The organism is Sutcliffiella horikoshii, assembly GCF_019931755.1.
Lineage (GTDB): Bacteria > Bacillota > Bacilli > Bacillales > Bacillaceae_I > Sutcliffiella_A > Sutcliffiella_A horikoshii_E.
Map to the genome: position 1 here is coordinate 917,694 of NZ_CP082918.1, position 115,343 is coordinate 1,033,036.

The 115,343-nt window shown below is 42.0% G+C and carries 96 protein-coding genes, 17 tRNA genes and 3 rRNA genes (2 of these 116 cut by a window edge); 84 read left to right on the forward strand and 32 right to left on the reverse strand.

The window, feature by feature from the left end; genetic code table 11:
• The 8 genes from glcT to K7887_RS04845 all read left to right on the forward strand — a co-directional run.
• Positions 1 to 65, forward strand: the end of a protein-coding gene (gene glcT, locus K7887_RS04810; RefSeq protein WP_317849235.1) for a glucose PTS transporter transcription antiterminator GlcT. It extends 766 nt beyond the left edge of the window; 65 of the gene's 831 nt are visible here — the last part of the coding sequence; its start codon lies off the left edge, out of view; the stop codon is at positions 63 to 65.
• Between the two features lie 341 nt (positions 66 to 406).
• A complete protein-coding gene (gene ptsG / locus K7887_RS04815) occupies positions 407 to 2,443 on the forward strand; it encodes a glucose-specific PTS transporter subunit IIBC (RefSeq protein ID WP_223492450.1) in 2,037 nt (678 codons plus the stop codon).
• A 369-nt stretch (positions 2,444 to 2,812) separates the two neighbouring features.
• Positions 2,813 to 4,552: an alpha-amylase family glycosyl hydrolase gene (locus K7887_RS04820; RefSeq protein WP_223492451.1), complete on the forward strand. Its 1,740-nt coding sequence runs from the start codon at positions 2,813 to 2,815 to the stop codon at positions 4,550 to 4,552.
• 13 nt (positions 4,553 to 4,565) lie between these two features.
• Positions 4,566 to 5,723, forward strand: a complete 1,158-nt coding sequence (locus tag K7887_RS04825; RefSeq protein WP_223492452.1) for a glycerate kinase — start codon at positions 4,566 to 4,568, stop codon at positions 5,721 to 5,723.
• Positions 5,720 to 7,345, forward strand: coding sequence for a sodium:solute symporter family protein (locus K7887_RS04830; protein ID WP_223492453.1), 1,626 nt, complete (start codon positions 5,720 to 5,722; stop codon positions 7,343 to 7,345). The genes K7887_RS04825 and K7887_RS04830 overlap by 4 nt, the downstream gene beginning before the upstream one ends.
• A gap of 13 nt (positions 7,346 to 7,358) precedes the next feature.
• Positions 7,359 to 7,934 (forward strand): hypothetical protein, encoded by a 576-nt coding sequence (locus K7887_RS04835; RefSeq protein ID WP_223492454.1) that lies wholly within the window; start codon positions 7,359 to 7,361, stop codon positions 7,932 to 7,934.
• Between the two features lie 104 nt (positions 7,935 to 8,038).
• On the forward strand, positions 8,039 to 9,178 hold the full coding sequence (locus K7887_RS04840) for a CdaR family transcriptional regulator (protein ID WP_223492455.1): 1,140 nt from the start codon (positions 8,039 to 8,041) through the stop codon (positions 9,176 to 9,178).
• A gap of 264 nt (positions 9,179 to 9,442) precedes the next feature.
• Entirely contained in the window at positions 9,443 to 11,359 is a 1,917-nt protein-coding gene (locus K7887_RS04845) for a bifunctional 2',3'-cyclic-nucleotide 2'-phosphodiesterase/3'-nucleotidase (protein WP_399209668.1), read from the forward strand.
• Between the two features lie 44 nt (positions 11,360 to 11,403).
• Here K7887_RS04845 and K7887_RS04850 read toward each other — a convergent pair whose 3' ends face one another.
• From K7887_RS04850 to K7887_RS04870, 5 genes are all read right to left on the reverse strand, one after another.
• The gene (locus K7887_RS04850) at positions 11,404 to 12,504 is read right to left on the reverse strand and encodes a GerAB/ArcD/ProY family transporter (protein ID WP_223492456.1); all 1,101 of its coding nucleotides are present in this window, start codon (positions 12,502 to 12,504) and stop codon (positions 11,404 to 11,406) included.
• Positions 12,505 to 12,527: 23 nt separating this feature from the next.
• On the reverse strand, positions 12,528 to 13,718 hold the full coding sequence (locus K7887_RS04855; RefSeq protein ID WP_223492457.1) for a Ger(x)C family spore germination protein: 1,191 nt from the start codon (positions 13,716 to 13,718) through the stop codon (positions 12,528 to 12,530).
• A gap of 15 nt (positions 13,719 to 13,733) precedes the next feature.
• Complete coding sequence (locus K7887_RS04860) at positions 13,734 to 15,212, reverse strand: spore germination protein (RefSeq protein WP_223492458.1); 1,479 nt, start codon at positions 15,210 to 15,212, stop codon at positions 13,734 to 13,736.
• Between the two features lie 156 nt (positions 15,213 to 15,368).
• Positions 15,369 to 15,773, reverse strand: a complete 405-nt coding sequence (locus K7887_RS04865) for a sporulation protein (RefSeq protein ID WP_223492459.1) — start codon at positions 15,771 to 15,773, stop codon at positions 15,369 to 15,371.
• 179 nt (positions 15,774 to 15,952) lie between these two features.
• Positions 15,953 to 17,383 carry a hypothetical protein gene (locus tag K7887_RS04870; protein ID WP_223492460.1) on the reverse strand — a complete coding sequence of 477 codons (1,431 nt, stop codon included), beginning with the start codon at positions 17,381 to 17,383 and terminating at the stop codon, positions 15,953 to 15,955.
• Between the two features lie 191 nt (positions 17,384 to 17,574).
• On the opposite strand from K7887_RS04870, the gene K7887_RS04875 reads away from it, so the two are divergent.
• Positions 17,575 to 19,077, forward strand: a complete 1,503-nt coding sequence (locus K7887_RS04875) for an amidase family protein (protein ID WP_223492461.1) — start codon at positions 17,575 to 17,577, stop codon at positions 19,075 to 19,077.
• Between the two features lie 69 nt (positions 19,078 to 19,146).
• Here the strand turns inward: K7887_RS04875 and K7887_RS04880 are convergent, their stop codons facing one another.
• Positions 19,147 to 19,758, reverse strand: a complete 612-nt coding sequence (locus tag K7887_RS04880) for a vWA domain-containing protein (RefSeq protein ID WP_223492462.1) — start codon at positions 19,756 to 19,758, stop codon at positions 19,147 to 19,149.
• Positions 19,759 to 19,843: 85 nt separating this feature from the next.
• On the opposite strand from K7887_RS04880, the gene K7887_RS04885 reads away from it, so the two are divergent.
• From K7887_RS04885 to K7887_RS04910, 6 genes are all read left to right on the forward strand, one after another.
• Complete coding sequence (locus tag K7887_RS04885; RefSeq protein WP_223492463.1) at positions 19,844 to 20,347, forward strand: hypothetical protein; 504 nt, start codon at positions 19,844 to 19,846, stop codon at positions 20,345 to 20,347.
• A 102-nt stretch (positions 20,348 to 20,449) separates the two neighbouring features.
• Positions 20,450 to 23,584, forward strand: a complete 3,135-nt coding sequence (locus K7887_RS04890; protein ID WP_223492464.1) for a DEAD/DEAH box helicase — start codon at positions 20,450 to 20,452, stop codon at positions 23,582 to 23,584.
• Positions 23,585 to 23,604: 20 nt separating this feature from the next.
• The gene (locus K7887_RS04895) at positions 23,605 to 24,330 is read left to right on the forward strand and encodes a DUF2161 domain-containing phosphodiesterase (RefSeq protein WP_223492465.1); all 726 of its coding nucleotides are present in this window, start codon (positions 23,605 to 23,607) and stop codon (positions 24,328 to 24,330) included.
• Between the two features lie 416 nt (positions 24,331 to 24,746).
• On the forward strand, positions 24,747 to 25,373 hold the full coding sequence (locus K7887_RS04900; protein WP_223492466.1) for a metal-dependent hydrolase: 627 nt from the start codon (positions 24,747 to 24,749) through the stop codon (positions 25,371 to 25,373).
• Between the two features lie 167 nt (positions 25,374 to 25,540).
• Complete coding sequence (locus K7887_RS04905; RefSeq protein WP_223492467.1) at positions 25,541 to 28,342, forward strand: ATP-binding protein; 2,802 nt, start codon at positions 25,541 to 25,543, stop codon at positions 28,340 to 28,342.
• Between the two features lie 89 nt (positions 28,343 to 28,431).
• Positions 28,432 to 29,250 carry a CheR family methyltransferase gene (locus K7887_RS04910; RefSeq protein ID WP_223492468.1) on the forward strand — a complete coding sequence of 273 codons (819 nt, stop codon included), beginning with the start codon at positions 28,432 to 28,434 and terminating at the stop codon, positions 29,248 to 29,250.
• A 34-nt stretch (positions 29,251 to 29,284) separates the two neighbouring features.
• Here the strand turns inward: K7887_RS04910 and K7887_RS04915 are convergent, their stop codons facing one another.
• On the reverse strand, positions 29,285 to 30,427 hold the full coding sequence (locus K7887_RS04915; RefSeq protein ID WP_223492469.1) for a SpoIIE family protein phosphatase: 1,143 nt from the start codon (positions 30,425 to 30,427) through the stop codon (positions 29,285 to 29,287).
• 187 nt (positions 30,428 to 30,614) lie between these two features.
• Between K7887_RS04915 and K7887_RS04920 the strand changes: the two genes are divergently transcribed.
• From K7887_RS04920 to nhaC, 3 genes are all read left to right on the forward strand, one after another.
• Positions 30,615 to 31,361, forward strand: coding sequence for a YqcI/YcgG family protein (locus tag K7887_RS04920; protein WP_223492470.1), 747 nt, complete (start codon positions 30,615 to 30,617; stop codon positions 31,359 to 31,361).
• Positions 31,362 to 31,472: 111 nt separating this feature from the next.
• A complete protein-coding gene (locus tag K7887_RS04925) occupies positions 31,473 to 32,600 on the forward strand; it encodes a histidine kinase N-terminal domain-containing protein (protein ID WP_223492471.1) in 1,128 nt (375 codons plus the stop codon).
• A 391-nt stretch (positions 32,601 to 32,991) separates the two neighbouring features.
• The gene (gene nhaC / locus K7887_RS04930) at positions 32,992 to 34,392 is read left to right on the forward strand and encodes a Na+/H+ antiporter NhaC (RefSeq protein ID WP_223492472.1); all 1,401 of its coding nucleotides are present in this window, start codon (positions 32,992 to 32,994) and stop codon (positions 34,390 to 34,392) included.
• Between the two features lie 454 nt (positions 34,393 to 34,846).
• Here the strand turns inward: nhaC and K7887_RS04935 are convergent, their stop codons facing one another.
• Complete coding sequence (locus K7887_RS04935) at positions 34,847 to 36,355, reverse strand: gluconokinase (RefSeq protein ID WP_223492473.1); 1,509 nt, start codon at positions 36,353 to 36,355, stop codon at positions 34,847 to 34,849.
• Between the two features lie 499 nt (positions 36,356 to 36,854).
• Between K7887_RS04935 and K7887_RS04940 the strand changes: the two genes are divergently transcribed.
• The 3 genes from K7887_RS04940 to ltrA all read left to right on the forward strand — a co-directional run bounded on the left by K7887_RS04940 (position 36,855) and on the right by ltrA (position 39,511).
• Complete coding sequence (locus tag K7887_RS04940; RefSeq protein ID WP_223492474.1) at positions 36,855 to 37,385, forward strand: DoxX family membrane protein; 531 nt, start codon at positions 36,855 to 36,857, stop codon at positions 37,383 to 37,385.
• Between the two features lie 125 nt (positions 37,386 to 37,510).
• A complete protein-coding gene (locus tag K7887_RS04945) occupies positions 37,511 to 37,696 on the forward strand; it encodes a hypothetical protein (protein WP_223492475.1) in 186 nt (61 codons plus the stop codon).
• 540 nt (positions 37,697 to 38,236) lie between these two features.
• A complete protein-coding gene (gene ltrA, locus K7887_RS04950) occupies positions 38,237 to 39,511 on the forward strand; it encodes a group II intron reverse transcriptase/maturase (protein ID WP_223489544.1) in 1,275 nt (424 codons plus the stop codon).
• 137 nt (positions 39,512 to 39,648) lie between these two features.
• On the opposite strand, the gene K7887_RS04955 is transcribed toward ltrA, so the two are convergent.
• From K7887_RS04955 to K7887_RS04975, 5 genes are all read right to left on the reverse strand, one after another.
• Complete coding sequence (locus K7887_RS04955) at positions 39,649 to 39,846, reverse strand: YfhD family protein (RefSeq protein ID WP_088017384.1); 198 nt, start codon at positions 39,844 to 39,846, stop codon at positions 39,649 to 39,651.
• A gap of 413 nt (positions 39,847 to 40,259) precedes the next feature.
• Positions 40,260 to 40,382: a YfhE family protein gene (locus tag K7887_RS04960; RefSeq protein WP_082852426.1), complete on the reverse strand. Its 123-nt coding sequence runs from the start codon at positions 40,380 to 40,382 to the stop codon at positions 40,260 to 40,262.
• Positions 40,383 to 40,486: 104 nt separating this feature from the next.
• On the reverse strand, positions 40,487 to 41,050 hold the full coding sequence (locus tag K7887_RS04965) for a GNAT family N-acetyltransferase (protein WP_223492476.1): 564 nt from the start codon (positions 41,048 to 41,050) through the stop codon (positions 40,487 to 40,489).
• Positions 41,051 to 41,285: 235 nt separating this feature from the next.
• On the reverse strand, positions 41,286 to 42,413 hold the full coding sequence (locus K7887_RS04970) for an amidohydrolase (protein WP_223492477.1): 1,128 nt from the start codon (positions 42,411 to 42,413) through the stop codon (positions 41,286 to 41,288).
• A gap of 23 nt (positions 42,414 to 42,436) precedes the next feature.
• A complete protein-coding gene (locus K7887_RS04975) occupies positions 42,437 to 43,348 on the reverse strand; it encodes a TIGR01777 family oxidoreductase (RefSeq protein WP_223492478.1) in 912 nt (303 codons plus the stop codon).
• A gap of 108 nt (positions 43,349 to 43,456) precedes the next feature.
• On the opposite strand from K7887_RS04975, the gene recX reads away from it, so the two are divergent.
• Positions 43,457 to 44,263: a recombination regulator RecX gene (gene recX / locus K7887_RS04980; RefSeq protein WP_223492479.1), complete on the forward strand. Its 807-nt coding sequence runs from the start codon at positions 43,457 to 43,459 to the stop codon at positions 44,261 to 44,263.
• A 193-nt stretch (positions 44,264 to 44,456) separates the two neighbouring features.
• On the opposite strand, the gene K7887_RS04985 is transcribed toward recX, so the two are convergent.
• On the reverse strand, positions 44,457 to 45,116 hold the full coding sequence (locus K7887_RS04985) for an SDR family NAD(P)-dependent oxidoreductase (protein WP_223492480.1): 660 nt from the start codon (positions 45,114 to 45,116) through the stop codon (positions 44,457 to 44,459).
• 84 nt (positions 45,117 to 45,200) lie between these two features.
• Here K7887_RS04985 and K7887_RS04990 point away from each other — a divergent pair, with 84 nt between their 5' ends.
• Positions 45,201 to 45,545, forward strand: a complete 345-nt coding sequence (locus K7887_RS04990) for a YfhH family protein (RefSeq protein WP_263290336.1) — start codon at positions 45,201 to 45,203, stop codon at positions 45,543 to 45,545.
• 23 nt (positions 45,546 to 45,568) lie between these two features.
• On the opposite strand, the gene K7887_RS04995 is transcribed toward K7887_RS04990, so the two are convergent.
• Positions 45,569 to 45,739: a YpzG family protein gene (locus K7887_RS04995; RefSeq protein ID WP_010198993.1), complete on the reverse strand. Its 171-nt coding sequence runs from the start codon at positions 45,737 to 45,739 to the stop codon at positions 45,569 to 45,571.
• Between the two features lie 81 nt (positions 45,740 to 45,820).
• Positions 45,821 to 45,985: a small, acid-soluble spore protein K gene (locus K7887_RS05000; RefSeq protein ID WP_010198995.1), complete on the reverse strand. Its 165-nt coding sequence runs from the start codon at positions 45,983 to 45,985 to the stop codon at positions 45,821 to 45,823.
• Positions 45,986 to 46,118: 133 nt separating this feature from the next.
• Between K7887_RS05000 and K7887_RS05005 the strand changes: the two genes are divergently transcribed.
• On the forward strand, positions 46,119 to 46,388 hold the full coding sequence (locus tag K7887_RS05005; RefSeq protein ID WP_223492481.1) for a YfhJ family protein: 270 nt from the start codon (positions 46,119 to 46,121) through the stop codon (positions 46,386 to 46,388).
• 33 nt (positions 46,389 to 46,421) lie between these two features.
• Here the strand turns inward: K7887_RS05005 and K7887_RS05010 are convergent, their stop codons facing one another.
• Positions 46,422 to 47,408: a metal-dependent hydrolase gene (locus K7887_RS05010; RefSeq protein ID WP_223492482.1), complete on the reverse strand. Its 987-nt coding sequence runs from the start codon at positions 47,406 to 47,408 to the stop codon at positions 46,422 to 46,424.
• Positions 47,409 to 47,493: 85 nt separating this feature from the next.
• Between K7887_RS05010 and K7887_RS05015 the strand changes: the two genes are divergently transcribed.
• Both K7887_RS05015 and mutY read left to right on the forward strand, forming a co-directional pair.
• The gene (locus K7887_RS05015) at positions 47,494 to 47,811 is read left to right on the forward strand and encodes a hypothetical protein (protein WP_223492483.1); all 318 of its coding nucleotides are present in this window, start codon (positions 47,494 to 47,496) and stop codon (positions 47,809 to 47,811) included.
• Between the two features lie 17 nt (positions 47,812 to 47,828).
• Positions 47,829 to 48,932, forward strand: coding sequence for an A/G-specific adenine glycosylase (gene mutY, locus K7887_RS05020; protein WP_223492484.1), 1,104 nt, complete (start codon positions 47,829 to 47,831; stop codon positions 48,930 to 48,932).
• A gap of 43 nt (positions 48,933 to 48,975) precedes the next feature.
• On the opposite strand, the gene K7887_RS05025 is transcribed toward mutY, so the two are convergent.
• Positions 48,976 to 49,200 (reverse strand): hypothetical protein, encoded by a 225-nt coding sequence (locus tag K7887_RS05025; protein WP_088017394.1) that lies wholly within the window; start codon positions 49,198 to 49,200, stop codon positions 48,976 to 48,978.
• A 111-nt stretch (positions 49,201 to 49,311) separates the two neighbouring features.
• Here K7887_RS05025 and fabL point away from each other — a divergent pair, with 111 nt between their 5' ends.
• The 5 genes from fabL (at position 49,312) to K7887_RS05050 (ending at position 53,650) form a co-directional block, all read left to right on the forward strand.
• Positions 49,312 to 50,061: an enoyl-[acyl-carrier-protein] reductase FabL gene (gene fabL / locus K7887_RS05030; RefSeq protein WP_223492485.1), complete on the forward strand. Its 750-nt coding sequence runs from the start codon at positions 49,312 to 49,314 to the stop codon at positions 50,059 to 50,061.
• A gap of 82 nt (positions 50,062 to 50,143) precedes the next feature.
• On the forward strand, positions 50,144 to 50,347 hold the full coding sequence (locus K7887_RS05035; protein WP_010199007.1) for a gamma-type small acid-soluble spore protein: 204 nt from the start codon (positions 50,144 to 50,146) through the stop codon (positions 50,345 to 50,347).
• Between the two features lie 251 nt (positions 50,348 to 50,598).
• Positions 50,599 to 50,898 (forward strand): YgaB family protein, encoded by a 300-nt coding sequence (locus K7887_RS05040; protein WP_223492486.1) that lies wholly within the window; start codon positions 50,599 to 50,601, stop codon positions 50,896 to 50,898.
• Between the two features lie 169 nt (positions 50,899 to 51,067).
• Positions 51,068 to 51,598 (forward strand): nucleoside tri-diphosphate phosphatase, encoded by a 531-nt coding sequence (gene ntdP / locus K7887_RS05045; RefSeq protein ID WP_010199009.1) that lies wholly within the window; start codon positions 51,068 to 51,070, stop codon positions 51,596 to 51,598.
• Between the two features lie 306 nt (positions 51,599 to 51,904).
• A complete protein-coding gene (locus tag K7887_RS05050) occupies positions 51,905 to 53,650 on the forward strand; it encodes an ABC transporter ATP-binding protein (RefSeq protein WP_317849236.1) in 1,746 nt (581 codons plus the stop codon).
• A 269-nt stretch (positions 53,651 to 53,919) separates the two neighbouring features.
• On the opposite strand, the gene K7887_RS05055 is transcribed toward K7887_RS05050, so the two are convergent.
• The 3 genes from K7887_RS05055 to K7887_RS05065 all read right to left on the reverse strand — a co-directional run bounded on the left by K7887_RS05055 (position 53,920) and on the right by K7887_RS05065 (position 61,560).
• The gene (locus tag K7887_RS05055; RefSeq protein ID WP_223492487.1) at positions 53,920 to 55,017 is read right to left on the reverse strand and encodes an aromatic acid exporter family protein; all 1,098 of its coding nucleotides are present in this window, start codon (positions 55,015 to 55,017) and stop codon (positions 53,920 to 53,922) included.
• A 421-nt stretch (positions 55,018 to 55,438) separates the two neighbouring features.
• Positions 55,439 to 59,908: a glutamate synthase-related protein gene (locus tag K7887_RS05060; protein ID WP_223492488.1), complete on the reverse strand. Its 4,470-nt coding sequence runs from the start codon at positions 59,906 to 59,908 to the stop codon at positions 55,439 to 55,441.
• A 356-nt stretch (positions 59,909 to 60,264) separates the two neighbouring features.
• Entirely contained in the window at positions 60,265 to 61,560 is a 1,296-nt protein-coding gene (locus K7887_RS05065) for a glutamate-1-semialdehyde 2,1-aminomutase (protein ID WP_223492489.1), read from the reverse strand.
• Positions 61,561 to 61,767: 207 nt separating this feature from the next.
• Here K7887_RS05065 and K7887_RS05070 point away from each other — a divergent pair, with 207 nt between their 5' ends.
• The 4 genes from K7887_RS05070 to K7887_RS05085 all read left to right on the forward strand — a co-directional run bounded on the left by K7887_RS05070 (position 61,768) and on the right by K7887_RS05085 (position 65,032).
• Positions 61,768 to 62,829 carry an ABC transporter ATP-binding protein gene (locus tag K7887_RS05070; protein WP_223492490.1) on the forward strand — a complete coding sequence of 354 codons (1,062 nt, stop codon included), beginning with the start codon at positions 61,768 to 61,770 and terminating at the stop codon, positions 62,827 to 62,829.
• Positions 62,822 to 63,613: an ABC transporter permease gene (locus K7887_RS05075; protein ID WP_223492491.1), complete on the forward strand. Its 792-nt coding sequence runs from the start codon at positions 62,822 to 62,824 to the stop codon at positions 63,611 to 63,613. Before K7887_RS05070 ends, K7887_RS05075 begins: the two co-directional genes overlap by 8 nt.
• A 3-nt stretch (positions 63,614 to 63,616) precedes the next feature.
• Positions 63,617 to 64,402, forward strand: coding sequence for an ABC transporter permease (locus tag K7887_RS05080; RefSeq protein WP_223492492.1), 786 nt, complete (start codon positions 63,617 to 63,619; stop codon positions 64,400 to 64,402).
• Positions 64,403 to 64,618: 216 nt separating this feature from the next.
• Complete coding sequence (locus K7887_RS05085) at positions 64,619 to 65,032, forward strand: potassium channel family protein (RefSeq protein ID WP_010198147.1); 414 nt, start codon at positions 64,619 to 64,621, stop codon at positions 65,030 to 65,032.
• 6 nt (positions 65,033 to 65,038) lie between these two features.
• On the opposite strand, the gene K7887_RS05090 is transcribed toward K7887_RS05085, so the two are convergent.
• The gene (locus K7887_RS05090; RefSeq protein ID WP_223492493.1) at positions 65,039 to 65,197 is read right to left on the reverse strand and encodes a hypothetical protein; all 159 of its coding nucleotides are present in this window, start codon (positions 65,195 to 65,197) and stop codon (positions 65,039 to 65,041) included.
• Positions 65,198 to 65,335: 138 nt separating this feature from the next.
• Here K7887_RS05090 and bcp point away from each other — a divergent pair, with 138 nt between their 5' ends.
• The 4 genes from bcp to perR all read left to right on the forward strand — a co-directional run bounded on the left by bcp (position 65,336) and on the right by perR (position 68,923).
• Positions 65,336 to 65,803 (forward strand): thioredoxin-dependent thiol peroxidase, encoded by a 468-nt coding sequence (bcp, locus tag K7887_RS05095; protein ID WP_223492494.1) that lies wholly within the window; start codon positions 65,336 to 65,338, stop codon positions 65,801 to 65,803.
• 364 nt (positions 65,804 to 66,167) lie between these two features.
• A complete protein-coding gene (locus K7887_RS05100) occupies positions 66,168 to 67,715 on the forward strand; it encodes an AbgT family transporter (protein ID WP_223492495.1) in 1,548 nt (515 codons plus the stop codon).
• A 100-nt stretch (positions 67,716 to 67,815) separates the two neighbouring features.
• Positions 67,816 to 68,370, forward strand: a complete 555-nt coding sequence (locus K7887_RS05105) for a cob(I)yrinic acid a,c-diamide adenosyltransferase (RefSeq protein ID WP_223492496.1) — start codon at positions 67,816 to 67,818, stop codon at positions 68,368 to 68,370.
• Positions 68,371 to 68,488: 118 nt separating this feature from the next.
• Positions 68,489 to 68,923, forward strand: a complete 435-nt coding sequence (gene perR, locus K7887_RS05110; protein ID WP_010198161.1) for a peroxide-responsive transcriptional repressor PerR — start codon at positions 68,489 to 68,491, stop codon at positions 68,921 to 68,923.
• A gap of 45 nt (positions 68,924 to 68,968) precedes the next feature.
• Here perR and K7887_RS05115 read toward each other — a convergent pair whose 3' ends face one another.
• Positions 68,969 to 69,331, reverse strand: coding sequence for a YgzB family protein (locus K7887_RS05115; protein WP_010198164.1), 363 nt, complete (start codon positions 69,329 to 69,331; stop codon positions 68,969 to 68,971).
• Positions 69,332 to 69,506: 175 nt separating this feature from the next.
• Here K7887_RS05115 and K7887_RS05120 point away from each other — a divergent pair, with 175 nt between their 5' ends.
• The 21 genes from K7887_RS05120 to K7887_RS05220 all read left to right on the forward strand — a co-directional run bounded on the left by K7887_RS05120 (position 69,507) and on the right by K7887_RS05220 (position 77,383).
• On the forward strand, positions 69,507 to 70,382 hold the full coding sequence (locus K7887_RS05120; protein ID WP_223492497.1) for a nucleotidyltransferase-like protein: 876 nt from the start codon (positions 69,507 to 69,509) through the stop codon (positions 70,380 to 70,382).
• A 380-nt stretch (positions 70,383 to 70,762) separates the two neighbouring features.
• Positions 70,763 to 72,314: ribosomal RNA gene (locus K7887_RS05125) — 16S ribosomal RNA — on the forward strand.
• A 224-nt stretch (positions 72,315 to 72,538) separates the two neighbouring features.
• Positions 72,539 to 75,470, forward strand: a 23S ribosomal RNA gene (locus K7887_RS05130).
• A gap of 126 nt (positions 75,471 to 75,596) precedes the next feature.
• Positions 75,597 to 75,713 (forward strand): 5S ribosomal RNA (gene rrf / locus K7887_RS05135).
• Together the 16S, 23S and 5S rRNA genes with 17 tRNA genes alongside form the textbook arrangement of a ribosomal RNA operon.
• A gap of 9 nt (positions 75,714 to 75,722) precedes the next feature.
• A tRNA-Asn gene (locus K7887_RS05140) sits at positions 75,723 to 75,797 on the forward strand.
• A gap of 7 nt (positions 75,798 to 75,804) precedes the next feature.
• Positions 75,805 to 75,896, forward strand: a tRNA-Ser gene (locus K7887_RS05145).
• Positions 75,897 to 75,904: 8 nt separating this feature from the next.
• Positions 75,905 to 75,979 (forward strand) — tRNA-Glu (locus K7887_RS05150).
• 39 nt (positions 75,980 to 76,018) lie between these two features.
• Positions 76,019 to 76,094, forward strand: a tRNA-Val gene (locus K7887_RS05155).
• Positions 76,095 to 76,121: 27 nt separating this feature from the next.
• Positions 76,122 to 76,198: transfer RNA gene (locus tag K7887_RS05160), tRNA-Met, on the forward strand.
• A 3-nt stretch (positions 76,199 to 76,201) separates the two neighbouring features.
• A tRNA-Asp gene (locus tag K7887_RS05165) sits at positions 76,202 to 76,277 on the forward strand.
• Between the two features lie 21 nt (positions 76,278 to 76,298).
• Positions 76,299 to 76,374, forward strand: a tRNA-Phe gene (locus K7887_RS05170).
• A 37-nt stretch (positions 76,375 to 76,411) separates the two neighbouring features.
• Positions 76,412 to 76,487 (forward strand) — tRNA-Thr (locus K7887_RS05175).
• A 7-nt stretch (positions 76,488 to 76,494) separates the two neighbouring features.
• Positions 76,495 to 76,578 (forward strand) — tRNA-Tyr (locus K7887_RS05180).
• A gap of 35 nt (positions 76,579 to 76,613) precedes the next feature.
• Positions 76,614 to 76,687, forward strand: a tRNA-Trp gene (locus tag K7887_RS05185).
• Between the two features lie 17 nt (positions 76,688 to 76,704).
• Positions 76,705 to 76,780 (forward strand) — tRNA-His (locus K7887_RS05190).
• Positions 76,781 to 76,836: 56 nt separating this feature from the next.
• Positions 76,837 to 76,911 (forward strand) — tRNA-Gln (locus K7887_RS05195).
• A gap of 5 nt (positions 76,912 to 76,916) precedes the next feature.
• Positions 76,917 to 76,991, forward strand: a tRNA-Gly gene (locus tag K7887_RS05200).
• Positions 76,992 to 77,000: 9 nt separating this feature from the next.
• Positions 77,001 to 77,074 (forward strand) — tRNA-Cys (locus K7887_RS05205).
• Between the two features lie 36 nt (positions 77,075 to 77,110).
• Positions 77,111 to 77,199, forward strand: a tRNA-Leu gene (locus tag K7887_RS05210).
• 23 nt (positions 77,200 to 77,222) lie between these two features.
• Positions 77,223 to 77,306, forward strand: a tRNA-Leu gene (locus tag K7887_RS05215).
• Between the two features lie 3 nt (positions 77,307 to 77,309).
• Positions 77,310 to 77,383: transfer RNA gene (locus K7887_RS05220), tRNA-Gly, on the forward strand.
• Positions 77,384 to 77,513: 130 nt separating this feature from the next.
• Here K7887_RS05220 and queG read toward each other — a convergent pair.
• Positions 77,514 to 78,647 carry a tRNA epoxyqueuosine(34) reductase QueG gene (queG, locus tag K7887_RS05225; RefSeq protein ID WP_223492498.1) on the reverse strand — a complete coding sequence of 378 codons (1,134 nt, stop codon included), beginning with the start codon at positions 78,645 to 78,647 and terminating at the stop codon, positions 77,514 to 77,516.
• Positions 78,648 to 78,823: 176 nt separating this feature from the next.
• Between queG and K7887_RS05230 the strand changes: the two genes are divergently transcribed.
• From K7887_RS05230 to yhbH, 8 genes are all read left to right on the forward strand, one after another.
• A complete protein-coding gene (locus K7887_RS05230; protein WP_223492499.1) occupies positions 78,824 to 79,477 on the forward strand; it encodes a B3/B4 domain-containing protein in 654 nt (217 codons plus the stop codon).
• Positions 79,478 to 79,533: 56 nt separating this feature from the next.
• Positions 79,534 to 80,454, forward strand: coding sequence for a nuclease-related domain-containing protein (locus K7887_RS05235; RefSeq protein WP_223492500.1), 921 nt, complete (start codon positions 79,534 to 79,536; stop codon positions 80,452 to 80,454).
• A gap of 93 nt (positions 80,455 to 80,547) precedes the next feature.
• The gene (locus tag K7887_RS05240; protein ID WP_223492501.1) at positions 80,548 to 80,850 is read left to right on the forward strand and encodes a hypothetical protein; all 303 of its coding nucleotides are present in this window, start codon (positions 80,548 to 80,550) and stop codon (positions 80,848 to 80,850) included.
• A gap of 402 nt (positions 80,851 to 81,252) precedes the next feature.
• Positions 81,253 to 82,143: an amidase domain-containing protein gene (locus tag K7887_RS05245; RefSeq protein WP_223492502.1), complete on the forward strand. Its 891-nt coding sequence runs from the start codon at positions 81,253 to 81,255 to the stop codon at positions 82,141 to 82,143.
• A gap of 66 nt (positions 82,144 to 82,209) precedes the next feature.
• A complete protein-coding gene (trmL, locus tag K7887_RS05250; RefSeq protein ID WP_168862866.1) occupies positions 82,210 to 82,710 on the forward strand; it encodes a tRNA (uridine(34)/cytosine(34)/5-carboxymethylaminomethyluridine(34)-2'-O)-methyltransferase TrmL in 501 nt (166 codons plus the stop codon).
• 763 nt (positions 82,711 to 83,473) lie between these two features.
• Positions 83,474 to 85,369, forward strand: coding sequence for a PrkA family serine protein kinase (locus tag K7887_RS05255; RefSeq protein ID WP_223492503.1), 1,896 nt, complete (start codon positions 83,474 to 83,476; stop codon positions 85,367 to 85,369).
• A 94-nt stretch (positions 85,370 to 85,463) separates the two neighbouring features.
• Positions 85,464 to 85,619: a hypothetical protein gene (locus K7887_RS05260; RefSeq protein ID WP_223492504.1), complete on the forward strand. Its 156-nt coding sequence runs from the start codon at positions 85,464 to 85,466 to the stop codon at positions 85,617 to 85,619.
• 307 nt (positions 85,620 to 85,926) lie between these two features.
• Positions 85,927 to 87,096: a sporulation protein YhbH gene (gene yhbH, locus K7887_RS05265; RefSeq protein ID WP_223492505.1), complete on the forward strand. Its 1,170-nt coding sequence runs from the start codon at positions 85,927 to 85,929 to the stop codon at positions 87,094 to 87,096.
• A gap of 73 nt (positions 87,097 to 87,169) precedes the next feature.
• Here the strand turns inward: yhbH and K7887_RS05270 are convergent, their stop codons facing one another.
• The 7 genes from K7887_RS05270 to K7887_RS05300 form a co-directional block, all read right to left on the reverse strand.
• The gene (locus K7887_RS05270) at positions 87,170 to 88,495 is read right to left on the reverse strand and encodes an SLC5/6 family protein (protein WP_223492506.1); all 1,326 of its coding nucleotides are present in this window, start codon (positions 88,493 to 88,495) and stop codon (positions 87,170 to 87,172) included.
• A complete protein-coding gene (locus tag K7887_RS05275; RefSeq protein WP_223492507.1) occupies positions 88,495 to 89,187 on the reverse strand; it encodes a response regulator transcription factor in 693 nt (230 codons plus the stop codon). The genes K7887_RS05270 and K7887_RS05275 overlap by 1 nt, the downstream gene beginning before the upstream one ends.
• Positions 89,165 to 89,956: a sensor histidine kinase gene (locus K7887_RS05280; RefSeq protein WP_223492508.1), complete on the reverse strand. Its 792-nt coding sequence runs from the start codon at positions 89,954 to 89,956 to the stop codon at positions 89,165 to 89,167. The genes K7887_RS05275 and K7887_RS05280 overlap by 23 nt, the downstream gene beginning before the upstream one ends.
• Before the next feature lie 101 nt (positions 89,957 to 90,057).
• Positions 90,058 to 91,050 carry an ABC transporter ATP-binding protein gene (locus K7887_RS05285; RefSeq protein ID WP_223493583.1) on the reverse strand — a complete coding sequence of 331 codons (993 nt, stop codon included), beginning with the start codon at positions 91,048 to 91,050 and terminating at the stop codon, positions 90,058 to 90,060.
• 16 nt (positions 91,051 to 91,066) lie between these two features.
• Positions 91,067 to 92,062 carry an ABC transporter ATP-binding protein gene (locus tag K7887_RS05290; protein ID WP_223492509.1) on the reverse strand — a complete coding sequence of 332 codons (996 nt, stop codon included), beginning with the start codon at positions 92,060 to 92,062 and terminating at the stop codon, positions 91,067 to 91,069.
• 15 nt (positions 92,063 to 92,077) lie between these two features.
• The gene (gene nikB / locus K7887_RS05295) at positions 92,078 to 92,998 is read right to left on the reverse strand and encodes a nickel ABC transporter permease (RefSeq protein ID WP_223492510.1); all 921 of its coding nucleotides are present in this window, start codon (positions 92,996 to 92,998) and stop codon (positions 92,078 to 92,080) included.
• A gap of 16 nt (positions 92,999 to 93,014) precedes the next feature.
• The gene (locus K7887_RS05300) at positions 93,015 to 93,911 is read right to left on the reverse strand and encodes an ABC transporter permease (protein WP_223492511.1); all 897 of its coding nucleotides are present in this window, start codon (positions 93,909 to 93,911) and stop codon (positions 93,015 to 93,017) included.
• Positions 93,912 to 94,098: 187 nt separating this feature from the next.
• On the opposite strand from K7887_RS05300, the gene K7887_RS05305 reads away from it, so the two are divergent.
• From K7887_RS05305 to K7887_RS05330, 6 genes are all read left to right on the forward strand, one after another.
• Positions 94,099 to 95,673 carry a glutathione ABC transporter substrate-binding protein gene (locus tag K7887_RS05305; protein WP_223492512.1) on the forward strand — a complete coding sequence of 525 codons (1,575 nt, stop codon included), beginning with the start codon at positions 94,099 to 94,101 and terminating at the stop codon, positions 95,671 to 95,673.
• 12 nt (positions 95,674 to 95,685) lie between these two features.
• Complete coding sequence (locus tag K7887_RS05310; RefSeq protein WP_223492513.1) at positions 95,686 to 97,209, forward strand: glutathione ABC transporter substrate-binding protein; 1,524 nt, start codon at positions 95,686 to 95,688, stop codon at positions 97,207 to 97,209.
• 50 nt (positions 97,210 to 97,259) lie between these two features.
• Complete coding sequence (locus K7887_RS05315) at positions 97,260 to 98,501, forward strand: amidohydrolase (RefSeq protein WP_223492514.1); 1,242 nt, start codon at positions 97,260 to 97,262, stop codon at positions 98,499 to 98,501.
• Positions 98,502 to 98,518: 17 nt separating this feature from the next.
• Positions 98,519 to 99,760 (forward strand): amidohydrolase, encoded by a 1,242-nt coding sequence (locus K7887_RS05320; protein ID WP_223492515.1) that lies wholly within the window; start codon positions 98,519 to 98,521, stop codon positions 99,758 to 99,760.
• 50 nt (positions 99,761 to 99,810) lie between these two features.
• A complete protein-coding gene (locus K7887_RS05325; RefSeq protein WP_223492516.1) occupies positions 99,811 to 100,701 on the forward strand; it encodes a DMT family transporter in 891 nt (296 codons plus the stop codon).
• Between the two features lie 139 nt (positions 100,702 to 100,840).
• Positions 100,841 to 102,100 carry an ATP-binding protein gene (locus tag K7887_RS05330; RefSeq protein ID WP_223492517.1) on the forward strand — a complete coding sequence of 420 codons (1,260 nt, stop codon included), beginning with the start codon at positions 100,841 to 100,843 and terminating at the stop codon, positions 102,098 to 102,100.
• A 95-nt stretch (positions 102,101 to 102,195) separates the two neighbouring features.
• On the opposite strand, the gene K7887_RS05335 is transcribed toward K7887_RS05330, so the two are convergent.
• Positions 102,196 to 103,791, reverse strand: coding sequence for a glutathione ABC transporter substrate-binding protein (locus K7887_RS05335; protein WP_223492518.1), 1,596 nt, complete (start codon positions 103,789 to 103,791; stop codon positions 102,196 to 102,198).
• A gap of 372 nt (positions 103,792 to 104,163) precedes the next feature.
• Here K7887_RS05335 and K7887_RS05340 point away from each other — a divergent pair, with 372 nt between their 5' ends.
• The 10 genes from K7887_RS05340 to K7887_RS05385 form a co-directional block, all read left to right on the forward strand.
• Positions 104,164 to 105,063, forward strand: a complete 900-nt coding sequence (locus K7887_RS05340; RefSeq protein ID WP_223492519.1) for an ABC transporter permease — start codon at positions 104,164 to 104,166, stop codon at positions 105,061 to 105,063.
• A gap of 21 nt (positions 105,064 to 105,084) precedes the next feature.
• The gene (locus K7887_RS05345) at positions 105,085 to 106,011 is read left to right on the forward strand and encodes an ABC transporter permease (protein WP_223492520.1); all 927 of its coding nucleotides are present in this window, start codon (positions 105,085 to 105,087) and stop codon (positions 106,009 to 106,011) included.
• 16 nt (positions 106,012 to 106,027) lie between these two features.
• Positions 106,028 to 107,050, forward strand: coding sequence for an ABC transporter ATP-binding protein (locus K7887_RS05350; protein WP_223492521.1), 1,023 nt, complete (start codon positions 106,028 to 106,030; stop codon positions 107,048 to 107,050).
• Complete coding sequence (locus K7887_RS05355; protein ID WP_223492522.1) at positions 107,043 to 108,056, forward strand: ABC transporter ATP-binding protein; 1,014 nt, start codon at positions 107,043 to 107,045, stop codon at positions 108,054 to 108,056. Before K7887_RS05350 ends, K7887_RS05355 begins: the two co-directional genes overlap by 8 nt.
• Before the next feature lie 547 nt (positions 108,057 to 108,603).
• Positions 108,604 to 110,238, forward strand: coding sequence for a glutathione ABC transporter substrate-binding protein (locus K7887_RS05360; RefSeq protein WP_223492523.1), 1,635 nt, complete (start codon positions 108,604 to 108,606; stop codon positions 110,236 to 110,238).
• A 66-nt stretch (positions 110,239 to 110,304) separates the two neighbouring features.
• On the forward strand, positions 110,305 to 111,228 hold the full coding sequence (gene nikB / locus K7887_RS05365; RefSeq protein ID WP_223492524.1) for a nickel ABC transporter permease: 924 nt from the start codon (positions 110,305 to 110,307) through the stop codon (positions 111,226 to 111,228).
• A 21-nt stretch (positions 111,229 to 111,249) separates the two neighbouring features.
• A complete protein-coding gene (locus K7887_RS05370; protein WP_223492525.1) occupies positions 111,250 to 112,809 on the forward strand; it encodes an ABC transporter permease subunit in 1,560 nt (519 codons plus the stop codon).
• Between the two features lie 15 nt (positions 112,810 to 112,824).
• Positions 112,825 to 113,808 (forward strand): ABC transporter ATP-binding protein, encoded by a 984-nt coding sequence (locus K7887_RS05375; RefSeq protein WP_223492526.1) that lies wholly within the window; start codon positions 112,825 to 112,827, stop codon positions 113,806 to 113,808.
• Positions 113,805 to 114,824 carry an ABC transporter ATP-binding protein gene (locus tag K7887_RS05380; RefSeq protein ID WP_223492527.1) on the forward strand — a complete coding sequence of 340 codons (1,020 nt, stop codon included), beginning with the start codon at positions 113,805 to 113,807 and terminating at the stop codon, positions 114,822 to 114,824. The genes K7887_RS05375 and K7887_RS05380 overlap by 4 nt, the downstream gene beginning before the upstream one ends.
• Positions 114,797 to 115,343, forward strand: the 5' end (the start) of a protein-coding gene (locus tag K7887_RS05385; RefSeq protein ID WP_223492528.1) for a cyanophycinase. Its footprint extends 1,835 nt past the window's final position; only the first 547 of its 2,382 coding nucleotides appear in the window; its start codon is at positions 114,797 to 114,799; its stop codon lies beyond the right edge, outside the window. The genes K7887_RS05380 and K7887_RS05385 overlap by 28 nt, the downstream gene beginning before the upstream one ends.

Below are 115,343 nucleotides of genomic sequence, written 5' to 3' on the forward strand. Positions count from 1 at the left end.
AGCCAGTCCCAGATGCTGAGGCAGTATACCTGACCCTACATTTGCAAAGGCTTGCAAAACAATAAATAATCAAGCACACTTTTTTCACGTGTTACTGGTCATGCAGGCATGAGCGGAAGAAAGCGTAAACGAAGAACTACGGTAGAAATCCATCTACCCTTCCTTCGTGTACCTTTTCTTTTGACTCATGCCTTTTTGTTGTGTAAGTGGATTTCCCCTGTTGATTGAAGTGCAGGATGTGAGACTCCTGAGGGAGATAGCGGTAGCTTGAGACCCCACAGGCGAAGCCGAGGAGGCTCAAGCACCGCCCCTAGGAAAGCGAACATCCGGAACGAAAATCAACAGGGAGTTAAAAGAAATCCGTATGTTCTACAAACGCATATAAAAATATCTAGGAGGAACACATATGTTTAAGAAATCATTCGGTTTACTGCAACGTATCGGGAAAGCCCTTATGCTTCCTGTCGCATTGCTTCCGGCAGCAGGGATACTGCTTGCATTCGGTAATGCCATGCAAAACCCGAACTTAACAAGTCGCCTCGGCTTTTTAGAGGCAGATTCAATCGTGCTACTGGCACAAATCATGGAACAGGCAGGAAACATCGTATTCGCAAATCTGCCATTGCTCTTTGCCGTCGGTGTAGCCATAGGACTTGCTGGAGGAGACGGGGTTGCCGGTCTTGCAGCAATGATCGGTTACTTAATTATGAACGTTACGATGAGTGTTATCAGTGGAGTTACCGCTGAACAGGTTGGATCTGATCCTGCACTTGCAAATGTGTTAGGAATTCCAACCCTTCAAACCGGGGTATTTGGCGGTATCATAGCCGGGGTGCTCGGTGCCTATATGTACAACAAGTTTTACAATATTGAAATGCCATCTTACTTAGGATTCTTTGCCGGTAAGCGTTTCGTTCCGATCGTAACGGCAGCTTCCGCACTTGTACTTGGGGTGGTCATGAACTTCATCTGGCCATTCGCACAAGAAGGACTAAATACTTTTTCTTATTATATGACAGAATCCAACCGTACTTTGGCAGCATTTATTTTCGGTGTCATTGAACGTGGACTGATTCCATTTGGTTTGCATCATATTTTCTATTCTCCATTCTGGTTTGAGTTTGGTTCTTACACGAACGCTGCAGGAGAATTGGTTCGTGGGGACCAACGTATATTCATGGAGCAGGTAAAAGACGGTGCCGAGCTAACGGCAGGAACATTCATGACAGGTAAATTCCCATTCATGATGTTCGGTCTTCCGGCAGCAGCGCTAGCAATCTATCACTGTGCACGTCCTGAAAATAAAAAATTTGTAGCAGGTATCATGGGTTCTGCTGCATTGACATCTTTCTTAACAGGTATCACAGAACCACTTGAGTTCAGTTTCTTATTCGTAGCACCAGTATTATTCGCCATTCACGCAGTGTTTGCAGGACTTTCTTTCATGGTCATGCATATTTTAGATGTCAAAATAGGGATGACATTCTCCGGTGGTGTCATTGACTATATCCTATTTGGTATTCTTCCAAATGCGACGGCATGGTGGTTAGTAATTCCTGTTGGTCTAGTATTCTCGGTTATCTATTACTTTGGATTCCGTTTTGCGATCAAGAAGTTTAACTTAATGACTCCAGGTCGTGAGGAAAAAACAGAGGAAGCTGAAGCTGGTTCCGGTTCTGTTGATGAACTGCCGTTCGGAGTACTAGAAGCACTTGGCGGAAGAGAAAACCTTACCAACCTTGATGCTTGTATCACTCGTCTTCGTGTAAGTGTGAAAGACGTTGAGCAAGTAGATAAAGAGCGCTTGAAAAAGTTAGGTGCAGCAGGCGTTATGCAAATCGACCGTAATATCCAAGCGATTTTCGGACCTCGTTCTGAAACAATCAAAGGTCAGATTCAAGATATCTTGAGTGGGAAAACGCCAGTGAAGCAAGAAGTAGCGGCAACTTCTGAAAAGGAATCCGCGGATGCTGGGGCAGTAGCTATTTCAGCAGAGTTTGACGTAGTCATGCCGATGACTGGTAAACTACTACCTATTTCAGAAGTTCCTGATAAAATTTTCTCTCAAAAAATGATGGGTGACGGTTTTGCCATCGAACCAACTGACGGCAAAGTGGTATCACCTGTTGCAGGGAAAATTGTGAACCTGTTCCCGACAAAACACGCGATCGGCATCGAAACAGCTGACGGCCGCGAAGTCCTTGTGCATGTGGGAATCGACACAGTTAACCTAAAAGGAAAAGGTTTTGAAAGTTTAATAGAACAAGGCGACACAGTGGAGCAAGGACAAGCGTTACTGAACGTAGACCTTCGCATTGTGTCAGAAGAAGCGACATCCATCATCACACCAATCATCTTTACAAACTTGGCTGCTGGAGAAGCGGTTGAGATTAAGGATGGTAGTGTAAGAGTTGGGGAGAAGGGTCGCGTAGAGATTCGATAGAATTTTGAGGAGAACCGCTTGGCGTGTGAGTGCGCTGAGCGGTTTTTCAATGTTTTGAAATAGTGTCGGGAGCGAAAAAACACAATCATCAATGGAAAAGTTACAATAACACCTGAAAAAGTCACAATCATCAATAAAAAACTCATAATAACCTCTGAAAAAGTCACAATAACCCTCAAAAAAGTAATAATCCCAAATTTGAGCGGATCCCTCTAGTAATTTTAATACTTACCACTTAATTAATTTGTTATAGGTAACATTTAATAGCGGAAAAATATATTTATATTTGTCTAATGTAACATTGTAAGCGTTTTTCTTAACGTGTAGCATAAACGTTAAGAAACAACTAGCAACCAGGAGGGATTCCTTTTGAACAACCAACAACAAGTTACAGAAGAGATGATGAGCAAGATCGAGTTTGTGTACGGAAAAGAGACAGCAGCTTACTTACAAGATAAATTAACCAACCTAATGAATGAATATAGCGCAAAACTATCAACACCAAACAAGCCAAAAGAGTTTGTTACAGAAAAAGATGCGGTTCTTATCACTTACGGTGATTCCATTAAGGAAGAAGGCAAAGCCCCACTTCAAAGCTTGCACGAATTCTTAAACGAAAACATCGGGGACAAGCTATCTGGTGTTCACATTTTGCCATTCTACCCTTATAGCTCGGATGATGGTTTTTCCGTCATTGATTATTACGAGGTCAACAAGGATTTAGGAAACTGGGAGGACATTAAGTCACTATCCGGTAGCTATGATTTGATGTTTGACGGGGTTATCAATCATATTTCCGCAAAGTCAGAATGGTTCCAGGAGTATTTGAAAGGTAACGAAAAGTACAAAGAATACTTCGTGGAAGCTGATCCATCCCTAGACTACAGCAAAGTGACCCGTCCAAGAGCACTGCCGTTATTAACGGAATTTGAAACGGCAAGTGGACCAAAGCATGTTTGGACAACATTCAGTGAGGACCAAATTGACTTGAATTACCGCAACCCGGATTTATTTTTACAGATTGCAGAACTTCTGCTTTTCTATATCAGCAAGGGTGCAAAAATGATTCGTCTTGATGCAATCGGGTTCATGTGGAAGGAGATGGGGACGACTTGTATCCATCTAGAAGAAACACATAAAATTATTCAGACATACAGAGATGTTGTAGATACGCTTGCGCCAGAAGTAATCCTTATCACCGAAACGAATGTACCGCATAAGGACAATGTGAGTTATTTTGGAAACGGCTACAATGAAGCGCGCATGGTGTATCAGTTCCCATTGCCGCCACTGACATTAAATACATTCCTGACAGGAGACGCGACTCATCTTCAAAATTGGGCAAGCAACTTGGAAGACACCACCGAAGAGACTACCTTCTTCAACTTCCTTGCTTCACATGATGGTGTTGGCGTGAGACCGGTGGAAGGCATTCTTTCAAAAGAAGAAGTAGACCTTATGATTGAGAAGGTCCATGCGCATGGAGGAAACGTTTCCTATAAAGATAACGGAGATGGAACAAAGAGCCCTTATGAATTAAACATCAACTACTTTGATGCATTATCTCATCCTGATGAGGATCAAACTATTCAGGTAAAGAGATTCCTTGCTGCACAGTCCATACTGTTAGCTATGGCGGGGGTGCCGGGAATTTATGTACACAGTCTGCTTGGTTCCCGTAATTACCAGGAAGGTGTAAAAGAAACTGGTCGTTTCCGTTCCATCAACCGGGAGAAATTGAACCGCCAGCAACTGGAGGCGGAACTGAAGGACGAATCTTCTTTAAGACACGAAGTCTTATCAAATATGAAAAAAATGTTGGATGTTCGTACGAACGAAAAAGCGTTCCATCCAAACAGTCCGCAGCAGGTAGTGCTCGAAAGCAACCAAGTGTATGCATTGGTGAGAACGGACAAGGATACTGGCGAGAAAGTTGTAACACTTGTGAACGTATCCAATGAAGAGCAAGCGATCAACTTGTCTGCGGACAAATACGAATTAAATGTACAAACTTATATAAATCTATTTTCCAAGAAAGAAGTGGAGATTACAGACGAAGCGTTGTCCGTTACGCTACAGCCTTATGAAGTCATGTGGTTGAAAGGATAGGGGGAGATGAAAAGTGAAAATTGTGGTTGCGCCAGATTCCTTTAAAGGTTCAATAGAGAGTAAGGAAGCGGCACACATCATCTCCCAAGCTATTCAGGATTTCGATGCCTCGATTGAGGTAGTCGAAATCCCGATGGCAGACGGGGGAGAAGGAACGGTACAAGCGATGCTGCACATCCTTGGCGGGGAAGAAATCGTTTGTGAAGTAGAAGACCCGTTAGGAAGAAAAATTAGTGCAGGCTATGGTTGGCTGCCAATAGAAAAGACGGCCATTATTGAAACCGCTTCCGCATCAGGCCTACCTTTGCTGACAAAATTAGAGCTTGACCCTGCAAGGGCTTCAAGTTTCGGAACCGGACAGCTTGTGAAGGCTGCTCTAGACAGAGGAGCGGAGAAAATCATTATGGGCCTGGGTGGAAGTGCAACAGTGGATGCTGGTGTGGGACTCTTCCAAGCGCTCGGTTTAAAAGCCTACGATGAAAATGGAAAGACCATCGAACGTGTTGGCGGAAGGTTGGATTTAATTCAAGGCTTAGATATGGAGAGTTTTGATGATAGACTCCCACAGGTAAAAATAATCGTCGCGTCAGATGTTACAAGTCCATTACTTGGCCCTGATGGCGCAGTATATGTATTCGGTCCGCAGAAAGGCGTGAAGACAAGCGAGCTTAAACCATTTGAAGCAGGCATGGCTTCTTTTGCAGAAGTGATGAAGAGAACTGTTGGAAAGGATTGCACCCTTAAGCCAGGAAGCGGAGCGGCAGGGGGTATCGGATTTACTCTCCAGTCATTTGTAGATGTAGAGTTCCAAAGCGGCCTTGACCTAGTTGTAGAAATGAGCGATTTCCGCAAACATTTAAAGGACACGGACCTTGTGATTACAGGGGAAGGAAAGATTGATGGGCAGTCCATTCTTGGTAAGGTGCCAGTGGGGCTTTCACGGATAGCGAAAGATAGAGGAATTCCGGTGGTGGCCATTGCTGGTGGTATTGGGGAAGATACGGACAGGTTGAAACAAGAAGGAATTGAAGCGGTCCTTTCGATTGTGGACGGACCGATGCCTATAGAAGAGGCCATGCAAAACGGGAAAAAGTTATTATATGAAGCAACGAAAAGAATGTTGCACCTTATTGAAATTGGCACAAAGCTGAAGGGGGTTAGAGGAGAATGAATGGATTTACAACGATAGATTTTATTGTTCTCGTAGTATATGTGGTTGGAATTGCGATTTTTGGAGCGTTTTTCGGTAAGAATCAAAAGACCACCAAGGATTATTTCTTAGGTGGACGTAACATCCCTTGGTGGGCAGTGGGACTTTCTGTCATGGCAACACAGGCAAGTGCCATCACGTTTATTGGTGCTCCTGGTTGGGGATATTCCGGTGGATTGGAAAGAATGAATACATTCATTAACATTCCACTTGTTATGGCATTTTTAATGGTTACGATTGTTCCATTCTTTTATCGTACAGAAGTGTACACAGCTTATGAGTATTTGGAAAAGCGTTTTGATACGAAAACTAGAACATTAACAGCAGGTTTGTTTTTAATTGCTCGCGGCTTGGCTACAGGGGTAGTGCTTTATGCGCCGGCATTGGTTTTATCGGTTGTAACAGGTTGGGATGTCAATATTACGATTATTCTGATGGCACTAATTGCAGTGGTTTATACTGTTCTTGGCGGAATTTCAGCAGTTATCTGGACAGATGTTGTGCAGATGTTTGTTCTTTGGTTAGGAGCAGGGCTTGCAATCTTCACTATTGTTGGGGAGGTTCCAGGCGGATTTGCTGGTGCACTATCCATGGGTTCTGATGCAGGATTATTACAATCGCTTGATTTCTCTTTTGATTTATCCGTAGAGTACAGCATCTGGGCCGGGGTTATCGGTGGATTCTTTATGCATGCAGCTTACTTTGGGACAGATCAAAGTCAGATCCAGCGTGTGTTAACAAGCAAATCGTTAAAAGAAAGTAAGATGTCTTTAATTATCAGCGGTCTTTTCATGTTCCCGCAAATGCTATTATTCTTATTCATTGGTATTCTGTTATTCGCTTTCTATGCGAATGTAGGAGATCCAAACGTGGAAAACTTGAACGAGTTATTCCCATTGTTTGTGGTAGAGTACCTACCGGTTGGAATTTCCGGATTAATTATCGCAGGGGTTTTTGCTGCAGCAATGTCTAGTCTTGATTCTGCATTGAACTCACTCTCTGCCGTAACAGTACGGGATTTTTACGCAAAATTCTTTAAGAAAAATGCGAGTGAAGCACATTATTTAAACGCTTCACGTTGGGCAACAGTATTCTGGGGAATTTACGCGACGATATTTGCTTTCTTTGCAGGGAACCTTGGACCTGTCATTGAAACCGTTAACAAGATTGGCTCCTATTTTTACGGAGCATTACTAGGAGTATTCATCTTGGCTATCTTCGTCCGCCGTGCAAACGGAACTGGTGCCTTTGCCGGTGTCGTTGCGGGGATGGCAGCTGTTTGGGCTGTAACAACTTTTGCAAGCATATCTTGGTTGTATAACAATGTCGTAGGTGCGGTTGTAGCGGTTGCTGTTGGTTATGCGGTAAGTCTACTAACGAAAGCGCCGGTCAAAGAAAAACTGGATGGATTAGTTTTTGAAACGAACGATGAAAAAGTACAAAAAATGTTGGCATCACGCCAGCAGTCCGCTGAAGAAATCGAAGAGGCGGAAGGGGAAAAACAGATGAAGAAATGGCCATATATCATGATTGCTTACTTCTTCGTAACACTTGTAATCCTATATGTAATTCAATCTATCTAAGGTGTGAGTGACAATGAATTCTTTCTTTTTACCAACAGTGATTTCTAAGAAACAGGCAGTACAGTCCATTCAATCCTATCAAAATAATTGGATCACTAAATGGCAATCTGTATTAGGGGCGAAAAAGAAACTAACTTCCATGGAAATGGTCTATCTGCCATATTGGTGCTACGATTATGAATATACTAGTCTGCAGATGAAAGAGCCTATTTGCGGGAAGGTTGCTGTGGAAACAGGGAAACAGTTGACGGCAATCCTACCATCTACTGCAGGATTACAGGAATTAGACCTTTCAGATGGGGAGATAACTATGCTCCATGTGTCAGGAAATCCGGAACAGAAAGTGGCGGAAGAGGCTATCTATTGGGAGGCTTTCACTAGAGAGAAAAAGAGAAAAGATATTCAAGTCACCATTACAGAAACTAACTTATTATATGTCCCGTACTGGCTAGGTTATGTGAAAAGTGGTAACCAGATGGAACTTGTAATAGTTGATGCCACCAGTGGGAAGGTTGATTTAGGAATCAAAGATGCCATGATACAAGCATTGATGGCAGGAAAAGAGAATGAAATACCATTAGCTAGATGAATGAAAGTAGCCAGCGTTGCTTCTCTATAGGAGGCAGCGCTGGTTTTTTGTGTGGTGGTTGGGTATATTGTAGAGAAGAAATCAACTAAGGGGCAACACTTATCATGGCATTTTTAGACAAACAAGCACAACTAATCGTCCTCGAGATGGAAAAGATCATAGAGAAAAATATAAATATCATGAACAATGATGGAATCATTATTGCCAGTAAAGACTCTGACAGAATTGGAACTTTTCATGAAGGAGCTCGAAATGTCATTGAACGTGGCGAGACCGTGATGATATATCCAGAGGATACGCTTCTCGGATCCAAGCCTGGCGTGAACATGCCCATTTATTTTCATGAAGAACTTATAGGTGTCATCGGGATAACGGGACATCCAAATGAGGTTCGGGACTTTGCAAAAATCATTCAGAAAATGACAGAGGTCATGGTAAAAGAGGCGTATGTAAGCAGAGAGCTGGACCTGGAAAAGCGGGCGAAGGAACTTTACATACAAGAATGGATGCGCAGAAAATGGGATAGCGTGGAGGCATTCGTAGTGCGCGGTCAAACTTTATCCATTCAAACTCATGTATCCAGGCAGGCTTTTTTGCTTCGGTTGGAAACGGGTCAGGAAAATGAAACAGAAGTGGCAAGACAGGAGAAGATGAGCGAACTGTTAAAAAAACTGCAGCAAGTACTTGCAGTCTCCGAAACAGATCTGATTACACTGTGGAAATCCAATCAAATTCTTTTATTGAGGGATACTCATAACATCTCCGCTTCAAGGTGGCATGTTGAGGTTGAAAATGCGATCAGAAAGTTGAGAGACTCGTTCGGTGTGATCATTTGTGGTGTAGGAAGAGAGTATGAAGGTCTAGAAGGTGCGGTGAAGTCATTTGATGAAGCACGGCTTGCACTGGATTTTGTCAATCGCAGGGAAAGTAATTTGTTGCTATTCAAGGATCTTGGGATAGAGTCAATCATGCATGAAATACCAGAGGATAAGATGGATGATTTTATTCAGCGCTTCTTCCCTTTCTTTCTCGATCCGGATCACAAGCAGCTAGTGGACACATTGAAAGTTTTTTTTGAACACAATCAGAGCATTGCTGCAGCAAGTGAAGCACTTTTTATCCACAAAAACACGCTGCAATATCGCTTAAAAAAGATGAAAGAGCTTACTGGATATGATCCAAGGATATTTCAGGATGCGGTGTTGTATTGGGTGGGGTTGGTAGGGATTGATAAAGAGAGATAATAACAAAAGAGGACTCTTTCTTTATACCTATATGGATTCGTTTACAAGAATTCAATTATTAGGGTCGTCTTACAATATAAGTATTTATACCCGAAAGCTTACAATATTCCTGTTGGAAATTGTCAAATTCAGTCCTTTTAGAGTATTTCTATACTAGCAATACTCTCTATAATTAGAATAGTATGACTACTAAATCTCAAAAAGGAGCTGTTTGGCTTGAAACAAGCTTTCCAACAACTAGGGAAAAAAGTGTTGGCTGCAACGATGGCTGTATCATTGCTTGCTACACCATCTATGTTCAACTCGGTGGAGGCTGCACCTAAAGGACCAAAAACCGGTCAACATGATGTGGAACTGAGAGTAATGGGAACAACAGATATCCATACACATCTATATAATTATGATTATTATAAGGACGCAGAAGTACAAGACTTTGGTCTTGCGAAAACAGCTACTTTAATTAAGCAGGCTCGCGCAGAAGCACCAAACTCTATGCTTTTTGATAACGGTGACCTTATTCAAGGGAACCCTTTAGGGGACTACAAAGCTAAAGTGGATGTTCTTCAACAAGGCGAGGTTCATCCAGTGTTCCAAGCTATGGGATTACTTGATTATGATGCTGCCACTCTTGGAAATCATGAATTCAACTATGGGTTGGATTTTCTTGATACGGTATTGGAAGGTGCTCCATTCCCTTATGTGAGCGCAAATGTATTTTATGATGATGGTGCGGACAACAGCGAGTATTATGTAAAGCCATATGAAATCATCAAGAAAAAATTCACGGATAAAAAAGGAAGAAATAAAGTTCTACGTGTTGGTGTGACGGGTGTTGTCACTCCGCAAATCACGCAATGGGACAAAGCGCATCTTGAAGGGAAAATTGTAACGAAAGACATCGTCCAGTCAGTAGAAGCAGTTATTCCTAAAATGGAAAAAGCCGGCGCTGATATCATTATCGTTTTGGCACACTCGGGGATTGGTGATGCTGAGTATGTGGAAATGGAAGAGAACGCTACATATGATTTGACGAAGGTTGATGGTATTGATGCCATTATCACAGGTCACAATCATCTTAAATTCCCTGGAGACTTCACAGAACTTCCTGGTGTAGACACGGAAAAAGGAACCATTAATGGTGTGCCTGTCGTGATGCCTGGTAACTGGGGGAACAACTTAGGAATCATGGACCTGACGCTTTCTAAAGTAAAAGGCGATTGGAAAGTGACAGATTCTGCAACAACATTAAGAAATGTAAAAGAAGTGCAAGCAGATCCAGCCATATTGGATGCGGTAAGAGAAGCACATGAAGGAACGGTAAATTATGTTCGTACAGCAGTTGGGACAACAACAGCCGATATTCACAGTTACTTTGCATTAGTGCAAGATGACCCTTCCATCCAAATCGTAACGAATGCACAGAAATGGTATATGGAGAAACAACTACAAGGTACGGTAGATGAGGGAACACCTATTCTTTCTGCAGGAGCACCATTCAAAGCCGGCGGCAGAAACGGAGCAGGGTACTATACGTTCATTCCTCAAGGAGAAATAGCGATCAAGAATGTATCAGATTTATATCTGTACCCAAATACAGTAGCAACCGTTAAAGTTACGGGTGCGGACGTTAAAGAGTGGTTAGAAATGTCTGCAGGGCAATTCAAGCAAATCGATTCAAACAACAACGGCGAACAAGAATTAATTAACGCAGATTTCCCGACTTACAATTATGATGTCATTGATGGCGTCACATATGAAATTGATGTAACAGAGCCTGCGAAATATAACAAGGACGGGGTTGTCGTGAACGAAGGGGCAAACCGGATCAAAAACTTGGAGTATAACGGGGAACCAATCGATTTAGGTCAGGAATTCATCGTTGTAACGAATAACTACCGTGCGAGCGGTAACTTCCCGGGAGTGCGTAACAATACGGGGGTTGAAATGTATCCAGATGAGAACCGTCAGGCAATCATCGACTACATCCTACAACAAGGGGAGATTGATCCATCTGCAGACGGAAACTGGACATTCGCTCCAATCAATAATCCCGTCCATGTAACATTCGACTCCTCACCTGACGCAGTCGATGCATTACCCGAAAACGGCACAATCCAATACGAAGGGGCCTCCCAAAACGGCTTCGCCAAATACAAACTAACACTATTAACAGCAGAATAATGTAAATAAGAGGGGGTGACTTTATCGCTTTAGAGCAGTGAGGGTCAGACCCCTTTTCTTTGCTTTTTCCTTCCTTTCATCCATGTGAGTAGAAGTATTAGTAATGGAAGGATAAATTGAAATGGCACATGAAGGTAAAGAGGTACCACCTCGAGGCCGATAAATAAGTGTTCTGGTAGGTCTTTTGCTATGATAAAGGAGCCAAAAAAAATCATTGCTCCAAGTAGAAAGATAATAAATTTTTCTTGGAGGATTGGAAAAACATACGATATTCCCTTCGCACCGGAAATAAAGAATATGGACACTTTTACGAAACCTACGATGATAAAGGCAAAGGCAGTCAACAATTCTAAGTGTTGGATGATACCCAAAAGCTCAATCATTTCAATTGCCTTTACTAACGGGTACGTATAAAGTGCTGCCACTTTAGCCCCAAGGATGGCAATGATGATTTCAGAGACAGTAATTAGAATTACTCCGCTCAACACTACTGCAATCCATCCATGCTTCATCAATCTCTTATGGTCATTAAGGAATGGAAATAAGACCAGAAATACCACCATTTCTCCATAAGGGAATGTTATATATTGAACCCAATTACTTAAATCCAATATCTCCAAGTCAATTATTGGCCTTATATTTTCGCCCATCATTATCCCTGACAAGAAAGAAAAAAATATTATCAGTGTTATTAGTAGTACGGTAAAAACAAACAAAATCTCAGATGTCCTGGCTACCGCCTCAAGTCCCAAAACTGCAGCGTAACAGATTAAGCAGACTGAGACAAAAGCAATAATCCAATGGTCAATATTGTAATAAAAGGTTTGGGTAATAAAGTAAATAAAATCTTTTAGTACCCTTACAGCAATGTAAAGAAAATAAAGGCTGTACAGTATTAAGACGACTTTCCCAAGTATTTTACCGAATGCTAGTTCCAAGAGTTTATGAAACTCAGGCCATCCATTTCTTTTTAATAGGTAAGCATAGAAAAAGAACAGGAGAACTCCGGTTATAGCTGCTCCGGTGTTGATGATCCAAGCATTCTCTTCAGCCTGCAGATTGAGCCCCAGAACAATGGAAGACCCTAGAAGAAACAAGGTCATTAGTGTAATGAGCTGATAGATGGAAATCTTGGTAACATTCATATGAAACTTCATCCTAACTTAGTCTAATCTAATGAAGTGGCATCTCCAGACCTAGTTACGGAAACATCCACGTTAATATCAAATGGGGTGTTTGGAAAAATATTATCCCAGTCTGCTTCAATTTTTCTCCAATTACTTGGACTTGAAAGATAAATTTCTTTACCAAATCCCACATAATCCAGGCTCTCTTCTTGGCTTTTTTGTATCAAGGAGGTTATGGACGCTTCTAATTGCTTTTTGATTTGTGCTCTGAAAATTTCCATATTGGGGTGTTCGAAATTCGTACTGCAGTTGGATTCAGTAATTCTTCCATTCGTCTTGATGTTGATAGAAACTTCAGGAGTTTTGCCCTTCCAATTCACCTTATATTTTGTTTTAGCTTTCTTTAAGTGGTAGGAAAAGTAACCAGGACCCTCTGGACAATTTGCCTCCACAGCCCCTTCCCTGACATTATCCATTAAAAATATGAGATTTTGGCTTTCCTCTGTGCTTAAGAAATCCATTAGTCTATCTTTTTTGAAGTAGGACATGCCGTTAATCTCCATTTTTGATTTAGGTTGATAGGATTCAATATTCTCTTTCTTAAGCCCTTCCTGCACATCTCCTGCAACACTGATGTATGGTATTACGTTGTTGACAACCGGATAATTCAACAGAAAATTTTTGACCCGGTTAGGATAGACCGGGATAGCAAAGGATGAGTAGTCCTTAATATTTTCTATCGTATCCACAATTCTTTTAGAAGATACTTTTTGGAATGGTGTGAACATGGCAAGAATATCATATGCACTTACCTCTTTACTGACAAAGAGCATGGTATTAGAAGAGATCGTTTGCTCTAAAAACAAATAATTTAATACATCTTCAATTCCACGCTTTTTGGCAAGTTCTTCGCTTATCAGTATAACTTCTAAATCATCCATAAATAGATATCGTGAAAACGATTTGTGGATATTTTGCAAGGCTTCTGTAATGGTCCTCCCACTTTCCTGGTACAGGATAAATCCCAATTTCTCAGAAGCACTGTCCTTTACTGATGGAGCATTAATGGCTTGAACTGTTACGAGAAAATTTTCATCCTTAATGTCTACAGCAATAGCCGAGATAATGATTAAATCTCTGATAAGAGAATCTTCCGCATTTTTCCCAATGATTAAACTTGCTCCTAGTAAAAATAAAGAAGTAATGATTGGTAATAGGTTTCTTTTCAACATGTTATCCATCAACCTTTACTTTTTTCTCATGGGATCCTCTTTGAACAATGATTTATCATTATTAATAATGTGTTGAATAGGCAAACGAAAGATAGCATCCTTTTGGTCCTGTGGTTGGAATGGAGCGACTGGCGATAAGTATGGCACTCCAAAAGAACGAAGCGAACAAAGATGCAACAAGAGAATGATGAGCCCTACCAACACTCCGTACAATCCCAGAATGGTCGCCAAAAAAATAAATCGAAATGTGAGCCGTTTGTAAGCGAGTGATAAACTGTAAATCGGTACCACGCTTGAAAAGACATAAGAAGCTGCCAATACCACAAGAGTTGCCGGTTGGACAAGCTGGGCCTCTACCGCTTGCTGCCCTAAGGTGATGGAAGCGAAAATAGTAACGGTTAGTACCACTCCTGAAGGAAGACGGATGGAGCCTTCTGTAATAATGATGATGAGCCAAAAAAATATAAATACTTCAACAATGGTCGGAAAAGGAACGATTTCCCTTTGAGCAATGAGCCCAACCAGTAAGCTTGTAGGTATTAGTCCTGGGTGATATAAAGTAAAGGAAATATACAGACCTGGAAAAAGTACGGAAAGCATAAAGAAAAAGAGCCTTCCCAATCTTCTTGTGTGAGTACTTCTATTTAATATGTAATAGTCGTCCGGTGATTGAAAAAATTGAATGAAAACAGAAGGCAAGGTCAATACGAACTGTGTTCCATCTACGACAATCGCAATTTTACCACTCAGAACTTCAGCACAAACGACATCCGGTCGATCAGATGAAAGTGTCAAAGGGAAACTGGAGCTAGTATTATCTGTAAGGGATTCTTCTAAATAGTTAACATCAAGGATTACTGGGATGTTTATCTTATCCATCTTTTTTCTAACTTCGTCTAAAATTTCTTTGTCCACTTTCCCTTCGATGAAGACCATGGAAATGGAGGTCTGTATATTAGGGTTCTTCACTTTTTCTACACGGAGTAACGGGTCCTTAATGGTTTTCCTAATAAGAGAAAGGTTATACGTTCCGTTTTCATTGAAGGCAATGTCAGGTCCTGTTGAAGTCCGTTGCACTTTTGGCTCTGGGGCACTTCTTTCGGGCCATTTTGCTGTATCTGCCAGTAGGCACGTCGCTTCTCCCTCTATAAAAATAGCTGTTTTCCCCTCTAGAATCATACGGACTATCTTATCTTTAACTGTTTCAGTCACAATATTTATGCTTTGTATTACTTGAAGCCGAAGGTAGTCGATCATGGAATTGAGAGACTGTTCTTCCTTGATAGAAATAGCTGCCAAAGGTGATAATATGTAATCCTCTATTTTTGAGGTATCATTAATTCCATCGAGATAAATTAAATGAACCTTTCTATGTAGATACGGTAAAACAAGCTCTCTTTCAAACAAGTCGGAACTGTGGCCTAACTGAGCTTTAATCATTTCAGTATTTTTCGAAATAGAATCCGTAAGTAAAACCTTTTGTGCCGTCTCCATTCAATAACCTCTTTACCTGATGTATTTCTACCTATACCTTTCCATAAATCATTAGGAAATATTCGGGAAAAGGTAGTGGAGGATGTGAATGGTGAGGGGAGCAGCTTTATTTTTTTGAAATGAAGGTTTAAGCAAAGGCCTGCCTCCATAAAGGAGTCAGGCCTTAATTGCTTCTCGTCCAAGTACCACTATTTCATCATGATCCATGCTCTTCACATCATCCTGAAAGATCAGTCGTGTATTCAAACGATAGCTTATATGTTCTGTAGAAGGTTCTAGAGGAGTAGGAAGCTGATAGCAAAATGGATATTCTGCCTTATCATTTGCGTCCATGCTTTTGGACATGAGTATGGTCGTTACCGCATCCACCGTTTCCACCGTATCTCCTTGAAATTCCTTTACAAGGTCACATTCCAATCTTTTAATGTGTTGTTTTGCCCAGCCGCCTTCCACGTGAAAGGCACCTGTCACTTTTTCACCGGGATTTAGTTTATTTTTATCAAGAACCAGGTCAACATGGGGAGAACCTATATTCAAGTAGCTCATTACCTTTTTTATCATACAGCTTGAACCTCCGAAAGTAATAATATCTTAAATTATTTTTGAGAATTTTCGTATATTAAAAGATACGAACAAATAGAACAAAAGTTTCACCTATATATTTCTTATGTAAAAAATTCATACCCCTATTTCCACAATCAAAAGCCCTCATCCATAAATAGATGAAGGCTTTACATACATTAAAACAGCCACAACCCTACTAACGTAGCTACAATCAAACCTATTATTACTGGTACAAAGCTCCGTCGTACAAGCTCCATTACAGGTACCTTTGCGAAACCGGCAACGGCCACAAGGGAAGACCAGGCGATCAACGTGCCTCCGCCAACCCAGACAGATCCCATCTGTCCGATCGCAGCAAGGGTGGCAGTTTCCACACCAACACTCTCACCAAGGGCACCAGAAAGCGCTCCAACAAGAGGAAGTCCTGAGAATCCAGAACCATCTAAGCCTGTTATCATTCCAATAAGCAAAATACCAAATCCTGCAACAAAAGAACTTTCCGGAATATAGGCCTGGCCGGCAAGTATGAGGTCAAACAGGAAGGAAGGGGTCTCTTCAGCAGGTGTGCCCAGGATTCTAGAAGCCAGTTCCCCGCTACCAATAAAGAAGAATCCTGCAATGGGAATAACCGGTCCCATCGCTTTAAAGGCAAACAAGAAACCTTTGACGATATTGTCACTGACTGTTTGAAGGGAGGTTCGGGCGTTCAGGAAGAAAGACGCTCCTATTAACAGAATCAGCGAAGCCCCACCGATAAGAGCGGCGCCGGCTCCGCCTTCTAGAGAAGGAAGGACATCGGAAAACTTCGCCAGTACCATATAAATAATGATGGCAAGAAACGTGCCTGGAACTAAAATAGCAAACAGCGAGCTGTATTTGCTTTTTGTCACAGGGCCGCTTTCTGACATTCCTTTTGTGTCACCGCTCTGGTTGTCTGTGGCATTCCATTTTACTAAATGCTCATTTGACGGTCGTGCAATAAGCTTGCGGATTGAAATATAAGCAAGAGTGATGGCCACTACTCCCGTAACAAGCGATAAGATGAATCCGCGGTCAGCAACCGTGCTAATATCAACTGCAGCAGCGGTGGCTGTCAGTGAAGGCGCAATTTGAATAATGTAGTCTGAAGATAGGGCCATCCCTTGACCGGCGAGTGAAATGGCGATAGCTGCCCCAATTGGAGGAAGCCTTGCTCTTATGGCAACTGGTATTAAAAGTGCACCGACAAGTGGTACAGCTGGGGTTGGCCAGAAGAATAGGGAAATCGCATAGGTGACAAACACAATCACCCAGAATGAGATATGCCCATTTTTCATCACCCGCTGAAAGGGGGTAATCATTTGTTCATCAGTACCCAAGGATTTTAGGGAATGTAAAAGTGCCGTCATGATGGCGATAATCAGGAAGATATTGAAAAGCTCCCCTGCTGCAATCAAACTGGCGTTAAATATGGTTTGAAGTCCAAAAATGAATGAACCGCTGAAGATCCATCCAACTAAAAACGTTACTAGGATGGCAGGAACCACCACATTCTGCCTAAACAACATTGTAAAAATAATAACGAGTGTACCAACCAAATACATCCAATGTGCTGCAGTCAACTCCATTTATACCAAGCTCCTCTCTAAGGCGAAAAAGCCCAAGATGTAAAAATATATCTGTGTCATATAGCCTATGTTGGAGGGTGGGCTTTGGTGTTGATAGTGAAGACTTCATCAGGCGATTGGAAAATGATTGATTTTGAGACAGAGGTTTATTCACCTTTATTGAGGAATAGAGTATAGAGAGGTGATAAACGTTGAAGAGGGAAGAATATAAAACATATGACGGACTTGGATTGGCCAAATTGGTCAAAAAGAAGGAAGTCAAATCCATAGAACTGTTAGAAATGGCGGTCAGTGAAATCGAGACGCAAAATTCTCAACTGAATGCGGTTATCCATAGGATGTACGAACAGGCAAGAGTTGCTGCAGAAATGATTCCAACAGGGCAGTTTGCAGGAGTTCCGATTCTATTAAAAGATATAGGTCAGGAAATAAAAGGGGAACCGAAAACGCTGGGATCTAGAGCTCTAAGCAAATATAGATCAAAGAGGGACTCTGAATATGTTAGTCGGCTAAGGAAAAGTGGCTTTCAGTTTTTAGGGCAAACAAATGTGCCTGAATTTGGTTTAATGGCAATAACAGAACCTGTTGCATACGGACCTGCAAAAAATCCATGGAAACTTACTCACACCCCTGGTGGTTCAAGTGGCGGATCGGCAGCCGCGGTAGCATCGGGTATGGTTCCAATTGCCGGAGCAAATGATGGAGGGGGTTCCATCCGTATTCCAGCAGCTTACTGCGGTTTGTTTGGATTAAAGCCAACAAGGGGAAGGACGCCTGTAGGGCCGCAACTTGGCCGTTTTTGGCAGGGAGCGGCAGTTGAACATGTGCTTACACGCACGGTAAGAGATAGCGCGGCTGTCTTAGATGAATTAAAGGGAGTTGAAAAAGGAGCAGCATTTTCCATCCCTGATTATGATGGATGCTACTTGGATATCCTTCAACATCCTGTAGAAAAAAAGCTGCGCATAGCGTACTCTACTAAGTCCCCAATTGGTACAGAAGTACATCCTGACTGTGTAGAGGCTGTACAGAAAACGTTGAAGTATCTAGAGTCAGAAGGTCATATTATAGAAGAAATAGATGCACCGATAGATGGAAAGAAAGTTGCCACAAGCTATCTCTCCCTCTACTTTGGAGAAGTCAGTGCCATGATTGCTTCTCTTGAGGAGATACTTGGGAGAAAAGCGACATTGAATGATGTGGAGCCTGCAACCTGGCTGCTTGGTCTAATTGGAAAGTCCATGTCTGCACAAGAATTCGTCCTCAATATGAGGGAGTGGGATGTTGCAGCATATGCTATGGAAGAATTCCATGAAACCTATGATTTTTATATAACGCCTGCGACTGCCTTCCCGCCTGCAAAGATTGGGGATCATAAACTGAAGCCGCTTGAAAGCATTGCACTGCAAGTGACAGGGAAATTGGGAACTGCCGCACTTCTTAAGAAAATGGGTATCGTGGAACAACTAGTGCAAGAAAGTCTAAAAAGAGTTCCTTTTACGCAGCTTGCAAATTTGACCGGGCAGCCTGCCATGTCGTTACCAGTGCATGTGACAAAGGAAGGTCTCCCTGTAGGTGTTCAGTTCATGGCAGGGCGCGGGAAAGAAGGTCTGCTATTGCAGATGGCAGGGATGATAGAAGAAACAGAACTATGGGTAGGGATGGAAGAGTTGTTATCCACTGCTACTAAATAGTAGAAAGAGAGTAGGAGAACCCGTTTTAGATGTCCATGGACGGGTTCCCTTTTTCATGTTCGCACATACTTATAAATTTTCTATTTTTTCATCTTTTATTTGAATCCTTTTCTCTGAAACTATATCACAGACGTTTTCATACATCATCTCCACACCTTTGTTGGTAGCTTCAAAGTTAAATGCTTGATCCTCTTGTATGCCCAAGCTTTCTGCTTCCTTTGCTACATCTATATTCGCACCCATGAAGATGAACTGCCAACTGTATTTTTCTTCTTGGTGACGGATTAACTCTTTTACTCTCGGATAGGTGAACTCTACGCTTGAATTTTCCATACCGTCAGTAGTAATGACGAAGATTACATTCCCTGGCCTTGAGGCTTTTTCAGTACGTGATAAACGGCTTCCTACATCCAGTATGGTTCTTCCTATTGCGTCCAAAAGGGAGGTAGTGCCTCTAACGTAATAGTCTTCTCTTGTTAATGTAACATTCCTCGCATCCACGCCGTTCCAAAGAGTTTCCACTTCGTCGTCGAAAAGGACGGCGGTAACAAGGGTTTCTCCCTCATGTCTATTTTGTCTTTCTAGAAATGAGTTAAAACCTCCAATTGTGTCCTTTTCTAAGCCTGCCATTGACCCGCTTCTGTCCATTAGAAAAATAATCTCTGTTAAGTTTTTATTCATTTTTATCATCCTCCTTCATGCTATAATGATAACTAATAATATCCATAAAATGGTCGCCTTCAAAGCGACATTTGGAGGTAGGGGAATGGTAGATAAAAAGTTTTTGGAGGAACTCGAAGAATTTATTTGGCAACATCAAATTCATGATGTACTTGAGGAAAAAGAGTATATCTGCTACAACGAATCACCAATTTTACATGAAAAAAGTGATGTGTTTGAGATTGAGGAGTTCATTAAAAACAATAAAAAGCCGACTCTGCAACAGGTCCTGTTTCAGTATATGGACCGTAATGGCGGAACAGATGCGGAGATATATAAAAAGGCCGGTTTGGACCGTAAACACTTTTCCAAAATTCGAACCAACCCAGATTATCATCCCAAAAAAACAACGATTGTGGCATTGGCTTTTGCCTTGGGACTTGATGAAGTAGAAACAGAAGATCTTCTTGGTGCTGCAGGATATTCTTTATCGGGAAATGATATTCCAGATCTTGTAGCCAAGTTCTTTCTGATGAAGGGAATATATGACCTTGCAAGAATGAACGAAGCAGTTGATGATATGAAATCAAAAAGGATAAGAAGTATATAGAAAAGCGGAGACACAGCTTCCCAGACCACGGGGCTGTGCTTCTTATTGTGTGTTACAATCTACTTTAGAAAGTCGAAATCCACCCTGAAAGGAGAACACCACATGAACATAAAAGTAGATAAAAAACTCATCCAAGAAAGATGTGGTTCTGTTTCCTTGAAAAGCGGGGAGGCATTTCGCAGAGCGGATAAAGTAAAAATAGAAGAGTGGACTAGTGATAGGTGTGTTGCTGTCGTTACAGCGTCCGAGGATTTCCGTGTTGTCGTGACGGGGGATGGCACGGGAGACTTTCATACAAGCTGTACCTGTCCAAAGCTTGCTTCTGTAAAAATAGAATGTCAGCATATTGCAGCTGTGCTTTTGACGATATATGAAAACCACATGTCACAACATGACCTTTCAGAGGAAGTGTTCCGTCTATTCCAGGCAGATAAGAAACCAACAAGCGGCAGTCAGCTTCATTTTGAAAAAAGAGAAGTGGTAGACGCAGCTTTTGGCATGAAACCGGTACTAAAAGATAAAGAGAATTTTCTTGGAATAGAGCTTTTGTTGAACCAGAGCGTTGTACAAGATCCACGTAAACTATTACATGCTATAAAGAATGGAAAGCAAAGTGACTTGTTTGACCCAGAGGTTCATTGCTTTAAAAAAGAAGCGGATGCTGTTATTCAGCATTTGATAGACATTCTTGATGATGAAAAAACATTTTTAGAGGAAATGGAGATTTTGCCACAAGAACTAGTTCTCCCACCTTCCTCTTTTAGAAAAATTGCACCGCTTTTACAGCAGGTAGATGTGAAAATGCACCTTAATAAACTAGTATACGATGGCTTTAAGTTAAAAAAAGAGCCACTTTCCCTTCATTTTTCTTTTACAGAAGAAAATGCAAATGGGGTAATGCTGAAGGTTGATGGGCTAAAGAGTTTATTAGTTTTCAGAGCCTATAATACAGTTTTCAAGGATGGTTCCTTTATTTCCTTGGATACAGATGACTGTCGTCGAATTGCTGAATTGAAAAGAATGTTAGATTCATCAAGGACGAATTCTATCCCTATTGCTCTAAATCAGGTGCAGATGTTTGTTGAAAAGGTAGTGCCAGGCTTACGGAAGCTTGGAAAAGTGGAACTCGATGAAACGGTTGCTAAACGTTTTGAAAAAACTCCGTTAGTAGCGAAGCTCTATCTGGACAGAGTGAAAAACCGGCTTTTAGCAAGTATAGAGTTTCAATATGAACAGGTGATGATTAATCCATTAGATCTAAGAGAGCATCGCATGAACACCATGATTATTCGCGATTATGATAAGGAGCAAATGATCCTTGATTTTATGGAGGAGAGTGAATTCGGAAGTACGGAAGAAGGTTACTTTCTGCACAACGAAGAGTTGGAGTACAAATTTCTTTATCATATGCTTCCTAAGTTGCAGCGTTTTGTACAAGTCTATGCGACTACTGCAATTAGAAATCGGATTTTTAGAGAGAATGCTAAACCACAAATACGGATTAGGGTAAAGAAAGAGCGGACCAATTGGCTTGAATTTAAATTTGAAATGGATGGTATTCCGGAATCGCAAATCAGGGAGCTTTTAAGTGCACTAGAGGAAAAAAGAAAATATTATCGTTTGAAAAATGGCTCATTGCTTTCCTTGGAAACAAGGGAATTTGAAGAGATACAACGCTTCTTGCAAGCCAATCCAGTGCAGGATGAGGATTTAGAACAGGGTTTGAATGTGCCTATTATCAAGGGATTCAAAATGATGGATTCTGTAACAGATGATGCCGTGTTTTCTTTAGAAGAAAGCTTCCGGCAATTCCTAGAGGAAATCCGAAACCCGAGTGGTGAAAATATTCCAGTCCCAAAGCAAGTGGACAAGATTTTAAGGGATTATCAAATACATGGATACAAATGGATGAAAACGTTGGCTCATTATGGTTTTGGTGGAATCTTGGCAGATGATATGGGGCTCGGGAAAACCTTGCAGAGTATCACATTCATACTCTCGGAGCTACCTGATATTCGCCATAAAAAATGTCCGGCATTAATTGTGTCGCCTTCTTCTTTAACTTATAACTGGATGAGTGAACTGAAGAAGTTTGCACCAGAGATCAAGGCAATCGTTATGGATGGAACTCGGAAAGATCGTGAACATGCCTTTTCTAGATTAAAGAAAGTAGATGTCGTCATCACCTCGTATCCTTTGCTGCGACGTGATATTAACCTATATGCGACTAACCTTTTCCATACAGTATTTTTTGACGAAGCACAAGCCTTCAAAAATCCAGTAACACAGACGTTTCGAGCAGTGAAAAGAGTGAAATCTGATTATAAATTTGCTTTAACTGGGACACCTGTAGAAAACTCTTTGGAAGAGCTGTGGTCTATTTTTCATGTTGTCTTCCCGGAGTTGTTTATGGGATTGAAAGAATACAGCAATCTGACTAGGAAAACCATAGCGCGGCGGATCCGGCCATTTATGCTTCGACGCGTGAAAGAGGATGTACTGGCGGAGTTGCCGGAGAAACTCGAAAGCTTGGAATCAGTAGAGCTTTTACCTGAGCAAAAGAAGCTCTATGCGGCCTATCTTGCAAAGCTTCGACACGATACATTGAAGCATTTGAACAAAGATACATTGAGGAAAAATAAAATTCGGATACTAGCGGGGCTAACAAGGCTTCGTCAGATATGCTGCCACCCCTCGCTTTTCGTTAACGGATATAAGGGAAGATCCGCCAAGTTTGAAATGCTCTTACAGTTGATTGAAGAGTCCCAGCGTTCAGGCAGAAGGGTGCTTATTTTCTCCCAATTCACAAAGATGCTGGAGCTGATAGGGAGAGAGCTTGCCAATCAAGGACTTCCCTACTTTTATCTTGACGGCCAAACTCCTTCAGAAGAAAGGGTGGAGCGTTGTGAAAGGTTCAACTCAGGGGGAAGAGACTTTTTCTTAATTTCGCTAAAGGCAGGGGGGACTGGTCTTAACCTGACTGGTGCCGATACGGTCATCCTATATGACCTTTGGTGGAATCCGGCAGTGGAAGAGCAGGCTGCTGACCGGGCACATCGAATGGGACAAACACAGACGGTCCAAGTGATAAAACTTGTGGCACGGGGGACAATTGAAGAAAAAATGAACGAACTGCAAGATAAAAAGAGACATTTAATTGAAGAAATCATAGACCCTGATGAGAAAGTGTCAAAAGCATTGACTGAGGAGGATATCCGAGAGATTCTGTCCATTTAGGGGAGGTTGGTGTGTGAGTTATGACAGAGAAGAAAAAATTGTATGAAGTGGATTTGTATAAGCCTATTCAGAAGCATTTTGTGAAAGAAGGCTATGAGGTTTACGGGGAAGTGAACGACTGCGATATTGCAATGGTTAAGGGGGACGCAGTAGTTGTTGTGGAGTTGAAACTGACTTTAAATGTACAGCTGCTCATCCAAGCGACAAAAAGGCAAAAGTTGACGGATCTTGTGTATATAGCAATCCCGAAGCCGTCATTCAGTAGACGTTCCAAGCGTTGGACGGATCTGTGCCATTTGATTAAACGGCTTGATTTGGGATTGATTGTCGTTTCATTCAGCGGGCGAGGTAAACGTGTGGAGGTCATGTTTGATCCGGTTCCGTTTGACCGGGCGAAAAGCATGCGCCAGAATAAACGGAAGCGTGATGCATTGGTAAAGGAAATGAACGGCCGTTCTTCTGATGTGAATCTTGGCGGAAGCAACCGGGTGAAGATAAGGACTGCCTATAAAGAGAATTGCGTTAGGATTGCATGCTATTTGGAAAAGTTCGGTCCCTTGTCCCCAAAAGCACTGCGGGATTTAGGTGCGGGTGAAAAAACCTCTTCTATATTGACAAAGAATTATTACCGTTGGTTTGACCGAGTGAAACGGGGAACCTATGTGATAAGCGAAAAAGGGAAAACGGACCTTCGCGAGCATGCAGAGCTTGTGGAGCATTTTTTGGAGGAAAAGGAAATGGAATGAGTTTGAGACTCTCCTGCCTCTTTAAGGGTGGGAGGGTCTTGTTGATTTTAGAGTTTAGGATGACATGAGGAGATGTGCAGATACCTATAGGGGGTATAAGGATAGGGAATCGGGCGAAAATTCAAGGTAATCGGGCGATAATAGCGAGGAATCGGGCGAAAATTTCAATTTACGGGCGATTTTTAAGATTATCGGGCGATTTTCAGGTGCAATCGGGCGATTCGTAATAAAAAGGATGAATATAAACTTGAATGTGCCGAACATACCCCCACCCTCGGTCGCCAAATCCTAACATTCAGGACTTTTGCCCCTGAACAGAACAAATGTTTTCATGTAAAATAGCTAAAATGTGGTGCTGCATAACCGAAGATTTCTAAAATCTCGATTCAGAACGTCAGACAGAGGTGAAACAAAACATGAATGGTACCGCACATGCAGCCATTGGGGCAGCAACAGGTTTTGCTGTAGCAAACACGTTACAGACGACACCAACAACAACCTTAATATTAGTTAGTCTGGGAACCATATCAGGTCTTGTGCCAGACCTTGATATTGACGGAAAACTTCGCGGGCGCATCACATTATCCCATACGGTGACGAGAACCATCGCACAAATGATAGGGACAATGATGATTCTATATAGTTTATATGAGGGAACACTGGAGGAGAAATTAAGAGGGATCGGAATCGGAGCTCTTATGATTGTCATTTCCTCATTCATAAAACAAAGACATATGCTGACCATCACTGGTGCCGGTGTTCTACTTGGAGGGGTGAGCTTGCAGGAAATGTGGATGATACTTTTTGGTGTCTATATCATAATAGCTTCCCTGGTATCCCACAGGAGTTATACCCACTCCATACTTGGTGCAGTATTCTTCGCCTACATAGCTTTAAAACTTGAACACTCTCTTTCTATCAACGGAGTATTCTTAACATGCACCATCTCCTATATCAGCCACCTAATCGCTGATATGAAAGTTTTGCCTTTCAACAAGAGAGGGATTAAACTATTTCTGCCAGTTTCATCAAAGGAAATATGAAGAAGAAAGGGCCAAGTCCAAGAATAAATGGACAGAGGCCTTTTTTCTAAAGAAATTCCGTCGGTCCGAGTATCCAAACTCGACCATCGTTTCCTCTTACTGGTATAATCAATCTAGATACTTATGCACGTTTTCAGCATCAAAAACCAATGAAAGTGGGAGTTGCGGTGAGCTTTAAGAAAAAACAATTTGTCGGCCTGGGAATTACGGTGATTTCGCTTGTTGTGCTATTATCTGTAATTTTATTTATGACCAATTCCATGAAGACAAATATGCTGGAAATAGTAGAGGACAGATATTACAAAGTTAACAAAGCAACTGATATCAGGCAGTTGTTCTATGAAACAGACAGACAGCTGTTGTTTGTTATCAATAGGGACGATGCGGAGGATATTACTGATAATCTAGCAAATATTGCAGAAAACAGGGAAGCTGCTCGGACCAATATCATAGAGTTGGAAGCTGTTTTAGATCGAAGCGAAACAAAAGCATTAATTAGTAGTATTCAAGAACGTTACAACTCCTATTGGAATATGGAGCAACAAATCGTTTCCGAAATTAATAATGGTGCTTCCAATGAAGACCTGCAGGAAATCTATGTCTCTCAACTAGATACAAGATCAGCACTTCTGCAAGACATATCAGATTTCAAAGACATACAGGAATCGTATATGCAGGATACCTTGGCAAGCGCAAATGAAACCTATCAAACTCTTATGGTTATCATGATAGCTGCTGTTATTCTATCATTAATGGTAATAATCGTTACCACACTCTGGGTGATTCGAAGCACCAATAGTCGCTTAGATGAAGTGAAGAATGGAATTAAGGACATTGATTATGATGACCTATCCACTTTGCCGAGACTAAGCACAGATATTAAAGATGAAATTGGAGAAATATCGGTAGCTTTTAATACGATGGCTTCTTCGATTGAAACTTATCATAAGAAAGAAAAACAGTTCACAGAAGAAATTGGCAGACAGAACTGGGTACAAACGAACTCTGCCGATATTATCAACCTTTACCATCGCAATGTTTCCACCGATTCGCTTGCAGAAAAGTTCATTGCAACCTTGACACCTCTTATGGATGCAAAACTTGGTGCTTTTTATCTGCTGGATGGAGAAGGAAAAGAAGCATCGTATAGAAAAATTGCGACATATGCCGACGGTGCAGAAGATGTTGGTGGAGAAGCATATAAGCTTCGGGAAGGGTTGGTAGGGCAGTGTGCTTGGGATAAGAAGATGATTATCCTTGAAGATGTACCTGAAGGATATTCCGTCGTAACGACAGGAATTGGCCATATTAAACCGAAGAGCATTATCATTGCTCCTGTCATCATAAAAGATGAAGTTATCGCCGTTATCGAAATGGCTACACTGACAGAGTTTACGAAAACTCATCGTCAGCTTTTGACTAAGGTGTTGGAGACGCTTGGAATAGCTATCACGAACATTCTAGGAAGAATGGAAGTCGAGCGTCTGCTACTTGAGTCCCAAGCGCAAACAGAAGAGCTGCAATCTCAATCTGAAGAATTGCAGGCTCAGTCAGAAGAGCTTCAAACACAATCTGAAGAGCTGCGTATGATCAATGAACAGCTTGAAGAACGCTCTCGTGATGCAGAGCAGAAATCTGCAGATCTTCAAAAAGCAAAAACGGAGCTTGAAGAAAAAGCGAAACAACTTCAACTAAGTTCCAAATATAAATCAGAGTTCCTGGCAAATATGTCCCATGAGCTGAGAACACCGCTTAATAGTATTCTACTTCTATCAGAAATGCTGGCAGAAGATCCAGAAGACCAACTGACAGATGAACAAAGAGAGTTCTCCCGTGTCATCAATTCTTCTGGTCAAGATCTGTTGAATCTAATCAATGATATTCTGGACCTTTCCAAAGTGGAAGTGAAGAAGCTTGAAGTGATGTTTGGGGAAGTGAATGTGGAAGAGTTCATCAATCGACTGGAGCTCCAGTTCACCCATATCGCAAAGCATAAAAAACTGGATTACGAGATTGTTCGAGGCAATCAGTTACCTGATGTATTTTTCACAGATGAACAGCGTCTTCAGCAGATTGTGAAAAATCTATTATCCAATGCCTTTAAGTTCACAGAACAAGGGAAAGTATCCGTGAAGATTGAAAAAGCTCCAAAAAGGGATATTCTAAGAGCGGATGTTAATGTAAAGGCAGATACTTGGTTGAAGATTTCCGTGGAAGATACCGGAATCGGTATTTCCAAGGACAAGCAATCCCTTATCTTTGAAGCATTCCACCAAGGCGATGGAGCGACTATGAGAAAGTACGGCGGAACCGGACTTGGCCTTTCCATCTCCAAGGAATTCTCCAACCTATTGGGAGGCAGTGTGTTTGTGGAAAGTGAAGAGGGTGAAGGAAGTGTCTTCACTCTATTAATTCCTAGTCTGCCAAAAGGAATGCCTCAGTTGAAAGAAGTAGAGGCAGCGTGGCAAGAAGTAGCTTCCACTTCCGAAACAGAATTGTTGGAAGAGGAAAACATGGTTCTAGATATGGCGAGGAAAGAGGAAGTCATCAAAGAGCCGCAAATAGTGGAAGAGGATGACATTTCCAATATCTTAAAAGGGAAGACGGTTGTGGTGGTAGATGATGACCATCGAAATGTCTATGCCCTTAACAATGCCCTGAATAAAGAAGATATGAACATTTTAACAGCTGAGAACGGGTTGCAATGCCTCGATATCTTACATGAAAATGAGCATGTAGATATCATTTTAATGGATATCATGATGCCGGTCATGGATGGATATAAAGCTATCAAAACAATCCGTAATCTAGAAAAACATAAAGACGTTCCAATCATTGCCTTGACAGCAAAAGCGATGAAAGGTGATCGGGAGAAATGTCTGGAAGTGGGAGCTTCTGATTATATCAGCAAACCACTTAAACTAGATCAGCTATTATCTGCGATGCGAGTTTGGGTCGCTAAAAATTAGGTTATAGACAAAGGGGACGGTTACGGTTCGTTGGACGCGAGTAGCCGTTCCTTTTTGTAAGATTTGAGATTTTGGAGGCAAGATTACAAGTGGAAAAGCAAGACTTGGAGTTAGATTTATTCTTAACCGCAGTTTATCGGCTTTCGGGGTTTGATTTTCGAAAATATATGAAGTCTTCCATTATGAGAAGAGTGGAAAATAGATTAAGGCTGGAAGGTTTGAAAAACATCACTCAGCTGACAGAACAAGTAATACATCACGATGTGTTTTTGAAAAAAGTATTAGATGACTTTTCTATCAATGTTACAGAGATGTTCCGAGATCCTTCCTTTTTCTTGTCATTCCGAGAAAAGGTAATTCCTCTTTTAAGAGAATTGCCGGAAATTCGGGTATGGCATGCAGGCTGCTCTTCTGGAGAGGAAGCCTATTCCATGGCTATCCTTTTGGAAGAAGAGGGCGTTGGGCATAAGTCAAAAATCTATGCAACCGACATGAACGAGAAGATTCTGGAGAAAGCGCAAAAAGGGATCATCCCCCTTTCCAAAATGAAAACCTACACGAAAAATTATATGCAAGCTGGCGGGAAAACGGCCTTTTCGGAATATTATCATTCTGATCATCAGTTTGCGTATATTAATGAAGACTTGTTGAATAGAATTGTCTTTGCACAGCATAATCTTGTGACAGACCGTTCGTTCAATGAGTTTCATATAATTGTTTGCCGTAATGTATTGATTTATTTTAACTTGGAGCTGCAGCATAATGTGATTCAATTGTTTCAGGAGAGTCTTGGAGAAGAGGGTTTCCTGGGGCTTGGAAGCAAAGAGGCGTTACGTCTTGATGCACATCCTGGTTTTGAAGAGTTTGATTTGTATGATAAGATATACCGCAAAAAAACGGAGAGCTAGGATTCTAATCCTGCTCTCCGTTTTTTATATGTAATTATCTTGCTTGTATCATTACGACACACATATCGTCTGAGGCTTCTTTTTGCATGTCATCAGGTAAGACTAGATTAATAGGTTCTGGGATGTTTGAAAGATCCCAGAGTTTTGAGGCTGATTTAATGAACTGAGGGTATTGATTCATGCCCACCTTTTCCATTGTTTCAACCACACCATCTGTATAAAGCATGATTTGTACGGAATCTTTGTAAGTGATCTTCGTCTTTTTGACATCCACGTTCTCGAAGAACCCAAGGGCACATGTTCGATTAGATAACTCCACTACTTCATCTTCATCAATGAGTGCAAAACCAGCGGGGTGACCAGCATTAACATATTCCATTGATTTTTCATTTGTATCTATGACAAGGTAAATAGCTGTAAAATAATATGGAATTTGCTGATTGCGTAAATTCAGCGCATGCATCCATCGATTCAATTCGCTGATAACGAATTCGGGGTCAGCGCATCCTCGGATGGAGTCTCGCAGTACCGAAGAGATGAACATGCATACTAAGGAAGCGGATATTCCGTGCCCCATCATGTCCAGCAGTATGACCGCATATCTTGAATCGTCGATCTTATACCAATAGTACATGTCGCCTGCCAGTTTATAAGCGGGGATATAGGAGGCTTTTACAACAAATCTGTCTTCAATGATTGGTTCACTCAACAGACTGTTCTGCACTTGTTGGGAAAGATCCAATTGACTTTTTATCTTTTCTGCCTGTTTTTTATTCTTGTCTTTCTCCTGTTTCAGCCTAAGGACCACTCGGATACGTGCCAATAGTTCTGTCTTATTGATCGGCTTCATTACATAATCCAAGCCACCTGCATCCAGTGCTTCTGCTACTTTATTAGAATCTTCTAGCGCCGTTACAAAAATGACAGGGATGTCTTTTAGGTGTGGAATAGTCTGGAGAGTTCTACACGCTTCAATACCATCAATTTCAGGCATCATGATATCCATCAAGATGATATCGACGGGCATTTTAGTTGAAGCGGAATTATCATTATGTAAATATGTAAACATCTCATTAGCGGATGTGAAGGATAAGTAATCTTTGTATCCTGCTCTTTTTAAGATATTTTCTATGACGAACAAATTTACTTGGTTATCATCTACAATTAGTATGCCCATATCCTTTTGTCTCCTCTATCTTTCTAAAATGGTAAACACCCCACATGTTTATACCCTTTTACTATACAGATAAAACCTTTTTCCGCAATATATTTAGCTGAAAGTTTGTTCACGTTTTGGCTATCAGGTTTAAGGGTAGTTTGCTTGTTAGGAAGGTTCTTTAACTACTAACTCTAGAGGTGATGTAATGGAAACCGCAGTTCGTTCCACAAAAGGTAAATTGCTGACAAAGGAAGAAATGACAAATGAGAAGATTGTACCCAAGTGGGTTGTGCAAGAATATAAAAATTTCCGGGAAGTTGTAACAAATAAAACATTTCCTTGTTATTTTGGAATGAGTGCAGAAAAGAAAGGGGAACTTCGGTATTCCTATATTAGTCATGATAATTGGAGCCATTTACCGGATACTTTAAGAGAATTTAACGCCCTGTTTGATCCAGAGAAACCACTCGTTCGACATGGTCTTTTTCTTTTTGTGGAGCCAGAGAAAGAAGAAAAAACTATCCCATACTATCGGGAATATTTCTGGGATATATTGCAGTTCTTACATATGAAAGATGATCAACCATGGCCTAAAGATTATCCTACAGATCCAGATCATCACCTGTGGGCCTTTTCCTTTGCAGAAGAGCCATATTTCGTCTTCGGTAATGCTCCTGCCTACAAGCAGCGAAAAACCAGAGATTTAGGGAACAGTCTCATCCTAGGTTTCCAGCCAAGAAGGATATTTGAAGGACTGGAAGGTACGTCAAAGGGTGGTATCATGTCCCGTGAGAAGGTAAGGGAGCGTGTGGAGAAATGGGATCAGCTTCCAACACATCCTAATATTAGTCATTACGGAGATCCAGACCATCGAGAATGGAAACAATATTTTATTGGAGACGATGTAAAACCTATGGAAGGTAAATGTCCTTTTTCCATGATGAAAAAATAGGAAGTGTCCAACTAACGATATGGATGTTCAGAATATTTTATCTTCTATTTATATTTTCTGGTATGATAGATATAGATTGTCCGAAAATAACGTAGAAGGTGGCTGGCAAGTATGGACGCTGCTCAGAAACTCATTTTGTTTTTAGAAGAAAATCACGATCAATTTATCCGGAATTGGAGAAATAAAAGTGTCATTTCGGAAGATGATATATACAAGGAAGAAGTAGTGCGCAACGGCTGGCAAATGTATCAGCTTATTAAAAAAGCCATTAAAGATCCTTTGACTGAGGACGAAATCATTCAGCTCGCAAACAAGACAGCGCATGAACGAGTACAAGCTAATGTCAATATCAGCGAGTTCGTTTTCAATGTGAATACGGGCAGGAGTGAAGTTGTAAGGTGGGTGTGGAATTCTGGAATTCCCTCGGAGGAACTGCAACCTTTCATCGACCAAATAAATGCCCTTTTTGACAAGTTTTCTTATCTTGCGGTTAGAAAGTACACGCAAATTAAAGAAAAACAGTTGGAAGAAAAAGAGCTATATATTAACCAGACCCATAAAGAGCGACTTACTATTCTTGGACAGATGAGCTCAAGTTTTGTCCATGAATTTAGAAACCCATTAACCTCTGTTATCGGGTTCACTAGGCTCTTGCAGAACGAACTTCCTGATCATCCGTATTTGGAGATAATGCGTCATGAATTGGATCAACTTAACTATCGTATATCTCAATTTTTACATGTTTCTAGAAAAGAATTGATTGAGAGTAAGCGAGAAGAAGTGAATCTGTCCTTCCTGTTGCAGGAACTGGTAGAATTCTTGTATCCTAGTTTATTAGACGGGGATGTAGTCATTCAGTTGGACATTGATCCTTCCATAACCATGATTGCCAATAAAGATGAATTAAGGCAAGTTTTTCTGAATCTGATTATTAATTCAATTGATGCCCTGCAACAGACGAAGGACGGGTCGCGCACCATTCAAGTGGTATGTGTGGAAAATGGGCCATTTACCGAGCTGTCCATTACCAATAATGGACCGAAAATTGAAGAGGAAGCGATCCACGCTATTTTTGAACCGTTCTTCACTACAAAGGACTTAGGAACAGGAATAGGTCTGTACATTTGCAAAAAATTAATTGAAAAGCACGATGGAGAAATATATTGTCGATCGGATGATGACAAGACCAGCTTTGTTATTCGTTTACCTAATACATTAAAAAATGAAAAATCCTCCTAAGATAAGAGCAGGAGGATTGTTTTTGTTGACAAGCATCAAAATATGTATTATCTTAATAACAATACTTTAACACCTAAAAGCGTTTAAGCGTTTAAGTGTGTTAGCGGAATTTAGCCGAGTAGAGCTTAGTAGATAAATAGACTGATGGCCATGTATAAAAGTAGTTTTCCTTATTGCAGCAGAAAGAGACTGGATGGTTGGTGAAAATCCAGGCGTAGTGGAAATGAAGTACAGTACATATTTTTTACAGCTATCATTGCAGATGAGTGGGCAATCATTATTTTGCCAATTAGGGTGGTACCGCGGAGCTTCTTCGTCCCTTAGTTTGGGGATGAAGAAGCTTTTTTGGTGCAAATTAACAGGTAGAGAATCTTTTTTTGGAGGGAACATCATGGAGCAGCAAATACAAAAAGGAAACACACACATTAGCGGACTTGCAGCTCTTAGCTTGATTTTCAGCATTATCGCTATCATTTCTATATCATTATTTATTTTCAAAGCAGAGCCTCATATACCCATTTTTGCGAGTATAGTGGTCTTAATTGTATTTTCCTTAGTGAAAGGACATTCATGGGACTATATTGAAAAGGGTTTAAAGAATGGTTTAAAGGAAGGTCTTACCCCTATTATATTATTTATTCTGATTGGAATTTTAATCGGGGTATGGATGCTGTCTGGTACCATACCGACGTTCATCTACTATGGAGGACAGCTGATTTCCGCTCCATTCTTTCTTCCCAGCGTGTTTATCATCACCGCTATTATCGGGATCAGCATAGGCAGTTCTTTCACTACTGCCGCTACGGTTGGGGTTGCCTTTATCGCACTTGGGACCGGCATGGGGTTTAATCCGGCTATTGTGGCAGGAGCAATCATTTCGGGGGCACTTTTAGGAGATAAGATGTCACCTTTATCAGATACCACAAATATCGCCTCTGCAGTATGCAAGGTTGATTTGTTTGAGCATATCCGCCACATGTTATGGACAACCATTCCTGCAACAATCATTTGTTTGGTGGTATTCGGTATTATCTCTACTGGTAATGGAAGTGGGCAGGTAGGCGATTTTGCAGAGTTGCCTATGGTATTAAAAGAGGAAGGCATGGTCAGCATTTGGGCATTGTTACCGGCTGTTGTGATGTTTGGAGTAGCACTAAAACGCGTGCCTGCAATTTTTGTCATGATGATCGGCATTATCGTTGGTTCTGTTATGGCATTCATCCTTCAACCAGAAGTTCAAGTGGCCCAACTTATGGATGTGATGCAAAATGGATATACCGGCTCAACAGGCGATGAAGCGATAGACAGCATTTTGACAAAGGGTGGCATCCAAAGCATGATGTGGTCAGTATCCCTAGTGTTGCTTACTTTAAGCATGGGTGGATTGATTCAGCAACTGCGGGTGATGGAACGCTTACTCGTCATGATCCAAGCATTTGTATCGTCCACTGGCAAGCTGATTTTCGCTACCGTAGCAACGGCAATAGGAGTAAACGTAACAGTAGGAGAACAATATATGTCCATCATCTTGACTGGACAAGCCTTTGAAAAGGAATATGAGAAGCAAGGAATTGCACCTAAAAACTTGGCACGAGTACTAGAGGATGCCGGAACAGTCATCAATCCATTAATTCCGTATGGAGTAAGTGGTGTGTTCATGGCAGGGGTGCTTGAAGTACCTGTGTTGGATTACTTGCCGTTTGCTCTTTTTTGCCTAATCAGTCCATTATTAAGTCTGTTTTATGGATTTACCGGGATTAGTATTAGGAAAAGAGAAGAAGTAAAAGGGTAAGGGAGCAAATTAAAAAGAGCAAGCAGTCAACAGGGATGCTTGCTCTTTTTCTTTAGGGATAAAATAAATACAGTTGATTTCCGTTCCAGGCGCTTCGCTTGCCTGCGGGCGGTCCGTGAGCCTCCTCGGCTTGCGCCTGTGGGGTCTCACCTGTCCCTTCCTCCCGCGGGCGTCTGCGCGCCTTCCACTCCAATCAACAAAGAAGTTCCATTCAATGTAGGGTAAATAAAAAGCTCTCTCACTGAGTTAACTGTAAAACATAAACATTAAGTATTTATACTTTCCAGCTGTGAATTGGAGCAAATAGCGGAGACTCCAGCGGGGGAGTAACGGTAGGTTGAGACCCCGCAACGAAGTGAGGAGGCTCGAGCACCGTCCCGCGGAAAGCGAAGCTATTTGCGGAAAGGAACAGCGGCGATTAACCAATCATCTAAAATTTTAGATTTAAAAGTGTTTAATATTGCAGACGATCGATTTCTGCAAATAATGGTTTATTTTTATTATACAGCTCTCGGTAGAGGTGGTAATATTCTTCGTACATTGCTACATTTCGGACTGTAGGCAATACCTCATGCTTGATTGGAATGGAGGATTTTATGGCTTCAAGGGACTCCACTTCTCCAAGTGCAAACATCCCAAGCCAGGCAGCACCCCACGCAGTAGCATGTGTACTTTCCGGTAAAATGACAGTTTTGCGAAAAATATCTGCTGTCATCTGCACCCATAGAGGCGAACGCGCATAGCTACCGCTGACCATCAGCTTTTTAGTAGGATATTCTTTTTCGTGAAGGGTTTCATGAATCTCATACATATTGAAGATAACACTTTCCATCACGCTGCGAATCATGTCAGCACTTGTATGTGAAAGAGTGAGTCCCATCCACCCGCCCTTTGCTTTAGCGTTCCACTTTGGAGCACGTTCTCCATTCATGTATGGAAGAAAAAATAGCCCGTTAGCTCCTGCGCTGGAGGTTGCAGCAAGTGCTTCAAGGTCTGCCACTTCCACCGTTTCTTTTTTGGTTAAGGAAGAGAATTGTCTTGCTAGCCATTGCATTAAAATTGTACCATTGTTGGTTGCACCTCCAACGATACGACTTTCTTTCGTAAACGCATATTGAAAGGTACGTTGTTCAGTGTCAGTTGTTTTTTCAGAGGTGAATCTCCGAATAGCTCCACTGCTACCAATCGTTAAGGCAGTTTCTCCTTCCTCTGTGGCGCCGACACCGATATTGGCAAGCACACCGCCACTAGCCCCGATGATAATGGGGGTAGAAGTATGTAGAAGCAATTCTTTGGCAATGTGAGCGGTAAGGGGTCCCACTTGTGTTGTACACGGCAAGACTTTTGAGAGCTGAGACTCATTTATACCTGCTATGGCGAGTGCTTCCTCATCCCATTGGAGTGTATGAATGTTGAAAAGCCCTGTTGCAGAGGCAATAGAATAATCCACTTGCCACGTCCCACACCATTTGTATAAGATATATTCTTTTATAGTAACAAAGCGTGTTGCTTCATAATATGGCGTATATTGATTTTCTTTCATCCATACAAGCTTCACAAAAGGTGACATGGGATGAATGGGGGTTCCTGTTTGCTCATATAAGTCCTGTCCGTAAGACTCCTTCATGATGGCAGCCTGGGGATAGCTTCTTCCGTCAGCCCAAGTGATCATGGGGGAAATCGGTTCGTTTTTATCATTTATACAAATTAAACTGTGCATAGGGGCAGAAATGCTTAGCCCAATAATATCGTTTGGTGTGATTCTTAATTTGCTGATAGAAGTGGAGATGGCAAGACGTGCAGCACTCTCAATCTCCAAAGGGTTTTGTTCAGAGTAATTAGGCTTCGGACGGTAAGTAGAATAGGCATGCTCTGATTCAGAGACCACTTCTCCGTTTCTATTAAAAATGACAGACCTGGTCGTGGAGGTGCCAATATCCAATCCAATGACATAGTTGCTCATTATGTGCCACACCTCGCTTTATCGTAGTATCTTTATTTTAATCGTTGTGAGTAGTTAATATCAATCTGTTTGGAAAAGATAAGAATTATTTCAGTATAGGTATTGGGTAATGTGATTCTTGATGTTCTGTGGTTCTAAAGTCACGTTTGTTTGTAGTTGTGCACAGTCAGTTACCTTGATAGACGGGATATACACACGTTTATCCACATTATCAACAACATTCTGAAAATTTATCCACAAAATACTATTCATAATTGAATGATTTATTTATATTGATATAAAAGGTCTCACTATTTTGTGTAAGTTATTAACAAAATAAATATTGCGAACAATTTGTGAACTCCATTGTAAATGATGGTAAATGGTTGTATAGTAAAGATAGAAAGTAAGTGAAATACTTCACAAACTTTCTGAAGCAAAAGTAAGAGCTAGCCGGCTAAATTTTTTTACAGGTCATTGTGAAACACTTCACAAACTGAAATTCTAGGAGGAGTAAATCATGAAATGGTTACGTGGACCGAAAATGGCAATCCTTTGGACAGTTTTAAGAGTTTGGTTGGGGGTACAATGGCTAAAGGCCGGTTTGCCGAAAATAGGAACATTTGATGCAGAAGGATTTCTACATGGCGCCATTGCAAAAGCGGAAGGAGCACACCCGGCGGTACAAGGGTGGTACGCAGGATTTCTTGAGAATGTAGCATTGCCTAACGTTGGTTTGATCAACATATTAATCCCTTGGGGCGAGGTACTGGTGGGGATTGCACTCATACTTGGCTTAGCAACTTTGCCGGCACTTATAGGGGCAGCATTTATGAACTTGAACTTTCTTTTGGCCGGAACCGTCAGCACGAACCCTGTCCTCTATACTGCAGCAATATTACTGATTGCAGCAGGTACGGCAGCTACCTTCTATGGGCTGGATCGCTTTGTAGTGAAATATATAAAAGAAAAAATGGATGAACGCAAGATGAAACGTACCGGTGGAAACGGACGTAAGACAATGGATGGTGGCCATGCAGTAGCACATTGAATGTATGGGGTTGAATGGAAAAAGCGACGTGAGATGGTTCACGTTGCTTTTTTTAGTTGGGAAAAAATAAAAAGGGAATTATTGGATACGTGTAGAATAGGGTAGTAATAAAGGGGGCGGGGTTGATGATTTTTTGGATAGTAGTCTCTATTGTTGTTGTATCTTTTTTAGCATTCGGATATTGGTTAGATAGAAAAACAGATCGTTATAAATCCATGTCTGATAAGAAAGTTAAAGAAGGCATTGAATCGATTAAGGATGAAGCACAAAGGCAGGGTCCGGCTGATATTACAAAACATTTGGGCCCATGATTTGGCAGATGGCAGTTACCTGAGGGTAAGTGCTTTTTTGGGTGTGCCAGGCATGGCATCTATCTAGGTGGTGAAAGTCCACTGTGGGGGTACACATCGACCAACCACTAAGGAAGCGCAAGGTACTTACCGTGAGGTAAGGGCGGGAGGAAGCGTGGAATAAAATCTTGGCTCGACGAACAGAAATCTGATACTAAGGCTCTTCAAAGGGATGAGGCTCCTCAACAAGTCAAAGTCCAAAAGATGTGCGTAACTTTGTAGGGTAAATCAGGCGAGTAAAAGAGGAAAGATAGTTGTCTTACCCTGGGAGGTCTTGCGGATGTACCAAGGTACAGTCGAAAAAGGTTTGCCGCAAGAAGTCAGCCGAAGCCATAGTAGTGGAATTATTCCATGAAGGGCTGAACAATTTATAGTGTTTCGACACCACGAATGCGTAAGTGAAGTGTTCCGAATGTGTTAATGGTGAACGTATGAGCGTATCTCAGAGGATAACCAAAATGGAATAATCACTTACTACGTGAACGGATAGGAGAAACGAGTGTGGAACTTTTAGAACAAATACTAAGTAATCAAAACATGAATGAAGCTTACCTTCGTGTCTATAAAAACAAAGGTGCGAGTGGGGTCGACGGAATAACGGTCGATGAATTAAAGCAATATCTGAAAGAGCACAAAGACGAGCTGCGTCAGCGCATCAGAACAAGAAAATACCAACCACAAGCTGCCTTAAGAGTGGAAATCCCAAAAGAAAATGGCAAGATGCGCAAATTGGGAATACCAACAGTAGTGGATAGGGTAGTTCAACAAGCCATCCATCAAATACTCAGCCCGATATTTGAAAAGCAGTTCAGCGAATTTAGTTATGGCTTCAGACCCAAAAGAAGCTGTGAGATGGCAATTATTAAAAGCCTTGAATTTCTAAATGATGGACATAACTGGGTTGTGGACATTGATCTTGAAAGGTTTTTCGATACAGTCCACCATGATAAACTCATGCGAATCATCTCTAACACAATAGATGATGGAGATGTCATCTCTCTAATAAGAAAATATCTCGTCAGTGGAGTGATGGTGAATGGAAGATATGAGACCACACCAGTTGGGACTCCGCAAGGAGGAAACCTAAGTCCACTTCTGAGTAATATTATGTTGAACGAATTGGATAAGGAACTAGAAAGTAGAGGACTCCAATTTGTAAGATATGCAGATGACGCCCTAATTTTTGTGAAGAGTGAGAAAGCGGCTAATAGAGTGATGGATTCAATTGTACGGTTCATAGAAAAGAAATTAGGACTGATAGTCAACATGGAAAAGAGTAAAATCTCTCGTCCCAATGACTTGAAATTCTTAGGTTTTGGTTACTACTACGATAGTAAAAGTAAGAAATATCAAGTACGACCTCATCCTGACTCCATTCAAAAATTCCAACGGAAGCTTCGGAAATTAACAAAGCGAAATTGGAGTATACGGTTGGACTATCGAATAATAAAACTAAAACAAGTCATAATCGGATGGGTTAATTACTTTAGAACTTCAAATATGAAAACAGCAATGACTGAGATAGACCAGAAGCTTCGCTCCAGAATCAGAGTTATCATTTGGAAGCAATGGAAGGTACCGAAAAAACAAATCAAATCGCTTGTCCAACTAGGAATTCCGAAGGAAGAAGCGAAAGGGTTAACTTTCTGTCGGAGAGGTTACCGGTTCATCGGACTATCAAAAGTTATTCATAGAGCTATCTCAAACAAAAGATTAAAGCAGAGGGGATTCCCCTCTGCTTTAGAACATTATCTAAAAGTACACACTGTAATATAAATTGAACCGCCGTATACGGAACCGTATGTACGGTGGTGTGAGAGGGGCGAAAATAATTTAAGTTATTTTCCCTCTACTCGATTTGATTAAAAAGCCGGGCATGATATGGTTCAATCAAGCCCGACCCAAATGTGGAACTATCTAAAGGTATCCTTCTTGCTGTTCCGTTTAATTCCAGCTGCTGATGCGCGAGCTTGTGCTTCAAGGATTTCATTATCTGCATGTTGCTCGTTCGCGAATTCTGCATCTTGTGCAGCTTTTTTCATGTTCTTAGGTACTTGTGGAAGTGATGATTTGTTCTTGCCACCAGATTGATGTCCGCGTGAACGTCCCATTCGAAACCCTCCTAAGAATATGCGATAGACATAAGGTACAAGCGCTTTTAGGTCCTTTATGTCTTCTTGAATAGGTTAACCTGAGGAGAGGAGGGTGATGTGAGGGAGATGTTGGAGAGAAAGCGTTGGACAGAATATTGGTAGCTGTCCAGAATGTGGGATTTTTTGCAAATCGCCCGTTCTCTATTATCGCCCGTAATTTTAAATTTTCGCCCGATTACTTCTAAAAATCGCCCGTAAAATCGAAATTTCGCCCGATAATGGTCGGAAATCGCCCGAAACGAAAATCGCCTCAGAATATAATAGAAAATCGCCCGAAACGAGAATCGAGCCAGCCTCTCCAAACGAAAATGAAAACCCTCCCCATTAATACAAGCTTTTAAAGGGAAGGGTCGACCAAGCCAAAAACTATTCTATCTGCGTCTTTCCGTATATCCGCCTACTCGGTCTGCCATTTTAAACTCACGAGAGTAGGTAACTTCCTGCGTTTTGCTCAATGTAGTCTTTGTTTTTTCACGACGTTTTTTATCACTCATCAAGAATCCCTCCTTAATATCTGCATACCTACAGTTTTGGCCAAAAGGTGGGAAAATATACTAAAAAGCGCCTGCCCCACAACATAGGGCAGACGCAATATTTTTTAAGCTTCTTTTAACTGATGTTCTTCATGCAGCACTTCGTGTCCTGTGCGAAGTTTGTATAGTGTATATTGGTCGCGTGAGATTTCGTAAAGATTGTAGATATCTTCTCCGCCGTTGATTTCATCTAATAGGCTTTTGCGTGTTTCATTTGCAAGAACGACATAAGGTATCTTTTCCGCCGCTTTTGTAGAGCGAACATTTACCTTGCGGATGCGCATGAAAATGGATTGTATATCGAGTTCGTAAAAAAGTTCCTCGAAGAATTGATCCTTGGCAGGCTGATTGTAGCCTTTGCCATGGTATGGTTTGCCTAGCCAAGTGCCTAGGAAGCCAGCTCCGTCTTGCACGTCGAAAAGATTGATTGTTCCAATTGGAGTGCCCCACTCATCTAGAATGGTACGTGAAATCAATTCTCCGCGTTCTTCCGCTTCGATGGTTTGTTTTGTTAGGAAAAGAAACTCATCGTAGGAATACGCTTTATGACGCACAAAAGGGAAGACTTCAGGGTGCACCATTAACTCATAAAGAGTTTGAGATTCTTGGAAATCACGTTTTTTGAGCATGTCTAACCCTCCAATTGAGGGCAGAACTGTCACGTTCACGTGAAGACTGGCCCACCCTCGAAATTTTTTAAATTACAAAAAATTTCGGGGTGGGAATCGAACCCACTAGAACCAGTTTAACTGGTGGCGCACCATTTGCCTTCCCTAACATTTTAAACACAAATTGTTAGTTGATTTAATTTTGTTTACCTACGTATCATACTCGATTTTATTTAAAAAGGAAACAACTTTTTTGTTAATTTTTTTGGTAAATTATTTCACCTTCAACCATTGTCATGACAGGCTTTGCGAGGAATTGAAACGGGTGATGTGACCATAGTACCAAGTCGGCATCTTTCCCGGTTTCGATACTCCCGACCCGGTCGGAAACATTCAGGTTTTTAGCCGCAGTAATGGTTATTCCCTCTAGTGCTTTTTGTTCATCCAATCCTTCTCTCACTGCCAATGCTGCACACACATTTAAATACTGGACCGGGGTATATGGATGGTCTGTTGTAATGGAAACTTCGACACCTGCTTCTGCCAATGCCTGATAGGTTCTCCAGTTTTTATTTTTCAGTTCAATTTTGGATCTCCTTGTCATTGTGGGACCAACACAGACTTTCATGTTTCGTCCTCGCAATTCGTTTGCGATCAGATGTCCTTCTGTACAATGCTCAATTGTAAAACGTAGATTGAATTCATCTGCAAAACGGACGGCAGACATGATATCATCCGCCCTGTGAGCATGGATGCGCACAGGAATCTTCTGTTCAAGTGCCATCACAATCGGCTTTATCCGGAGGTTTTCCGGATTGTCGTAATATTTTGCCTGATAAAAGGCTTCGCGAAGCATGCCCATTATCCCCATACGGGTAATGGAATCCTTATTTCCCTGACTGTGAATTCGCTTTGGATTTTCTCCAAAAGCGACCTTGAGGCCAGCCGTTTCCTGAATGATCATTTTAGAAATGTTAACGCCATGGGTTTTGATTACCGAGGTGGTTCCACCAATAACATTCGCACTTCCCGGCATAATGTGAACGGTTGTGATTCCATACTGGATGGCATCTTGAAAACCAGGATCAAAAGGGTGAACCCCGTCCAGGGCACGGATATGCGGAGTCAAGGGCTCGACTGTCTCATTGGCATCGTTTCCTGCCCAGCCGGTTCCTTCATCATATAAGCCAAGGTGGGTGTGTACATCAATAAATCCCGGGAATAAAAATTTTTCGTTACATTCTATCACTTTCCCGTTTTCAGGGACCGTTAATCCTTTGCCAATCATCTTTATTTTCCCATTTTCGGTAATCACATCACCGTTATAAAGCGGAGGTGATGTGATGGGATAAACCGTTGCGTTTCGAAACATCACTATACCCATAGAAGACTCCTAATTTTCTGTCATTACTTTGATTGTAATATGTCGGACAGAGCGTCATCAAGATGGGAAAATAAGAAATTATAGCCTTTTTGCTCTAATTTTGTTGGCAACACCTTTTGGCCCTCAAGTACGAGCACACTCATTTCTCCAAGAGCCGCCTTCAAAGCAAAACCAGGTGTTGGAAACCAGTGTGGTCGTCCCATCACCTTTCCTAGTGTTTTACCGAAGTCTTTCATTTGTTTGGGGTGCGGGGCCACTACATTCACAGGCCCTTCTAAATCTTTATTTTCCATGCTAAAAGCTATAGCTCCTACTACATCCTTGATATGCACCCATGACATCCATTGTTCACCAGAGCCGATTTTCCCGCCAACAAACATTTTGTAAGGAAGCATCATCCTTGGAAGTGCGCCTTCGTCTTTATCCAAAACAATGCCAAAACGGGTAAAAACAGTGCGGATACCTTCAGCCTTCGCATGCTCCGCTTCTTTTTCCCAGGCGTACACAGTCGAAGCAAGAAAATCAGATCCAGGAGTAGTGTCTTCTTCTGTAAAAGTTTGAGTGTCTGAAGTCCCGTAAAAGCCAATTGCACTGGCATTCACCAGCACTTCCGGTTTATTTTGTAAAACACCGATGATCCTATTGATTTCTTTTGTGGAAGAAATACGACTCTCAATTATTTTCTTCTTCTGTTCCTCCGTCCAGCGACCACTGTTGATGGATTCGCCGGCTAGGTTTACAAAAGCATACATTCCGTCCAAACTTGTTTCCGGGGAGGAAGATTCTTTTAGCCACTCTACATAGGTGACATTTGCTTTTTCCTTTTTATTCGAGGTGTTTCGCGTTAAAATAAAGATAGAGTGTCCTTTATCAATTAAATGGTCTGTCAGTGCTTGACCAACAAGCCCCGTACCGCCTGCAATGGCAATCTTCATCTATATCACCCTCCATAGAGAATATCTTACATACTATATTAGTTCTTTTCCCTAATTATCCTTTATTTAATACGGGCCAATGTGCTATGAAACGGAGTGAGAACCGAAATGGGTAAAATAACAAAAATATCGGTACAGCAAAAAAACAAGGAAAGATTCAATATTTTCTTGGATGAGGAGTATGCGTTTGCTGTGTACGAAGGGACGCTATTGAAATTCCAGCTAGTAAAAGGCAAGGAACTGGACGAGCTGGATGTAGAAGAAATCCTCTACAGCGATCAAAGCAATAAAGCCTATAATGCCGCTGTTCACTATCTCTCGTTTAGGATGAGAACAGAAAAAGAAATAGAAGACTATTTAAAAGAAAAAGAATATGAACCGTTCATTACTAAAGAAATTGTCGTAAGACTGAAGGAGCAGGGTTATTTGAATGACAGGGAATTCACAAACGCGTATGTAAGGACTCAAGTGAACACCACCTTGAAAGGGCGAGGCGTCATTCAGAAGGAATTGCTTGAAAAAGGTGTGAACAAAGATATTATTGGGGAAGTACTTGAATCGGAATACCGTCAGGAAACAGAGCTTGAGCATGCGGTAAAACTTGTTTTGAAGTATGCACCCAAATATAAAAAAGACTCCTTTAAAATCATGATTCAAAAAGTGGAGCAAGCATTAGTGAGGAAAGGGTACGCTTTTTCCGTTATCCAAATTGCAGTGGAAGAGGCGGAACTTGAGGAAGATACATCAGAAGAGTGGGAAGCAATTGCCAAACAGGCAGAAAAATACCACCGAAAGTACGCAAAGCTTGAGGGGTACGAATATAAGATGAAAATGAAGGGCGCCTTATATAGAAAAGGATTCGGGATAGATTTAATTGATCGGTGGTTGGAGGAGAATGAAGGGAACGAAATTTAATAAGGTAAAAGTAGCAAAATGGTAGAACATTCATGATTAAGTGTACAAGTTTGCTCGGGAAATGTAGAAGAGAATCCGGGAAATGTAGAAGGTCCGCTCAAAATGGAAGAACAATTAATATTGGATGTAGAAGTCTAAAACAGCAGCAGTTGTTGGAACAGACCTCGTTCCAAACTGCTGCTAAGCTATTAAATCATATCTGTATCTCCAACTTGTCTTCCTGAGCAACAATCATCTCCGCCACTTCTCTGGGGGATTTCAACCTAGACTTGTCCTTAATATGATTTGTCTCATCCCAAAATGGCGTGTCCATTCCGCCCATATAGATTGCGATGACATGCACCTTTCCTTCTAGTTCCTTTTGAAGGCTTTCCGTAAAACCGCGGACTGCAAATTTGCTTGCGACATAGACACTTTCATTCACTTTTCCTTTTTGGCCGGCAGTGGAGATGATGTTCATAATTTTTGCATCTTCTCTCTTCAATAAATGAGGAAGTAGTTCCTTCGTTAAAAAAATCGTCCCAAGTACGTTCGTCTGAATTGCTGTTTCAATCTCATCAAAACCTAACTCTGTTAGTGGACCAAAGCAGCCTGCACCTGCATTGTTCAATAAATAATGAACAGTATGCTCTGAAGTGATTTTGCTTACAGCTTTCTTAACATCTTCAACATCGCTTATATCCATTTGGTAGGCGAAAGCCTTTGCTCCCATAGATTGAATTTGTTCTTTAACAGCTTCTAAAGGTTCTAATCTTCTGCCTGTCAAAATAATGGTGTGACCTTTTTTCGCGTATGATAGTGCCAATTCTTTGCCGAGGCCTGTACCTGCACCAGTAATCAGTATTGTTTGCATGTAAATCACCTTTTCATAATAGCTTTTTGTAATGCAAGAATCGTGCTATTCTTATTTTATATAGATTTTTTAGGGGGAAAGCAAGTGGAACAGGAAAAGCGCTACAGCCAAATGACACCACATGAATTGCATCAGGAAATCGCGACACTAAAAGAAAAGGGGCGAAAGGCGGAACAACTTGGAATTGTAAATGAATTTGCCGTGTTGGAACGAAAGATTACGATGGCTAAAGCTTATATGCTAGATCCAGATGACTTTAAATCAGGAGATGTATATGAAATAGAAGGCGACCCTGGTGTTCATTTTAAAATTACATATATGAACGGGGTTTTTGCATGGGGACATAGAATGCACGGCGGTACCACCAGCAAGGAAGAAGAAGGGCTGCCAATCTCCATGCTTATGAACGAAAAAAGCAAAGAAGCGTAAGGCCTCTTTGCTTTTTTGCTCTGTTAAGATCTTTTTCTTGTCTGTACTTCTAAGATCTGGATATTCTGAGCTTGTTGCGTTTCACCGTTTACTTGACGGAACGAGTGCTTGGAATGTGCATTAGGCTGCGGAAACGGATGGTCATTTAACGTAAAAGGATTACTGCGTGATGGCTTGTGATTTTGTTTTGCCATGATAACAACCTCCTATTAGTTAGGGTAGCTTCGAAATTCATAGCTAAAGCTATAAACACGAAAAAGCCTAATCCACAAAGTTTAGAATGTATCTTCTTCTCTGGCACCAGAAGCACGCATGCGCTCCTGTGGATGCGTATTAATCGTTCCATTAGCACGCTTTGAAGCATATTCAGACTTTGCACGACCTTCCCCTTCAAACTTATTGTCGTTAGGGTTTGGAAAGTTTCTCGCTTTGTTCCTCATGCGACTCGCCTCCTCGGTAAGTGGATGCTGGCGGTGTGGCCCAACACCTATCTTTAATATTGGATTTTAGATGTGATTATATGTAATGATAAGCATAGTGAAATTAAACCAAAACTAAAACGGAGTGACTTTTATGGAGCAATATTTTGAACGATTGGCAGAACGTCTGATGGAAAAGAATTCTGCATTAACATATGATAAAGCGAGAACCTGGGTGGAGCTTTTATGGGAAGATTTTGAGAGCTCCTATGCAAAGGCAGGATATGAGTATAAGGGAAAGGACATGACAGAGAGAATGGTCATGCAAATCATTGACCGTCATGGAGATAGCCTTCATGAATTCTTTTCAAATAATCCAAAATACAAGCATCTCTTGAATGCGGATGATCATTTGACACATTAAAAAACCGCTCGGCCCATCCTTTGGGCGAGCGGTTTAGTCTATATTAGGGATGATTTCTAATTTCGTTCGCAACTTTTCCTCGCTAAAAATCCATCCTGTGTAGGAGCTAATGATATTCAAATCATGATCAAGCTGTACAATGGCCACAAAAGGATAATAATCTTTGCTACGGTACCTGAGATCGATGAACCTAACCTCATAATGATCATCGTATTCTTCCATTTCCCATCTATATACAGGTGAGAAGGAAAGAAATGCGGAAACATTGTCGTCGAATTTTGCAGCTTCGATAATGGCGTTTTCCGGAAGCGGTACTTTTTCAAATGTATCATGAATGAAAATCTGATACTTAACCGCTCTTGCTACATAAAAATTGTCTGTAGTTGTAATCGCGAGATGCCATTGATTCCAATAAAGTGTCGGTGAAATCAAGGTTTGCTTCACACTTGGAATGATTTCCCTCACTTGTTGCAACACTTTTTGCTGCATTCGATATCGCAACACATAATAGGCAATCAATATGCCGTAGATCGCCAAGAATGTGTAGCCAGGGTGAAATCCAGCTCCCCAAAGGACAAGTCCGGCGATATGAAATCCAAATATGACGGGATCAAAGGTATTAATAATCCCGAGGGCGACCCATCTTTTTGTAAAAGGACGGAGCGCCTGTGTCCCATAAGCGTTGAAAATGTCGACAAAAACATGAAGGATTACCGCTATAAATGTCCAAATCCATAAGTAAAGAAAATTAGCTTCTGGAATGAACAAATAAATGGCCGGTGCAATAAGAAGCGGCCAGAGGCACACTGCTGGAATGGAATGCGTGATTCCACGGTGATTTCTTATATATGTCGCATTATTTCTGAATTTTAAAATGGTATCCGTGTCAGGAGCCTGTGAACCAATTATTGCTCCAATCATGATAGCTGTTGCTGTTTCAGGGCTGCTTGCCACAAACGGATCTATGGTAGCCATGGATCCGATTGCAATACCCATTACAACATGTGTTCCAGTATCCAATGGTCGGCCTCCTTCCGGTTTTTTCTTCGAAACGGATGCTTATCTCTTTTCTATTTAGTCTGATGCAAAAGGAGTGTTTTCAAACATGATAACAAAACAGTTGCATATTTTCATTCAATATCCTATAAAGGAAACAGTGACTCTTCAATATGAAGAAACGATGCAGCGGGTTCTGCATGCAATGAACCAAATGGGAGCAAATGATTACCGCTGGACAAAAGCAGGTTCTGAAGAAGGAGCCGCTTATTATCGTGAATCTTTTTTACTTCCAACCGAATCACATTATTTTGCCATGAAAGCATTGCGAGGTTCACAACAGAGCAACGTTTTTCATGAATTGTCCCAATACATTGATACAGAAGCCGGCGCGGTTGAATATATAGGCTTGAAAATTTCTAGCTAAAGACATGGAGGTTTATTTTGAAAAAAGAAAGTACCCATCACGAACGACTAGATGACTTTGATATATATGGTTTTCAAGATGATTTAATTACTTGGTTTGAACGGGAGCAACGAGATCTTCCATGGCGTAAGGATCAGGACCCTTATAAAGTATGGGTGTCAGAAATCATGCTCCAGCAGACGAAAGTGGACACAGTTATCCCTTATTTTAATTCCTTTATAAAACAATTCCCAAACATCCAAAGCTTGGCTGAAGCAGAAGAAGACAGGGTATTAAAGGCTTGGGAAGGACTTGGCTACTATTCTCGTGCCCGAAATTTGCAAAGTGCCGTAAGAGAGGTTCATGAAAGCTATGGAGGCATTGTCCCGAATACACCTAAGGAGATCTCCACTTTAAAAGGAGTGGGACCATACACAACAGGAGCTATTCTTAGTATCGCTTATGGTGTCCCAGAACCTGCCGTCGATGGAAATGTCATGCGCGTATTATCTCGGATACTTTTGATTCAAGATGATATTGCCAAGCCAAAGACTCGGAAGGTTTTTGAAGAGGTCATTCGGGATCTTATTTCAAAAGAGAACCCGTCCTTTTTTAATCAAGGTTTGATGGAACTCGGTGCAATGGTCTGCACACCAACCTCACCATCCTGTTTGTTGTGTCCGGTCCGCGAACATTGCCGTGCATTTGCAGAAGGAGTTGAACGAGAACTTCCTGTTAAAACAAAAAAGAAGTCAACGAAGCAGGTAGCGCTAGTTGCAGGAATCTTTAAAGATAAAGATGGCCGGTTTTTGATTCATAAGAGACCAAGTGAAGGTTTATTGGCAAACCTTTGGGAGTTCCCTAATTTTGTGAAGGTAGATGAGCTTGGAACGGCGAAGCAGCAGTTACAGCAATTGATGAAAACGGAATATGGTTTGAACGTGGCACCAAGCGAATATGTATGCGATATTAAGCATGTTTTTTCTCACTTAGTATGGGATGTGAATGTGTATGTTGGAAGCTGGGACGGAGAACTTCTAGAGGGAAGTGATCTTGTTGCGGTTACGGCAGAGGAAATGAAGGAGCTTGCCTTTCCTGTATCGCATCAAAACATGTGGAAAGAATACCTTAAAACAGAGTGAAATTAAGAAGGATCAACCATTAGCGGTTGATCCTTTTGCATGTTCAGTCATAACTTATACGGGTTCCATGTGTCCAATCTGCTTCATGACGCTGAAATCCGCCACGCGCTTCGATTTCTTTCACAATCTCCCTGTGAATGCTTTGTCCCTCTGCATTTAAATAAGGAACCATTTGTTGCAAGGAATGGTGAAAGTAAGCCAGTTCGCTGTCTTTCCATTCTTTTTTGGAATGCATGGATAATTCGGTCATGTCACGTCCAACGTACATAGCTTTCTGCCTCCTTTATGGCAATGTATATGCTGTTATTGTTTGATGAATCAATAAGCCTTATACTGAAAGATATTATATATAGTTTCCATACATAAAGGAGTAGAGAAAATGACAAATAAAGTAGCATTAGTAACGGGAAGCAGTCGTGGTATCGGCAAGAAAATTGCGTTGGAGCTGGCTAAGGACGGCTATAACATTGTCATCAACTATAATCGCAGTAAAACAGCGGCACAAGAAACAGCAGCCGAAATCGAAGCGCTCGGTGTGAAGGCATTGACTGTGAAGGCGAATGTAGGACAGCCGGAAAAGATTAAAGAGATGTTTGTGAAAATTGATGAAGAGTTCGGACGCCTTGATTTATTGGTGAGCAACGCCGCATCAGGTGTGCTGCGCCACGTGATGGAACTTGAGGAGTCTCATTGGGATTGGACGATGAATATCAATTCCAAGGCGTTATTGTTTTTAGCGCAGGAGGCTGCGAAAAGAATGGAGAAGGTAGGCGGCGGAAAGATTGTCAGCATTAGTTCGTTGGGATCTATCCGTTATTTGAAAAATTACACGACTGTCGGAGTTTCCAAGGCTGCAATCGAAGCATTGACTCGTTATCTAGCGGTCGAGCTGGCAGATAAAAATATCGTTGTAAATGCAGTTTCCGGTGGAGCGGTGGATACAGATGCATTGAAACACTTCCCAAATAGAGAAGAGTTGCTTGAGGATGCAAAGAATAATACACCTGCTGGACGTATGGTAGAGCCTGATGACCTTGTGAATACGGTGCTATTTTTACTATCTGACCAGGCCAGCATGATTCGAGGACAGACGATTATCGTTGATGGCGGCCGTTCTTTACTGGTCTAAAATATACAGAAAATATTTTTTTATTTTTTGTCATAGTTTCCTTTCGAAATGGTTATCTTAAATTTCGTGGAGGTGATAAACAATGGCAAACAACAACCAACAAAACCAAGCAGGTAAAACAGCTTCTGGTACAAGCGTACAACACGTGAAACAACAAAATGCTCAACAAAACCAACAACAACAATACGGTGCTGAGTATGCGAGCGAAACTAGCGCGCAACACGTGAAACAACAAAACGCTCAATCTGCAGCGAAAAAGAACCAACAAAACCAACAACAACAATAATTAAGCAATAACACGAAGCACTCCTTATCAAACCGATAGGGAGTGCTTCTTCGTTGTGGAGGGCGAAAATCCTTGTGGGGTCTGACCCCTTTTCGTTCGCCAAATTTAGACAAACTCTTCTGAGGTTGCTGCCTTCGACGTTAGGGTTGATTTTCCTGTAGGGGTCTGACCCCTTTTGCAAATTTTTTTGCTCGACAAAACTTCCCTTAGCTCAACATATGTAGTCAAAGGGTTTGGAAGGGTGGGGGAGAATGTTATGGGTAGAGGGTATGGTATTTGGTAAGGAGGAGGATTTTGTGGTGGATAGGTTTGATGTGGCGGTGGCAGAGCAGTTGAAGACGATGGATAGGCTTTTGTTACTTCAAGGGGAGATTGAACGGAACGAAAAGGCGATAGAGCAGTTGGAACAGTTGAAGGAAGAAGCAGAAAAGCTGAGAAAGTTGAAAGAGGATATAGAAAAAATGAAAGAGGAATTGGCGGAAATTCAATTAATTTTTGAAACACAAACAGAAGAGGCAATTAAATCTTTTCATTTGCAAGAGTCTATCTAAACGAATATTTTCTTATTAAATCAGAGCTTAATTAGAACGGTGGAGCTATCTTCTTTTCATAAAGATGGCTCTTTTGTTTTAAAATCTCACGGGAACCGTTATAATAGTAGAAAATGGTTTGCTTTTAGCTGAGAAGTGCGGGCATAAAATAGAAAGAAGGGGAAGAGGAATGGGTTGTCCCAAAGAAGGTGAAACAATACAAATACATAGCTATAAGCACAATGGTCACATTCATAGAGTATGGGATGAAACGACTGTGCTTAAGGGGACGCAAAACCTTGTTATTGGTGGAAACGACAAAACCATTGTGACAGAGTCGGACGGTAGAACCTGGGTCACAAGAGAACCAGCGATTTGTTATTTTCATGGAAAGCATTGGTTCAATATCATCGGCATGATCAGAGAAGATGGAGTGTACTATTATTGCAACATCAGTTCACCCTTTATAGCGGATGATGAAGCGTTGAAATACATAGATTATGACTTGGATATAAAAGTATTCCCGGACATGACGTTTATTTTATTGGATGAAGATGAGTACGAGAAACACCGTAAAGAGATGAACTACCCAGAAGTAATTGATAAAATCTTGAAGAGTAATGTTCAAACGTTGATCTCATGGATCAGGCAGCGAAAAGGTCCGTTTGCTCCCGACTTTATTGATTTGTGGTACGAGCGATACCTCACTTACCGAGGATAGGTTCATCCAAAAGGCAACTGGTAACTTGATATGCCAGGCCTTTTTTGTTTTATGGCGAGTTAAAGCACCCTTTAAGTAATGAGTGTTCTCTAGCTGTTGATTGGAGCACAGGGCGAAGACTCCTGAGGGAGATAGCGGTAGCTTGAGACCCCTGAAGCGTTGTGAGGAGGCTCAAGCACCGCCCCTAGGAAAGCGAAGCCCAGTGCGGAAATCAACAGCGGCGTATTTAAGAAATACATACATGTTTCAAATTGAAAAGCGGAAGCTAAATAGAAAGTTAGCAGTCATCATTTGGGAGGAAGTCAATTGGATAGTATAAAACGGTACATGCAATTTGTGAAACCATACCGGTGGCAAATTGTCGGTACCATCCTTATAGGTATGCTGAAATTCGGGTTGCCATTATTAATTCCTTTATTATTGAAATACGTCGTAGATGATATTTTACTTGCCGACGGTCGGTCAGCAGAGGAGAAAACGAACGAGCTGCTCATGATCATGGGGGCAATCTTTGTGACCTTTTTGGTGTTAAGACCGCCAATCGAGTACTACAGACAATATTTTGCACAATGGACAGGCAGCAAGGTGCTATATGATTTAAGGGACAAGTTGTTCGATCATATTCAAAGGCTAAGCTTGCGTTTTTATGCCAACAACCGGGCAGGGGAAGTAATTTCAAGGGTCATCCATGATGTGGAACAGACCAAGAATTTTGTCATCACCGGTTTGATGAACTTTTGGCTCGACCTTGCGACCATATTAATTGTCATCATCATTATGTTCCAAGTGGATATCACGTTGACACTTGTGTCTATCATGTTGTTCCCGTTCTATGGATTCTCGATTAAATACTTTTACAGTCGTCTGCGTCACCTCACAAGGGTGCGTTCACAGGCCCTTGCAGAGGTACAAGGGCATTTGCATGAAAGAGTCCAGGGAATGCCTGTCATCCAAAGTATGGCGATTGAGGACTACGAGCAAGAGCAGTTTAAAAAACAGAACACAAACTTTCTGCAAAAAGCATTGGATCACACTAGCTGGAATGCAAAGACTTTTGCAGTAGTGAATACCATAACGGATATTGCGCCGCTTCTAGTAATCGGCTACGCGGGCTATCAGGTTATAAATCAGGGACTGACGGTAGGGGAAATGGTCATGTTTGTAGCTTATATTGACCGCCTTTACAATCCTTTGCGCCGATTGATTAACTCTTCGACAACATTGACGCAATCCATTGCATCCATGGACAGAGTGTTTGAATTTGTGGATGAAAAATATGATATTACTGATAAGCCGAATGCGGTGGAATGTAAGACAGCACGCGGTGAAGTGAGCTTTGAAAATGTTTCTTTTAAATATGAAAAAAATGAAGAGTATGTTTTGAAGAACCTGTCGTTGCAAGTAAGGGAAGGAGAAACCATTGCCCTAGTCGGGATGAGCGGTGGTGGAAAGTCGACCTTGGTAAGCTTGTTGCCGCGGTTCTATGATGTAACAGAAGGTAAAATCAAGCTCGATGGAGTGGACATTCGCGATGTTACCGTTCAGTCGTTACGGAAACAAATCGGGATTGTACTTCAGGACAGCATTTTGTTCAGTGATACCGTTCGTGATAATATTGCCCTTGGAAAACCGGAGGCAACAATGGATGAGATTATTGAAGCGGCCAAAGCGGCCAATGCTCATGAATTTATCTCGAACTTGCCGGAGGGCTACGAAACGAAGGTGGGAGAGCGCGGTGTGAAGCTTTCCGGTGGACAGAAACAGCGTGTGGCCATCGCGCGTGTATTCTTAAAAAATCCGCCAATCCTTGTCATGGATGAAGCAACATCTGCACTTGATCTTGAGAGTGAACATTTGATTCAGGAGTCGCTAGAGCGTTTGGCTGCCAACCGGACAACTTTTGTTGTTGCCCACCGCCTGTCCACCATCACCCATGCGAGCCGCATTGTGCTGCTTGAGCACGGTGAGATTGTGGAAGTCGGTTCGCATGAAGAATTAATGAGGAAAAAAGGACACTATTATAATTTGTTTACGATACAAGAGATAAGTTAATTTTTGAGAGCCAACCTTTAGCAGATCTGCTGGAGGTTGGTTTTTTATTTTTGGGAGAGGTTTTGTTGTGCGAGATTTCCACCACGTTTTTGAGGGTTCTACCATTTAGAGGCGACCTTCTACCACTTTAGTGGTAATGTTCTACCGTTCACAGCCGACCTTCTACATTTCCCTGATTACCTTCTACATTTCCCAAGCCACCTTCGACAATTAAGCAATTTTCCCCATAAAAAAACACCTCCCTGCCTTCTAAAAAGCAGGAAAGTGTCCTATTCTTCTTCATTCGCTCCAATTTCAAACTCATTATCATCCACATGGTATTTTTGGAAGCTGTCAATCAACTTGTCTAAATGCTCCAATTGGTCGCTATAATCAATAATCTTGGATACGAGCGGGAAAAGGTGGTACCAGACTTCTACGTCGCCTTCGTATTCACACCAGTTGTCTTTATGGACCATAAACTCATCAATAAATTGCTGTTTGTTAAAGCGTTCTTCTTCATACATTTCTGAAGTGTTGTGCTGCTTTATTTTCCCTACGAATTTTAACAAGATCTGTTCGTGCAGGTTAACCAAGTGGTCCAACTCAGCTTTAATGTAATGTTGATACTCAACCGGCATGTGGTGCAGTTCGTTTTCTAACCGGTGTAGCATTTTCAAAGTATACAATGCGCGGTTACTGGTAACAATCAGCTGTCTGAAAATAACCAGTTTGCGTGCTTTTGAACTTGATTTTTTCAGAGTAGGGAAGTATGTCCGTTCTTCCTTATATAGCATGAAAAGTTGTTCAAGCTTCAGCACTCGCTGGTGCAGCATCTCAATATCTGTTTTTAAGAGATGATGTTCCGTACCATGACGCATGTTGATTCGGATCCACTTTAAAATGTCTTCTGTCGTTAATTTCACCTTGTAATAAAGTCTTGTTTCGTACTTCGGAGGTAAAAAGATCAGGTTGACTAGAAATGCACATAGGATACCGATCATGACGGTGGAAAAACGTATCAGGGCAAATTCAAAAAAGTTTTCCCCGGGACTTTCCATAATCGCGATGACGGTCACAAGTGCTAATGGGATTGTATTTTCAATTTTAAGTTTTAAGTTGATTCCAATGACAAAGATGGCGGTCAAACCAATGATAAAAGGGTCATGTCCGAATAGTAAGGAAAAGATGATGGCTAAGATTGCCCCAATCAGGTTTGCCTGAACGTGCTCGATAATGGATTGATACGATTTATAGATGGATGGTTGGATAGCAAAGATCGCTGCGATTCCTGCAAAGAAGGGCGTGGGGACGTTGAGCCACTGTGCCACAAACAAAGCAAGGGTGATCGCGATACCGGTCTTGACTATACGGGCACCAAGTTTCATTTTAAAATAAGTCCTTTCTTGTCTTTCCGAATTTTATAGCCTGTTCTTACAAAAGTTAAACACTTAATAGTATATGTCGGAAGCGTGGTAATCATGTTATTCGATATTGTACTATACACGGTTTCCTTAAGTAGCGCAAGCGGAAATATGACAGAAAAAAGCCCGCAAATCGAACTTTGCAGGACTTTCTAATTTTAGAATTCGCTCTTACTTTGTTGATTTCCGTTCCAGGCGCTTCGCTTGCCTGCGGGCGGTCCGTGAGCCTCCTCGGCTTTCGCCTGTGGGGTCTCACCTGTCCCTTCCTCCCGCGGGCGTCTGCGCGCCTTTCACTGCAATCAACAAGGTTACTACAACTCACTAAGCTTTTTTCTAGAAAAAAAGCCCGCAAATTGAAGTTTGCGGGCTGTAGTAAAGAGATTAATCATTCTGTGGATACTGCTGGGTCTGCCTGTTCTTTGACAGGATTGACTTGCAGGAAGAAGTCTGCCGGGTTGTCGAGCATTTGCTTGATTTCTGCGGCTTCTTCTAGTTGGTGTTGATCTAGCAGTGATTGATGATAGATGGAAAGCAATTCCTCAACATCTTTCAAACCAGCTGCATTCAATGGTTCGATATTCACTTTTGCACCTTTTGCGATACGGCGTTGAAGTGCTTCTTTCGTCAAGCCCATTTCTGGCTGGTGGCGAAGGTAGACGGCTCCACCTGTCATACCTGCGCAGATCCATGGGCCAGGGTCACCAAGGACAAGGCCGCGGCCATTTGTCATATATTCAAACGCAAAGCCTTTAATATTGGCGTTGACTCCAAGGTTACCATGTTCAACAGCTGGGATAGGAGTGGTAACTTTCCCGCCGATGATCATGTCAGCTCCGGATAGACGGATCCCTGCGCGGGCATCGGCGTTTCCTTGAACAACAAGTGCACCTTTTTGTGCGCCGTAGCCAAAGCCTTTTCCGACAGAACCGTTATAGAACTTTCCGTCTTTTCCTTTATATTTGAAGACGAAGATGCTACCGCCGAATGCCGTTTTTCCGATACCATCCTGTGCGCCACCCTCAACTTTAATGTTGATACCGGTGGAGTTGTAGGCGCCAAGTCCGTTACCAGGAATAGAGCCTTTGTTGTAGCGAAGTTCCACTTCAGGAAGCTCCAGGTATGAGCCATCCAAACGTCCTCGTACACGGTGGCAGGAAACTCGGCTACCAAGGACACGTTGTTCTGCTGTTACCGCATCAAATTGACGGGATTCATGCAGGTCGCTTTCTTGGTAATCCAGATACTCTGCACCAGCTGCAACAAGAAGCTTTTCTTTTTCCATGCTTGCCGCCACTTCTTTTTGTGCAAGCTGCGGTACGTCTAACGTATGAAGCAAGTTGGAAAGGTCCAGTGATTCCAAGCCGCGCGTCTGTTCAAGAAGATCAGAGCGACCGACGATTTCTTGCAGGTTGTCAAAGCCTAAAGAAGCGGTTAATGCTTTCAGTTCTTCACCAAAAGCAGTGAACAGGTTCATCAAGCCTTGTACGGCAAGATCTGATTGTCTAGGAACAAAGCGGCGCAGGCCGTGATCTTTTGCTTGTGCTTCGGATTCGATTTGCGTTGCGATTCCAACGTGACATGTATCCAAGTGACAGCCGCGGCATGTTGTACAACCGATGGCGATCATGGACAGAGTTCCGAATCCAATGCGGTTCGCCCCTAAAAGCATAACCTTCATGCAATCCAGTGCGCTCTTGATTCCGCCGTCCGCCCATATTTCCACTTTGTTGCGGAGACCGGATTCAATCAACGCGTTATGCGCAGCTTTCACACCAATTTCAACAGGTAAGCCTACATATTGAAGAGCATGGATTCTTGCTGCCCCTGTACCGCCGTCAAAACCACTGATGGTAATGATGTCGGCACCAGCTTTTGCGATTCCGACTGCAATCGTTCCGATATTAGGAACAACCGGTACTTTCACGGCAACCTTCGCCTGGTCGTTGGCTGTTTTTAGCTCGGCAATCATTTGCGCTAAGTCTTCAATAGAGTAGATGTCATGGTTATTGGATGGTGAGATTAAATCTGATCCAATTGTTGCATTACGTGCTTCGGCGATTTTAGCTGTAACCTTAGATCCAGGTAGATGTCCACCTTCACCAGGCTTTGCTCCTTGCCCAATCTTGATTTCCAATAGGTTGGAGGAGTTAAGCAGCTCGGCATTTACTCCAAAACGTCCGGAGGCAACTTGTTGACCGCGCGTTTTTGGATATTTTCCAAGCATATCTTTGATCTCGCCGCCCTCACCATTCAGGCTGACCATGTTCAGTTTATCTGCAGCTTCCGCATAAGCTCTGAACGCAATCTCGTTTTGAGAACCGAAGGACATGGAAGCGATAACGAATGGCAAATCATGTGCGCCAACCCCGATATTCACTTTTTCTTTTGCAGGTTGTTTGCCGGCGACCTTCAAGTCAGTCAAATGACGGATGGTGATAGGGTTTTTCGTTTCTTGTTCATCCAGTTTTTCACGATAGTCATCGTATGTTCCGTTCTTCGCCACGTCCCCAATTGCTTTCCAGATACGAGGGAAGAGATGGAACGATTTGCCTGGACGCGCCTTTTCATCTTCAAAGTCCACTGCACGATCTGCAGCATCCTCTTTTAATTTTGTAAAATTAAAGCCAAGTTTATCAGAGCCAAGGAAATTGACGATTCCAAGGGCATCCTCGACTTCTTTATGAAGTCCGATTGCCGAGAACAAGCGACCGTATCCTCGTAATTCATGAATTCCGATGGTAGAGATTACTTTTTCCATTCCTTTAGTCAGTGCCCCGAAAAGGTTCACAACAGGCTTTGTAGTGTCATCACTCACCGTACCAAACAACAGGTATGGACTGATGGCATTTGCCCCAAGTCCGATTGCCACCATCACATCATGAAGGGAACGAATGGCACCGGAACGAAGCATTAGTGCACATTTACGACGATACTGATGCTGGACAAGCTCTTCGTTAATGGCTGCCGTCACAAGATGCGGATCCATCCAAAGCTGGCCATCTTTATGTGCTTGGGCATCATCAATGATCAATAAAGTTTTGCCGTCTTTTACAGCTTCTACCGCTTCCGCTTTTAAGCGGTCCAATGCAGACGTGATATCTTCATCCGAACCACAGGTAGCATTTACGTAATAGGTCAGCCCTTGTGTGTGGAACTGGTTTACTACTTGGTCGTAAGAAGGCTGCCCCATTTCTGCGGCGCAATCCATGCCAACCTGGCCTTCTACTAATAATGGAGAAAGAAGTTCCATTGTGTAGCCATTTGGTACTTCGTCTTCTTTTTGCAGGGCAGGACGGGATCCAAGAACCGTTCTTGTGGAAAAGTGTTCTGTCTCGCGGTCACGGTCAATTGCCGGATTCGTTACGACCGCTACGCTTTCTTTTATAAAATCGGCGATATTGTTGCGGCCTGGATTCATGGCAGCAAGCGGTACGTCATGACCAAGGGAACGGATAGGTTCGGCACCTTTTTCCGCCATCTGTTCGATCAACTGGATATGCTCACGGTCCCAACCGAAAGCTGCGTAATGTCCGTTATGCACTTTTGCAAGTGGAGCAGTAGAAACATAGCTATCAAGTTTTGGTGCATTCAGGCGTTCAGCGAATCCTTCCAAAGCAAATTTCTTGTTCATACGCTGATAGACTTCTTCCTGATACGCATGATAGTCATACACTTTAATTGTATCGCCATCCCATTTCATCCCAACTTTTTCACCAGGAGAGAAAGGCTTCGGCTCTGCCGTGTATTCCGTTGTCGGAATGATACCAGGTTCTGATGAAAAATAATACGAAGTTTCTGTCTGAAGCATCCAAACTGGACGCAAGCCAAGGGCATCTAGACTAAATACCGCTTCGTCTTTATTGCGGGAGATGATACCTGCAGGACCTTGTGCAAAATGGCCCCATGTTTCACGCACATATGTGTAAAGGTCCTGTAAATGAGCAGGATAGCTTTTAATTTCATTGACAATCGGCGGGAAGACGATATCAAGCGCTTCAAATAGTGTGAATCCGTCGCGTGAAATCAGTGTATCGATTGTTCTGTTCAAGTCCTGAGAGTCACTTCCGCCATTTGTCAACGGCACGCCAATCATCGTTGCTTCATCGCGTAGCTTTGCGATCGTATTGATCTCACCGTTATGACCTAGGACGCTAAATGGTTGCACGCGAAAAAAGTTAGATAGTGTATTGGTAGAATAGCGGTTATGTCCAAGCGTCATAGTAGATGCTACAAGCGGGTTTGCCAGGTCATGATAGAATTTTGGCAAAATATCGCCGGCACCCATTACTTTGTAAACGGCATGATAGTTGGATAGGGACGCAACATGTACGTCATCATTTTTTTCGATCTCAATGGCAGCATGAAATAACTGCGCTTGCGTGCAATCTTCTTTTTCTGAAACTAAAGCAATCTGCCAGAACACCGGGTCTTGAATGATGGCAATCGGTCCTAATGCTTCAGAAGATGTAACCGTGTCAGATGCAAAAACTAGTTTAAGAGATTCTTTTTCTAAAATACTTATAATCTCTTTTTTCACCTGGTCCACATCTACATGGTGATTAATGAAGAAGTGACCGACTACGAAGTCTTCGCGGTTTACAAGAGAAGCGTCCTGATCAGCTTTCTCTAACTTTTCCTTCCAGAGTGCGCGGGGGATATCGATATGAATACCGACACCATCACCTTCACCGTTAATGAAACCTGCACGGTGATTCATTTTGACAAGAGCATCTATACAGTCATCAATATTTTTCTTTGTTGGGATTCTTTTCTTTTCAATAGCGGATACAATACCACATGCATCGTGTTCTGCGTTGTGAAAATCTTTAAATGTACTTGGACTCCAATTTTTCATATGGATTGGCTGTTAACTAGGGATATAAGTGGGGACCCTAACTAGCCATTCACCTCCTGTGGTTTGATAGTTTGATAAGAAAAACCTGTGCAGTTAAATAGTAGTAGCTATACGTTCTGCGTGAGGTAAGCTCGGCGGTTTTCTTATAAATAGGTAAAAAGTGAGGAAAAATAAATAAGGGAATTTTCAGACTTTAAATTATATACTAACATTTCAAACAATAAAAATCAATTTTTTATGCAAAAAAGTGAAGAGGTCATACAAGTGGAGGGGGAGAAAAAGTGTTTATTTGTAAGCGTTTTCAAGGTTTGGTTTAGAAAAAGACAGCGCATATGTGTACACGCTGTCTTGTATATTTATGCATTCGCTAATTCTTTGAATGCGTGCTTAACTGCATCTAGTGTCACTCTTACATCTTCTTCGGTATGTTCGGTTGTCACAAACCATGCTTCGTATTTAGAAGGGGCAAGGTTGATTCCTTGATTCAGCATCAGTTTGAAAAACTTAGCAAACTGTTCGCCATCTGTATTTTCCGCCTGTTCATAGTTGACTACTGTTTCATCCGTAAAGTAGATGGTAAGTGCTCCTTTGAGGCGGTTGATGGTAATGGTAATTCCGTACTTTTCTGCTCTTTCCAGAATGCCTTCTTCCAGCAAGCGGCCGATATGATCAAGATGTTCGTAGACTCCTTCTTTTTGGAGAACTTCCAAGCAGGCAATTCCTGATAAAATGGATGCCGGGTTACCTGCCATGGTTCCTGCCTGATATGCAGGGCCAAGTGGTGCAACTTTCTCCATAATCTCTGCGCGGCCGCCGTATGCACCAATCGGAAGTCCGCCGCCGATGATTTTTCCTAGCGCCGTCAGGTCAGGTGTGATTCCAAGCATGTCCTGTGCTCCGCCATACATAAAGCGGAATGCTGTAATAACTTCATCATAGATAACTAGAGCCCCAGCTTCATGACTGATGTCGTTAACTGCTTGAAGGAAGCCAGGTTTCGGTTCCACGATACCAAAGTTACCGACGATTGGCTCTACAAGTACGCCCGCAATCTGGTCGCCCCATTTTTCCATGGCTTCACGGAACGGTTCGATATCGTTGAAAGGAACCGTGATGACTTCATTGGCAATGCTCTTTGGTACTCCCGCGGAATCTGGTGTACCAAGTGTTGCCGGACCAGATCCTGCTGCAACTAGAACAAGATCCGAATGTCCATGATAGCAGCCGGCAAACTTGATAATTTTGTCGCGACCTGTGTAGGCACGTGCCACGCGGATGGTCGTCATTACTGCTTCCGTACCGGAGTTGACGAAACGAACCTTGTCCATTCCAGGCATCGCTTCTTTGAGCATTTTCGCGAATTTCACTTCATGGGGAGTTGGCGTTCCGTATAGGACCCCAGTTTGTGCCGCTTTTGTAATGGCTTCTGTTATATGAGGATGGGCATGGCCAGTGATGATCGGGCCGTATGCTGCCAGATAGTCGATGTATTTGTTGCCGTCCACATCCCAGAAATAAGCTCCTTCAGCGCGTTCCATTACTACCGGTGCACCGCCGCCAACCGCTTTATAGGAACGTGACGGGCTGTTCACACCGCCGACGATATGTTGCAGGGCTTCTTCGTGTATTTGTTGTGATTTAGAAAAGTTCATATTTAATTGAATCCTCCTGGTTCATTTGTTTGGTAAAAGAAATGATACGTTATTTTATCATGAATGTGGTAGCGATGTAATGGAAAACGGAATTCCCAAAGCTTCCCGTTTGAGTGTTCCCCCTCACTTGTAATACACTAGTCTCTATGAGCTTTTTTCAAAAGAGTAATCTTCAAATGTTCATATAAAAGAAAGGAAGTAACCTAGATGCATAATGTCATAGAAGTGAATGCACTTCGCAAAGAGTTTAAAGCATATTCTAGTCGTTCTGGTTTAAAGGGAGCGTTCCGCGATCTTTTTACGAGAAACTATAAAATAGTGCCAGCTGTCAACGATGTTTCTTTTACCATTAAACAAGGGGAAATGGTAGGGTACATCGGGGAGAATGGTGCAGGAAAGTCGACCACCATTAAAATGCTGACAGGAATTCTCACTCCGACATCCGGGACCGTTCGCGTTAATGGCATGAACCCCCATAAAGAAAGAGAAGAGTTTGTCCGTTCGATTGGTGTTGTATTCGGTCAGCGCTCCCAGCTTTGGTGGGACATCGCGGTTCAAGAATCGTTCCGCCTCCTGAAAAAAGTATATAAGGTCTCAGACGAGGATTACAACGAGCATATGGAACATGTCATTAAAACGCTCGATATCGGCCATCTCCTCGATAAGCCGGTACGAAAGCTGTCGCTTGGACAGCGGATGCGTTGTGAACTGGCTGCAGCGCTCATTCACAATCCTCCACTACTTTTCTTGGACGAGCCGACAATCGGCTTGGATGTATTGGTAAAGCTTAAGATCCGCCAGTTTTTGAAAGAAATAAACGAAAAATATAAAACAACCATTCTATTAACCACGCATGACATGGCAGACATCGAAGCACTCTGCGAGCGAGTGGTCATGTTAGATGAAGGAAAAGTCATTTATGATGGTTCACTCCAAAAGCTTCGTAACAACTGGGGAGAAGGAAAGCAGATTCGATTCCAGTTCGCTCAAAACGTGACAGAAGAACAACTCACCCCGCTGACTCCAGATCTTGAAGTGCTCTGGAAAAATGAAGGAAAAGAAACAATTTGGAGCGCTGTTGTTTCGAAAGAAGAAGAGGAAATTTCTGAACTTATTGGCAGGGTAGTAGGTCAATTTGCCATCACAGATCTCACCATTCAAGAGATTTCCACAGAGGAAATTATCCGCAATATTTATGATAAGGGAATGGTGGCCGGGGCTGGCACGGAACCAACCTCCGAAAAGCTGCCGGTGGTCACTCATGGATAAGTATATTGAAATGATACGCATTCGCTTTTTAATGATGCTAGCGTATCGGACGAACTATTACTCTGGGATTCTTATTTATAGCATTAATATCGGAGCCTATTATTTTCTTTGGCAGGCGATCTATAGTGGAAAAGAAGATATCCAAGGCATCTCCACCATTCAAATGACAACATATGTCGCTGTCGCTTGGATGGCTCGTGCATTTTATTTTAATAATATAGACCGAGAAATTGCACAGGAGATAAAGGAAGGAAAGGTTGCCGTCGAATTGATCAGGCCGTATAACTACCTTGGCATGAAAACCATGCAGGGACTTGGAGAAGGGATTTTCCGCCTGGCATTTTTCTCAGTACCAGGGATGGTCATTGTGGCACTGGTCTTTCCATTGGAATTCTCCGCAAACATTGCTACATGGGGACTTTTCGGTATTTCGATTATCTTTAGCTTTATCGTGAACACACAAATCAACCTGCTGACAGGGATTATGACGTTCTTCCTATTTAATAATGACGGACTTATCCGTGCCAAGCGTGTCGTCATTGATCTGTTTTCAGGGTTGTTGTTACCAATCAGCTTTTACCCGTTATGGGCACAAGATGTCATGAGCTTTCTGCCGTTTCAGGCAATCAGTTATATCCCGAGTATGATTTTTACAGAGGGCATTACAGGGAATGCGGTATTTCAGGCCTTATTCATGCAGGTGGTCTGGGTATTCATCCTGATTATCCCGATTCAATTGCTGTGGAATCTGGCAAAAAAACAACTAGTCGTGCAAGGAGGGTGAGGAATGTTTTATGTTTCGATGTTTTTTCAATACATTGGCCAATATTTAAAAACACGGTTCCAATACAGAGCTGACCTTGTGGTGGAAATCCTCTCCGACTTGTTGTTTCAGGCGGTCAATCTGGTGTTTATCCTGGTTGTCTTTGGCCATACACAGTTTTTGAGCGGTTGGAGCAGGGAGGAAATCATCTTTATTTATGGCTTCTTCCTCATACCTTTTGCTCTGTTTTCCTCGTTTTTTAACATTTGGGATTTTAATGAACGATATATTGTAAAAGGGGAAATGGACCGCATTCTGACAAGGCCGATTCATAGCCTGTTTCAAGTTGTACTGGAGCGGATGGAGCTGGAATCATTATTTGGGGTGTTTACAGGTGCAGCCATCATGATCTATGCCGGCAACCTGCTAGATCTCACTTTTGCTTGGTACGATTATCTTCTATTAATAGTCTTTGTGCTTGGCGGAGCGCTTGTCTATGCCGGAATATTCGTCCTGCTTGCAAGCATCGGTTTTTGGTCAGACGCCAGAACATCGATCATGCCGATGATGTACAATATCGGAAACTATGGAAGGTATCCTGTTGATATTTACAACAATGTCATCCGCTTTGTTCTGACCTGGATACTCCCATTTGCCTTTGTCGGTGTCTACCCGTCTGCATACTTCCTCGGTAGGTCCGAGTGGTATGGATACGCGTTTATGACCCCATTTATCGGCGTGGCATTCTTTGTTCTATCTGTATTTGTCTGGAATGTCGGCGTAACCAAATATAGAGGTGCTGGAAATTAGAAATAGTGGATTGAAGCGGAAGGCACTCGACTCCGGCGGGAGGTAGCGGTAGCTTGAGACCCCTGAAGCGAAGTGAGGAGGCTCAAGCAGCGCCCCGCGGAAAGCGAGTGCCTGCAGCGAAAAGGAACGATCAAACTTTATACCAACAAAAAAGCATACCCGCTCTTCCGCCGCGTATATTGTACTAATGGCATGTCCGCGCATTGGAGGAGTAGGATGCTTTATTTATTTATCGTCATCTTCATATTCATCGCTATTTTCATAAGCTTTTCCCATGTTTTTTCTTCAGAAAGCAGAAGTATACCCTATGTATCAAAAGAAACACTCCTTCTGTTACTGTTGATATACTCGACACTGCTGCTTTCATTTGGTCTTTTATATACTGTTCTCCATATTGAAGGGCACCCCGTCCTTTTGGAAAGAGGCGAACTAATCAGCGGAAGTTACTTTTCCATTTTCTTTCGCTCTGTCTATTTCAGTGCCATCACCATATTGACGGTAGGGTACGGAGATATTACACCCATCGGTATCGGCAGGGCCATTGCCATGACAGAAGCATTAATAGGCTTTGTCATGCCGGCAGCCTTTGTGGTCCGGGTTGTCCTGCACATGGACGGGCGTGAGAGATAAACTATACTAATTCCCCTCATTTAGAAAACGGTTGGATAACTCAGATATCGGTTCCGGACAGTTGGCGTCAGCGTTCAAGGGAGTCTCTATGGACTTCTGGTTAACGCTGATTTCTTTATGATGTTCTGTTACTGCCCCTTCATGAAGTACATCTTCTTTTTTCATTTCACTTCCTCCATTCTTTTCATTTTTAATTAGTTTAAGTTATTTGACAAAGTATATGTATGACACCGCATTTCTTGATAATTCTTCTTTCTTTCGTTAGTCTTAAATAAACTGACTAAACATAAGGAGGAGTTTGTAATGACAATTGAACTTGGCAAAAAAGCCCCTGATTTTTCACTGCTTTCCAATACTGGGGAAACGGTTACCCTTTCAAGTTTTAAAGGCAAAAATGTCGTATTATATTTCTATCCAAAAGATATGACCCCTGGATGCACCACACAGGCGTGTGATTTCCGTGATATGCATGAAGACTTCTCGAATCTTGACTCGGTAGTACTTGGAGTCAGTCCAGATCCCCAATCAAGGCATGAAAAGTTTATTGATAAACACGGTTTGCCATTTATGCTCTTAGTAGACGAGGATCATGAAGTGGCAGAACTTTATGATGTGTGGAAGCTGAAGAAAAATTTCGGCAAAGAATATATGGGAATTGAACGTTCTACCTTCATCATCAATAAAGAAGGTGAACTAGTAAAAGAGTGGAGAAAAGTAAAAGTGAAAGGCCATGTGGAAGAGGCGTTGAGCTTTATAAAAGAGAACTTATAAGAGGAAAAGCCTTTTTTTCAATAATTAAGGCAAACGTCTAACTACAAAAGACTCCTAGGTGAGTATTTTATAGTGTAGGGCATACCTCCTCAAAAAGTTGACGTGATTAGAGTGTGAGCATAAAGCTTACACTCCTTTTTTATGATATGAATTTATATATTATGGGTAAAGTAAAGAAAGCCAACGGTGGGACAAGCACGTTAGCTTAATAAAGGATACATAGTATTAATATTATTTTAAAAATTGGTTATTTTGCGTGTATTACCTGAACCCTTCCATCCTTGAGTATTTTTTATTATACTGATAAAGGATTTTTTCTTGTTATTTTTTGAAAATTTAATAGATTGAGAAAGGGGATTTTATAATGGAAGCAACGCAAAAGAAACGCGGCTTTGTTATGCGTGCTCTTGACAGTATTGAGCGCGTTGGTAATAAGCTGCCTCACCCGGTAACGTTATTCGCTATTTTCGCGTTATTGGTAATTGTCGCTTCTGGAATTTTTTCCAGCATGGGTGTACAAGTAGACGATCCTTTAAATGAGGGAGAAGTTCTTACTGTCAAGAACTTAATGAGCTCAGAAGGAATTGCTTACATCTTTGAAAGTGCCGTTACAAACTTCACAGGTTTTGCTCCGCTTGGAACAGTGCTTGTAACGATGATTGGTATCGGTATTGCGGAGAGATCCGGACTTATCAGTGCAGGTCTTCGCGGCTTGGTAACATCCGTTCCTAAACAACTGATGACAGCTGCTCTAGTATTCGGAGGAATTATGTCTTCTATGGCCGCAGATGCCGGATATGTAGTATTGACACCTCTTGGTGCAGTGCTTTTCGCAGGATTGGGAAGGCATCCTCTTGCTGGACTTGCAGCAGCGTTCGCCGGGGTATCTGCTGGATTCAGTGCAAACTTGCTATTAACATCACTTGATCCGTTATTAGGGTCTTTAACACAAGAAGCGGCAGCAACGGTTGACCCAGAATATGCTGCAGGCATGAACTACATGATGAACTTCTACTTCATGTTTGCTTCTGTATTTGTTCTAACTATTGTTGGTACGTTCGTAACGGATAAAATAGTTGAACCGCGTCTTGGTGAGTACAAAGGTGCTTACAAAGGGGACGTTGACTTCTTAAAACCTGAAGAGAAAAAAGGTTTATGGGCTGCATTGTTTGCATTCATTGCAACTATTGCAGTAATGGCTTTGCTTGTTGTTCCTTCTTGGGGACCACTACGTGGAGACGGCTCATTCTTAGAAGCGCCATTCTTCCATACACTTGTACCAGTAATTCTAATTATGTTCTTCATTCCAGGACTTGTTTATGGAATGATCACTAAATCAATTAAAAATGACAAAGATGTAGCAAACCAAATGTCCGACACGATGGCAACAATGGGTGCATACATTGTACTGGCATTTGTGGCTGGTCAGTTTGTCGCTTACTTTAATGAAACAAACCTTGGCCTTGTTCTGGCGGTAAATGGTGCAGAACTCATCCAAGGAATCGGCTTTGATAGCGAAAATCGTTTCATGAGTATCCTGTTAATCCTAGTGTTTATGACTGTTGCTGGTTTCATCAACCTGTTTATCGGAAGTGCATCTGCTAAATGGGCAATCATGGCGCCGGTATTTGTTCCAATGATGATGGGTCTGGGGTATTCCCCTGAGCTTACTCAATTGGCATATCGTTTAGCTGATTCGACTACAAACGTCATCTCACCATTAATGCCATACTTCGCTATCGTTATCGCGTTTGCGCAAAAGTATGATAAAAAGGTTGGGATTGGTACACTGATCTCTACAATGATTCCATACTCTGTGTTCTTCTCCATCGTATGGGTTATCATGCTTATCGTTTGGATCCTTACTGGCTTGCCAATCGGACCGAACGCACCTATCGATTATGTAGGTTAATGAAATAAAACACCTGCTTGTCCATAATGGACTTGCGGGTGTTTTTTTGCTATAAGGAAAGAAGAAGCTTAAAAAATGAAGAGTAGGGGATGGGGAGTTAATGAAAATCTATACAAAAACAGGCGATAAAGGACAAACTTCTTTAGTCTATGGACAAAGAGTGGATAAAAATCATGCACGTGTAGAAGCATATGGAACATGTGATGAAGCGAACTCGATGATTGGTCTTGCAATGGCTTATCTAAACGATGAAGACTTCAATCGAAAAGAAACACTCTTGCAGTCTTTCTATAACATCCAAACCATCCTTTTCCACGTGGGAGCAGAACTTGCCACACCGGCTGGGAAAGAAGTGAAGTGGAAGCTGACAGAAAAGCATGTAAAAAGCCTGGAGGACGAAATGGACGAACTCGATGCAACACTTCCTCCTTTGAAAAATTTCGTATTACCTGGTGGTTCAAAAGCAGGAGCGGCTTTGCATAGTGCGCGAACTATCGTTAGGAGGGCGGAAAGATCTGCTGTGGGATTGAGTGATGAACTTTCTCCGAATGTACTTTCCTATTTGAATCGTCTTTCTGACTATCTTTTTGTCGTATCACGCTATGTAAACAGCCAATTAAAGAAGGAAGAACCGATTTTAAAGCCAGAGGTTTAAAATCCCTTTAACTTCATATAGATATTAGTATTAACATTGACAAAAATATCAATATCACGGTACACTAATTATAAATATTATAAAGTAATAATCTTTATGAAAAGTGAGGTGCATGACTGTGGCAAACGAACAATTAAAAGAAGCGCTCGAAACGCTAAAACAAACTGGAGTTCGCATAACTCCACAGCGTCATGCGATTTTAGAGTATCTTATTCAATCTATGTCCCATCCGACAGCTGACGATATATACAAAGCACTTGAAGGAAAGTTTCCCAACATGAGTGTCGCGACCGTTTACAACAACTTGAGAGTTTTTCGTGAAGTTGGTCTTGTAAAAGAATTGACTTACGGAGACAACTCCAGTCGTTTTGACTACGTGACAACCGACCATTATCATTTGATCTGTGACGAATGCGGCAAAATAGTCGACTTCCATTACCCAGGTCTTGATGAAGTGGAAGCGTTGGCTGCCCATGTTACTGGATTCAAAATTGCTCGCCATCGCATGGAAATATACGGTGTCTGCCCAGAATGTGACAAAGGGGCTCATTAACCTTTTGCATCTGGAAAAACAACCAATAAAAAAAGCTGGTAGGACTTAAATCCTATCAGCTTTCTTTTTTGAGTTATAATCTTCATTGAACTCTTTACCTTCAAGAGAAGGATCCATCGTTAACGGTTCGTTACAATACATGCACATGTCTACGCGACCAAGAACTTTAGTATGCTTCCCGCAGTTGGGGCAAACTACCTGTACGGCCTTTGTGGACAGCATGCCGATCCAAAAATAAACAACCGTGGAACCGACGATGCATAAAAGTCCCAATAACATAAACAAAGTCATGACCAACATGTTTCCTTGAAAGAATATTCCTATATACATAACGAAGAAACCGATAAAGACAAGACTGAGTGCAAAGGTTCTTATTTTATTGATTTTACTAGAATATTTACGAGCCATGAACACTACCTCCTAAAACAATATAATAGCACATTTTGTCCAAAAGTGGAGTTACAGTCACAGACATGTTGAATTTAGAAGTTGACCGAATGTTCTGGATTAAAAATGATAAAAAGGACTTTAAAAGAAAGTGTCGAATAATAGGGAGAACCCTTTTAAATATGGAGGTCTTAAGATGGAAGATTTACTTCGTCCTATCTATCAAGAACGCGCTAGTCAATCAAACACGCAAGGAATATTAATGATAGAAAAGAAAAACCCGGTCAGCCCAAATACCGATAAATTTGACGTTATTCTCTTTATGGTAGTGAAAGAGCTTGATGAATCCTTATACGTCAAACACTATGAATTGCTTCAAAAGAAAGCCGCCCTATACATCGCAAGCGAAAAACAACTGGAAGAATGGATCACGCTTGGAACGAACCGAAGAGTCATCGACTGGATCATCAACGGGAAAGTACTCTTTGACCGAAATGAGTTTATCTATGCGCTAAGAGGTAAGCTACTCGATTTCCCACTAGAAGACCGTAAGCTGAAAATAGGTTTAGAATTTGCAAAACTAATAAGAAGATATCTTGAAGGCAAGGATTTCTTTGATTCCAAACACTATATCGATGCCTATAACCATATCGTCCACTCTCTTCACCATTTGGCAAGACTGGCAGTGATCGATCACGGTTTCCACCCTGAAATAACCGTTTGGAATCAAGTAAAGAAAATCGAACCAGAAATCTACAAACTATATGAAGAGTTAATTCAAGGCGATGAACCTATTGATAAAAGACTAGAGCTGCTCTTCCTTGCTAATGAGTTCATGATCTATTCCAGAACAAGAACCGGAGCCAAACATTTAATAGAAGTATTAATGGAAAAAGAAGAAGCTTGGTCCTACAATGAAATGCTGCACCACCCTAAACTCCAAAAGTATTCAGTAGATCTCAGTGTACTGGTAGAATACTTAGTGGAAAAAGGCTTCCTGCAAGTAGAGAAGAAACAGACCAAAGGTAACGGTGTCTTTCACCGACTTTATCAGGTCGTGCCAGAGAAATAATAAAAATGGATGATGCTTAAAAGGCTCCTTGGAATAGTTGTTTTCTATAGGAGCTTTAGCATTTCTTGACCATTTGAAAATTATTTTAAAAAAGTTTAAAAGATGTGTTGACGATGTTTATTGTTACATGGTATATTATTATTCGTCGCCGCAAGAGAAAAGCTTAAACGCGACAACGAGAAAAAAGAAATTAAAAAAAGATGTTGACTTAAAACATCAAAACATGTTATATTAATAAAGTCGCTTCTGAGCGACAAACTGATTGAAATGATCTTTGAAAACTAAACAAAACAACAGCGTCATAACGTCGGTTCTACGGAACTGGCAAAATGATTTTAAGTAAGACAAGCTAGCAAATTTTGAGCAAAAGCTCAGACTCTTTATTGGAGAGTTTGATCCTGGCTCAGGACGAACGCTGGCGGCGTGCCTAATACATGCAAGTCGAGCGGACCTTTTAAAAGCTTGCTTCTGAAAGGTCAGCGGCGGACGGGTGAGTAACACGTGGGCAACCTGCCTGTAAGACTGGGATAACTTCGGGAAACCGGAGCTAATACCGGATAATATAAGGAACCTCCTGGTTCTTTATTGAAAGATGGTTTCGGCTATCACTTGCAGATGGGCCCGCGGCGCATTAGCTAGTTGGTGAGGTAACGGCTCACCAAGGCGACGATGCGTAGCCGACCTGAGAGGGTGATCGGCCACACTGGGACTGAGACACGGCCCAGACTCCTACGGGAGGCAGCAGTAGGGAATCTTCCACAATGGACGAAAGTCTGATGGAGCAACGCCGCGTGAGCGATGAAGGCCTTCGGGTCGTAAAGCTCTGTTGTTAGGGAAGAACAAGTGCGAGAGTAACTGCTCGCACCTTGACGGTACCTAACCAGAAAGCCACGGCTAACTACGTGCCAGCAGCCGCGGTAATACGTAGGTGGCAAGCGTTGTCCGGAATTATTGGGCGTAAAGCGCGCGCAGGTGGTCCTTTAAGTCTGATGTGAAAGCCCACGGCTCAACCGTGGAGGGTCATTGGAAACTGGGGGACTTGAGTGCAGAAGAGGAAAGTGGAATTCCAAGTGTAGCGGTGAAATGCGTAGAGATTTGGAGGAACACCAGTGGCGAAGGCGACTTTCTGGTCTGTAACTGACACTGAGGCGCGAAAGCGTGGGGAGCAAACAGGATTAGATACCCTGGTAGTCCACGCCGTAAACGATGAGTGCTAAGTGTTAGAGGGTTTCCGCCCTTTAGTGCTGCAGCTAACGCATTAAGCACTCCGCCTGGGGAGTACGGTCGCAAGACTGAAACTCAAAGGAATTGACGGGGGCCCGCACAAGCGGTGGAGCATGTGGTTTAATTCGAAGCAACGCGAAGAACCTTACCAGGTCTTGACATCCTCTGACACTCCTAGAGATAGGACGTTCCCCTTCGGGGGACAGAGTGACAGGTGGTGCATGGTTGTCGTCAGCTCGTGTCGTGAGATGTTGGGTTAAGTCCCGCAACGAGCGCAACCCTTGATCTTAGTTGCCAGCATTCAGTTGGGCACTCTAAGGTGACTGCCGGTGACAAACCGGAGGAAGGTGGGGATGACGTCAAATCATCATGCCCCTTATGACCTGGGCTACACACGTGCTACAATGGACGGTACAAAGGGCAGCAAAACCGCGAGGTCGAGCCAATCCCATAAAACCGTTCTCAGTTCGGATTGCAGGCTGCAACTCGCCTGCATGAAGCCGGAATCGCTAGTAATCGCGGATCAGCATGCCGCGGTGAATACGTTCCCGGGCCTTGTACACACCGCCCGTCACACCACGAGAGTTTGTAACACCCGAAGTCGGTGGGGTAACCTTTTGGAGCCAGCCGCCTAAGGTGGGACAGATGATTGGGGTGAAGTCGTAACAAGGTAGCCGTATCGGAAGGTGCGGCTGGATCACCTCCTTTCTAAGGAATGTACGCTTGTTGTTTTGTTTAGTTTTGAGAGAGCATTCTCTCAATAATGACAGTTCTTATGAATTGTCGCAGATAAATCATTCGATTTATCTCTGTTGTTCCTTGAAAACTAGATAATGTAACTAATATCAAGATATTCACAAAATATCGTTCATCTTAGTAATTTTCTTTATAGATATCATCGCTGATATCGACACATGACCATATTGGTCAACGGTTAAGTTATTAAGGGCGCACGGTGGATGCCTTGGCACTAGGAGCCGATGAAGGACGGGACTAACACCGATATGCTTCGGGGAGCTGTAAGTAAGCTTTGATCCGGAGATTTCCGAATGGGGAAACCCACTGCTCGTAATGGAGCAGTATCCTTATCTGAATACATAGGGTAAGGAAGGCAGACCCGGGGAACTGAAACATCTTAGTACCCGGAGGAAGAGAAAGCAAACGCGATTTCCTGAGTAGCGGCGAGCGAAACGGAATTAGCCCAAACCAAGAGGCTTGCCTCTTGGGGTTGTAGGACACTCAACATGGAGTTACAAAGGAACGGGGTAAATGAAGCGATCTGGAAAGGTCCGTCATAGAAGGTAAAAACCCTGTAGTTGAAACTTCGTTCCCTCCTGAGTGGATCCTGAGTACGGCGGGACACGAGAAATCCCGTCGGAAGCAGGGAGGACCATCTCCCAAGGCTAAATACTCCCTAGTGACCGATAGTGAACCAGTACCGTGAGGGAAAGGTGAAAAGCACCCCGGAAGGGGAGTGAAATAGATCCTGAAACCGTGTGCCTACAAGTAGTTAGAGCCCGTTAATGGGTGATAGCGTGCCTTTTGTAGAATGAACCGGCGAGTTACGATTACGTGCAAGGTTAAGTCGATGAGACGGAGCCGTAGCGAAAGCGAGTCTGAATAGGGCGCATGAGTACGTGGTCGTAGACCCGAAACCAGGTGATCTACCCATGTCCAGGGTGAAGTTCAGGTAACACTGAATGGAGGCCCGAACCGACTCACGTTGAAAAGTGAGCGGATGAGGTGTGGGTAGGGGTGAAATGCCAATCGAACCTGGAGATAGCTGGTTCTCTCCGAAATAGCTTTAGGGCTAGCCTCATGTGTTAGAGTCTTGGAGGTAGAGCACTGATTGGACTAGGGGTCCTCATCGGATTACCGAATTCAGTCAAACTCCGAATGCCAAAGACTTATCCATGGGAGTCAGACTGCGAGTGATAAGATCCGTAGTCAAGAGGGAAACAGCCCAGACCGCCAGCTAAGGTCCCCAAGTATACGTTAAGTGGAAAAGGATGTGGAGTTGCTTAGACAACCAGGATGTTGGCTTAGAAGCAGCCACCATTTAAAGAGTGCGTAATAGCTCACTGGTCGAGTGACTCTGCGCCGAAAATGTACCGGGGCTAAACGTATCACCGAAGCTGCGGACTGTTCTTACGAACAGTGGTAGGAGAGCGTTCTAAGGGCGTTGAAGCTAGACCGTAAGGACTGGTGGAGCGCTTAGAAGTGAGAATGCCGGTATGAGTAGCGAAAGAAGGGTGAGAATCCCTTCCACCGAATGCCTAAGGTTTCCTGAGGAAGGCTCGTCCGCTCAGGGTTAGTCGGGACCTAAGCCGAGGCCGAAAGGCGTAGGCGATGGATAACAGGTTGATATTCCTGTACCACCTCCACTCCGTTTGAGCAATGGGGGGACGCAGAAGGATAGGGTAAGCGCGCTGTTGGATATGCGCGTCTAAGCAGTAAGGCTGAGAAGTAGGCAAATCCGCTTCTCATTAAGGCTGAGCTGTGATAGCGAGGGAAATATAGTACCGAAGTTCCTGATTTCACACTGCCAAGAAAAGCCTCTAGCGAGGAGTATGGTGCCCGTACCGCAAACCGACACAGGTAGGCGAGGAGAGAATCCTAAGGTGAGCGAGAGAACTCTGGTTAAGGAACTCGGCAAAATGACCCCGTAACTTCGGGAGAAGGGGTGCTCTGTTAGGGTGTTAAAGCCCGAGAGAGCCGCAGTGAATAGGCCCAGGCGACTGTTTAGCAAAAACACAGGTCTCTGCGAAGCCGTAAGGCGAAGTATAGGGGCTGACGCCTGCCCGGTGCTGGAAGGTTAAGGGGAGAGGTTAGCGCAAGCGAAGCTTTGAACCGAAGCCCCAGTAAACGGCGGCCGTAACTATAACGGTCCTAAGGTAGCGAAATTCCTTGTCGGGTAAGTTCCGACCCGCACGAAAGGCGTAACGATCTGGGCACTGTCTCAACCAGAGACTCGGTGAAATTATAGTACCTGTGAAGATGCAGGTTACCCGCGACAGGACGGAAAGACCCCGTGGAGCTTTACTGTAGCCTGATATTGAATTTTGGTACAGCTTGTACAGGATAGGTAGGAGCCTGAGAAGCCGGAGCGCTAGCTTCGGTGGAGGCGTCGGTGGGATACTACCCTGGCTGTATTGAAATTCTAACCCGCAGCCCTTATCGGGCTGGGAGACAGTGTCAGGTGGGCAGTTTGACTGGGGCGGTCGCCTCCTAAAGAGTAACGGAGGCGCCCAAAGGTTCCCTCAGAATGGTTGGAAATCATTCGCAGAGTGTAAAGGCACAAGGGAGCTTGACTGCGAGACCTACAAGTCGAGCAGGGACGAAAGTCGGGCTTAGTGATCCGGTGGTTCCGCATGGAAGGGCCATCGCTCAACGGATAAAAGCTACCCCGGGGATAACAGGCTTATCTCCCCCAAGAGTCCACATCGACGGGGAGGTTTGGCACCTCGATGTCGGCTCATCGCATCCTGGGGCTGTAGTCGGTCCCAAGGGTTGGGCTGTTCGCCCATTAAAGCGGTACGCGAGCTGGGTTCAGAACGTCGTGAGACAGTTCGGTCCCTATCCGTCGTGGGCGCAGGAAATTTGAGAGGAGCTGTCCTTAGTACGAGAGGACCGGGATGGACGCACCGCTGGTGTACCAGTTGTCTTGCCAAAGGCATAGCTGGGTAGCTACGTGCGGACGGGATAAGTGCTGAAAGCATCTAAGCATGAAGCCCCCCTCAAGATGAGATTTCCTTTTGCTTCGGCAAGTAAGATCCCTGAAAGATGATCAGGTAGATAGGTTCGAGGTGGAAGCATGGTGACATGTGCAGCTGACGAATACTAATCGATCGAGGACTTAACCCAAATAAGTATCGAAATAAGTGAACGATATGAATATCTTGATAGGAACACATTATCTAGTTTTGAAGGAACAAAAAAAGATGAAAAAACATCTTGATTTTCTTCAAAGATATATTATAATAATATTTGTCTGGTAATGATGGCGAAGAGGTCACACCCGTTCCCATACCGAACACGGAAGTTAAGCTCTTCAGCGCCGATGGTAGTTGGGGGATCTCCCCCTGTGAGAGTAGGACGTTGCCAGGCTGGTATTAATCCACCATAGCTCAGCGGTAGAGCATTCGGCTGTTAACCGAAGGGTCGTAGGTTCGAATCCTACTGGTGGAGCCAATAATATGGAGAGCTGTCCGAGTGGCCGAAGGAGCACGATTGGAAATCGTGTAGACGGTCAACGCCGTCTCAAGGGTTCAAATCCCTTGCTCTCCGCCATTATCTTTGGCCCGTTGGTCAAGCGGTTAAGACACCGCCCTTTCACGGCGGTAACACGGGTTCGAATCCCGTACGGGTCACCAAAGTTTTTCCGAGACATTTACAATGAGTGTCCATACATAGGAGGATTAGCTCAGCTGGGAGAGCATCTGCCTTACAAGCAGAGGGTCGGCGGTTCGATCCCGTCATCCTCCACCATTAGTTTTCTAACATTCTTTATATTATCGCGGGGTGGAGCAGTTCGGTAGCTCGTCGGGCTCATAACCCGAAGGTCGCAGGTTCAAATCCTGTCCCCGCAACCAAATGGTCCCGTGGTGTAGCGGTTAACATGCCTGCCTGTCACGCAGGAGATCGCCGGTTCGATCCCGGTCGGGACCGCCATTTTCTTTGAAAATAGAATTAGGCTCGGTAGCTCAGTTGGTAGAGCAATGGACTGAAAATCCATGTGTCGGCGGTTCGATTCCGTCCCGAGCCACCATGATTTTTTCACCAAAGTGAAAAAATCACCATATAATGCCGGTGTAGCTCAGTTGGTAGAGCAACTGACTTGTAATCAGTAGGTCGTGGGTTCGACTCCTATCGCCGGCACCAGAAATATGGAGGGGTAGCGAAGTGGCTAAACGCGGCGGACTGTAAATCCGCTCCTTCGGGTTCGGCAGTTCGAATCTGCCCCCCTCCACCATTTCTTTTAAAATAAAAAGTAACAAATTGCATCATAGGGGCATAGTTTAACGGTAGAACAGAGGTCTCCAAAACCTCCGGTGTGGGTTCGATTCCTACTGCCCCTGCCAATTTTATAAAAATTATGGCGGCTGTGGCGAAGTGGTTAACGCACCTGATTGTGGTTCAGGCATTCGTGGGTTCGATTCCCATCAGTCGCCCCATATTTTATTTTATCGACTTATATAAAAGATTGAGTCGTTTTTATTTCCAGTTTTATTGGGCTATAGCCAAGCGGTAAGGCATCGCACTTTGACTGCGACATGCGTTGGTTCGAATCCAGCTAGCCCAGCCATTTTTGCGGAAGTAGTTCAGTGGTAGAACACCACCTTGCCAAGGTGGGGGTCGCGGGTTCGAATCCCGTCTTCCGCTCCAAATATTTCAGGTGGCATAGCCAAGTGGTAAGGCCAAGGTCTGCAAAACCTTTATCACCGGTTCAAATCCGGTTGCCACCTCCAATTTTATTAAAATAGTTATTCATATATACGAGACAAGCCGGGGTGGCGGAACTGGCAGACGCACAGGACTTAAAATCCTGCGGTAGGTGACTACCGTACCGGTTCGATTCCGGTCCTCGGCACCATTTGAATAATTATGATTGAGTATGCCGGTGTGGCGGAATTGGCAGACGCGCACGACTCAAAATCGTGTTCCTCTGGAGTGCCGGTTCGACCCCGGCCACCGGTACCAATCGCGGGTGTAGTTTAATGGTAAAACCTCAGCCTTCCAAGCTGATGTCGTGGGTTCGATTCCCATCACCCGCTCCATACATAACTTATCAAGACTCTGACCTTTGGTTGGGGTCTTTTTTGCGTCTTTGAAAGTTCAGCTTTTTTATCAATTAATAAAAGCCACAGGGCAACTGGTGCTCTGTGGCTTTTAAACGTGTTGTTGATTCTATTCAGTTAGCATGCCAATTCCTTTTTCAAGTTCTTTTAACACTTCAGGATCTTTTTCCGTTGCTTTATAATTTTGCAGTGATTCTAAAGCTTGCTTATCACCTATTTTTCCTACTGCCCAGGCTGCTGTTCCTCTTATTACCGGACGAGGATCATTTTTTAATAGACTTAGGAGATCAGGAATAGACGAAGTATCTTTGTAATGAGCTAGCGCAATAATGGCGTTTCGCTGTATCGGTTTTTTCCCACGCCAGGATCCAGAGATCTTACCAAAGTTCTCTTTAAATTCTCTGTTGGAGATGGTCAAAAGAGGTTTTAGTTTCGGTTTTACAATTTCAGGATCGGGCTCCATTTCAGGGTGAAGATGAAAGTTTTTGCCTTTATTTTCAGGACACACTGTCTGGCAAGTATCACAACCATATAGCCTGTTCCCTAATTTGGTGCGATATTCTTCGGCAAGGAAGCCTTTTGTTTGTGTTAGGAATGCAATGCATTTATTGGAATCGAGTTGTCCACCTTGAACGAGTGCACCTGTAGGACAGACTTCCACACATTTATTACAGGTCCCACAGTTGTCTTCTAGTGGTGTATCTGGTTCAAAGGGTAATGTAGTAATCATTTCTCCTAAATACACATAGGAACCAAATTCAGGCGTTATAATGGCACAGTTTTTTCCGCTCCATCCGATACCTGCACGTTCAGCAACCGCCCTGTCACTAAGCTCACCGGTATCTACCATCAATTTCATTAGAGCGTCTGGACGTTTTTCTTTTATAAATGCTTCTAGCAAGCTGAGTTTCTCACGTAAAATATCGTGGTAATCGACTCCCCAAGATGCACGGCAAAATATCCCGCGTCGCTCTTCCCTAGTGCTTCTTGGTGCGTCTTTCATTTTGGAAGGATAGGCAAGAGCAATAGCAATGATGCTTTTCGCTTTGGGTACTATGAGCTCAGGGTTAGTGCGTTTTTCTATATCAGGTTCCTCGAATCCTGATTGATAGTTGAGCTCCTGTTGAGTGATTAGTCTTTCTTTTAGACCAGTGAAGATTCCGGCGCTGGCAAATCCAATCTTATCAATGCCTATTTGTTTACTATAGGCGATTACTTCTTCTTTTAATTTTTCCTCATTCAATGTGAACACCTCCTTTATTGTTTTTTTAGCCAACCTATATTTTAACATATTTTTAAGAAGGATCATTTTGTTTGATATATCTAATTATATCCATTTTGAATCAAAAATCTTGAAGGGAGTATCGAACAAGTTATATGATACAATTACCATAATAATGAAAAGAAAGGGTGGGCTAGATGAGGGTTTTGGTTGCTGAAAATGTAGCTGGGAAGTTCGGTATCATTTTTTATAAAGATATTACAGTTGGTTCCTCTCCACAGATGTTAAAAGGCAGAATCCGCCTTTTCCAAGAATCACTTCACTTGGATTTAGAAGATAAGGATATGAAAGATATTCCCGGGGTGGCCGAGTGGCGTTCTGTATTCAAGGAAACAGGGACAGATCCATCTAGGTATCGTCCATCTGTCGAGGCGTTGTACCGTAGGGTGAAAAAAGGACAATTCCTACAACCGTTCAATTCAGCTGTCGATTTGAATAACTTTTTTTCTATGAAATATGAAATACCTTTAGGAATCTATGATGCTGATAAGATTACCGGCGATGTAAGGATTTCGGTGGGTGACGAGACTGTAAGCTATGAAGGGTTAAATGGACGAGAAATTAAGTTAACTAATATGCTTCACACGAGTGACGAGGCAGGTCCGTTTGGAAGTCCTTTTGTCGATAGTCGCAGGACGGCCGTCTCAGAGGAGAGCACTACTTCTGCGTTGCATGTTGTGTATTTCAAGCCTTCCATGGAAAGTGGGGAATGTGAAGAAATGCTTGCGGCGATTAGCGAGATGTTTCTGCAGGTTCATGGTGGAACGAGTGAGTATTGGGTTTTGGATTAAAAGTAGGTAATTAGGTTTGCCTGCTTTTTACTATATTTATGATGGGAGTGTTGTGGATGGTCTTAGTGTTGAAAGAGCGTAAGGAGCCTAGTGAGCTGAAGTTATTAAGGATGCTGAAGGCGCGCGGGGGCTTAGTGGATGAAAGTCGCTTTTGGAACTTGGAAAAAGGTTATCGGGGAGAGGTTCTATTTGATAAATGGTTCTCTGCCTTGGATGGCGAGTGGATTGTAGTGAATGATCTGCTGCTCGAGTATGGAGGCAGTTTGTTTCAAATCGACTCACTTGTGATTGGAGCGGATAGGGTGTACCTTTTTGAAGTGAAGAACTTTGAAGGTGATTTCTATCTAGATGAAGGAAGGTGGATGTCCATCAGTAATAATGAAATTAAAAATCCCTTGTTACAAATGCAACGGTGTGAAACCGCGTTAAGACAACTTCTCAGAAGCCTCGGATTTCAATCCTCCATAGAAGCTACCCTCATTTTTATAAACCCCGAGTTTACCCTCTTTAATTGTTCTCCTAATTTACCTTTCGTGTTCTGTTCCCAATTAAATCGGTTTTCTAAGAAGTTGTTGAAGCAATCTTCTAGTTCAGCAAGGCTAAATGCACGTCACTCTCGTTTGGCTGAGAAGTTGTGTGAGCTGCATATGGAGAAGTCGCCGTATGAACGGCTGCCTGAGTATAGGTATGAGGATTTGCGGAAGGGGATTGTTTGTGTTGGGTGTGGGGGGATGGGGGTTCGGCATGGAAGAAAAATGATAATTTGTAATGAATGTGATTTTAAAGAAGAATATAAAGCATCGGTAATCAGAAGTATTACAGAATTAATGAGTCTATTCCCTGAAAGACCATTAACTTCGAAAAATATCTTTGAGTGGTGTAATGGATTAGTTACATTAAGATCCATACAACGAATTCTTATAAAAAATTTTTCTTTAGAGGGATTTGGTCGATCTTCGCACTATATAAAATTATAATATATTTCTTGATGCTCTTTAGAGTAGAGGTAACGGCTAACGATGACAGAAACACTTAAAGTAGAGGAACTCTGTCTTCGTAGGGGCAGAACGATGACAGAACTTCAAAAGAGAAAGGAACTTTGTCATCATAGAGACAGAACGATGCCAAAACTTCAGAAACGAAAGGAACTTTGTCATCGTAGAGGCGGAACGATGACAGAACTTCAAAAAAGAGAGGAACTTTGTCATCGTAAGGGCGGAACAATGCCAGAACTTCAGAAACGAAAGGAACTTTGTCATCGTAGAGGCGGAACAATGCCAGAACTTCAGAAACGAAAGGAACTTTGTCATCGTAGAGGCAGAACGATGCCAGAACTTCATAAGAGAGAGGAACTTTGTCATCGTAGAGGTTGAATAGTACCATAACTCCCCCAACAAAGATCCAAGTGCAACCCCAGTTACCCAAAACCTTTTAACAAAGACCCAAGTGCAACCCCCAGTTACCCAAAACCTTTTAACAAAGACCCAAGTGCAACCCCCAGTTACCCAAAACCTTTTAACAAAGATCCAAGTACAACCCCAGTTACCCAAAACCTTTAACAAAGTCCCAAGTGCAACCCCCAGTTACCCAAAACCTTTTAACAAAAATCCAAGTGCAACCCGAGTTACCCAAAACCTTTCAACAAAGATTCAACCCAAAACCAAGTTCCCCAAAACCGCTACCCCAAAAAAAAATCCAAAATCCCTCACACAAATTCCAAGCCCCCCACATAAACATATCTACAAGGACCATTACCCAGAGAGAGGGGCAAGCCTATGAGGGAAAAGCTGAGAGCACATATTCAAGACCGTCTTGATACTTATGTCTACAAAAGCAAGCAAACGAGCAGAACAATAATGAACGATGTCACCATAAAACAAAAACAAGAAGCACATAAGCGTAGAGGTGCGGAGATAGTTAAGTGCAGTGCGACGGCGAGGATTCATTCGATTCATGAGGATGAAAAACAGCGGGAGGCCACTGTTTTTTACGAGATTCACATTCGGTATTTAATAAAGCAAAGGGAAAAATTGTATCTAGAGGAAGAAGCAGATCAGCGTTATTCTGAATGGATTGATGGTGAACTCATACAAGATTTCTCCATTCAGGATGAGGGGGATCGGACTTCAGCTCGTTTCATTCCGCCACAAGAGGAGGAGGAAGAGCAACAGCCATTGCGATTCAAATATAGTCGGGTGGAAGCAGTCAGGTATGCGGAGCAATATTGGAACAGTTATAATCCTCAGTTTAAGAAGTTTGAGGTGAATTGTACAAATTATATTTCGCAGTGTTTGTATGCTGGCGGGGCACCGATGGTCGGTTATCCGAAGAAGTCTGGTGGATGGTGGATGCGGAATAATGATTGGAGCTACACGTGGGCAGTAGCTCATGCGTTGAGGTGGTATTTGCCTAGTGCCAAGCAGGGACTTAAGGCGAAAGAAGTGCCAAGTGCCTCAAAGCTGATGCCGGGTGATGTGATTTGTTATGATTTTGAGGGGGACGGTCGCTTTGATCATAATACGATCGTGGTCGCAAAGGATGAGAATGGGGAGCCATTAGTGAATGCCAACACTTATAACTCGCGGATGAGATATTGGAAGTACGAGGATTCCACAGCTTATACGCCTAACATTAAATATAAATTTTTCCACGTCCAAGACCGTTAGTAGATACTTGATTCCATTACGATAAAAAGGTATTGTTGTATAGGATGAAAGTGAAAGAAATACGAGGTGACGATTGTGGGATTACATGTGGTATTATATCAGCCAGAGATTCCAGCTAATACAGGAAATATTGCTAGAACTTGTGCAGCTACGAACACAACATTGCATTTGATCAGGCCGCTTGGCTTTTCGACGGACGATAAGATGTTGAAGCGTGCCGGGCTTGATTATTGGGAATTTGTTAATGTGGTTTATTATGATTCTTTGGATGAGTTGTTTGAAAAAAATAAAGAAGCGGAATTCTTCTATATTACAAAGTTTGGGATGAAGCCGCATACTTCATTTGATTATAGCAAATTGGATAAGGACTATTTCTTTGTGTTTGGAAGAGAGACGACAGGTTTACCAAAGGATTTGATTCAGAGTAATTTGGATCAATGTTTGCGTTTGCCGATGACGAAGAATGTAAGGTCGTTGAATTTGTCCAATACTGCAGCGATATTAATATATGAAGCTTTGCGTCAACAGGACTATCCGAATCTTTCTATCGAGTTTCCGGAAGAATAAAGAGAAGCCCTCCACCTTTCAAGGAATAGTTGAAAGGTGGAGGGCTTCTTTATTTATGCAATGTTACTTTTTACGTGTACCTGGGCGTTCGTTATAGCCAGCAGTGAAGATTGCTGTTAGGAATGCAAGACATACGCCTAAGATTAAGAATCCAGATGTACCCATGTTTGGTTCCTCCTTATGTAGGTTTAGTTCATGTAAGCATACTATCTATATTATAGCCCAATGGACGAGTTATGTGAATGAAATCTGTGGATAATTTTTGACAGTGTTACTTTAACTCCCTGTTACCTTCCGTTCCAGGTGTTCGCTTTCCGAGGGGCGATGTTTGAGCCTCGTCACGACGCTTGAGGCCACTGAGAAAGTCTTTGATTTTAGATGTTATTTAGACACCGCTGTTGATTTCCGCAAATGGCTTCGCTTTCCTAGGGGCGCTGCTGGAGCCTCCTCGGCTTCGCCTGTGGGGTCTCCACCTAGCGCTATCTCCCTCAGGAGTCTTCGCCATTTGCTCCTATCAACAGCTAGAAATCACTTAATACATGAGATTTCAGTTTTACAGTGGCCTCCTGCGTTGCGGGGTCTCAACCTACCGCTACCTCCCTCCGGAGTCTCACACCTTGCACTACAGGAAACAGGGGAGAGTTTCAAAATCAATTATGTTAGAGGAGCAGTTTAAAAAAAGCATGTTTCACTCCCACGGCGCATAGAGTATATTAATCACGCAATCACGACTCTTGAAGCTGTAATAAAAGGGGAGGTCCTTATGGATATTTTACGTAAAATTGAAAAGTATCGGGAAGAAGAACAGAGGCTGAAGTGGGAAGGAACCTTCGGGCAGTACTTGGAGATTTTGAAAGAAGAACCATGGGTAGCTCAATCCGCACATTCACGGGTTTACAATATGATTAAAGATGCTGGGGTAGAAGAGGTCAATGGCCAGCGGAAGTATAAATTCTTTAGCAATGCCCTTTTTGGTTTAGAAGAAGCGTTGGAGCGGTTGGTGGAGGAGTATTTCCATCCGGCTGCAAAAAGATTGGATGTTAGAAAGAGGATCTTATTATTAATGGGGCCTGTAAGTGGAGGGAAATCCACGCTGGTCACCATCCTTAAACGCGGACTTGAGCAGTACACTCATACGAATAGAGGAGCGGTATATGCCATAAAGGGATGCCCGATGCATGAAGATCCGCTTCATCTAATTCCGCATCATTTGAGAGAAGATTTTCATAATGAGTATGGAGTTAGAATTGAAGGAAATCTGTCGCCGTTAAATATGATGAGGCTTGAAAAGGAATATGGAGGCAGAATTGAAGATGTGCTGGTGGAGCGTATTTTCCTGTCAGAGAATCAACGTGTAGGGATTGGAACATTCAGTCCGTCTGATCCGAAATCACAGGACATTGCGGACTTGACCGGAAGCATCGACTTCTCGACCATCGCGGAGTTCGGTTCTGAGTCTGACCCCCGTGCATACCGTTTTGACGGGGAGCTGAACAAGGCGAACCGTGGGATGATGGAGTTCCAGGAGATGCTGAAATGTGATGAGAAATTCTTGTGGCATCTATTATCCTTAACGCAGGAAGGTAATTTTAAAGCAGGACGATTCGCGTTGATCAGTGCGGATGAGCTTATTGTCGCGCATACGAATGAAACGGAGTATCGCTCCTTCATTTCTAATAAAAAGAATGAAGCCTTGCATTCGCGTATTATCGTGATGCCGGTTCCATATAACTTAAGACTTTCTGAGGAAGAAAGAATTTATGAAAAGATGATTAATGAGAGTGATGTGGCAAATGTCCATATTGCACCACATACGCTTAGAGTGGCTGCGATGTTCACAATTCTCACTAGACTGAAAGAAGCCAAACGTGGCGATATCGACCTTGTGAAGAAAATGCGCTTGTATGATGGAGAATCTGTGGAAGGCTTCAACTCTGTGGATGTTCAGGAGCTCAAGAAAGAGTATGGTGATGAGGGAATGAGCGGGATTGATCCACGTTATGTAATTAACAGAATCTCGTCCACCATTATTCGCAAAGAAATTCCGTCCATCAATGCGCTTGATGTTCTGCGTTCTTTAAAAGAAGGGCTGGATCAGCATGCTTCCATATCCAATGAAGATAGAGAGAGATTCTTAAACTTCATTTCTGTTGCTAGAAAAGAATATGATAATATTGCCAAAAAGGAAGTACAGAAAGCATTTGTGTACTCGTATGAAGAGTCTGCGAAAACATTGATGGATAACTATCTGGATAATGTCGAGGCATATTGTAATAAGGCGAAGCTCAGAGACCCTCTTACTGGAGAAGAGATGAGTGCTGATGAGAAATTGATGCGTTCCATTGAGGAGCAAATTGGTATCTCTGAAAATGCGAAGAAGGCATTTCGTGAAGAAATCTTAATCAGAATTTCCGCTTATGCGCGCAAAGGTAAGCGATTTGACTACAACTCCCATGAGCGCTTAAGAGAAGCAATCCAGAAGAAGCTGTTTGCAGATCTGAAGGATGTTGTGAAGATTACGACCTCTTCCAAAACCCCTGATGAAACTCAGCTTAAGAAAATAAATGAAGTGGTGGCCCGCTTGGTTGATGAGCATGGTTATAACTCCACTTCAGCAAATGATCTATTAAGATATGTAGGAAGTTTATTAAATAGGTAACAGCTTAGCAGCGGTGGTCATTCCCGCTGCTTTTTTCCATGTATAGGTTTGTAAATTCAAAATAAGGGGAAATTATTAGTAAGAGGTGATTACAATGAGTAAAGAAAAAACCTATGAAAATACAATGGCGCCAAATGAAAAAGAAATGGAAAAGCTTGCAAAGGAAATGGAGCAGCTGAAGGAAAATAAAACCGATAGAGAGCGCAGTCCTAAGCAGCATAAAAACAACCAGAAAAATGAAAAAGAGTAATCATACCTTCCAGTAATTTTGGGAGGTTTTTTTATTGTATATAATGATATACATCGTATAGTACGACCCTCTTGCCGCATAAAATTATTATTACTAACGAATCGTTACACGCTTGTCTCATTTAAAGGATTGTGCGCCTAATTATCTAAATAATCTGTCAATTATTTGAGTTATGTGCATAGGATAGAGTAACCAACCCTAATTGTCTCAAAGGTTGGATTCATTAAATTTCACCAAGATATTTTATGAAAATAGTGATGAAAAGGTTCCTAGAAACGTAAAATGAATTAAATAGGGAGGGATATCGATGACAATGTCAGATGATGCGAATTTTATAGTGTCCAAAGAGGATTGGTCCCTCCATCGAAAAGGCCACGACGACCAAAAACGCCATCAGGAAAAGGTCCAGGAGGCTATCAAAAATAACTTACCAGATCTTATTACTGAAGAGAACATTGTAATGTCCAATGGCAGAGAGGTCGTAAAGATCCCAATTAGGTCTTTAGATGAGTACAGAATTCGTTATAATTATGACAAAAACAAGCATGTTGGCCAAGGAGATGGAGACAGTCAGGTCGGAGATGTTGTAGCCAGGGACGGGTCAGGTCAGCAGAAGGGTCCAGGTAAGGGGCAAGGAGCGGGAGATCAGGCCGGTGAGGATTATTATGAGGCAGAAGTGTCTTTAATGGATCTTGAAGCTGCGCTATTCAACCAGCTTGAGCTGCCGAACTTGCAGCAAAAAGAGCGAGATGAGAATACCATCGAGCACTATGAGTTTAATGATATTAGACGCACAGGTCTTATGGGGAATATAGATAAAAAACGTACGATGATGTCCGCCTATAAGCGGAACGCGATGACAGGTACGGCAAGCTTCCACCCAATCTATCAGGAGGATCTTAAGTTTAAGACGTGGAATGAAGTGGTGAAGCCTGATTCCAAAGCAGTCGTTCTGATGATGATGGATACGAGCGGATCAATGGGCATGTGGGAAAAATATATGGCACGAAGCTTTTTCTTCTGGATGACACGATTCCTTCGAACGAAATATGAGACGGTGGATATTGAATTTATTGCCCATCATACAGAGGCGAAGGTGGTCAGTGAAGAGGATTTCTTTTCTAAAGGGGAAAGCGGTGGGACGATTTGTTCATCTGCTTACCGAAAGGCACTGGAGCTAATTGACACGAAATATAATCCTACGCGTTTCAACATCTATCCTTTCCATTTCTCGGATGGAGATAACTTGACTTCAGACAATCAGCGTTGTGTAAAATTGGTAGCGGAATTGATGAAGGTTTCCAATATGTTTGGGTACGGGGAAGTCAACCAGTATAACAGGCATTCCACACTGATGTCGGCTTATAAGAATGTTAGTGACGAGAAGTTCAGGCATTACATTTTGAAGCAAAAACCGGATGTCTTCCATGCGATGAAGGAGTTTTTCAAAAAGGAGCAAAATAAAAAGTTTGCTTAACTAAAACCAGCCGAGGGGCTGGTTTTTCTTATGATATAGCTAGAATGTTGGAGAGAGCTTTAGTCCGATTTAGTTATAATAGTCTTTTTCGCTTTTCCTCCCGAAAGATTGATAGAAAGCGGAACAGCATGAAACAAGCACATAGGGATGTGGAAGTGATAAAACTTACCCAGATTGCTCCTAAATGTCCAGTGCTTGAAGAAGACAAAATGCTTAAAAAGATTGCAATGGCTGAGGTTGATGGAACAAAACTTGAAAGGCGATCACGGCTAAATATCATCCACAATATTGGTGATATCAAGGCTGCATAGATACTACCAAAAAAGAATAATAACTCAATAAAAGTGGGAGATATAATAATCACAACTAAATAGAGAAACAAACACTGCATCCCTGTTATCCAATAAGATAAATGCCATTTATTTTGATCACTTAAGGGAATCAATTCACTTATTGCGTTTTTTACGGTAAATACTGTCGTTGCATGAAGTTCTGCATTTAGAGTGGAAGAAATGGCACTAAAACAGAACAATAGAAAAATTGCAATTAGTAAAGTAGAGTTTATGTTATAAACAAGCTGAAAAAGCAAAATTTTTACATCGTGGAAGCTCCCGCTGTAGACAACCACTAACAATAAAGAAGATAAAGACAAAGGAATGGTAGCCCATATCAAGCCAGTTAAAGTGAAAATAGTACGAATTCTGGACTGTTTTAACATATAGACTCTTTGCCAGGTTGCTCTATCGATTAAGACCTGCCCAAAACCAATTATGATCCCAGTAATTACAAAGTAAAATGTATCTATATTTTTCCAAAAGAGTAAGTAGGGATGGTAGAGTTGAACACCTTCATATACAGGGTATACGCCATTTTGAATATAAAAATAAACAGGTATTAAGATGACGGCTGCAAATATGAAGGTAATACTTATACCCGCAAATTGATGGATTCGCTGCATGCCACCAAGTCCTGCAATAATAAAACAGAACGAGAAAAAAAAGAATAGGCTTATATATAGGGGAACAGGAAATATTAAAGAGAAAAGAATAGCTGCGCCTGTTGCTTGTACGAACATGGAATCCATCCCTGTAAAAAGCAAAAGCAATATGGTGTACCAGTAGCCAACCGGATTTGTCTTTTCCTTCAGAAGGTCCCCTATGGTTTGATGCATGGGATAGCGCTTTCTTATATATGTAGCGATAAATCCAAAAAGGATAAATGCAAATGCGCCCATTAAAGAGTAACCGAGTCCACCTAAGATACCATATTTAATAAGGGCCTCGGGGGAAGATAGGATGGTGTTGCCTGTAACCCATCTAGAAAGCAAAGTGACAATTCCAAATCCGATGCCAAGTTGTAATGTTCCTAATATGTAAACGGAATATTTCTTTTTGGTCATTAATGAGTAACCTCAACTTTATATTCGCGTGGTGTCTTTCCATAATATCTTTTAAACTGTTGACTGAAATAGTGCTGGCTGTTAAATCCACATTCTTCCGCGATAGTGGAGATGTGTAAATTTGGGTTTTTAGCCAATAAACCTGCAGCAGCTTCTATTCTGTATTTGTTAAGGTATTCAGAGAACCCAATTCCTACCTCCTCCATGAACTTACGACTGAAATAGATTGGGCTCATATGTATCTTGGAAGAAAGATATGGCAGGGTGAGTTTATCTTTAAATTCCTGATGAATTATTGATAAAGCCTGTTGAATGGATGGACTGTAATTTCCCCGATGCTTAAATTTTTTTAACACTTCAACTAGTTCTTCTTCTATTACCGGCTTTGTCAAGTAATCTGCCACACCAAGTTTAATAGAGGTTTGTGCATATTCAAAGGTTTGAAAAGCTGTTACAATGATGAATTCCATATGTGTATGCTGAGTTTTTAATAGTTTCCCCAGTTCTAGACCATCTTTTCCCGGAAGATGAATGTCTAGAAAGGATAGATCAATGTGCTGCTTTTCACAAATGTTTAATGCCTGTGCAGCATCAAATGCATGGTAGACATTCCATTTAGGATAATGTTTCTGGATAAGGAATGTTAATTGTTCAATTTCTAGAGGTTCATCATCTACTAATATAATGTTCATTCTGCTTGGCCTCCTTTTTTAGATTGGTGGGGTATGATACAGGCCATGAAACAACAGCGCGAGTCCCGCCATGTTCATGGATTAGCTGAAAAGAAGCTTCTTCTTCTGCATACATATGTTGTAATCTTCTTTTGATGTTAGTAAGGCCGTGTCCACGGGCATCTTGATAATTGTTTAGATGTACACCTTCCGAACTGTTCCAAACCGTCAATAGTACATGGGAATTAGATAGGGTCAATGTGATATTTAATTGTGCTTTACCTGGATATTTCTCAAAAGAATGCTTAAAAGCATTTTCAACAAGGGTTTGTATGAGAAATGGTAGAATGGCTACTTGCTTTACTTGTTCTTCCATTGCAATTGTGTAGGTGAGACGTGATTGGAATCGTATTTTCTGAATCTCAAGATAATAACTGGAATATTCCAATTCTTCAGCCACCGTACAAATAGATTGATTGGACTTATACTTCACCTTTAAAAATTTGGAAAACACTTCGATGGCCCTTATTAATTCTCCCATTCTGTTAAGTCTAGCAAGGCTTAGGATTGAATTGAGTGTATTAAAAAAGAAATGAGGTTGAATTTGTTGGTTTAATTGAAAATATTTAGCTTGCTGGAGTTCCTTTTCCAAAACCAATTTGTTTGCTTGATTTTCTAACAGGTCAATTCTTTTTTCGAAAATAAATAAAAACAATAAAGTAAAAGCCCCTACTAAAGGAGCAAGTACACAAAACATTACATAAAGAGAAAAATCCTCTATCTGGAGCATGGAAGAACCTCCTCGTGAAACGGAAAAGGGGAGGCGTGAAAACCTCCGCTATTTCATTCTTTCTATTATTGTAATTCAAATCATGCAATTGTAAATGGTTATTATTTGACAAGATGACAGCTTACATAATGTTGGCTGTTCCATTCCTTTAATGGCGGCTCAACCTTTTTACAAACTTCATTTGCCAATGGGCATCGGGAATGGAATCTGCATCCCGTTGGTGGATTGATGGGGGAAGGAACATCTCCTTTAAGTACAATTTTTTCATTTGTCACATCTAAATCGGTTGTAGGAATAGCCGACAGAAGTGCTTGAGTATAGGGATGCTGCGGCCTTTCAAAAATACTTTTCTTGTCGGCTATCTCCACAATTTTCCCCAGGTACATGACCATGACCCTATCAGAAATATGCCGAACGACACTAAGGTCATGTGAAATGAACAGGTAAGTCAAGCCAAAGTCTTTTTGTAGATCCTTTAGTAGGTTAAGGATTTGCGCTTGAATGGAGACATCAAGGGCAGAAACGGCTTCATCACAAATGATTAGTTTTGGATTTACTGCTAAGGCACGGGCGATGCCGATACGCTGCCGCTGTCCACCGCTGAATTCATGTGGATATCGATTCAATGCCTCTACTGGCAAGCCTACACACTCAAGTAACTCAAGCATCCGCTCCATTCTCTTCGGCTTTGAGATTACCTGCTGGATTGCCATGGCTTCATTCAATGTTTGTTTGATGGTTCTTCTTGGATTAAGTGAAGCAAATGGATCTTGGAAGATTACTTGTAGATCTGCACGCACCTTTCTCATTTCTGCATTCGATATTCGAACAAGGTCTTTATCATTGAACACGATTTCTCCTTCAGTCGGCTGTTCTAGGCGGAGGATGGATCGTCCCGTTGTCGATTTTCCACAACCTGATTCCCCGACGATGCTTAATGTTTCCCCTTCCATCAGTTCAAAGGAAATATCGTCCACCGCTTTGACAAATGATTTTGGTTTGAAAAGCGATTCTTTTTTTATGGGAAAATATTGCTTGAGGTTTTTAACAGATAAAAGTACACGTTTTGTTTCTTTTTTTGCGACTAGCTCCATCATGCTGTCCCCTTTCTTATACAATTGATTTTTTCCACTCCTTTGAGTACATCCAACAGCGAACTTGCCCTTCCCCTCCTTGCGTGAGGGTAAGTTCTGGTGCTTTTGTGTTGCATAGTGCTATTGCGTGAGGGCAGCGGTTGGCAAACCGACAACCTTGGACCTGTGAAAAGGGACTAGGAACGTTACCGTTAATCGTTGGTAAATATTCATGATCTTCGTTTATTTTTGGCAAAGAAGCCAATAGACCTTGGGTATATGGGTGTTTCGGATTTCTAAAAAGCTCTTCTTTAGAAGCATATTCTACAACGTTTCCTGCATACATAACGACTACTGTATCACAGGTTTCTGCTACTACACCAAGGTCATGGGTTATCATCATGACCCCCATTCCAAGCTTTACTTGCAATTCCTTTATTAATTTGAGGATTTGTGCTTGAATGGTTACATCCAATGCAGTGGTTGGTTCATCGGCGATGAGAACTTCAGGAGAGCAGGCAAGTGCCATGGCGATCATCACTCGCTGCCTCATACCACCACTCAATTGAAATGGCTCTTGCTTTGCACGTTTCTCAGGAGAAGGAATACCTACAAGACGAAGCATCTCCACCGCTTTTCCCCAGGCATCTTTTTTACTGAGTTTTTCATGGAGCCTAATGCCTTCAGCTATTTGTTCACCTACACTGATTACTGGATTAAGAGAGGTCATCGGTTCCTGAAAAATCATGGAAATATCATTGCCGCGTATTTTCCTCAGTTGATTTTCAGTCATCTTCACTAGGTCCTGACCTTTATATAATATAGAGCCCTCCACTATTTTTCCGGGAGGGGAGGGGATCAGCCTCAAAATAGAAAGGGAAGTAATACTTTTACCACAACCTGATTCCCCAACAATTCCTAAGGTCTCCCCTTTGTGCAAAACGAGATTCACCCCATCTACCGCTTTACTAGTTCCTTTATTTGAGAAAAAATGAGTTTTTAGTCCTTTTACTTCTAGTAGTTTTTCATTCATCTCATTTCACTCCTTTTAGTTTAATTCAATTCTTTTATTAAAAATGCGATAAAGTAAATCGACCAATAGATTAACAAGGACGAAAATAATAGAAGCAACAAGTACGCCACCTTGTACCATCGGCAAATCTCGCATTCTGATAGATTCTACAATCAATCTTCCCAGTCCGTTGATGGCAAATATCGATTCTGTTAGAACCGTACCGCCAAGCAATGCTCCAAATTGGAGTCCTACTACGGTGATGACAGGAATTAAAGCGTTTCTCAAAGCATGTTTAGAAATGATAATTTGTTCACGAAGTCCTTTTGCACGCGCAGTTCTAATGTAATCTTGTCGGATGACCTCGAGCATACTTGATCTGGTCATCCTCGCAACTATTGCAGCACCTCCAGCACCAAGTGTAAGGGCGGGAAGGATGATGTGTTGCCAACTTTCCCAGCCTGCTACCGGAAGGATTTGAAGTTTGACGGAGAATATATACATAAGCATAAGGCCAAACCAAAAACTTGGTATGGAGATCCCGATGAGGGCAATCAACATGACTGACAAATCAGAGACGGAATAAGGTCTGATGGCAGAAATGATTCCCGCTGCCATACCTAATACGATTGTTATGAGAATACTGAAAAGAGCTAGTTCCATCGTAATAGGGAGTCGTACCATGATTTCATCAAGGACAGGTTTATTATTTTTAATGGATACTCCAAGATCCCCCTTGAAAATGTTCGTTAAGTAATCAAAGTATTGGATATATAGCGGTTGATTTAACCCCAATTGAGTCCTTATCTCTTCTATTGTTTCTTTTGAAGCTCCTTCACCTGCCAAGAGAACAGCTGGATCTCCAGGGACCATCTGCATAATTAAAAAGACAACTAAAGTTACGCCTATTAGTACGGGAATCATTTGAACTAATCGTTTTATTAAAAAAGAAATCATCCTGTTACCTCCTTTTTTATTTCATTCTAGGGTCTAAAGCATCGCGAAGGCCATCTCCGAAAATGTTAAAGCCTAAAACTAGTATAGAAATGGCGAGTCCTGGAAATAGGGCCATATATGGTGCGCTAAATAAGAAATCCCTTCCACTGCTAAGCATGGTTCCCCATTCAGGCGAAGGTGGCTGAGCTCCAAGCCCTAAAAAGGACAACCCTGCTGCTGATAAAATGGCAGTGGCCAATCTTAACGAACCCTGTACGATGATCGGGGAGAGAATATTCGGGAGTATATGAATGAAAATGATCGTTATATCCCTTGCTCCTAAAGAACGGATGGCATCAATATACTCTAGCTTCTTGACTTCCAATGTAGAGCCCCTTACTATGCGAGCAAATAATGGAACAGAGAATACTCCCACGGCAATAGTCACGTTTATTAAACTGGGACCTAATGCGCTGATAATAGCCAAAGCCAATAGAATACCTGGAAAAGCAAGCATCACATCAATGATTCTCATGACAATGGAGTCAACCCATCTGCCGTAGTAACCTGCAACCAATCCAAGGACAATTCCAAATACCGCACCGAACAGTACAGAAGCAAAACCGACACCCATTGATAAGCGGGAACCATAAATAATTCTGCTGAGTATATCCCTTCCTTTATCGTCCGTTCCCATCCAATGGTCTATGGAGGGGGACTGCATGCGATTGTCTAAGTTAATTTCATATGGATCATAAGGTGCCAACCAAGGTGCGAATGCAGCAACTGCCAAATAAAATAAAATGATGATTCCACCTGCCACTGCTGCTTTGTTTTTAAATAGTTTATAGATGATGTCCTTCCATTTTTCTAACCGAGGATTACTCGTTTCCTCTGCAAGAATTGTTTCTCCCGTCTTTACTTGAACTTCCATTTAATGTCCTCCCTTACAAGTGTTGTGTTTAAAATTATCAAAATTTCAAGCAAAGTAAATATTTTTAAAGTAAGATGTCAAAATATTTTAAAAACAAGTAAATATTCTGAAAATAAATCGCAAATCTTTTTTTTATAATGCAACTATGCACGAAATTCAAGGAATTCAAATCGAGGGGGAGATTGAAATGGAGAAGAACAGAATGTTAAGAAATTTAATCATGTTTTTCGTATTGGCCTTTATGGTGTCAGTTATGGGTGCTTGTTCAACGTCTTCGAACAGTTCCAATGGTTCTGAGAACGGTGCCCGGTCGGAAGAAAAGGGGGGAAGCTTAATTATCGCGCGTCTTTCGGATGCCACCAGGTTAGATCCACACTTTATAACAGACATACCTTCTGCCAATATCATCTATCAAAAAGTATATGAAACGCTGGTAGTGCCGAATCAGGATATGGAGATAGAACCATTGCTTGCTACAGAATGGAAACAACTTGATGAGGTAACATGGGAGTTTTCATTAAAAGAAGGAGTGAAGTTTCATGATGGGACTCCTTTTAATGCAGAAGCGGTGAAATTAACATTCGATCGTGTATTAGATCCAGAAACAGGTTCTCCTCAGCGTGAAAAATTATCGATGATTAAGGAGATTGAAATAGTAGACGAGTATACCGTGCTTATGCACCTTGATTATCCATATGCGCCGTTGCTATCCATCCTTGCAAGTAATGAGGGCAGCATCATCTCCCCTAAAGCGATTAAAGAGAATGGGGAATCATTATCCCAACATCCAGTAGGAACAGGGCCATTTATTTTTGAATCTTGGAATACCGGTCAGGATATAACGTTAATTAAGAATGAGTCATATTGGGGGCAAGAGCCAAATCTAGAGGAAGTGATTTTTAAAGTGGTACCTGAAGATGCAACGAGGCTTGCATTGATTGAAACAGGAGAAGCTCATGTTTCTGATCAGGTTCCAGTAACAGAACTAGATCGTATTGAGAATTCGAATTCTATGAGCTTATATCGTACAGAGGGACTTGGAGTGGAATATATAGGCTTCAATGTAGAAAGTAAGGCAGTGAATGATGTGCGTGTTCGAAAAGCGATCAGTCACGCTATTGAAAGAGAAGCTATTCTAAAAGGTGTTTATAACAAAGTTGGGACGTTAGCAAATTCAGCTATGAGTCCAAAAGTATTTGGTTACAGCGAAAATATCAAGGCATATGAATACGACATAAATAAAGCAAAAAAATTACTGAGAGAAGCAGGCTATAAGGATGGTTTATCATTGAACCTGCTTACTAGCGATAGGAAAGAACGCATTAATATGGCAGAAGTGATACAGTCCCAATTAAAAGGGATAGGAGTGGATGTTTCTATTCAAGTATTGGAATATGGGGCATATTTAGAAATGATTGATAAAGGTGACCATGACTTGTTTATTGGTGGATGGGGTAATGCAACAGGTGATGGAGATTATAACCAATACAATCTTTTCCATACAGCATCACAAGGACCACCAGGCAACCATTTTTATTACAGCAATGAAGAAGTAGATAATATTATTGAAAAAGCCAGGGAAGAAATGGATCAGGAAAAACGTAAAGTACTATATGAGAAAGCGATGCAGATTCAAATGGATGATGCCGTGTACGTGCCGATAAGAAACTATGAACATTTGGCTGTCTATACAAAAGGGGTCGAAGGAATTTGGTTAAATGCTTCTAATTACATTATGCTAAACGACGTCACCATTAAGTAGAGGGGGAAAGATATGAGATCGACGATCATATTAATGTTAGCATTGCTATTAATTATCAGTGGGTGTTCCACTTCAAGCAGTCAAATGGAGACTTCCGCCAAAGATAAACTGACGGTCGTCCGTTTATCGGATGCCACCAAGCTTGACCCACACTTCATTACAGATATTTCAAGTGCTAATATCCTTTATCAAAAAGTTTATGAAACGCTTGTTGTGCCAGACTTGGACATGAAGCCCCAGCCAGGTTTGGCCAAAGAATGGGAACAAATTGATGATGTCACTTGGGAATTTATTTTAAGGGAAGGCGTTTATTTCCATGATGGGACGGTATTCAATGCCGAGGCTGTAAAGGCAACATTTGATAGATTGCTTGATCCTAACACAGCATCCCCACAAGCTGAAAAACTGGGGATGATTGATGACATAGAAATTGTCGATGAGTATACAGTTCGTTTTCATCTATCAGCAGCCTATGCCCCGCTGTTGTCCATACTAAGTGCGAATGAGGGAAGTATCATCAGTCCAAAAGCGCTCTCTGAGAATCCAAAGAAACTTTGGGAACATCCGGTAGGCACAGGGCCGTTCGTCTTTGACTATTGGAAGGTAGGACAGGAAATATCCTTAAAGAAAAATGAGGAATACTGGGGAGATAAGCCAAAGATAAATCAGGTTGTGTTTAAAGTAGTGCCTGAAGATACCACTAGGCTTGCCATGATTGAAACAGGAGAAGCGCATGTTAATGATCAGGTTCCCATTACAGAGATTGATAGAATCGAAGCTTCGGAAACACTGAATCTGTACCGGGCAGATGGGTTAGGAATAGAGTTTCTTGGCTTTAATGTTCAAAAAGCCCCGTTTGATCAATTGGAGGTTCGAAAAGCAATAACGCAGGCTATTGACAGAAAGGCAGTTCTAGAAGGTGTCTTCCAGAACTCTGGAATGCTTGCCAATTCTCCCATGAGTCCGAAGGTATTCGGATACAGTGATGACGTTAAACCTTATGACTATGATTTAGAGAATGCCAAAGCTTTATTGCAAGAGGCTGGATTAGAAGGGCTTAAGGTCACCATTACCACCAATGATCGAAAAGAGCGAATAAATGTAGCAGAAGTCGTACAATCTCAACTGAAGAAAATAGGGATCAATGCGGAAGTGGAAGTACTAGAATGGGGTGCCTATATAGAAGCATTAAATAATGGCGAACACGAAATGTTCGTCGGTGGATGGGGAAATGCTACGGGAGACGGAGATTACAATCAATATAATGTATTCCACTCCTCTTCGCATGGGGGAGCAGGTAACCATACTTATTACCATAACCCTGAAGTTGATCGAATCATAGAGGACGCCAGAAAAGAAATAGATGAAGAAACTAGAAGAAGCCTTTATGAACAGGCAATGAAACTGGAAATGGAAGATGCAGCTATGATCCCACTCAGATACTACGAACATCTAGCTGTCTATCATAAAGATGTAGAGGGACTTGTAATCAGCCCTGTTAACTACATCCTTCTCAATGAAATCACTATAAAATAATGACATGGTTAGGGCCTAGTAACTAGGCCCTCCAACTAGGAGGAAAAGAGATGAATAGAAACAGTTATTGGTTGAAAAATGTGCGAATAGAAGTGGGGTTTGAACAAGAGGATAATCGCTTGAAAACATTGACTGAAATGGTTCACTTAAAAGTAGTAGAAGGGAAAATTGCTGCACTATCCAAGGAGCAGCCCAAGGATAATCTTCCCGAAAAGGATGCGAAAGGATTACTGCTGCTTCCCTCTTTAAAAGAAATGCATATTCATATCGATAAAACTTATTATGGAGGTCCATGGAAAGCTTGCACACCAATAACTAACGGTATTTTTACAAGAATTGAAGAAGAAAAAAAACTACTTCCACAGCAATTGGCAACAGCACAGGAAAGAGCTGAGAAAGTAATTGAATTATACCTAAAGCACGGCCATTCCCATATACGAACTCATTGTAATATCGATCCCTCCATCGGATTGAAGAATTTAGAAGCCACATTGAATGCTGTAAATAAATTCAAAGATGTGATGACATTTGAAATTGTCGCCTTTCCTCAACACGGATTATTGCGAAGTGAAGTGGCACCTTTAGTAAAGGAAGCAATGGAAATGGGGGCTACACATGTAGGTGGGGTGGACCCGGCGACCATAGACAGGAATATCGAAAAATCACTCCACACCATCTTTGATATTGCAGTCCAGTCCGGTTCATCAGTAGATGTTCATATTCATGATCCGAACAGCCTTGGCGCTTTCACTTTTGAGCGGATGGCTCATTATACAACACAAGCTGGCCTTCAGGGCAGAACGACCATCAGTCATGCCATCGCATTAGGGGACTTGGAGACCATCCAGCTTGAGGAAACGGTAAAGATGTTAGTAGATAACAAAATTGATGTGACCACCACTGTTCCCATTAACCGCCCGACCATTCCAATCCCCTTATTAACCCAAATGGGACTGATTGTTTCTCTAGGGCATGACAGTATTACAGACCATTGGTCACCTTTTGGTACTGCCAACACCATTGAAAAAATGTGCGTACTCGCAGAACGTTTCAGACTTATTGATGAAAAAACTCTATCCTCCTTGGTTCAATATGGAACAGGGGGAATCACCTCACTAAGTGCTACAGGTGAGAGACAATGGCCAAAGATTGGAGACGATGCTTCCATGATATTAGTGGATGCAAGTTGTTCAGCAGAAGCGGTTGCAAGGCGTACAGATGTCAAGGCCCTTTTCTATAAAGGCAAGGAAGTGAACCGATTGGAAATGGAAAAACAATCGATAGCAAAATAAAAGTGGAGGGATAGGAAATGAAAGAGACATTTTGGCTAGTCAATATTAAATTAGAAACAGGCTTCAGTATCTTAGAAAATGGAGCACATAAAACGGAGACATCGTTATTTTCCATAAAAATTGAAGAAGGTATCTTCAAGGAAATACAAGAACAGCCTTTTGATATACCATCTGGAGAGGTCAAAAAAGATGCAACGGGTCTACTAGCCCTTCCTTCTTTCAAGGAAATGCACAATCATCTGGATAAGACATATCTTTCACTTGATTGGAAGGCACCAATCCCTGTAAAGAACCTGAAAGAAAGACTTCACCATGAAGCCCTTGAATTAGGGGAACTTGCCCCAACCACAAAGCAGCGTGCAAATAAAATGATAGAGATGATTCTGAGCAAAGGATCAACACATATACGCACACATGTAAATATCGATCCTTACATTGGGCTTAAAAACCTGGAAGGGATAAAAGAAGCCCTAGAAGAATATAAGGATTACCTAAGCTATGAGATTGTTGCCTTTCCCCAACATGGGATGTTGGAGCATATAGAGGTCATTCCACTAATGAAGGAGGCCATGCGAACGGGAGCAACGATTGTAGGTGGATTAGACCCTGCAGGCATTGATAAGAATATTGAAAAATCACTATATGAAACAATGAACTTGGCTGAGGAGTTTAATGCAGAAATCGATATTCACTTGCATGACCATGGACACGTCGGATTTTATACAATTGATAAATTAGTAGAGATGGTGAAAGAGGCAAACTGGAAAAATCGCGCAGCAGTCAGCCATGCCTTCAGTCTAGGTGATGTCCCTGAAACACAAGCACGTGAGATGGCAGAGTATCTTGGGGGAAATGGTGTGGCCATCATGTCAACCATTCCTATTAATCGTGTCATTCCACCAATAGATTTACTTGATCAATTTAACGTTCCTGTTTATTTAGGGTGTGACGGCTTCTTCGATTCATGGGGCCCATTTGGGAACGGGGATGTTTTAGAAAAGGTAAAACGTTACTGTGAAAGAACAAAGCGAATAGATGAGAAAGCGCTAGCTTATTCCTTAAAGTGGGCTACCGGTGGCCTCACCCCTCTTTCGGCAAGTGGGGAAATGCAATGGCCAAAAGTGGGAGATGAGGCATCGCTAGTACTGATGGATGCATCGTGTTCGGCTGAAGCGATAGCCAGGCTTCCAAAAAGAAAATCCGTTTATTTTAAAGGCAAGGAAGTTTACCATAATGCATTCCATTTACAATATAGTTAATTTGTCAATTCCCACAGAAATGTGGGAATTTTTCTTAGGGGGCATGGAAGATGGCAAAAGCATATAGTTTATTATTGTTTTGTGTTCTGGTCTGGGGAAGTAACTTTGTAATCGGGAAGCTATTATTAGAAAGTTTTTCCCCTGGATTTACTACATTTGCCCGGTTCTTAGCCATTGTTCTCGCTTTGTATATATACGGGAAATGGAATGGTATCTCTTTTCATTTCCCTAAATTAACCAAGAAGAATTTGCTTGTCTTTGTTTTGTTAAGTACTGTGGGGGTTTTTATTAATCAATGGAGCTTCTTTATAGGATTACAACATGCGGACTCCACTTCTGCAGCAGTGATATTAGCCATGACACCTTTGATAACTTGTATTCTTGCTGCCATTTTTCTTCATGAAGTGTTTACAAAAAATATGGCAATCGGTTTGATTGTTGCTGCAATAGGAGTATTTATCGTGGTCGGAAGCGGGTATGATGGAACCTTTTTAAAGGTTGAAAAAGGGTTATGGTGGATTGCAATCACTATGGTGACATTCTCTTTGTTGATTATCCTAACAAGATTATTGTCTAAAAGAATGGAGGCATTCTCCCTCACTTTTCACTCTAATGTACTGGCTTTCATCATTTCCATTCCGTTTGCTGTATTAGAGGAGGAAAAGGCGATAACTGCAGCTCCTGGAGCATGGATTCTTTTAATAGTTACGGCAATTATTGTACATGGTTTCTGTAACCTTATCTGGAACAAGCAAATAAAGTATATAAATGCATCGAAAGCGTCAACCTTGACTAACTTAGAACCATTTGTAGCGATGATATTAGGTTTCTTTCTTCTTAGTAAACCCATACTAATGACTCAAGTAATAGGAGCAATCTTCATTGTTTGTGGTGTTATATTGTCTAACAAGAAGAGGAGCAGAAGATATGCAATTACTTAAAGGAAGGATCTTTTTCAAGCCAATCTACCAGCCGAGGGGCTGGTTTTTCTTATGGGACAAAAGGAGGAATAGATCGTATGAAAAGCGAAGTATTAACTATGATGAAGATTAGTGATTTCTTGTTGGTAGGGGCGTTGGTATGTTTGAGAATGTGGGGCATGTCTTATATCATGTTTTAATTATTTTGTTTCCAATTTTATTTTATTATCAGTTTTTAAATAAAGGCGCATTAGGATTAAAGGAAAAAGTTAATTATAGATTTCTGTTTATTATGTTGGTCATGGTCATTTGTACAATGTCTTTTCCGATTGAAGTAACAGATGGGTCTTATTATGATCAAAAGCTTATACCTGTCATTTTGTCGTTTTTGTATGGTGGATTGTTAACAGGGGCTATAGTCGTGATGTCCATGCTTTATTATTTATATATTATCGGAGACAGCAATATAATGGTTATGGTTATAAATTACTTCATTCTTTCAGCACTCTTGATGATATTCCGGAATAGATATTCAAGTTTGAGCTTAAAAAAGAAAATTTCTATCGTTTCCTTTATATTCTTGCTTATTACAGCAACCAGGGCGATCAGATTATTTCACCTTAATGAAGAAAAGGAAATTTTCTTAAATGTGCTTGTTTCCATCATAACCTGGATTTCTTTAGTAACGGCTATCATGATAATTGAAAATTTGAATATGCAAATGCAATTGCAACATGAATTGCAACGTTCAGAGAAGCTTAAAGTGGTTAGTGAGCTTGCAGCATCAGTTGCTCATGAGGTCAGGAATCCGATGACATCGACCCGGGGATTTCTTCAATTGATGAGTCAAGATGGAAATTTAAATAGTTCCCAAAAAAGATATATTGATATCTCTATCGAGGAATTAGACCGGGCCCAATCCATTATTCAGGACTATCTTTCACTGGCCAAACCCAATAAGCAGGGGATGGACAGGATCAATGTATCTAAGGAGTTGGAACACGTCGTCCAGCTCATGTCCACCTATACGACTCTTAATAACACGAGCATTCGTCATGAGATAGAAGATGAATTGTATATTAAGGCAAATAAGGATGAAATGAAACAGGTACTGATTAACTTGATCAAAAATGCTATTGAAGCTATTGATAAGGATGGAATGGTGACTGTTAAGGCTTCTAGCAGCAGAGGAATGGTTTTAATAGAGATCATGGATGATGGTGTGGGGATGACGCCACAACAGGTGGAAAGATTGGGGACGCCTTTTTATTCTACTAAGGATAAGGGGACCGGCATTGGTTTGACGATTTCTTTTCAAATTATTGAATTACTGCAAGGGAAAATCGAAGTAACAAGTGAGGTAGGGAAAGGAAGCATTTTTACTATTAAGTTACCAATGGAAACTAGTGAAAACAGCTAGTTTCCTTTTTTTTAGCTGAGCATACACCGCTGTTGATTTCAGCAAATAGCAATTTAAAAAACCCCCGACCATCGCTAGTCGGGGGTCTTTATTAATTAGTTAAGCTTCACACCGTGGAAGTAAGGAGTACCACTGAAGTCTACGAATAGACCGTTAGCACCGTTTGTTCCATAGATGAAGTCAGGATGTTGCAAGTAAACCATTGGAGCTTCGTCTACAAGGATCTCAGAGATCTCTTTGTAAGCTTCGTCACGCTTCGCTTGATCAGTCTCAGAACGAGCTAGGTCAAGTAACTCATCCACGCGGTCGTTTGCGTAGAATGAACGGTTACCAGGAGCACCGAAAGCAGAAGAGTGGAATAGAGCGTATAAACCGTAGTCAGCATCAGCTGTTACAGTAGTCCAACCTAAGATGAATAGTTCATGCTCACCAGCACCAGTTTTCTCTAGGAAAGCACCCCATTCGATTGTTTCAATGTTAACTTTGATTCCGATTTTGCTTAATTGATCTTGAGCAAGTAATGCGATATCCGCACGCTCTTTAGATCCTTCGTTTACAAATAAAGTTGTTTCAAAACCATCTTCAAATCCAGCTTCAGCTAGTAAAGCTTTAGCAGCTTCTACATCATATCCAAGTGGCTCAAGATCTTGGTAGTTACCAACAACTGTAGGAGCAAGAGGTCCTACTGCAGGTACACCTTGACCGTCAAGGATACCGTCAACGATATCGTTTTTGTTGATAGCCATAGAGATTGCTTGACGTACTTCTTTAATGTTGAAAGGTTCTTTTTCCATGTTGAATCCTAAGTAGTCCATACGAGTACCGCGAACACGAGTTAACTCGATTCCAGCACTTTCCAAACCTTCTACACGAGCAACATCAGAAGCACCAACTTGGATAACGTGAGCTTCACCAGCTTCAAGTTGTGCTACACGAGTAGATTGCTCAGCATTTACAACGAATTTAACGGAATCAAGAGCAGGAGCTCCGTTCCAGTAGTTTTCGTTTTTGTTTAAAACGATTTCAGCACCGCGGTTCCAAGATCCAAATACGAATGGACCAGTACCTACTGGGTTTTCGTCTACTTTCTTACCACCGTTGTTTTCTTCTTCAATAGCAGAAGGAGCAATGATAGATCCAGCGTTATGCGCTAAGTGAGCTGGTAGTGGAGCGAAAGGCTTTTCTGTTTTGAATTGTACAGTGTAGTCGTCTACAACAACTACTTCTGTGATCATGTTAAGTACTACTGCACGTGGAGATGCAAATTCAGGATCGATGATACGCTCGATCGTCATTTTTACAGCATCTGCAGTGAAGTCAGTTCCGTCATGGAATTTAACGTCGTCGCGAAGTTTGAATTCCCAAGTAGTTTCATCTACAGCTTCCCAAGATTCAGCTAGAGAAGGAATGACAGTTCCGTCTGCTTCATATGCAGTTAAACGGTCAAATAATTGAGTTGTTACGTTAGTTGTAGCAGTATCGTTCATTCCGTGTGGGTCAAGTGTAGGAGCATCAGATGGAACAACGTATACTAATTCTCCGCCTTCTTGTCCTGCAACGTCCTCACCATCGCCTGATCCGGCATTAGTGTTTCCGTTTGTTGGTGTGCTGCTGTTACCGCCACTACATGCTGAAAGAACTAGCATAAGTGAAAGCAGAAGCAAGAAAAACACATTCTTTTTTGCTTTCATGTAAAATTACCCCCCTGAAGATTTGTTTTTGTTACAAGATTGTAATCAATGGATAAGCCACGATTGTTTATTATCATAATTCAAAAACTGAAAATTCACAAGAGTTGTTTTACAAGAAATTTTAACAAATTTATTATTTTTGTAATAATTCGCGAGAAAAAACGAATTAATATTACGTTTTTGTTAATTTTTTCATGCATATAATGAAAGGTATTTCTAAGTAAAAAATCTATTAATCACAAAATTAAGTATGCTAAGACTCTTTAAAACTATTGTAATATTACGAATTAATAGCTATTATAGAACCTAGTTATGTTGAATATTTAGAAATATTAAGTTTGTTACAAAGAGATGAAGGGATGAGAAGAGCGTATGGATCAACCACAACCACAAACGACAGCAGGAATTCCAGTTAGTATAGAAAATACGAAGTCAGTTCGTTGGAAATCATTCTATAAGAAACTGGCGAAAAATAAAGCTGCCATGGCTGGCGCCTTTATTATTATATTTGTTATTTTAATGGGGATTTTTGCCCCATTACTTGCAACCCATGATCCGAATACAACAAATGTAATGAACAAATTGCAGGGACCGTCTGCTGAAAATTATCTGGGAACCGATGACGTGGGGCGTGACATTTTCAGTCGTCTGCTATATGGTGCAAGAGTTTCATTGGGAATCGGGTTTGTTTCTACTATTTTAGGTGCAATTGTCGGGGTATCCCTTGGAATCGTATCAGGTTATTACGGCAGATGGGTCGACTCATTGATTATGAGGATATGTGACGTACTATTGGCTTTCCCTGGTATTCTTCTTGCTTTAGCTATTGTAAGTGTTCTTGGAGCAAGCACACAGAACGTTATTATTGCTGTTGCTTTTTATGCAGTACCGTCTTTTGCGAGGATTGTTCGTGGTTCTACTTTAAGTGTAAGGAAATTGGAATACATTGATGCAATCAAGGCAATGGGAGCAAAAGATTTCCGAATAATTTTTAAACACATTTTACCGAATATTATGTCACCAATTATTGTACAAGCTACGCTATATATTGCTTCTGCCATTATTACAGCAAGTGCCCTGTCCTTCTTAGGAATGGGGACAAGACCACCTACTGCTGAGTGGGGTGCGATGTTGAGTCAAGGGCGTTCTTATATTGCGCAGGCTCCTCATATTACACTATTCCCGGGTCTTGTTATCTTGTTGGTAGTTATCGGATTCAACTTGATGGGTGACGGACTTCGAGATGCGTTAGATCCGAAAGCGAAAAAATAATGGAGAAGAAGGTGAACTAACATGTTTATTTATATCATTCGAAGACTTTTCCAAACGATACCGGTTATGTTTGGTGTAACGTTGGCAGTATTTATGATGATGCACTTGATTCCTGGGGATGCAGCTCAAATTATGGCTGGTGAACAGGCTAACCCGGAACAGATTGAAGCAATGCGTGAGAAATTGGGATTAAATGACCCGTTATATGTTCAGTATTTCAGTTATATAGGAAACGCGATTCAAGGAGATTTAGGAACTTCCATCCGTACGAATCGTGATGTTACTTCAGAGATTTTCACAAGCAGATTCTGGATTACAGTGGAATTGGCGATTTGGGGAACTATTCTTTCCGTTATTCTTGGATTGATAGCAGGTATTGTATCCGCAACAAGAAAGTATTCTTTTGCAGATACTTCCTTAATGATTGTTGCGCTGTTCGGTATTTCCATGCCTAACTTCTGGCTTGGAATCATGCTCATTTATTTCTTCTCTGTTAACTTAGGGGTCCTTCCTGTTGCAGGTTGGGGAAATGATTGGAAGCAGATGATTTTGCCGGTTATCACACTTGGAACAGGTGGAGCAGCAATCATTGCTCGTATGACTCGTTCAAGTATGTTGGATGTAATAGATCAGGATTATATCCGTACGGCTTATGCTAAAGGTGTCAGTGATAGATTGGTTATTTACAAGCATGCACTGCGCAATGCGCTCATTCCGGTTGTAACAGTAGTAGGCCTTCAATTCGGTGGATTGCTTGGAGGAGCAGTTATAACAGAGACAGTTTTTGCGATTAATGGACTAGGACGTTTGATTATCAGTTCCATTACAATGCGTGACTTCCCAATGGTTCAAGGAACAATTCTTGTCTGTACGATTTTGTTCGTATTTGTAAACTTCCTGGTGGATATCACATACCGTTTAATTAACAAACGTATAGACCTTAACTAAAAGGACGGTGAAGAAAATGACAGCTGCAAAGAACGATAAAATATTAGAAGTAAAAGGGTTACGCACTTCCTTCTTTACAGATGAAGGAGAAGTAAAAGCCGTGGATGGTGTAGACTTTTCCATTGAAAAAGGGAAGACGCTTGGTATTGTAGGGGAGTCTGGATCTGGTAAAAGTATTACCTCCCTATCCATTCTAAGGTTGCTACAAGAGCCTGTTGGTAGAGTAGTAGGTGGAGAAGTTATTTTCAAAGGTGAGAACCTTTTAGATAAAACAAAAAAACAGATGATGCAAATTCGTGGAAACAACGTATCTATGATTTTCCAAGAACCGATGACATCATTGAATCCGACACTAACCTGTGGAGAGCAAATTGCGGAATCTGTTCGTATTCACCAAAAGCTTGGTCGCAAGGCTGCTTGGGTGAAAGCGGTGGATATGCTTCGTTTAGTAGGTATACCATCTCCCGAAAAACGTGCAAAACAATATCCTTTCGAACTTTCAGGCGGTATGCGTCAACGTGTCATGATCGCGATTGCACTTGCCTGCAACCCTGAACTATTGATTGCGGATGAGCCGACAACCGCATTGGATGTAACGATTCAAGCGCAGATTCTGGATCTAATGAAAAAACTACAAGAGGAACTTGGGACATCGCTAATGCTGATTACCCATGACCTTGGTGTGGTTGCGGAGATGTGTGACAAGGTTGCGGTAATGTATTGCGGAAAAGTGGTAGAATATGCAGATGTTCAAACCATCTTCTCAAGCCCTAAACATCCGTACACTGTTGGTTTATTAAACTCTGTTCCAAAGCATGATCAGGATGTGGAAGGAGACCTGTCTGTTATTGATGGGGCAGTGCCAAGTCCATTCAACCTGCCTCAAGGGTGCCGTTTTGCACCTCGTTGTCCGCATGCGAAGGACATTTGCCGCAGCAGTTTGCCGGACTTGAAGGAAACAGAAGACGGCGATCAGGTTCGTTGCTGGATCTATACAGATAAGTGGGAAGATGAGGAGGTTGCTGCTAGCCATGAGTAATCAAACATTATTAGAAGTAAAAAACCTTAAACAATACTTTCCTATTAAAGGTGGAATCTTCGGAAGAACGGTTAACCATGTTAAAGCGGTAGATGACATCAGTTTTTCCGTGAAGGAAGGCGAAACGGTCAGTATCGTTGGAGAATCCGGTTGCGGTAAATCTACAACAGGCCGTGCGATCCTCCGTCTGGATAATCCATATTCCGGAGAAGTAAGCTTCCAAGGCCAAAACTTACTTGGCCTGAGCAAGTCCCAGATGAGAAAGAAACGTAAGGATCTGCAAATCATTTTCCAAGATCCTTATGCATCCTTGAACCCTCGTCAAACAGTTAGCCAGATTTTAGAGGAAGCATTAGAAATCCAAAACGTTGTCCCTCGCAAAGACCGCCGCAAAAAAATTGTGGAACTGCTTGAGACGGTTGGAATTGGTGCTCACCAGGTTGACCGCCATCCGCATGAATTCAGTGGAGGACAACGTCAGCGTATTGGTATCGCCCGAGCATTATCTGTTGATCCAAAGCTGATTGTCTGTGACGAAGCAGTATCAGCTTTGGATGTATCCATTCAAGCTCAGGTATTGAACCTGCTGAAGAGATTACAACGTGAATTTAATCTGACGTATCTTTTCATCTCTCATGACCTTGGGGTTGTACGTCATATATCTGATAGAATCATTGTTATGTATTTAGGTAAAATTGTAGAAGTTGCTGATAAGGATGCACTTTTTGCAAATCCACAGCATCCATATACAAAAGCATTATTATCTGCGATTCCTAGTACCGATCTTGGCAAGAAGAAAGAGCGTATCATCTTAAAAGGTGATGTTCCTTCTCCAATCGACCCGCCTGCTGGATGCCGCTTCCATACGCGCTGTCCTTATGCATTTGACCGTTGCCGCACGGAAGAGCCAAAGCTACATGGTATCCCAGGTGTTAACCAACAGTCTGCTTGTCACCTTGTGGAAGACGGAGCAGTTGATTTCTCGCAGTTGAAGACGAATTATTAGTAGTTTTTTTTGAAAGGCCACTCTCAGCGGTTGTTGGGGGTGGTTTTTTGTGTTTGTGTATATATTGGCGAAGTTGAAAGGAATGAAACGCAAAATGATGGTAGAATTTGAAATTCGCGAATCATAGGGATTGAATGAAACGCAAAATGATGGTTGAAGTTGAAATTCATGTGTCATAGGGGTTGAATAAAACGCAAACGTGGTTGGAGTTGAAATTCGCGTGTCATAGAGGGGGAATGGAATGCGAAATGATAGTTGGAGTGAAAATTCGTGTGTCATAGGAATTGAATGATGCCCGCAATCGTTAATCCGGATACCACCATAGTGCTTGAATGAAATACCCCAAAAACACCCCAAAAACAACCAATCAACCTAATAACACCCGAATAAACCCGATTAAAGCAACCAATAGAATTCTCCCCTCCCAAACAACCACCAAACTCCAACTTAAACCACAAATTTTTAGAATATTTCATTTTTGGCACGCTTCTTGCATCTACCAATATCGAGAATAAAAACATAATTCAAAAAGGGGAGAATCAACCGTATGCAAAGGCAATTACGAAAAAAGAGTAAAGCAAAATGGATGATGCAGTATTTATTACTTATCTGTCTACTAATTCTTGCAGCGTGTAGTTCGAACACAACAAGCAACAACAGTACGAATACTCAACCAGACCAAAACACAAATGAAAATAATACAGAAGAAGCAGCAGAAGCCAGTGGCGAGTTAACAGTCGGTATAGAAGCGGAACCTACCTCCCTTGATCCATTTAACTCAACAGACGGTAACTCCGCAACCGTTCAAAGCACCATGTTTGAAGGGTTCTTGCGATTCGACGAAAAGATGAATCTTGTACCCGTACTAGCGACCGAATACAACTTTAATGAAGACGCAACAGAAATTACATTCACCCTCCAACAGGGAGTGAAGTTTCATGATGGCACAGATTTCAATGCCGAAGTGGCAAAAGAAAATCTAGACTTTGTTCGCGATGCTGAAAACGGCTTAGCACGTGCATCCTTTTTCTCTTTTATTAGTGAAGTAACAGTAAATGATGAATACAGCATCACTATTAAATCGGAAGAGCCTAACTCTGCCATGGCATCTTATATGGCGCATTCTTCGGCATCTTTCAAATCAACGGAAGAACTGAAAAAGAAAAAAGATGACACTGATTATAATCTTGATCGTAACCCTGTCGGTACTGGACCATTTAGATTCCAAGAGTGGAAAGACAGCGAGCAGATTGTTGTCACAAAGAATGAAAACTATTGGAATACCCAAGAAGAGCCGAAAGTAGACAGCATCACCTTCTTGCCGATAGTAGAGGCGAGCACCCGTGTTAACAAGCTGAAAACAGGTGAGGTGGATGTGATCTTCCCGATTCCTACGCTTAATGCCAAGGAACTTGAACAGGAAGAGAACGTTGATTTATATGTGGGATCATCTACAAACGTATTCTATATCGGAATGAATTTTAAAGAAGAGAAATACAACGATTTAAAGGTTCGTCAAGCGATGAACCATGCTGTGGATAAAGATGGGCTTATTGCGCAGATTGCGGATGGGTATGCACAAGTGGCCGATTCCGCGATTGCTCCTGCCGTTTATGGATATGCAGGGCAAAGTGTGTATGAACATGACAAGGAACTTGCAAAAGAATTATTAAAAGAAGCAGGAATGGAAGAAGGATTCAAAGCCACTTTGTGGACGAGAAATACAACGGAATTCGTTTCTGTTGCGGAGTATGTGGCCATTCAACTAAAAGAGATTGGCATTGATGTGGAAGTTCAGGCGTTTGAAAGCGGTACGTTGTTTGAAATGTTGGATGCTGGCGAGGAAACGGATCTTTGGATCGGACGCTGGTCACCAGGAACAGGTGAGGCGGATTATGGACTCCGACCAAACTTTGCTTCTGATCGTGTGCCTCCTAACTTCAATAACTCCGGCTTTTATATTAATGAGGAGTTAGACGGTCTGTTTGACGATGCACTTCGCACACCAGATCAGGACCAGGCTTTATCCATCTATGCCGATATCCAAATGAAGATCTATGAGGATGCTCCTTGGGTGTTCTTGCATATTCCAGATACTATCATTGCAAAAGGGAAAGATGTCAATGGTATCTATGTTCTGCCTTCAGGCGGAGTACATCTTAATTTAGTAGAAAAACAATAATAGAAAATGGACTCATAGGAACCGAAAAACCTATGAGTCTACTCTTTATAAGAAGAGGTGAACCGCATGATTCAATTTGCAGTCAGAAGAATTATTGGCATGATTCCTATTTTACTAATCATTACAATTATTGCTTTCCTATTTGTTCACTTAACTCCGGGAGACCCGATACGCATCATGTACGGAGCGGAGTTGGATCAAGAAACATACCAAACTTTGAGGGCGAAGGAAGGGTTTGATCAACCGCTCATAGTCCAGTACGGAACTTATATGTACAACATATTGGTGCAAGGGGACTTCGGTTCCTCTTACAGAACCAAAACGGAAGTGTCATCTGAAATCATGAGGCGTTTTGGTTTTACGTTTACCTTAACGATGCTTGCGATGTTCTGGGCAATCCTTATTGGTATTTTTGTCGGGATTATTTCCGCTACCAAAAGAAATACGGTGTGGGACCGACTTGGAATGGTATCTGCGATCACTGCGCTAAGTGTGCCTGAATTCTGGTTTGGCCTGATGGTTATGCAGATATTTGCGGTGCAGCTCGGATGGTTTCCGACAAGTGGGAGTGGAACATTCGCTCACATTTTCCTCCCGTCCATCACGCTAGGGTTTGGGGTAGCGGCTACCATCGTAAGATTTACAAGGTCAAGTGTTTTAGAGGTAATGCGCGAGGATTATGTAAGGACTGCCAGAGCAAAAGGGCAAAAAGAATCGGTTGTAGTTTGGAGTCATGTGCTAAGAAACGCGCTCATCCCGGTTGTGACCATGACTGGTCTTCAGTTTGGATTTCTCATTGGTGGAGCGGTAGTTGTGGAACAAGTATTTGCTTGGCCTGGGCTAGGTTCATACCTTGTTGACTCCATTCTAGCCAGGGATTATCCGGTCATTCAGGCTCTGATTTTATTGTTCTCATTCCAGTTTCTGGTAGTCAATCTATTGGTAGATATAAGTTACGGATTTTTAAACCCTCAGATTAGATACGATTAATAGTAAAGGAGACACAATTCTATGAGCAAAAAAATGCACACCTCGTATTCTCCTTTCAAGGTGTTTCTTCATAAGTTCATCAAACAGCGGTTTGCTTTTGTCGCATTTATCATTGTAGCCTTCATTGTGCTTGTTGGTGTTTTCGGTTCTTGGATTGCGCCGTTTGATCCATATCGCCCTGTTACCTTGCAATATGAAGAAAAAGGGATTGATTCCGAAAATTTAACAAGCAAGCGTATAGAACTAACCGGGGTTTTGAGTGATGGAAGCAAAATTACAGGCTCCGAATTAATGAATGTGCAGGTTGAAAGTGAAGATAGAAGAATTGCCTCCATCAGAAGAATGGAAGATGGGGTGACCATCACAGCAAATACTTCTGGGGTTACCAACGCATTCATTGAGAGTGAGGGAGTCCGGTCGCTCGTAGGGGTAAATGTATCAAGCGATACAGAAGCGATCGAGCCGAGCATTATACGAATAGAGGCAGAACAGCCAAATGAAACCATGCAAAGTGGAGACAGATATACCGTCCAACTTAAGGCTGTTCTTTCCGATGGTACCTCTATCAGCGGATTAGAGGAACTAGATGCCTTTTTGCTTGATGGACAAGAAGATAAGGATGGAGAAAATAAAGGCAGCGGTTTTGTGTCAGCTGGAAGTTCAGAAGAAAGTGATGGGGGAGTTGAATTTCTCTCACTGGATGAGGAGCTGGCAACAGTTTCACAAGAAGGGCTTGTCACACTAAATGGGCAAGGGGACGCGCTGATTCAAGTCATAGCGGGTACAGTTTCTACAGTCGTCCATCTTCCTGTAGGTGTCCAAGAAATTACTCCTAAGCTGGTTTCTATCGTACCTGAAACGACAGAAGTGAGTTTAGTAGACATCTATAAGCACCAACCACCTTCTTCCACTCATTTCTTTGGAACAGATCACCAGAACCGGGATATCTTCAGTAGAGTGGTCATGGGGACAAGAGAGACGCTAATCATCGGTTTCGTTTCGGTTGCCATAGGGGCCGTCATTGGAACAGCATTTGGCTTGATAGCTGGCTATTATGGAGGAAGAATTGATAGTTTAATCACCCGTTTTACTGATATTTTACTAGCATTCCCTGGGATATTACTCGCAATTGCGGTAATTGCTTTTCTTGGTGCGGGACTCACGAATATCATTTTTGCAGTGGCGGTGTTTACCATTCCTATCTTTATCAGGATTGTCCGCGGGAGTACGCTTGCGTTAAAAGAGATGACCTATGTGGAAGCGGCACAATCAATCGGTGTGAAGGATAGCGTCATCATCATGAGGCATATTTTTCCTGGAACATTGTCAGTGGTTATCGTTTATTTGACGATGCGGATTGGGGTGGCAATATTGATTGGAGCTGCCTTGAGTTTCCTCGGGTTAGGCGGAGACATTACCGCTCCTGAATGGGGTTCTATGTTAAGTGCAGCTAAGGACAACAGCGGAAATGTGTTTCATCCGACGTTCTTTCCGGGACTAGCGATTGTTATTACTGTTTTGAGTTTTAACATTTTGGGAGATGGATTGCGGGATGCGCTTGATCCGAAGTTAAAAGAGTAGGAGGTGGCAACATAGATGGAAAAAGTGCTTGAAATAAAAGATTTAGAGGTTAGCTTCAAGAGTGATGGAAAGCAGTTGAAGGTGGTAAACGGGATTTCCTTTGACGTACACAAAGGAGAAACGCTTGGTATTGTAGGAGAATCTGGTTGTGGGAAAAGTGTCACGTCCCTATCCATCATGAGGCTTTTGCCATCGCCTCCAGGAAAGATAACAGGTGGTTCTATCCATTATCAAGGTGAAAATCTGTTAGAAAAGAAAGAAAGAGACATGCGGAAAATTAGAGGAAACGAGATTTCCATGATCTTTCAAGAGCCAATGACATCCCTTAACCCTGTTTTTACAATTGGGAAGCAATTGGACGAAGTGTTGCTTTTACATAATGACATTACAAAAAAAGCGGCACGAGAGCGTTCAATAGACATGTTGAAACTTGTTGGGATTCCACGTGCAGAGCAAATTTACGAAGCGTATCCCTTTGAACTTTCAGGTGGAATGCGCCAGCGTGTGATGATTGCCATGGGACTTGCTTGTCAACCTAAGCTGTTGATTGCAGACGAACCGACTACGGCGTTGGACGTAACCATTCAGGCTCAGATTTTGCATTTAATGAAGGATTTGAAAAAGAAAACCGACACAGCCATCATGCTGATTACTCATGACCTTGGTGTGATTGCGGAAATGTGTGACAGGGTCATAGTCATGTATGCAGGTGAAATTGTGGAGGAGACAGATGTAGATACTCTGTTTAATAACCCAAAGCATCCTTATACGATTGGACTGTTAGAGTCCATTCCAAAGCTTGGGGAAAAACGGGATCGGCTCCGATCGATTCCGGGACAGGTTCCGTTGGCTGGAACAATTACACAAGGATGCCGTTTTGCTGATCGGTGCAGTAAGACGATTCCGTTGTGCAGGGAAGAGGACCCGGAGTTACTTGAAGTGAAAAAAGGCCATTCCTGCAGGTGCTGGCTTCATGCAGATAGGAGTGTGACTGTATGAGTAAACCGTTGTTAGAAGTGAAAGACCTTAAGATATATTTTCCAATAAAAAAAGGCATAAGGCAAAAAGTTGCTTCTTATGTCAAAGCAGTTGACGGTGTTTCTTTTACGATAAATGAAGGAGAGACACTTGGGTTGGTGGGAGAGTCCGGTTGCGGGAAATCGACAACAGGAAGAGGAGTTGCCCAGCTCTTAAAGACAACAGACGGTAAAGTTCTTTTCCAAGACGAGAACTTGCAGGAGCTGTCCGTAAAGGAGATGCGAAGCAGAAGAAAAGACATGCAGCTCGTTTTTCAAGATCCATATGCATCTCTTAACCCCCGACTGACAGTGGAGCAAATTTTGGCTGAGCCCTTAAAAGCACATGGTGTGGAGAGAAACAGACGACGTAAGCTGATGGAAGATATCATGGAGGTATGCGGTTTGAATAAAAACTACCTTCATCGGTATGCGCATGAATTTTCCGGAGGTCAAAGGCAACGGATAGGTATTGCCCGGGCACTTATTTTAAAACCGAAATTAATTATCGCCGATGAACCTGTCGCGGCTCTTGATGTATCCATCCAAGCCCAAATCTTGAATCTATTAAAAGATTTGCAGGAAGGATTTGGGCTGACTTATCTATTTATCTCTCACGATTTAAGTGTTGTTCAACATCTTTGTAATCGGGTGGCAGTGATGTATTTAGGCAGAATTGTAGAGATTGGAGAAGCGGATAAAATTTTCGAGAAAAGGCTTCACCCCTATACGGAATCATTGATTGATGCCATTCCTATTTCCAACCCGAGGGAGCGGAAGGAAAGAATTATTCTTCAAGGCGACGTGCCTTCTCCGGTAGACCCGCCCAAAGGCTGTGCGTTTGTAGGAAGATGTCCGAAAGTGATGGCGCATTGTCATACCGAACGCCCAGAGTTAATGGAACACTCGGATGGTCACCATGTCGCGTGTCACTTATATTCGCTGGAAAATAAAACAATGGAGGTATCCTCATGCTCACAAAGCAGTGGAAACGTTTAACGAAGATGCTGGCTGTTTTGCTATGTGGTGCTTTAATATTTCCTGCAACAAGCGGGTATGCAAAGCCTTCCCATGTCCATAACACAGATTTGAAAGAGTTGCTCGTGCATAATGGGCAGCTGGAAGGGGAGTTTAGCGCAGAGGTAAAAGAATATATGGTGAAAACTAACGAAGAAGAACTGTTGTTGAAGATTACACCTGTAGCTGTTAATGCCAAGGTGGCAGTAAATGGGGAAAGAGTGAACCATCGCAAAGTAGTGAAGGTAGAGGTCCCTTCAAGTAAAGAAAGGATAAAAATCGATATTGCGACTCCTAAGGGGATAAGGGATACTTACACTCTATTTGTTGAAAAAGGTCAGGATTATGATTTGAAAGAAGTTACGCTTTTTCAAAACGGAGATGGTTCCGTCATTGAAGATTATCAGCTGGGTTTTCAAAAGGCAGAAGTGATGGAGGGTGTAAAGGCGTATTTAATGTTCTATTCCAAAAAAGATTTTTACGAAGTTTGGAACTATATGA

Excerpts from the sequence above, each read along its gene's own strand:
- ptsG (WP_223492450.1), top strand. The coding sequence starts at position 407 with ATGTTTAAGAAATCATTCGGTTTACTGCAACGTATCGGGAAAGCCCTT.
- K7887_RS04830 (WP_223492453.1), top strand. The coding sequence starts at position 5,720 with ATGAATGGATTTACAACGATAGATTTTATTGTTCTCGTAGTATATGTG.
- K7887_RS04835 (WP_223492454.1), top strand. The coding sequence starts at position 7,359 with ATGAATTCTTTCTTTTTACCAACAGTGATTTCTAAGAAACAGGCAGTA.
- K7887_RS04840 (WP_223492455.1), top strand. The coding sequence starts at position 8,039 with ATGGCATTTTTAGACAAACAAGCACAACTAATCGTCCTCGAGATGGAA.
- K7887_RS04845 (WP_399209668.1), top strand. The coding sequence starts at position 9,443 with ATGGCTGTATCATTGCTTGCTACACCATCTATGTTCAACTCGGTGGAG.
- K7887_RS04850 (WP_223492456.1), bottom strand. The coding sequence starts at position 12,504 with ATGAATGTTACCAAGATTTCCATCTATCAGCTCATTACACTAATGACC.
- K7887_RS04855 (WP_223492457.1), bottom strand. The coding sequence starts at position 13,718 with ATGTTGAAAAGAAACCTATTACCAATCATTACTTCTTTATTTTTACTA.
- K7887_RS04860 (WP_223492458.1), bottom strand. The coding sequence starts at position 15,212 with ATGGAGACGGCACAAAAGGTTTTACTTACGGATTCTATTTCGAAAAAT.
- K7887_RS04865 (WP_223492459.1), bottom strand. The coding sequence starts at position 15,773 with ATGATAAAAAAGGTAATGAGCTACTTGAATATAGGTTCTCCCCATGTT.
- K7887_RS04870 (WP_223492460.1), bottom strand. The coding sequence starts at position 17,383 with ATGGAGTTGACTGCAGCACATTGGATGTATTTGGTTGGTACACTCGTT.
- K7887_RS04880 (WP_223492462.1), bottom strand. The coding sequence starts at position 19,758 with ATGAATAAAAACTTAACAGAGATTATTTTTCTAATGGACAGAAGCGGG.
- K7887_RS04885 (WP_223492463.1), top strand. The coding sequence starts at position 19,844 with ATGGTAGATAAAAAGTTTTTGGAGGAACTCGAAGAATTTATTTGGCAA.
- K7887_RS04890 (WP_223492464.1), top strand. The coding sequence starts at position 20,450 with ATGAACATAAAAGTAGATAAAAAACTCATCCAAGAAAGATGTGGTTCT.
- K7887_RS04895 (WP_223492465.1), top strand. The coding sequence starts at position 23,605 with ATGACAGAGAAGAAAAAATTGTATGAAGTGGATTTGTATAAGCCTATT.
- K7887_RS04900 (WP_223492466.1), top strand. The coding sequence starts at position 24,747 with ATGAATGGTACCGCACATGCAGCCATTGGGGCAGCAACAGGTTTTGCT.
- K7887_RS04915 (WP_223492469.1), bottom strand. The coding sequence starts at position 30,427 with ATGGGCATACTAATTGTAGATGATAACCAAGTAAATTTGTTCGTCATA.
- K7887_RS04920 (WP_223492470.1), top strand. The coding sequence starts at position 30,615 with ATGGAAACCGCAGTTCGTTCCACAAAAGGTAAATTGCTGACAAAGGAA.
- K7887_RS04925 (WP_223492471.1), top strand. The coding sequence starts at position 31,473 with ATGGACGCTGCTCAGAAACTCATTTTGTTTTTAGAAGAAAATCACGAT.
- nhaC (WP_223492472.1), top strand. The coding sequence starts at position 32,992 with ATGGAGCAGCAAATACAAAAAGGAAACACACACATTAGCGGACTTGCA.
- K7887_RS04935 (WP_223492473.1), bottom strand. The coding sequence starts at position 36,355 with ATGAGCAACTATGTCATTGGATTGGATATTGGCACCTCCACGACCAGG.
- K7887_RS04940 (WP_223492474.1), top strand. The coding sequence starts at position 36,855 with ATGAAATGGTTACGTGGACCGAAAATGGCAATCCTTTGGACAGTTTTA.
- K7887_RS04945 (WP_223492475.1), top strand. The coding sequence starts at position 37,511 with ATGATTTTTTGGATAGTAGTCTCTATTGTTGTTGTATCTTTTTTAGCA.
- K7887_RS04955 (WP_088017384.1), bottom strand. The coding sequence starts at position 39,846 with ATGGGACGTTCACGCGGACATCAATCTGGTGGCAAGAACAAATCATCA.
- K7887_RS04960 (WP_082852426.1), bottom strand. The coding sequence starts at position 40,382 with ATGAGTGATAAAAAACGTCGTGAAAAAACAAAGACTACATTGAGCAAA.
- K7887_RS04965 (WP_223492476.1), bottom strand. The coding sequence starts at position 41,050 with ATGCTCAAAAAACGTGATTTCCAAGAATCTCAAACTCTTTATGAGTTA.
- K7887_RS04970 (WP_223492477.1), bottom strand. The coding sequence starts at position 42,413 with ATGGGTATAGTGATGTTTCGAAACGCAACGGTTTATCCCATCACATCA.
- K7887_RS04975 (WP_223492478.1), bottom strand. The coding sequence starts at position 43,348 with ATGAAGATTGCCATTGCAGGCGGTACGGGGCTTGTTGGTCAAGCACTG.
- recX (WP_223492479.1), top strand. The coding sequence starts at position 43,457 with ATGGGTAAAATAACAAAAATATCGGTACAGCAAAAAAACAAGGAAAGA.
- K7887_RS04985 (WP_223492480.1), bottom strand. The coding sequence starts at position 45,116 with ATGCAAACAATACTGATTACTGGTGCAGGTACAGGCCTCGGCAAAGAA.
- K7887_RS04995 (WP_010198993.1), bottom strand. The coding sequence starts at position 45,739 with ATGGCAAAACAAAATCACAAGCCATCACGCAGTAATCCTTTTACGTTA.
- K7887_RS05000 (WP_010198995.1), bottom strand. The coding sequence starts at position 45,985 with ATGAGGAACAAAGCGAGAAACTTTCCAAACCCTAACGACAATAAGTTT.
- K7887_RS05005 (WP_223492481.1), top strand. The coding sequence starts at position 46,119 with ATGGAGCAATATTTTGAACGATTGGCAGAACGTCTGATGGAAAAGAAT.
- K7887_RS05015 (WP_223492483.1), top strand. The coding sequence starts at position 47,494 with ATGATAACAAAACAGTTGCATATTTTCATTCAATATCCTATAAAGGAA.
- K7887_RS05025 (WP_088017394.1), bottom strand. The coding sequence starts at position 49,200 with ATGTACGTTGGACGTGACATGACCGAATTATCCATGCATTCCAAAAAA.
- fabL (WP_223492485.1), top strand. The coding sequence starts at position 49,312 with ATGACAAATAAAGTAGCATTAGTAACGGGAAGCAGTCGTGGTATCGGC.
- K7887_RS05035 (WP_010199007.1), top strand. The coding sequence starts at position 50,144 with ATGGCAAACAACAACCAACAAAACCAAGCAGGTAAAACAGCTTCTGGT.
- K7887_RS05040 (WP_223492486.1), top strand. The coding sequence starts at position 50,599 with ATGTTATGGGTAGAGGGTATGGTATTTGGTAAGGAGGAGGATTTTGTG.
- ntdP (WP_010199009.1), top strand. The coding sequence starts at position 51,068 with ATGGGTTGTCCCAAAGAAGGTGAAACAATACAAATACATAGCTATAAG.
- K7887_RS05055 (WP_223492487.1), bottom strand. The coding sequence starts at position 55,017 with ATGAAACTTGGTGCCCGTATAGTCAAGACCGGTATCGCGATCACCCTT.
- K7887_RS05060 (WP_223492488.1), bottom strand. The coding sequence starts at position 59,908 with ATGAAAAATTGGAGTCCAAGTACATTTAAAGATTTTCACAACGCAGAA.
- K7887_RS05065 (WP_223492489.1), bottom strand. The coding sequence starts at position 61,560 with ATGAACTTTTCTAAATCACAACAAATACACGAAGAAGCCCTGCAACAT.
- K7887_RS05070 (WP_223492490.1), top strand. The coding sequence starts at position 61,768 with ATGCATAATGTCATAGAAGTGAATGCACTTCGCAAAGAGTTTAAAGCA.
- K7887_RS05075 (WP_223492491.1), top strand. The coding sequence starts at position 62,822 with ATGGATAAGTATATTGAAATGATACGCATTCGCTTTTTAATGATGCTA.
- K7887_RS05080 (WP_223492492.1), top strand. The coding sequence starts at position 63,617 with ATGTTTTATGTTTCGATGTTTTTTCAATACATTGGCCAATATTTAAAA.
- K7887_RS05085 (WP_010198147.1), top strand. The coding sequence starts at position 64,619 with ATGCTTTATTTATTTATCGTCATCTTCATATTCATCGCTATTTTCATA.
- K7887_RS05090 (WP_223492493.1), bottom strand. The coding sequence starts at position 65,197 with ATGAAAAAAGAAGATGTACTTCATGAAGGGGCAGTAACAGAACATCAT.
- bcp (WP_223492494.1), top strand. The coding sequence starts at position 65,336 with ATGACAATTGAACTTGGCAAAAAAGCCCCTGATTTTTCACTGCTTTCC.
- K7887_RS05100 (WP_223492495.1), top strand. The coding sequence starts at position 66,168 with ATGGAAGCAACGCAAAAGAAACGCGGCTTTGTTATGCGTGCTCTTGAC.
- K7887_RS05105 (WP_223492496.1), top strand. The coding sequence starts at position 67,816 with ATGAAAATCTATACAAAAACAGGCGATAAAGGACAAACTTCTTTAGTC.
- K7887_RS05115 (WP_010198164.1), bottom strand. The coding sequence starts at position 69,331 with ATGGCTCGTAAATATTCTAGTAAAATCAATAAAATAAGAACCTTTGCA.
- K7887_RS05120 (WP_223492497.1), top strand. The coding sequence starts at position 69,507 with ATGGAAGATTTACTTCGTCCTATCTATCAAGAACGCGCTAGTCAATCA.
- K7887_RS05230 (WP_223492499.1), top strand. The coding sequence starts at position 78,824 with ATGAGGGTTTTGGTTGCTGAAAATGTAGCTGGGAAGTTCGGTATCATT.
- K7887_RS05235 (WP_223492500.1), top strand. The coding sequence starts at position 79,534 with ATGGTCTTAGTGTTGAAAGAGCGTAAGGAGCCTAGTGAGCTGAAGTTA.
- K7887_RS05240 (WP_223492501.1), top strand. The coding sequence starts at position 80,548 with ATGACAGAACTTCAAAAGAGAAAGGAACTTTGTCATCATAGAGACAGA.
- K7887_RS05245 (WP_223492502.1), top strand. The coding sequence starts at position 81,253 with ATGAGGGAAAAGCTGAGAGCACATATTCAAGACCGTCTTGATACTTAT.
- K7887_RS05255 (WP_223492503.1), top strand. The coding sequence starts at position 83,474 with ATGGATATTTTACGTAAAATTGAAAAGTATCGGGAAGAAGAACAGAGG.
- K7887_RS05260 (WP_223492504.1), top strand. The coding sequence starts at position 85,464 with ATGAGTAAAGAAAAAACCTATGAAAATACAATGGCGCCAAATGAAAAA.
- yhbH (WP_223492505.1), top strand. The coding sequence starts at position 85,927 with ATGACAATGTCAGATGATGCGAATTTTATAGTGTCCAAAGAGGATTGG.
- K7887_RS05270 (WP_223492506.1), bottom strand. The coding sequence starts at position 88,495 with ATGACCAAAAAGAAATATTCCGTTTACATATTAGGAACATTACAACTT.
- K7887_RS05275 (WP_223492507.1), bottom strand. The coding sequence starts at position 89,187 with ATGAACATTATATTAGTAGATGATGAACCTCTAGAAATTGAACAATTA.
- K7887_RS05280 (WP_223492508.1), bottom strand. The coding sequence starts at position 89,956 with ATGCTCCAGATAGAGGATTTTTCTCTTTATGTAATGTTTTGTGTACTT.
- K7887_RS05285 (WP_223493583.1), bottom strand. The coding sequence starts at position 91,050 with ATGGAGCTAGTCGCAAAAAAAGAAACAAAACGTGTACTTTTATCTGTT.
- K7887_RS05290 (WP_223492509.1), bottom strand. The coding sequence starts at position 92,062 with ATGAATGAAAAACTACTAGAAGTAAAAGGACTAAAAACTCATTTTTTC.
- nikB (WP_223492510.1), bottom strand. The coding sequence starts at position 92,998 with ATGATTTCTTTTTTAATAAAACGATTAGTTCAAATGATTCCCGTACTA.
- K7887_RS05300 (WP_223492511.1), bottom strand. The coding sequence starts at position 93,911 with ATGGAAGTTCAAGTAAAGACGGGAGAAACAATTCTTGCAGAGGAAACG.
- K7887_RS05305 (WP_223492512.1), top strand. The coding sequence starts at position 94,099 with ATGGAGAAGAACAGAATGTTAAGAAATTTAATCATGTTTTTCGTATTG.
- K7887_RS05310 (WP_223492513.1), top strand. The coding sequence starts at position 95,686 with ATGAGATCGACGATCATATTAATGTTAGCATTGCTATTAATTATCAGT.
- K7887_RS05315 (WP_223492514.1), top strand. The coding sequence starts at position 97,260 with ATGAATAGAAACAGTTATTGGTTGAAAAATGTGCGAATAGAAGTGGGG.
- K7887_RS05320 (WP_223492515.1), top strand. The coding sequence starts at position 98,519 with ATGAAAGAGACATTTTGGCTAGTCAATATTAAATTAGAAACAGGCTTC.
- K7887_RS05325 (WP_223492516.1), top strand. The coding sequence starts at position 99,811 with ATGGCAAAAGCATATAGTTTATTATTGTTTTGTGTTCTGGTCTGGGGA.
- K7887_RS05330 (WP_223492517.1), top strand. The coding sequence starts at position 100,841 with ATGTTTGAGAATGTGGGGCATGTCTTATATCATGTTTTAATTATTTTG.
- K7887_RS05335 (WP_223492518.1), bottom strand. The coding sequence starts at position 103,791 with ATGAAAGCAAAAAAGAATGTGTTTTTCTTGCTTCTGCTTTCACTTATG.
- K7887_RS05340 (WP_223492519.1), top strand. The coding sequence starts at position 104,164 with ATGGATCAACCACAACCACAAACGACAGCAGGAATTCCAGTTAGTATA.
- K7887_RS05345 (WP_223492520.1), top strand. The coding sequence starts at position 105,085 with ATGTTTATTTATATCATTCGAAGACTTTTCCAAACGATACCGGTTATG.
- K7887_RS05350 (WP_223492521.1), top strand. The coding sequence starts at position 106,028 with ATGACAGCTGCAAAGAACGATAAAATATTAGAAGTAAAAGGGTTACGC.
- K7887_RS05355 (WP_223492522.1), top strand. The coding sequence starts at position 107,043 with ATGAGTAATCAAACATTATTAGAAGTAAAAAACCTTAAACAATACTTT.
- K7887_RS05360 (WP_223492523.1), top strand. The coding sequence starts at position 108,604 with ATGCAAAGGCAATTACGAAAAAAGAGTAAAGCAAAATGGATGATGCAG.
- nikB (WP_223492524.1), top strand. The coding sequence starts at position 110,305 with ATGATTCAATTTGCAGTCAGAAGAATTATTGGCATGATTCCTATTTTA.
- K7887_RS05370 (WP_223492525.1), top strand. The coding sequence starts at position 111,250 with ATGAGCAAAAAAATGCACACCTCGTATTCTCCTTTCAAGGTGTTTCTT.
- K7887_RS05375 (WP_223492526.1), top strand. The coding sequence starts at position 112,825 with ATGGAAAAAGTGCTTGAAATAAAAGATTTAGAGGTTAGCTTCAAGAGT.
- K7887_RS05380 (WP_223492527.1), top strand. The coding sequence starts at position 113,805 with ATGAGTAAACCGTTGTTAGAAGTGAAAGACCTTAAGATATATTTTCCA.